Source organism: Streptomyces sp. SUK 48, from assembly GCF_009650765.1.
GTDB lineage: Bacteria > Actinomycetota > Actinomycetes > Streptomycetales > Streptomycetaceae > Streptomyces.
This window is the reverse complement of the sequence record NZ_CP045740.1, coordinates 1,429,536-1,544,878: the sequence shown is the minus strand read 5'-3', so window position 1 is coordinate 1,544,878 and position 115,343 is coordinate 1,429,536. Positions and strand designations below refer to the sequence as shown.

General features: G+C 73.7%; 75 protein-coding genes and 2 pseudogenes (2 of these 77 cut by a window edge). 33 read left to right on the top strand and 44 right to left on the bottom strand.

Annotated elements, in window-relative coordinates; translation table 11 throughout:
* Together GHR20_RS06485 and GHR20_RS06480 are read left to right on the top strand one after the other, a co-directional pair.
* Positions 1-122, top strand: partial view of an aspartyl/asparaginyl beta-hydroxylase domain-containing protein gene (locus GHR20_RS06485; RefSeq protein ID WP_153812594.1) — the final stretch only. It extends 853 nt beyond the left edge of the window; 122 of the gene's 975 nt are visible here — the last part of the coding sequence; the start codon falls outside the window, past its left edge; its stop codon occupies positions 120-122.
* Between the two features lie 3 nt (positions 123-125).
* Positions 126-905, top strand: a complete 780-nt coding sequence (locus tag GHR20_RS06480; protein WP_153812593.1) for a 4'-phosphopantetheinyl transferase superfamily protein — start codon at positions 126-128, stop codon at positions 903-905.
* A gap of 87 nt (positions 906-992) precedes the next feature.
* Here GHR20_RS06480 and GHR20_RS06475 read toward each other — a convergent pair whose 3' ends face one another.
* Entirely contained in the window at positions 993-2,270 is a 1,278-nt protein-coding gene (locus GHR20_RS06475; protein ID WP_153812592.1) for an MFS transporter, read from the bottom strand.
* A 110-nt stretch (positions 2,271-2,380) separates the two neighbouring features.
* Here GHR20_RS06475 and GHR20_RS06470 point away from each other — a divergent pair, with 110 nt between their 5' ends.
* The 5 genes from GHR20_RS06470 (at position 2,381) to GHR20_RS06450 (ending at position 24,896) form a co-directional block, all read left to right on the top strand.
* Entirely contained in the window at positions 2,381-8,527 is a 6,147-nt protein-coding gene (locus GHR20_RS06470) for a non-ribosomal peptide synthetase (protein WP_153812591.1), read from the top strand.
* A 50-nt stretch (positions 8,528-8,577) separates the two neighbouring features.
* The gene (locus GHR20_RS06465) at positions 8,578-9,636 is read left to right on the top strand and encodes a MupA/Atu3671 family FMN-dependent luciferase-like monooxygenase (protein ID WP_153812590.1); all 1,059 of its coding nucleotides are present in this window, start codon (positions 8,578-8,580) and stop codon (positions 9,634-9,636) included.
* 47 nt (positions 9,637-9,683) lie between these two features.
* Entirely contained in the window at positions 9,684-17,318 is a 7,635-nt protein-coding gene (locus tag GHR20_RS06460; RefSeq protein ID WP_153812589.1) for a non-ribosomal peptide synthetase, read from the top strand.
* Positions 17,315-21,247 carry a non-ribosomal peptide synthetase gene (locus GHR20_RS06455; protein WP_153812588.1) on the top strand — a complete coding sequence of 1,311 codons (3,933 nt, stop codon included), beginning with the start codon at positions 17,315-17,317 and terminating at the stop codon, positions 21,245-21,247. Before GHR20_RS06460 ends, GHR20_RS06455 begins: the two co-directional genes overlap by 4 nt.
* Positions 21,248-21,560: 313 nt before the next feature.
* Positions 21,561-24,896: a lectin gene (locus GHR20_RS06450; protein WP_243877957.1), complete on the top strand. Its 3,336-nt coding sequence runs from the start codon at positions 21,561-21,563 to the stop codon at positions 24,894-24,896.
* Positions 24,897-25,040: 144 nt separating this feature from the next.
* Here the strand turns inward: GHR20_RS06450 and GHR20_RS06445 are convergent, their stop codons facing one another.
* The 19 genes from GHR20_RS06445 to GHR20_RS06360 all read right to left on the bottom strand — a co-directional run bounded on the left by GHR20_RS06445 (position 25,041) and on the right by GHR20_RS06360 (position 59,904).
* The gene (locus GHR20_RS06445) at positions 25,041-27,641 is read right to left on the bottom strand and encodes an MXAN_6230/SCO0854 family RING domain-containing protein (RefSeq protein WP_153812586.1); all 2,601 of its coding nucleotides are present in this window, start codon (positions 27,639-27,641) and stop codon (positions 25,041-25,043) included.
* Positions 27,642-27,828: 187 nt separating this feature from the next.
* On the bottom strand, positions 27,829-28,146 hold the full coding sequence (locus GHR20_RS06440) for a hypothetical protein (RefSeq protein WP_111586287.1): 318 nt from the start codon (positions 28,144-28,146) through the stop codon (positions 27,829-27,831).
* 173 nt (positions 28,147-28,319) lie between these two features.
* On the bottom strand, positions 28,320-29,246 hold the full coding sequence (locus GHR20_RS06435; protein ID WP_194858828.1) for a helix-turn-helix transcriptional regulator: 927 nt from the start codon (positions 29,244-29,246) through the stop codon (positions 28,320-28,322).
* 5 nt (positions 29,247-29,251) lie between these two features.
* Positions 29,252-29,554, bottom strand: a complete 303-nt coding sequence (locus GHR20_RS36710) for a hypothetical protein (protein WP_194858827.1) — start codon at positions 29,552-29,554, stop codon at positions 29,252-29,254.
* Positions 29,555-30,304: 750 nt separating this feature from the next.
* A complete protein-coding gene (locus GHR20_RS06430; protein WP_275549808.1) occupies positions 30,305-31,744 on the bottom strand; it encodes an MFS transporter in 1,440 nt (479 codons plus the stop codon).
* Positions 31,741-33,270, bottom strand: a complete 1,530-nt coding sequence (locus GHR20_RS06425; protein WP_153812583.1) for an amino acid adenylation domain-containing protein — start codon at positions 33,268-33,270, stop codon at positions 31,741-31,743. Before GHR20_RS06425 ends, GHR20_RS06430 begins: the two co-directional genes overlap by 4 nt.
* Positions 33,271-33,368: 98 nt before the next feature.
* Positions 33,369-34,364 (bottom strand): non-ribosomal peptide synthetase, encoded by a 996-nt coding sequence (locus tag GHR20_RS38105; protein ID WP_275549807.1) that lies wholly within the window; start codon positions 34,362-34,364, stop codon positions 33,369-33,371.
* Entirely contained in the window at positions 34,256-36,649 is a 2,394-nt protein-coding gene (locus GHR20_RS06415) for a condensation domain-containing protein (RefSeq protein WP_194858826.1), read from the bottom strand. The genes GHR20_RS38105 and GHR20_RS06415 overlap by 109 nt, the downstream gene beginning before the upstream one ends.
* Positions 36,650-36,671: 22 nt before the next feature.
* A complete protein-coding gene (locus tag GHR20_RS06410; protein WP_194858825.1) occupies positions 36,672-39,851 on the bottom strand; it encodes a non-ribosomal peptide synthetase in 3,180 nt (1,059 codons plus the stop codon).
* Positions 39,848-41,680, bottom strand: coding sequence for a condensation domain-containing protein (locus GHR20_RS06405; RefSeq protein ID WP_208446843.1), 1,833 nt, complete (start codon positions 41,678-41,680; stop codon positions 39,848-39,850). Before GHR20_RS06405 ends, GHR20_RS06410 begins: the two co-directional genes overlap by 4 nt.
* The gene (locus GHR20_RS06400) at positions 41,673-41,897 is read right to left on the bottom strand and encodes an MbtH family protein (RefSeq protein ID WP_148023282.1); all 225 of its coding nucleotides are present in this window, start codon (positions 41,895-41,897) and stop codon (positions 41,673-41,675) included. Before GHR20_RS06400 ends, GHR20_RS06405 begins: the two co-directional genes overlap by 8 nt.
* 89 nt (positions 41,898-41,986) lie before the next feature.
* Positions 41,987-44,254, bottom strand: coding sequence for a pyridoxal-phosphate dependent enzyme (locus GHR20_RS06395; protein ID WP_148023283.1), 2,268 nt, complete (start codon positions 44,252-44,254; stop codon positions 41,987-41,989).
* Between the two features lie 2 nt (positions 44,255-44,256).
* Positions 44,257-45,285: a kinase gene (locus GHR20_RS06390; protein ID WP_153812576.1), complete on the bottom strand. Its 1,029-nt coding sequence runs from the start codon at positions 45,283-45,285 to the stop codon at positions 44,257-44,259.
* Positions 45,285-46,880, bottom strand: coding sequence for a lyase family protein (locus GHR20_RS06385; RefSeq protein ID WP_275549600.1), 1,596 nt, complete (start codon positions 46,878-46,880; stop codon positions 45,285-45,287). Before GHR20_RS06385 ends, GHR20_RS06390 begins: the two co-directional genes overlap by 1 nt.
* A gap of 82 nt (positions 46,881-46,962) precedes the next feature.
* A complete protein-coding gene (locus tag GHR20_RS06380; RefSeq protein ID WP_153812574.1) occupies positions 46,963-54,231 on the bottom strand; it encodes a non-ribosomal peptide synthetase in 7,269 nt (2,422 codons plus the stop codon).
* A 205-nt stretch (positions 54,232-54,436) separates the two neighbouring features.
* Positions 54,437-56,347 carry a DUF4157 domain-containing protein gene (locus GHR20_RS37350; RefSeq protein WP_243877956.1) on the bottom strand — a complete coding sequence of 637 codons (1,911 nt, stop codon included), beginning with the start codon at positions 56,345-56,347 and terminating at the stop codon, positions 54,437-54,439.
* 165 nt (positions 56,348-56,512) lie between these two features.
* Positions 56,513-57,109 carry a histidine phosphatase family protein gene (locus GHR20_RS06370; protein WP_153812572.1) on the bottom strand — a complete coding sequence of 199 codons (597 nt, stop codon included), beginning with the start codon at positions 57,107-57,109 and terminating at the stop codon, positions 56,513-56,515.
* Positions 57,106-58,467 (bottom strand): cation:proton antiporter, encoded by a 1,362-nt coding sequence (locus GHR20_RS06365; RefSeq protein ID WP_153812571.1) that lies wholly within the window; start codon positions 58,465-58,467, stop codon positions 57,106-57,108. The genes GHR20_RS06370 and GHR20_RS06365 overlap by 4 nt, the downstream gene beginning before the upstream one ends.
* Positions 58,468-58,542: 75 nt before the next feature.
* Entirely contained in the window at positions 58,543-59,904 is a 1,362-nt protein-coding gene (locus GHR20_RS06360; RefSeq protein ID WP_153812569.1) for a hypothetical protein, read from the bottom strand.
* 147 nt (positions 59,905-60,051) lie between these two features.
* Here GHR20_RS06360 and GHR20_RS06355 point away from each other — a divergent pair, with 147 nt between their 5' ends.
* Complete coding sequence (locus GHR20_RS06355; RefSeq protein ID WP_153812567.1) at positions 60,052-60,543, top strand: MaoC family dehydratase; 492 nt, start codon at positions 60,052-60,054, stop codon at positions 60,541-60,543.
* Between the two features lie 20 nt (positions 60,544-60,563).
* On the opposite strand, the gene GHR20_RS06350 is transcribed toward GHR20_RS06355, so the two are convergent.
* The 7 genes from GHR20_RS06350 to GHR20_RS06320 all read right to left on the bottom strand — a co-directional run bounded on the left by GHR20_RS06350 (position 60,564) and on the right by GHR20_RS06320 (position 68,033).
* Entirely contained in the window at positions 60,564-61,517 is a 954-nt protein-coding gene (locus GHR20_RS06350; RefSeq protein WP_153812565.1) for an ornithine cyclodeaminase family protein, read from the bottom strand.
* Complete coding sequence (dmpG, locus tag GHR20_RS06345) at positions 61,514-62,524, bottom strand: 4-hydroxy-2-oxovalerate aldolase (RefSeq protein ID WP_153812563.1); 1,011 nt, start codon at positions 62,522-62,524, stop codon at positions 61,514-61,516. Before dmpG ends, GHR20_RS06350 begins: the two co-directional genes overlap by 4 nt.
* A complete protein-coding gene (locus tag GHR20_RS06340) occupies positions 62,521-63,441 on the bottom strand; it encodes an acetaldehyde dehydrogenase (acetylating) (protein ID WP_243877955.1) in 921 nt (306 codons plus the stop codon). Before GHR20_RS06340 ends, dmpG begins: the two co-directional genes overlap by 4 nt.
* On the bottom strand, positions 63,438-64,628 hold the full coding sequence (locus GHR20_RS06335) for a CoA ester lyase (RefSeq protein WP_153812561.1): 1,191 nt from the start codon (positions 64,626-64,628) through the stop codon (positions 63,438-63,440). Before GHR20_RS06335 ends, GHR20_RS06340 begins: the two co-directional genes overlap by 4 nt.
* On the bottom strand, positions 64,625-65,899 hold the full coding sequence (locus GHR20_RS06330) for an aminotransferase class I/II-fold pyridoxal phosphate-dependent enzyme (RefSeq protein WP_153812559.1): 1,275 nt from the start codon (positions 65,897-65,899) through the stop codon (positions 64,625-64,627). Before GHR20_RS06330 ends, GHR20_RS06335 begins: the two co-directional genes overlap by 4 nt.
* Positions 65,896-66,717, bottom strand: a complete 822-nt coding sequence (locus GHR20_RS06325; RefSeq protein ID WP_243878305.1) for a cupin-like domain-containing protein — start codon at positions 66,715-66,717, stop codon at positions 65,896-65,898. Before GHR20_RS06325 ends, GHR20_RS06330 begins: the two co-directional genes overlap by 4 nt.
* Before the next feature lie 62 nt (positions 66,718-66,779).
* Positions 66,780-68,033: an MFS transporter gene (locus GHR20_RS06320; protein WP_243877954.1), complete on the bottom strand. Its 1,254-nt coding sequence runs from the start codon at positions 68,031-68,033 to the stop codon at positions 66,780-66,782.
* 339 nt (positions 68,034-68,372) lie between these two features.
* Here GHR20_RS06320 and GHR20_RS06315 point away from each other — a divergent pair, with 339 nt between their 5' ends.
* Positions 68,373-69,815, top strand: coding sequence for an aminopeptidase P family protein (locus GHR20_RS06315; protein ID WP_243877953.1), 1,443 nt, complete (start codon positions 68,373-68,375; stop codon positions 69,813-69,815).
* Positions 69,816-69,936: 121 nt separating this feature from the next.
* Here the strand turns inward: GHR20_RS06315 and GHR20_RS06310 are convergent, their stop codons facing one another.
* The 6 genes from GHR20_RS06310 to GHR20_RS06285 form a co-directional block, all read right to left on the bottom strand.
* A complete protein-coding gene (locus GHR20_RS06310) occupies positions 69,937-72,222 on the bottom strand; it encodes a non-ribosomal peptide synthetase (protein WP_153812556.1) in 2,286 nt (761 codons plus the stop codon).
* 64 nt (positions 72,223-72,286) lie between these two features.
* A complete protein-coding gene (locus GHR20_RS06305) occupies positions 72,287-73,000 on the bottom strand; it encodes an alpha/beta fold hydrolase (RefSeq protein WP_153812554.1) in 714 nt (237 codons plus the stop codon).
* 6 nt (positions 73,001-73,006) lie between these two features.
* On the bottom strand, positions 73,007-75,070 hold the full coding sequence (locus GHR20_RS06300; RefSeq protein ID WP_153812553.1) for a prolyl oligopeptidase family serine peptidase: 2,064 nt from the start codon (positions 75,068-75,070) through the stop codon (positions 73,007-73,009).
* Between the two features lie 56 nt (positions 75,071-75,126).
* Entirely contained in the window at positions 75,127-75,657 is a 531-nt protein-coding gene (locus GHR20_RS06295) for a hypothetical protein (protein WP_153812551.1), read from the bottom strand.
* On the bottom strand, positions 75,638-76,471 hold the full coding sequence (locus tag GHR20_RS06290; protein WP_153812549.1) for an alpha/beta hydrolase: 834 nt from the start codon (positions 76,469-76,471) through the stop codon (positions 75,638-75,640). Before GHR20_RS06290 ends, GHR20_RS06295 begins: the two co-directional genes overlap by 20 nt.
* 91 nt (positions 76,472-76,562) lie before the next feature.
* Positions 76,563-80,021 carry a non-ribosomal peptide synthetase gene (locus tag GHR20_RS06285; protein WP_153812547.1) on the bottom strand — a complete coding sequence of 1,153 codons (3,459 nt, stop codon included), beginning with the start codon at positions 80,019-80,021 and terminating at the stop codon, positions 76,563-76,565.
* Between the two features lie 595 nt (positions 80,022-80,616).
* Here GHR20_RS06285 and GHR20_RS06280 point away from each other — a divergent pair.
* The 14 genes from GHR20_RS06280 to GHR20_RS06215 all read left to right on the top strand — a co-directional run bounded on the left by GHR20_RS06280 (position 80,617) and on the right by GHR20_RS06215 (position 95,953).
* Positions 80,617-81,504: a GNAT family N-acetyltransferase gene (locus GHR20_RS06280; RefSeq protein ID WP_194858823.1), complete on the top strand. Its 888-nt coding sequence runs from the start codon at positions 80,617-80,619 to the stop codon at positions 81,502-81,504.
* 34 nt (positions 81,505-81,538) lie between these two features.
* Positions 81,539-82,495, top strand: coding sequence for a nucleoside-diphosphate kinase (locus tag GHR20_RS06275; protein ID WP_153812543.1), 957 nt, complete (start codon positions 81,539-81,541; stop codon positions 82,493-82,495).
* Positions 82,455-83,771, top strand: a complete 1,317-nt coding sequence (locus GHR20_RS06270; RefSeq protein WP_153812541.1) for a nucleotidyltransferase family protein — start codon at positions 82,455-82,457, stop codon at positions 83,769-83,771. The genes GHR20_RS06275 and GHR20_RS06270 overlap by 41 nt, the downstream gene beginning before the upstream one ends.
* Positions 83,768-84,841 carry a hypothetical protein gene (locus tag GHR20_RS06265; protein ID WP_153812539.1) on the top strand — a complete coding sequence of 358 codons (1,074 nt, stop codon included), beginning with the start codon at positions 83,768-83,770 and terminating at the stop codon, positions 84,839-84,841. Before GHR20_RS06270 ends, GHR20_RS06265 begins: the two co-directional genes overlap by 4 nt.
* The gene (gene aepY / locus GHR20_RS06260) at positions 84,838-85,956 is read left to right on the top strand and encodes a phosphonopyruvate decarboxylase (RefSeq protein WP_153812537.1); all 1,119 of its coding nucleotides are present in this window, start codon (positions 84,838-84,840) and stop codon (positions 85,954-85,956) included. The genes GHR20_RS06265 and aepY overlap by 4 nt, the downstream gene beginning before the upstream one ends.
* A gap of 63 nt (positions 85,957-86,019) precedes the next feature.
* Entirely contained in the window at positions 86,020-86,856 is an 837-nt protein-coding gene (locus GHR20_RS06255; protein ID WP_153812527.1) for an isocitrate lyase/PEP mutase family protein, read from the top strand.
* A gap of 6 nt (positions 86,857-86,862) precedes the next feature.
* A complete protein-coding gene (locus GHR20_RS06250; RefSeq protein WP_153812526.1) occupies positions 86,863-87,882 on the top strand; it encodes a GNAT family N-acetyltransferase in 1,020 nt (339 codons plus the stop codon).
* Positions 87,879-88,877 (top strand): class I SAM-dependent methyltransferase, encoded by a 999-nt coding sequence (locus GHR20_RS06245; RefSeq protein WP_153812525.1) that lies wholly within the window; start codon positions 87,879-87,881, stop codon positions 88,875-88,877. The genes GHR20_RS06250 and GHR20_RS06245 overlap by 4 nt, the downstream gene beginning before the upstream one ends.
* 48 nt (positions 88,878-88,925) lie before the next feature.
* A complete protein-coding gene (locus tag GHR20_RS06240; protein ID WP_153812524.1) occupies positions 88,926-90,209 on the top strand; it encodes an MFS transporter in 1,284 nt (427 codons plus the stop codon).
* A gap of 527 nt (positions 90,210-90,736) precedes the next feature.
* Complete coding sequence (locus tag GHR20_RS06235; RefSeq protein ID WP_153812523.1) at positions 90,737-91,588, top strand: class I SAM-dependent methyltransferase; 852 nt, start codon at positions 90,737-90,739, stop codon at positions 91,586-91,588.
* 19 nt (positions 91,589-91,607) lie between these two features.
* Positions 91,608-92,444, top strand: a complete 837-nt coding sequence (locus GHR20_RS06230) for an alpha/beta hydrolase (RefSeq protein WP_153812522.1) — start codon at positions 91,608-91,610, stop codon at positions 92,442-92,444.
* Positions 92,441-93,784, top strand: coding sequence for a hypothetical protein (locus GHR20_RS06225; protein ID WP_153812521.1), 1,344 nt, complete (start codon positions 92,441-92,443; stop codon positions 93,782-93,784). Before GHR20_RS06230 ends, GHR20_RS06225 begins: the two co-directional genes overlap by 4 nt.
* The gene (locus tag GHR20_RS06220; RefSeq protein ID WP_153812520.1) at positions 93,777-94,904 is read left to right on the top strand and encodes an aminotransferase class V-fold PLP-dependent enzyme; all 1,128 of its coding nucleotides are present in this window, start codon (positions 93,777-93,779) and stop codon (positions 94,902-94,904) included. The genes GHR20_RS06225 and GHR20_RS06220 overlap by 8 nt, the downstream gene beginning before the upstream one ends.
* A 167-nt stretch (positions 94,905-95,071) precedes the next feature.
* Complete coding sequence (locus GHR20_RS06215; protein WP_153812519.1) at positions 95,072-95,953, top strand: alpha/beta hydrolase; 882 nt, start codon at positions 95,072-95,074, stop codon at positions 95,951-95,953.
* Between the two features lie 26 nt (positions 95,954-95,979).
* Here GHR20_RS06215 and GHR20_RS06210 read toward each other — a convergent pair whose 3' ends face one another.
* Both GHR20_RS06210 and GHR20_RS06205 read right to left on the bottom strand, forming a co-directional pair.
* Positions 95,980-96,399: an ASCH domain-containing protein gene (locus GHR20_RS06210; protein ID WP_111586323.1), complete on the bottom strand. Its 420-nt coding sequence runs from the start codon at positions 96,397-96,399 to the stop codon at positions 95,980-95,982.
* Between the two features lie 152 nt (positions 96,400-96,551).
* Entirely contained in the window at positions 96,552-97,820 is a 1,269-nt protein-coding gene (locus GHR20_RS06205; protein ID WP_194858822.1) for a S53 family peptidase, read from the bottom strand.
* A gap of 239 nt (positions 97,821-98,059) precedes the next feature.
* On the opposite strand from GHR20_RS06205, the gene GHR20_RS06200 reads away from it, so the two are divergent.
* Positions 98,060-98,869: a helix-turn-helix domain-containing protein gene (locus GHR20_RS06200; protein ID WP_153812518.1), complete on the top strand. Its 810-nt coding sequence runs from the start codon at positions 98,060-98,062 to the stop codon at positions 98,867-98,869.
* A gap of 200 nt (positions 98,870-99,069) precedes the next feature.
* Here the strand turns inward: GHR20_RS06200 and GHR20_RS06195 are convergent, their stop codons facing one another.
* Complete coding sequence (locus GHR20_RS06195; protein WP_153812517.1) at positions 99,070-100,083, bottom strand: zinc-binding dehydrogenase; 1,014 nt, start codon at positions 100,081-100,083, stop codon at positions 99,070-99,072.
* A 186-nt stretch (positions 100,084-100,269) separates the two neighbouring features.
* Between GHR20_RS06195 and GHR20_RS06190 the strand changes: the two genes are divergently transcribed.
* The 5 genes and pseudogenes from GHR20_RS06190 (at position 100,270) to GHR20_RS06170 (ending at position 105,625) form a co-directional block, all read left to right on the top strand.
* Positions 100,270-100,821, top strand: coding sequence for a TetR/AcrR family transcriptional regulator (locus tag GHR20_RS06190; RefSeq protein ID WP_153812516.1), 552 nt, complete (start codon positions 100,270-100,272; stop codon positions 100,819-100,821).
* 249 nt (positions 100,822-101,070) lie between these two features.
* A pseudogene (locus GHR20_RS06185) lies at positions 101,071-102,386 on the top strand (sugar ABC transporter substrate-binding protein).
* A gap of 5 nt (positions 102,387-102,391) precedes the next feature.
* Positions 102,392-103,381, top strand: a complete 990-nt coding sequence (locus GHR20_RS06180) for a sugar ABC transporter permease (protein WP_153812515.1) — start codon at positions 102,392-102,394, stop codon at positions 103,379-103,381.
* A 7-nt stretch (positions 103,382-103,388) separates the two neighbouring features.
* Complete coding sequence (locus tag GHR20_RS06175; protein WP_111586351.1) at positions 103,389-104,228, top strand: carbohydrate ABC transporter permease; 840 nt, start codon at positions 103,389-103,391, stop codon at positions 104,226-104,228.
* Positions 104,225-105,625, top strand: coding sequence for a GH1 family beta-glucosidase (locus tag GHR20_RS06170; RefSeq protein WP_153812514.1), 1,401 nt, complete (start codon positions 104,225-104,227; stop codon positions 105,623-105,625). Before GHR20_RS06175 ends, GHR20_RS06170 begins: the two co-directional genes overlap by 4 nt.
* Positions 105,626-105,857: 232 nt before the next feature.
* On the opposite strand, the gene GHR20_RS06165 is transcribed toward GHR20_RS06170, so the two are convergent.
* Entirely contained in the window at positions 105,858-106,238 is a 381-nt protein-coding gene (locus tag GHR20_RS06165) for a hypothetical protein (protein ID WP_153812513.1), read from the bottom strand.
* 23 nt (positions 106,239-106,261) lie between these two features.
* Positions 106,262-106,933, bottom strand: coding sequence for a hypothetical protein (locus tag GHR20_RS06160; RefSeq protein ID WP_153812512.1), 672 nt, complete (start codon positions 106,931-106,933; stop codon positions 106,262-106,264).
* Positions 106,934-107,314: 381 nt separating this feature from the next.
* On the opposite strand from GHR20_RS06160, the gene GHR20_RS06155 reads away from it, so the two are divergent.
* Positions 107,315-107,929 carry a hypothetical protein gene (locus GHR20_RS06155; protein ID WP_153812511.1) on the top strand — a complete coding sequence of 205 codons (615 nt, stop codon included), beginning with the start codon at positions 107,315-107,317 and terminating at the stop codon, positions 107,927-107,929.
* A gap of 44 nt (positions 107,930-107,973) precedes the next feature.
* A pseudogene (locus GHR20_RS06150) lies at positions 107,974-108,674 on the top strand (YcnI family protein).
* Positions 108,675-108,756: 82 nt separating this feature from the next.
* Here the strand turns inward: GHR20_RS06150 and GHR20_RS06145 are convergent.
* Entirely contained in the window at positions 108,757-109,419 is a 663-nt protein-coding gene (locus tag GHR20_RS06145) for a hypothetical protein (RefSeq protein ID WP_153812510.1), read from the bottom strand.
* Between the two features lie 113 nt (positions 109,420-109,532).
* Between GHR20_RS06145 and GHR20_RS06140 the strand changes: the two genes are divergently transcribed.
* Positions 109,533-109,970 carry a PPOX class F420-dependent oxidoreductase gene (locus GHR20_RS06140; RefSeq protein ID WP_111586335.1) on the top strand — a complete coding sequence of 146 codons (438 nt, stop codon included), beginning with the start codon at positions 109,533-109,535 and terminating at the stop codon, positions 109,968-109,970.
* A 12-nt stretch (positions 109,971-109,982) separates the two neighbouring features.
* Here GHR20_RS06140 and GHR20_RS06135 read toward each other — a convergent pair whose 3' ends face one another.
* Complete coding sequence (locus GHR20_RS06135) at positions 109,983-110,882, bottom strand: NAD(P)-dependent oxidoreductase (RefSeq protein WP_275549599.1); 900 nt, start codon at positions 110,880-110,882, stop codon at positions 109,983-109,985.
* Between the two features lie 88 nt (positions 110,883-110,970).
* On the opposite strand from GHR20_RS06135, the gene GHR20_RS06130 reads away from it, so the two are divergent.
* Positions 110,971-111,567: a TetR/AcrR family transcriptional regulator gene (locus GHR20_RS06130; RefSeq protein WP_153812508.1), complete on the top strand. Its 597-nt coding sequence runs from the start codon at positions 110,971-110,973 to the stop codon at positions 111,565-111,567.
* Positions 111,568-111,609: 42 nt separating this feature from the next.
* Here the strand turns inward: GHR20_RS06130 and GHR20_RS06125 are convergent, their stop codons facing one another.
* The 4 genes from GHR20_RS06125 to pgi form a co-directional block, all read right to left on the bottom strand.
* Complete coding sequence (locus GHR20_RS06125; RefSeq protein WP_153812507.1) at positions 111,610-112,284, bottom strand: TetR/AcrR family transcriptional regulator; 675 nt, start codon at positions 112,282-112,284, stop codon at positions 111,610-111,612.
* Positions 112,285-112,435: 151 nt separating this feature from the next.
* Entirely contained in the window at positions 112,436-113,029 is a 594-nt protein-coding gene (locus GHR20_RS06120) for a histidine phosphatase family protein (RefSeq protein ID WP_148023327.1), read from the bottom strand.
* Positions 113,030-113,031: 2 nt separating this feature from the next.
* Positions 113,032-113,910, bottom strand: coding sequence for a phosphogluconate dehydrogenase (NAD(+)-dependent, decarboxylating) (gnd, locus tag GHR20_RS06115; protein ID WP_111586340.1), 879 nt, complete (start codon positions 113,908-113,910; stop codon positions 113,032-113,034).
* Between the two features lie 2 nt (positions 113,911-113,912).
* On the bottom strand, positions 113,913-115,343 hold the 3' portion of the coding sequence (gene pgi / locus GHR20_RS06110) for a glucose-6-phosphate isomerase (protein ID WP_153812506.1). 228 nt of this gene lie beyond the right edge of the window; 1,431 of the gene's 1,659 nt are visible here — the last part of the coding sequence; its start codon lies off the right edge, out of view — the gene reads right to left on this strand; its stop codon occupies positions 113,913-113,915.

Below are 115,343 nucleotides of genomic sequence, written 5' to 3'. Positions count from 1 at the left end.
GGACCGCGGAGCGCACCGTGAAGGCCGAGGCGGCCGGTGACGGACTGCGGCTGCGCTTCCGGATGCGCCAGGGCAGCCGGATGGAAGAGACCGTCCGTACCGCGGCGACGGCCGCGGCCTGAGCCGTGCCGTACGGCACCGGCGCGCTGCGCGACCCCCCTCGGGTCCGTGCGTTCGACCCGGCGGCGGTCACCGGCCGGCGGCTCACCCCGCCGGCGCCGGGCGGGCCCGCGCAGCTCTGGCTGCTGCACGCCGGACGGCACCGCGCGGCGGTCGCGCGGGCGGCGCCCGAGGTGCTCGACGCGGGGGAACGCGCCCGCGCCGCGGCCCTGCGCGTACCGGCCGACCGGGAGTGCTACCTCGCCACCCATCTGGGGCTTCGCCTGCTGCTCGGCGCCTACCTGGGCGTGCGGCCCGCGCGGGTGCCGCTGACCCGGCGGGCGTGCCCGCTGTGCGGCGGACCGCACGGGCGGCCCGGAGTGGCGGGGGACCCGCTGCACTACTCCCTCAGCCACAGCGGCGGCCTCGGTCTGCTCGCCTTCGCCGCCGTCCCGGTCGGCGCGGACGTGGAGGCCGTACCCGCGCCGGACGCGGTGGCCGAGGCCGCCGACGTCCTGCACCCGCGCGAACGCGACGAACTCGCCCTGCTTCCCCCGTCCGCACGCCCGCCCGCCTTCGCCCGGGCCTGGGTCAGAAAGGAGGCGTACCTCAAGGGAGTCGGGGTGGGCCTCGCCCGGGCCCCGTCGTCCCTGTACGCCGGCACCGGCGCCGAACCCGCCGGCACCGACGGGGCCTGGCTCCTCACCGACGTCCCCGTCGGCCGGGGCGCGGCGGGCGCGGTGGCCGAACGGGTGGACCCGGAGCCGCACGGCACGCGGGACGGCACGGTACGCACGGCACGGTGAGCGGGACCGGCCGCCGCGCGCGGGGACAGGACGGGAGGTGGACGACGCTCGATGGAACCGACGGCACCGGCCCTGACGGCCCGGCAATCAAAGGGACTTGACGCCGGGAAGGTCGCGCAGACCGCGCAGGGGAGCCGCCAGCAGCGGAAGGACCGCCGCCACCAGCGCCCCGGCGACGATCCACATCGTCGGACGCGGCCCCACGGCGGAGTTCAGCGCCCCGGCCGCGACGGCGCCCAGCGGAACGGTGCTGAAGTTGATCAGCAGCGCCGTCGAGGTGACCCGGCCGAGGAGGTCCTCCGGGCAGTACGACTGGCGGAAGCTCACCGTGATCACGTTGCAGGCCACGAGCCCGGCCATCGTCACGGTCGAGCCGATCACGAACAGCGCGAGCCGCGGCCCCGGCGCCGTGAGGGGAATCAGCAACCCGAAGACCGAGGAGACGAGTTGGGCGGCGACGAGGCCACGGGCGGTGCCCCACCGGCCCGCGATCCGGCGGGCGCACAGCACCCCCAGCACCCCGCCGACCGCGCCGCAGGAACCGAGCAGCCCGACCGCGCCCGCGCCGAGCCCCACCGAGCGGACCAGAAAGACGATGTACGTCGCCTCGTACCCGGCCAGCGCGAGATTGGCCGCCGCGCCGAACGCGATGACGGCCCGCAGCAGCGGGTCCCGGCCGATGAAGCGCAGCCCGGTGGACATCTCCTCGCGCAGCCGGACCCGCGCGCCGGAGCGCCGCGGCTCGTCGGCCCGTATGCGGCGCAGACACCACGACGAGACGAGGAAGGAGACGGAGTCCAGCAGCAGGCCCGGGACCGTGCCGAGCAGTTGGGCGAGCAGCCCGCCGGCACCCGGCCCGGCGATCTGGGCGAGATGCTCGCCGCCCTGCAACTTGGTGTTCCCCTCCAGCAGTTCGGACCGCTCCACGAGGGCCGGCAGACAGCTGGAGTACGCGGTCGAGAAGAACACCGAGGCGATACCCGTGAGGAAGGCCACCAGGAGCAGCTGCCCGAAGGTCAGCACCCGCAGCCACCAGGCGGCGGGCACGCTCGCGAACAGCGCCGCCGACGCCAGGTTGCACACATGCATGACCCGGCGCCGGGGCCACCGGTCCACCCAGGCGCCGGCCGGCAGTCCGACGACCAGCCACGGCAGCCAGGGCGCGGCCGTCAGCAGCCCGACCAGGGCGGGGGAGGCGTCCAGCGTCACCACCGCCGTGAGCGGGAGCAGCACCGAGGTGATGCTCGTACCGAACTTGCTGACGGTCTCGCCGACGAGCAGCAACCGGAAGTTCCGATGAGCGAACAGGCCGCGCCGGGCGGTGCTCGCGGAGCCGGTGACGAGCGGTCTTCCCTCAGCGGTCATGGCGGCCGGGACGCTCCCAACTCCGTTGGCCGATAGAGAAGTTCACGCTACACGAGCAACACGGCCCGCCCGGGCCGGACGCCACGCCCCCTGCCCACGCGAGGAATCCGATGACCGACGGCCCGCCCGACACGTTGACGCGCTTCCTGGACGGCGTCCGGCGCCACCCGGACCGTCCCGCGGTCCTCACCCCCACCGGCGGCCTGACGTTCGCCGGACTGCACGAGCGGGTGGAGGCGCTCGCCGCCGCCCTGCGGCGGGCGGGCGCGGGGCCCGGCACGGTGACCGGCGTCGCCCTGCGCCGCTGCCCGGACCTGGTGGCGGCGCCCCTCGCCGTGTGGCGCACGGGATCGGCCTTCACCCTGCTGGACCCCGCCCACCCCGGAGCCCGGCTGCGCGCCCTCGCGGAAGGGGCCGGCACGACGGTGGTCGTGGCGGCGGGCGGCCACGACTGGGGACCGGGTGTGACGCGGGTCGACCCGCAGGCCGCCGAGGGCGCGCAGGCCGAGGGCGCGCAGGTCCCGCCCGGGCGGGGGTCGCTGCCGGAGTGCGCCGTCCCGCGCGATGCCATCGCCTACGTCGTGCACACCTCCGGCTCGGCCGGCCGGCCCAAGCCCGTCCTGGTCTCGCACGCCAACGTCGCCCATCTCGTCGGCGCGCTGGAGAGCGCCGGCTGCCACCCCGCCGCGCCCGGCCGGGTGGCGTGGCTCGCCGGGCTCTCCTTCGACGCTTCCGTGCAGCAGTGGCTCAGGGTCTGCCGGGGGGACACGCTCGTGCTGCCCGACGAGCGGACCCGGCAGGACCCGCGCCGCCTCGCCGCCTTCCTGCGCGCGGCGCGGGTCACCGACCTCGACGCCACGCCGTCGCTGTGGGCGCTGCTGCGCCCCCACCTGGTCCGGCGGGCACCCGGTGAACTCCCGCTGCGGCTGCACCTGGGCGGCGAGCCCGTACCGCCCGCCATGTGGGAGGACCTGGTGACGCCGGCCGCCGACGGCTCGGTCACCGCCCTCAACCTGTACGGCCCCGCCGAGTGCACGATCGACGCCACCGCCGCACCGGTCACCGGCCCCGCCCCGGTGATCGGCGGCCCGCTGCCCGGCGTACGGGCGCACCTGCTGGACCGGCGGCTGCGGCCCGTGCCCGACGGGGAGAGCGGTGAGCTGTACCTCGCGGGCGGCCAGGTCGCCCTCGGCTACGCCGGCCTGCCCGCGCTCACCGCCGCGCGCTATGTCGCGGAACCGGGCGGCCCGGCCGGCTCCCGCATGTACCGCACCGGCGACCGGGCACGCCGCTCGGCGTCCGGCGCCCTGGTGTACGAGGGCCGGGTGGACGACCAGTTCAAACTGCACGGCGTACGCATCGAGCCGGGCGAGATCGAGGCCGTCCTCGCCGGACATCCGGCGGTCGCCCGCGCCGTGGTCGCCTTGCGCGAGGACCGGCCGGGCGACCGGCGCGTCGTCGCCTACGTCACCGCCCGCGCCGACGCGGACCCGCCCGGCCCGGCGGAACTGCGCGCGCACTGCGCCCGCCTGCTGCCCCCGGTCCTTGTGCCCTCGGCGGTCGTCGTCCTCGACGCCTTCACCCCCGCACCGGGCGGCAAGGTGGACCGATCCGCGCTGCCCGCGCCCGACTACGCCCGCGCCGGCCGCGGCGGCACCCCGAACGGCGCGCGCGAACGGCGGCTGTGCCTGCTGTACGCGGACGTCCTCGGGGTGCCGCGAGTGGGCCCGCGGGACGACTTCTTCGAGCTGGGCGGCCACTCGCTGCTGGCGATGCGGCTCATCGGCCGGGTCCGCGCCGCGCTGGGCACCGAGGCGGAGGTACGCGACCTCTTCGCGGCCCCGACCCCCGCCGCCCTGGCCGAGCGGCTGGGCGCCGCCGCACCTTCCCGCCGGCCCGTGCTCCGCCGCCTTGCGCGGCCCGCCCGCCTGCCCCTGTCCTACGCCCAGCGCCGCCTGTGGTTCCTCGACCGGCTGCACGGGCCCGGCGCCTCCTACAACGAGCACATCGCCCTGCGCTTCGAGGGCCCGCTGGACCGCCCGGCCCTCCGGGCGGCCCTGCACGACGTCGTCGTACGGCACGAAGTGCTGCGTACCGTCTTCCCCGACGAGGGCGGCGAGCCGTACCAGCACATCCTCGGCCCCGCCGGGTCCCGTCCGGACCTGCCCCTGTCGACCGTCACCGAGGACGGCCTCGCCGACGCGCTGCGCCACGCGGCGGATGTCCCCTTCGACCTGGCCCGGCAGGCCCCGCTGCGCGCGGCGCTGTTCCGCCCGGCGCCCGGCACCCATGTCCTGCTGCTGGTCACGCACCACATCGCCAGCGACGGCTGGTCCCTCGGCCCGCTCGCCCGTGACCTGGCCCTCGCCTACCGGGCCCGCCACGCCGGCCGCGCCCCCGACCGGCCCGAACTGCCCGTCCAGTACGCCGACTACACCCTGTGGCAGCGCGCGCTGCTGGGCGACCCGGACGCCCCGGACAGCCTCCACAGCCGTCAACTGGCCTACTGGCGCAAGGAACTCGACGGCCTGCCCGAACGCCTGCCACTGCCCGGGGAGCGGGCCGCCCGCGCCCGGCGCGCCGGCGGGCAGGACGCGAGCGGCCGGGGCGGGACCGTCCCCTTCACCTGCGACGCCGAACTCCACCGGGCCCTGCTGGAGTTGGCGCGCGAGCACCGCTGCACCCTGTTCATGGTGGTCCGCGCCGGACTCGCGGTGCTGCTGACCCGGCTGGGTGCCGGGCACGACATCCCGCTCGGCGTCGCGAGCGCGGGGCGGGGCGATCCCGCCCTCGACGACCTCGTGGGCTTCTTCGTGAACACGCTCCTGCTCAGGACCGACACCCGCGGCAATCCCACGTTCCGCGCGCTGCTGGAACAGGTCAGGGAGACCGGCCTGGCCGCCGCCGAACACCAGGACCTGCCCTTCGACCGGCTCGTCGAGGACCTCAACCCGCGGCGCGCGGGCCACGACCAGCCGCTCTTCCAGGTCATGCTGGCCTTCCAGAACACCGCTCACGCCGACTGGGACTTCGGTGCCGGGCTGACGGTCACGCCGCACGCCGTGGAGCGGGACCGGGCCAGGTTCGACCTGGCCCTGTCGGTCACCGAACTGCACACCGCCGACGGTGCTCCCGGCGGGCTGCGCGGCGAACTGGAGTACTCTCTCGACCTCTTCGAGACGGCCTCCGCACACCGGCTGGCCGCCCGGCTGACCGCCGCCCTGCGGACCGCGGCCAGTGACCCGGACCGCCGCATCGACCACTACGACCTGCTGACCGAGGAGGAGCGCCCGCGGCCACCGGCCACCGCGGCACCCGCGCTCCCCGAACCCCGCGCGGCCCTCGACCTGTTCGAGGAACGGGCGCTGCGCGCGCCGGACGCCGTCGCCGTGTGCTTCGAGGGGCAGCGGGTGAGCTACGGCGAACTCGACGCCCGCGCGGGCCGGCTCGCCCACCGCCTCGCCGCGCGCGGTACCGGTCCCGACGACGTCGTCGCGGCGCTCCTGGACAGGTCGGTCGAACTGATCGTCGCGGTGCTCGCGGTGTGGAAGACGGGAGCCGCGTTCCTGCCGGTCGACCCCCGCTACCCCGCCGCCCGCATCGCCCACATCCTCACCGACGCGTGCCCGGCGCTGCTGCTGACCGCCGCGCGCACCACCCTGCCCGATGCGGCGTCCGCGGCGTCGGTGCCCCGGCTGGACGTCCTGGACGCGGAGCGGGAAGACCCCGCGCGCCCCGCCACCGGCCCGGACCCCGCGCGCCGTCCGTGCCCGGACCCCGAACGCCGTTCGTGCCCGGACCATCTCGCCTACGTGATCTACACGTCCGGCTCCACCGGCACCCCCAAACCCGTCGCCGTCACCCGGGCCGGATACGCCAACCTCGTCGCCCACCAGGCGGCCACCCTGAACGTGGGCCCCGAGAGCCGGGTCCTTCAGTTCGCCTCCGCCGGGTTCGACGCCTTCTTCTGGGAGGTGGGCATGGCCCTCACGGCGGGCGCCGCCCTCGTCCTGGCCCCGGCGGCCCGGCTGCTGCCAGGACCGGACCTCGTCCGGCTCGCCGACGAGCACGCGATCAGCCATCTGACCGTACCGCCCGCCGTCCTCGGCGCCCTGCCGCCCGACGCCCTGTCCGGCGTCACCACCATCGTCGTCGCGGGCGAGGCGTGCGGCCCGGAACTCGCCGCCCGCTGGTCGAGGGGCCGCGTCCTCCGCAACGGCTACGGGCCCTCCGAGACGACGGTCTGCGCCACGATGAGCGAGCCGCTGCGCGGCGACGGGACCCTCCCGCCCATCGGCGACCCCGTGCGCGGGACACGCGTGCACGTCCTGGACGAGCTGCTGCGTCCCGTCCCGACGGGCGTGACCGGTGAGCTGTACGTCGCCGGCGCCGGACTCGCGCGCGGCTACCGCGGCCGCCCCGGCCGGACCGCGGAACGCTTCGTCGCCGACCCGTACGGTCCCCCCGGAACCCGCGCCTACCGCACCGGCGATCTGGCGCGCCGCACCTCGGACGGCCGGCTGGAGTTCGTGGGCCGCGCCGACGACCAGGTCAAACTGCGCGGCCACCGCATCGAGTTGGGAGAGGTCGAGGCCCATGTCGCCGCCGCCGACGGGGTGGCCCAGGCCGCGGTGGTGCTCCGGGAGGACCGGCTCGGCGAGCCCGCGATCGTGGCGTACGTGGTCCCCGAGGCCCCGCCCGGCCCGGCCGACGGCGGCGAGAGCGGACGCGTCGAGGACTGGCGCCGGCTCCACGAGGCCGTGTACACGGCGCCCGGCGCGGCGGACCCCGGCGAGGACGACTTCACCGGCTGGCACGACAGCCGCGACGGCACCCCCATCCCGGTCGAGGACATGCGCGAGTGGCGGGACGCCACCGTCCGCCGCATCCGGGAACTGCGCCCCGCCCGCGTGCTGGAGATCGGCGTCGGCAGCGGCCTGCTCCTCACCGAACTCGCGCCGCACACCGCCGAGTACTGGGGACTCGACTTCTCCGCCGGGGCGATCCGCCGGCTGCGCCCGCGGGTGGACCGGCTCGGACTTCCCGACGGCCGAGTGGTGCTGCGGCGGCAGACCGCGCACGACGCCACCGGCATCCCGGCCGGCCACTTCGACGTGGTCGTCCTCAACTCCGTGGCGCAGTACTTCCCGAGCGGCGGCTACCTGGCCCGCGTGCTCGACGCGGCCGGGCAGGCCCTGGCCCCCGGCGGCCGGGTCTTCGTCGGCGACGTCAGAAACCTCCGGCTGCGCGACCGCGCCCGCCTCGCGGCCGACGGTGGCGCCCGGGACGTACCGGAACTCCTCGTCGACCCCGACTACTTCGCCGCCTACGCGGCCGGCTCCGGCCGGTTCACCACCTGCGACGTGCGGTTGAAGCGCGGTGAACGGATCAACGAACTCACCGCGCTGCGCTACGACGCGGTCCTGGGCACCGGTCCCGCCCCGGACGACCCCGCGCCCGGCCTCGTGCTGCGCTGGGGCGCCGACGCCCGCACCCCGGACACCGTCGCGAGCATCGCCCGCACCCGGCGTCCCGCGCGCTTCACGGTCACCGGTGTGCCCAACGCCCGCGTGACCGGCTACCTCCCCGGTCCGGCCCGCTCCCGCCGCGCCGGCGCCGACCCCGAACACCTCGCCCGGCTCGGCGAGGAACTCGGCTACGCCGTCGCGCTGCGCTGGCCCGCCGACGGCGACGACACGTGCTTCGACGCCGAGTTCACCGCGGGCGGGGCCACTCCCGACCGCCCGGTGCGCCACCCGGGGCACCGCGACCTCGCGCGCTACGTCAGCGCCCCGCGCACGGCGGCCGACGAGCACCGCGTCCGCGCGGCGGTGCGCCGCCGGGTCGCCGCGTTCCTGCCCGACTTCATGATGCCGTCGGCCGTGGTGGTCCTGGACCGCCTCCCGCTCGGCCCGCACGGCAAGACGGACCGCGCGGCCCTGCCCGCTCCGCCCACCGCGCGGCCCGACGGGCCCACGGGCCCCCGCCGTCCGCGCACGGACCGGGAGAAGGCCCTGTGCGCGATGTACGCGGAACTGCTCGGCCTGGACGAGGTCGGCACCGACGAGAGCTTCTTCGATCTCGGCGGCCACTCGCTGCTCGCCACCCGCCTGGTCAGCCGCATCCGCGCCGACCTGGGCGTCGACGTCCCGGTGGGCACGCTGTTCGACGCGCCGAGAGTGGCCGATCTCGCGCCGCGCCTGGACGGCGCGCGCACCTCCCGGCCACCGCTGCGGCGGATGCGCCCCACCGAGTGAGACCCGCCCGGCGAGGCCGGACCGCGACCGACCGACAGGGGACCACCACCATGGACTTCAGCCTCTTCTACTTCGCCGACGACAGCGCCGGCACGCCGGCCGGCGACCCTCGCGGGCGGTACGAACTGCTGCTGGAGGGCGCCCGGTTCGCCGACCGCGACGGCTTCACGGCCGTATGGACGCCCGAGCGCCACTTCCACCCCTTCGGGGGGCTCTACCCGAACCCGGCGGTGACGGGCGCCGCGCTCGCCACCGCCACGGACCGCATCGCCATCCGCGCGGGAAGCGTCGTCGCGCCCCTCCACCACCCCGCCCGCATCGCCGAGGAATGGTCCGTGGTGGACAACCTCTCGGGCGGCCGGGTGGGCGTCTCCTTCGCCTCCGGCTGGCACCCCGCCGACTTCGCCCTCGGCCGCGCCGCGTACGCCGACCGCAAGACGGTGCTGCTCCAGCGCCTCGAAGAGGTACGACGCCTGTGGCGCGGCGAACCGCTCGACGTGACCGACGGAAACGGAGCGCCCACCACGGTCCGGGTCTTCCCCCCGCCCGTGCAGCCGGAGCTGCCGGTCTGGGTGACCAGCGCGGGCGAGCCGGACACCTTCCGCGCCGCCGCCCGGGCCCGCGCCGGGGTGCTGACGCATCTGCTCCACCAGAGCCTCGACGAACTCACCGAGAAGATCGCCGAGTACCGCCGGACGGCCCGCCGCGCCCACGACGGATGGGACGGCCATGTCGTCCTCATGCTCCACACCTATCTCGCCGGGACCCGCGCCGAGGCCCGCGACACCGTGCGCGGGCCCTTGCGCGACTACCTCCGCAGCTCCCTCCACCTGGTGACCCGCTCGTTCACCGGGGCCGACCCCGATCTCGACCTGGACGCCCTGGACGACGAGGACGTCGACTTCCTCCTCACCCGGTCCTTCGAGACCTACTTCGAACAGCGGGGTCTGTTCGGAACCGTCGAGGACGCCGGCCGCACGGTCGAGGCCGTGCGCGCCGCGGGAGTCGACGAGATCGCCTGCCTGATCGACTTCGGCGTCGACACCAAGACCGTGCTCGGCGGACTGCGCCGGATCGGCGAACTCCGCGCGCGTTCCACCGCCGTCTAGCCCCGGCACCCGCCAGCCATCCACCGAGCCCGGAGGTCGAGCTCAGCATGATCCCCCTGTCTTTCTCCCAGGCCCGTTTCTGGTTCCAGGAGGAGCACGGCGGTGACGGGCACGCGTCACCCGTCGCCCCCGTGCTGCTCCACCTGTCCGGGGAGCTGGACACGGCGGCGCTGGAAGCGGCCCTGCGGGACGTGGTGGCCCGGCACGAGAGCCTGCGTACCGTCTTCCCGGTGACCGACGGGGTGCCCCACCAGCGGGTGCTCGGCGCCGACCGGGCGGGCGACCTGGCCCTGCCCCGCGCGGAGGTCGGCCCCCAGGGGCTGCCGGACGCGTACGCCGCGGTCTGCGGGCACCGCTTCGACCTGTCCCGCGAACTCCCGCTGCGGGCGCAGCTGCTGGCCGTCGGGCAGGCGGAGCACGTGCTGGTGGTGGCGGTCCACCACATCGCCTTCGACGGCTGGTCGGTCGGCCCCCTCGTACGGGACCTGTCCGCCGCCTACGCGGCACGGATATGCGGCACCGCCCCCATGCACGGCGAACTGCCGGTGCAGTACGCCGACTTCACCCTGTGGCAGCGGGAACTGCTGGCGGCGGACGGCTTCGAGGAGCGGGGACTCGACTTCTGGCGGACCGCGCTCGACGGCCTTCCCGAGGAACTGCCCCTGCCCCACGACCGCCCCCGCCAAGGCGCCGGCACGCGCCGCGCGGGGCTGATCGAGTTCACCGTCGGCCGCCCCACCCTGCACGCCCTGTCCGAGGTCGCCCGCCGCGGCCGGTCCAGCCTCTTCATGGTGCTGCACGCGGTGCTGGCGGGGGTGTTGTCGCGGGTGGGCGCGGGCGGGGACGTGGTGGTGGGCAGTCCGGTGGCGGGGCGGTCGGATGTGGGGCTTGAGGAGTTGGTCGGGTGTTTCGTGAATACGGTGGTGGTGCGGTCGGACGTGTCGGGGGATCCGTCGTTCGGTGAGTTGCTGGGGCGGGTGCGGTCGGGTGTGCTGCGGGCGTTGGAGCATCAGGACATACCGTTCGAGCGGGTGGTGGAGGCGGTCAACCCGGTGCGGGCGGCGGGGCGGCATCCGGTGTTCCAGGTGATGCTGAGCCTCCAGAACAACGCGGTGGCCCAGGCGTCGTTCCCCGGCCTGGATACGCGAGGGGAGTACCCCGCACCCGCCGAGACCACCGAATTCGACCTGCTCTTCGACTTCCGGCACGTGGACGAGGGGATCGAGGGGCGGCTGCTGTTCGCGCGGGACCTCTTCGACGAGGAGACGGCACGGAACCTGGCCCGTCGCTTCGTACGGTTCGCGGACCAGGTGGCCGCCGACCCGGAGCTGCGCCTGGGCGCCGTCGACCTGCTGGGGCGGGCCGAGCGCGAGACCGTCCTCACCCGGGGGACCGGAACCGCGCAGGCCCCCCTGGACCGGTCGGTGGCGCACCGGTTCGCGGCCCAGGCGACCCGCACGCCCGACGCCGTGGCGGTGGTGTGCGGCGCACGGCAGCTGTCGTACCGGGATCTCGACGAGCGCGCGGACCGGCTGGCCCGGCAGCTGCTGGCCGCGGGCGCCGGACCCGAGCGGCTGGTCGCCGTCGCGATGGAACGATCGGCGGACCTCGTCGTCACCCTGCTGGCGATCCTGAAGACCGGCGCCGCCTACCTCCCCCTCGACCTGCGCGGCCCCGACTCCCGGCTCCGCGCCGTCCTCGCGGAGTCGAAGCCCCGCGTCCTGGTGGTCGACGCGGCGACGCACACCCGCACGGCCCTGCGCGAGGCGGTACCGGCCCGGTCCGTGATCCGGGCCGACGAACCCCGGCCGGACCCGGCGGCCGGCGCGCGGGCGATGCCGTACGCCTCCCCGGTGGCCGGAGCCGACCAGCTCGCGTACGTGATGTACACCTCCGGCTCCACCGGACGCCCCAAGGGAGTCGCCGTGACCCACGGCAACATCCTCGGGTTCGCGGCGGACACCTGCTGGACGCGGCAGGACCACTCCCGGGTCCTCGTGCACTCGGCGCACTCCTTCGACGCGTCGACCTACGAGCTGTGGGTCCCGCTGCTCAACGGCGGCACGGCCGTCGTCGTCCCGCCGGGGGACACCTCGGCCGCGGCACTGGAGCGCGCGGTCGAGAACCACGGGGTGACCGCGGCCTTCTTCACCACCGGCCTCTTCAACTCCCTCGTCGCCGAGCGCAGTTCCGCCATCGGATCTCTCCAGCACGTCTGGTTCGGAGGCGAACAGGCGTCGGGCCCCGTGGCGGCCGAGGCGCTGCGGCTCTTCCCGCACCTCAGCGTCACCAACGCCTACGGCCCCACGGAGAACACCACCTTCACCACGTACGAGCCGCTCGCCACCGCTTCCCGCGACCGGCGGCGGAAACTCTCCATCGGCGGACCGCTGGACGGCTCCCGGGTGCTCGTGCTGGACGCGGGTCTGGGGCTGGTTCCGGTGGGTGTGGTGGGCGAGTTGTATGTGTCGGGGGTGGGGGTGGCGCGGGGGTATGTGGGCGCGCCGGGTGTGACGGCGGGGCGCTTTGTGGCGTGTCCGTTCGGGGGTGTGGGGGAGCGGATGTACCGGACGGGTGATCTGGTGCGGTGGACGGCGGGCGGGGGGTTGGAGTTCGTCGGGCGGGCGGACGAGCAGGTGAAGGTGCGGGGGTTCCGGGTGGAACTCGGCGAGGTGGAGGGGGTGTTGTCGGGGTGTGAAGGGGTGCGGCAGGCGGTCGTCTCGGTGTGGGAGGGGCGGTTGGTGGCGCATGTGGTGCCGGGGCCGGATGCGGGGGAGGGGTTGGCGGGGCGGGTGCGGGAGCATGCTGCGGAGTTGCTGCCGGACTACATGGTTCCGTCGGTGGTGATGGTCCTCGATGAGGGTCTGCCGCTGACGCGGAACGGCAAGGTGGACCGGGCCGCGCTGCCCCTGCCCCGGGCCGAGGCGACGGAGGTCACCCGCCGCGAACCCGCCAACGAGGTCGAACGAACGCTCTGCGGGATGTTCGCCGACCTCCTCGGCGTGCCGGACGTCGGGACCGACGACTCCTTCTTCGACCTCGGCGGCCAGTCGCTCCTCGCCGTACGCCTGGTCAGCCGGATCCGGGCGGCCCTCGGCGCGGAGATCGACATGAGCACGGTGTTCGACGCGCCCACGCCGGCCGGTCTGGCCGCCCGCTGCGGGGGCCCCGCCGGGACCCGGCCGCCACTCACCCGGCGTCCCCGCTCCGAGCAGGCCCCGCTGTCCCCCTCCCAGCTGCGCTTCTGGCTCCAGGGCCAGCTCGAAGAGGGCGCGGGTGGTACGGACACGCGCGTGATCACGACCGCGCTGCGGCTGTCCGGGGAGCTGGAGCCGGCGGCGCTGGAAGCGGCCCTGCGGGACGTGGTGGACCGCCATGAGAGCCTGCGTACGGTCTTTCCGGCGGCCGGCGGAGTGGCGCGCCACCAGCGGGTGCTGGACACGGACACCGCCTTCGCCCCCGGTGTCGAGCCGGTGCCCGTCGCGGCCGATGAAGTGCGCGCACATATAGCGGAGTTGGCCGATCAGGGCTTCGACCTGTCGTGCTCGGCGCCCCTGCGGGCGCAGCTGCTGGCCGTCGGACCCGCGGAGCATGTGCTGGTGGTGGCGGTGCACCACATCGCCTTCGACGGCTGGTCGGCCGCCCCCTTCCTGCGGGACCTCGCCGCGGCCTACGCGGCCCGGAGCGGCGGCACGGCCCCGGAGTGGACCCAGCCTCCCGTCCAGTACCGCGACTTCGCGCTCTGGCAGCGCGAGCTGCTGCGGTCGGGCGGCCTTGAGGAGCGTCAACTGGACTTCTGGCGGGCGGCCTTGCGGGATCTGCCCGAGGAGATGGCGCTGCCCCACGACCGGACCCGGCCGGCCCGGGCGTCCGGCCGCGCCGGCTCCGTGCGCCTGCACATCCCGCCCGAGCGGTGCGCCGGCCTCGTACGACTCGCCCGGAACCACGGGGCGAGCCTGTTCATGGTGTTGCACGCGGTGCTGGCGGGGGTGTTGTCGCGGGTGGGCGCGGGCGGGGACGTGGTGGTGGGGAGTCCGGTGGCGGGGCGGTCGGATGTGGGGTTGGAGGAGTTGGTCGGGTGTTTCGTGAATACGGTGGTGGTGCGGTCGGACGTGTCGGGGGATCCGTCGTTCGGTGTGTTGCTGGGGCGGGTGCGGTCGGGTGTGCTGCGGGCGCTGGAGCATCAGGATGTGCCGTTCGAGCGGGTGGTGGAGGTGGTCAATCCGGTGCGGGCGGCGGGGCGGCATCCGCTGTTCCAGGTGATGCTGAGCCTCCAGAACAACGCGGTGGCCCAGGCGTCGTTCCCCGGCCTGGACACGGAACTGCTGGACATCCTGGACGACGACCGGATCGACTTCGACCTGCTGTTCGACTTCCATGAGCGGGCGGGTGGCCTGGAGGGGCGGCTGCTGTTCGCGCGGGACCTCTTCGAGGAGGCGACGGCGGAGCGGCTCGCGCGCGGCCTGGAGCAGTTCGTCACCGCGGTGACCACGGGGCCAGGGCGTCCGCTGAGCACGGCGGACCTGCTCGGACCGGCCGAGCGCGCGGCCCTCCTCGCCCGGGGCACCGGGCCGGAGGCGGCGGCCGAGGCGGTGTCCTTGACGGACCGGTTCGAGGCCCGGGCCGCCGCCGCACCGGAAGCGACGGCGGTCGTCTGTGGCGCCGGCCGCCTGTCGTACCGGGAACTCAGCCGGCGGAGCAATCGGCTGGCCCGGCACCTGCTGGCCGCGGGCGCCGGACCCGAACGGCTGGTCGCTCTCGCCATGGAACGGTCCCCGGACCTCGTCGTCGCGCTCCTGGCCGTCCTCAAGACCGGCGCCGCCTACCTCCCGCTCGACCCCCGGCATCCCCGGCCCCGCACCCAGTCGATCCTCGCCGCCGCCTCGCCGGTGACCGTCCTCACCGACGCCGCCTGTCCGCCGGAGCTGTCCCCGGACGACCTGTCGGCCGCCGAACTCGCCCCGGGCGCCCGCGCCGACGAGCGCCTGGCCTACGTCATCCACACTTCGGGGTCCACCGGCCGGCCCAAGGGCGTCGCGGTCACCCACGGCAATCTCGCCCGGCTGCTGACGGCCATGGCACGGTGGCTGCCGCTGGGCCCGGCGGACCGGCTGCTCGCCCCGACCACCGTCTCCTTCGACATCGCCCAGCTCGAACTGCTGCTTCCGCTGCTGCACGGCGCCGCCGTGGTCCTGGCCGGCCCGGAGGACGTGCGCGACCCCCGGGCGCTGGGCCACCTGGTCCGCGCGCACGCCGTCACCGCCATGCAGGCCACCCCGTCCCTGTGGGCCGGCCTGGTGTCCGAGGCCCCCGAGGCCGTCGCGGGCCTGCGCGTTCTCGTCGGGGGCGAGGCCCTGCCGCCCGCCCTGGCCGGCCGGCTGCACGCGCTCGCCGCCGAGGTCACCAATGTGTACGGCCCCACGGAGACCACCGTGTGGTCGCTCGCGGCCCGTATCGACGACGACAACCACCGCCGCCCGCCCATCGGCGGACCGCTGGACGGCTACCGCGCGTTCGTGCTGGACGCGGGTCTGGGGCTGGTGCCGGTGGGCGTGGTGGGCGAGTTGTACGTGTCGGGGGTGGGGGTGGCGCGGGGGTATGTGGGCGCGCCGGGTGTGACGGCGGGGCGTTTTGTGGCGTGTCCGTTCGGGGGTGCGGGGGAGCGGATGTACCGGACGGGTGATCTGGTGCGGTGGACGGCGGGCGGGGGGCTGGAGTTCGTCGGGCGGGCGGACGAGCAGGTGAAGGTGCGGGGGTTCCGGGTGGAACTCGGTGAGGTGGAGGGGGTGTTGTCGGCATGCGAGGGCGTCGGGCAGGCGGTCGCCTCGGTGCGGGAGGGGCGGTTGGTGGCGCATGTGGTGCCGGGGCCGGATGCGGGGGAGGGGGTGGCCAGGCGGGTGCGGGAGCAAGCTGCGGAGTTGCTGCCGGACTACATGGTTCCGTCGGTGGTGATGGTCCTCGATGAGGGTCTGCCGCTGACGCGGAACGGCAAGGTGGACCGGGCCGCGCTGCCCGTGCCCCGGGCCGAGGCGACGGAGGTCACCCGCCGCGAACCCGCCAACGAGGTCGAACGAGCGCTCCTCGAACTCTTCGCCCGGATCCTGGGCGCCCCGGACATCGGGGTCGACGACTCCTTCTTCGACCTCGGCGGGGACAGCATCCTCTCCATCCGGCTGGTCGCCGGAGCCCGCAAACGGGGCCTCACCGTCTCCGCCCGGGACATCTTCCGGCACAAGACCGTCGCCGGACTCGCCCGGCACGCCCGCGAACGCGCGCCCCGCACGGCCGCACGGCCCGCGCCCCGGGCGGCACCGGGAGAGCGCGCCGACGGCCCCGCGCGCGACACCGGCGCCTCCCCGGCCTCCGTGCCCCTCACCCCGATCATCCAGTGGCAGCGCGACCGGGGCGGCCCGGTCGACGCCTTCCACCAGTCCGTGCTGGTGCGTGTCCCCGCCACACTGGACCTCGCCGTCGCGGGCGGCCTCGTACAGTCCCTGCTCGACCGGCACGACGCCCTCCGCATCCGCCTCCGGCGCACACCGGGGTGGGAGCTCGACGTCCTGCCCCGGGGGACCGTACGGGGCGCCGAGCACCTCCGGCGCGCCGACGTCCGGGACCTCGACGCCGAACAGCGCGAGGCCGCCATGACCCGCGCGGCGGAAGCGGCCGCCGCCCGCCTGGCCCCCGGGCACGGGCACATGCTCGAAGCCGTCTGGTTCGACGCCGGGGACACCCGGCCGGGCCACCTCCTCCTCGTCGTCAACCACCTCGTCGTGGACGGGATCTCCTGGCGCGTCCTCCTGCACGACCTGCGGGCCCTGGCCACCGGCGCCCCCCTCGACGAGCCGACCGGCATCTCCTACGCCCGGTGGGGCGCCCTGCTCCGGGAGCAGGCCGCCCGGCGGACCGCCGAACTCCCCCTGTGGACCGGCGCCGCCCGGGACGCCGACGACGTGCTGCGCCGAGCCGCGCTCGACCCGGCACGCGACGATATGCGCAGCCGCGCCACCGTCACCCGCGTCCTGCCCGCCGACCGGACCGCCGCCGTCCTCACGAAGGCCCCCGCCGCGCTCGGCACAGGCGTCAACGCGGTGCTGCTCAGCACCCTCGGCCGGGCCCTGCGCGGCTGGCGCGCGGCGCTCTTCGGCGACGATCCGGCGACGGCGGCCGACGCCCCCTTCCTCGTCGACGTCGAGGGCCACGGCCGCGAGGAGATCGCCGAGGACCTCGATCTGTCGCACACGGTCGGCTGGTTCACCAGTCTCTTCCCCGTACGCCTCGAGCCGGACGACACCCCCGGCGCCGTACAGCACCGGCTCGACGCCATGCCCGACAAGGGCCTCGGCTTCGGCATCCTGCGCCACCTCCACCCCGAGGCCGCGCCCGCCCTCGCACGGCTGCCCCGCCGCCAGGTCATCTTCAACTACCTGGGCCGCTTCGAGCGCTCGCCCGACACGGACTGGACGCTGGCCACCGACGCCCCCGCCGTCGGAGGGGGCGGCGACCCGGAGATGCCGCTCACACACCTCCTGGAGGTGTCCGCCGTGGCGCTCGACGGCAGCACCGGTCCGGAACTCCAGGTGACCTGGACCTTCCCGCGCCGCCTGCTGACCCGGGAACAGGTGGAGCGACTCGCCGACACCTGGTTCACGACCCTGCGCGACCTGGAGGAGACGGCATGAGCGGGCACCCGGCCACCGGCACCCCGGACGCGCTCCCGCTGGCGCCGCTCCAACGGGGCCTGTACTTCCACACCGCGTACGACGTGGAGGGACAGGACATCTACACCACCCAGCTCACCCTGGAGGTCGACGGAGAGCTCGACGCCGTACGACTGCGCGAGGCATGCCGTGCGCTGCAACGCCGGCACGACGGACTGCGGTCCGGGTTCCGCGCGGCGCCGTCCGGTGAGCCGGAGCAGTTCATCACCCCCGATCCGCCCCTGGACTGGCGGCAGTCCGACCTGACCGCGCTGCCGCCGGACGCGAGGACCGGCGCGGCCGCGGACGCCGCGCGCGAAGAACGCGCCCGGCGCTTCGACCTCGCCCGCCCGCCCCTGATCCGGTTCCTGCTGCTCCGCCTCGACGACCGGCGCTGGCGCTTCGCGCTGACCAGCCATCACCTGGTCCTGGACGGATGGTCCACCTCACTCGTCGTGGACGAGCTGTGGCGGCTGTACGCGCGGGGAGAGGCCGCCGCCGGGACGCTGCCGACGGCGCCCTCCTACACCTCCTACCTGGACTGGCTCACCGACACCGGGCCCGACGAGGCGCGGGAGGCGTGGAGCGCCGCGCTGGCGGGCGTCGACGGGCCGACCCTGGTCGCGCCTCGGGCGGCCCGGCGGACCGCGCGGGTCCCGGAGCGCGTCCTGCGCGCTCTCACCCCCGACGTGTCCGCCGCCCTCACCGCCGTCGCCCGGGAACACGGTGTCACCCTCAACACCGTGGTGATGGTGGCCTGGGGTCTCGTCCTGCGCCGGCTGACCGGCCGGGACGACGTGCTGTTCGGCATGACCGTCTCCGGCCGGACCGCCGACGTCGAAGACGTGGAGAACCTCGTCGGACTGCTCGTCAACACGCTGCCGGCCAGGGTCGTGATCCGGGCCGGGGAGTCACTTCCGGAACTGCTGGAACGGGTCCAGGACGATCAGATCGAGCTGTTCGAGCACCATCACATCGGGCTGTCCGAGATCCAGCAACTCACCGGCCACCAGGTGCTGTTCGACACCATGATGTCCTTCGAGAACTATCCGGCGGGCGGCCGGGGCCACGCCGCGGCACTCGACGCCGGTCTGCGCTGCGCCGTCGCGGACGGGTTCGACGCCACGCACTACCCGCTGTCCGTCGTCTGCACGCCGGGCGACACCCTCGGCGCGCGGCTCGAGTTCCAGCCCGCGCACGTCCCCCGCGACCGGGCCGAGCGGATCGCGGACTGGTTCGTACGCCTGCTCGCGGAGATCGCGCACAACCCGCGCCGCGCCGCCGACGACCTCGCCGACCGGGCGTTCCTGCCCGAGGAGGAGCGGCACCGACTCCTCGTCGAGTGGAACGACACCGCAGCCGCCGTCCCCGCGACCGTACTGCCCGCGCTGATCGAGGCACAGGCCGACCAGCACCCGTACGCCCCGGCGGTCCAGCACGCGGGCCGCACCACGACGTACGGCGAACTCGACGCCCGCGCAAACCAGTTGGCGCGTCTCCTGCTGGACGCGGGGGCGGGTCCGGAGACGGCCGTGGCGCTGCTGCTGCCGCGCACCCCCGACGCCCTGGTGGCCCTGTTCGCCGTGCTCAAGACCGGGGCGGCCTATCTGCCCCTGGACCCCCGCCAGCCCGCCGACCGGCTGGCCAGAGTGCTCGCCGAGGCGCGGCCCCGCCTCGTCCTGACCTCCGCCGCCGTACGGTCCCCGCTGCCGCCGGACGCCCCCCTGATCGTCGTGGACGACCCGGCCACCGCCCGCGACCTCGCCGCACGCGACCGCGCCCGGGTCACGGACCGCGAGCGCGGCGGGCCGATCCTCCCGCACCAGTCCGCCTACGTCATCCACACCTCGGGCACCACCGGGACCCCCAAGGGCGTGGTGGTCGAACACGCCGGTGTCGTGAATCTGATCAGCGCGTACGAGGCCGACTTCGGCGCCGGCTCGGTCGCCCGCGTCCTCGGGTCGATCTCCTTCGCCTTCGACGCGCACATCGAGGACACCGTCCTGCCGCTCGCGCTCGGCGGCTGTGTGGAACTGGTCGACGACCTGCTGGCGCTCACCGAACGCGACGGCTGGCGCGGCAGCCTCCTGACCACGGTGCCCTCCGCCCTGGCGAGCCTCCTTCCCGCCCTGACCGGCGAACTCACGGTGGACCGCGTCCACTTGGGCGGCGAACCGCTCTCCGGCGCACTGGTGGGGGAGATCCGCCGCCGCATACCCGGTTGCGCGGTGACCAACGTGTACGGCCCGACCGAGACCACCGTCTTCGCCCTGAGCTGGCAGGCGACCGAGGGGAGTGGCGAGGGGCGTGCCGGCAGCGTGGCCGTGGCCGACGAGGAACCGCCCGTCGGCCGCCCGATCCGCAACACCAGGGCCTATGTGCTGGACGAGCGGCTGAGGCCGGTGCCCGTCGGCGTCCCCGGCGAACTCCACCTGGCCGGCGCCGGCCTCGCCCGCGGCTATCTGCGCCGCCCGGGGTGGACCGCGGAACGCTTCGTGGCCTGCCCGTTCGGCGCGCCGGGCGAGCGCATGTACCGCACCGGCGACCGGGCGCGGTACCGGGCGGACGGCGCGATCGAGTTCCTCGGGCGGCTGGACGACCAGGTGAAGATCCGGGGCCACCGGGTGGAACCCGCCGACGTGGAGGCCGCGCTGCTGCGGCATCCCCTGGTGGGGCGGGCCGTCGTGACGACGCGCGAGGACCGGCCCGGGGGCCGCAGGCTGGTCGCCCACGTCGTCGCCGCACGGTCCGGACTCACCCTGGAACAGGCGGAGTTGCGGCGCCACTTGCGCGCCCTGCTGCCCGAATACTTCGTGCCCTCCGCGTTCGTGCAGACCGAGCGCATCCCGCTGACGCCGAGCGGCAAGCTCGACCGTGCCGCCCTGCCCGCGCCGCCGCCACCCGCACCCCGGGCCGCGGCGGTGCCCCAGGATCCGTGCGAGGAGATACTGAGCCGGCTCTTCGCGGAGACGCTGGGGGTGCCCGAGCCGGAACCCGGGGCGTCCTTCTTCGACCTCGGCGGCGACTCACTGCTCGCGACCCGGCTGATCGGCAGGATCCGGGCGGTGACCGGAGCCGCGCTGTCCGTCCGCGCGCTGTTCGACGCGCCGTCCGTGACGGCCCTGGCCCGCAGGCTCGGCGACGAGCATCCGGCCGCCGGGCTCGGCCCGTTGCTGCCGCTGCGGGAGGGGGCGGACCGGCGGCCGCTGTTCTGCGTCCACGCGGTGAGCGGGCTCGCCTGGCCGTACGCCCGGCTGCTCCCGCACGTCGACCCCGGCCTGCCGGTGTACGGGCTCCAGGCGGCCGACCTCGTGAAGCCGCTGTCGGGGCCGGCCAAGCCGGACGACGTCGTACGCCGGCATGTGGAGTCGATCCGCTCCGTCCAACGGCACGGCCCCTACCGGCTGTTCGGCTGGTCGTTCGGCGGACAGCTCGCCCATGCGATCGCCGCCCGGCTGACCGAGGAGGGCGAACGGGTGGAACTCCTCGCCCTTCTCGATGCCCATCCCCCGACGGACCCCCACGCGCCGCCCGCCGCGGCGGCACCACGCGACGAGGCGTTGCGGAGCCTGGGCTTCTCCCCCTCGGGGGAACCTCCCGCCTCCCTGGCCGTGCTCGGGGCCGCGGTGGTAACCGGTGTGCGCGCGGCGGCCGCGTCCGCGGCGGAGTTCCTGCGCGCCGGCGGCCCACCCGTCCTCGGCGGCGACACCCGCGTCGTCCTCTTCCGCGCCACGGCGGAGGCGGGCGGCGGCGCGGACCCCGCGGCCTGGCAGCCGTACTGCACCGGGCCGGTCATCTCGTACGACATCGGGTGCGGTCACCATGAGCTGCTCGACGCCGGCCCTCTCGGGCGCGTCGCGGCCGTGCTCCGGCCGGACCTCGCGGACGAAAGGCCGTACGGCGGGGTCTGACGCGACGGCAGGAGGCCGCCCCCGGCCGCGGACGCGCGGTGCGGAAGGGGGCGTCCCGCGAACTTCGCGCCCAGAAACTGCTGTTGGCCTCGTTGACACGCCGTGAGCCCACGCGTTTCACTCGACACCGGTGAATGGCAACGTTGTCAGGGCGTCACGTGAGGCGCCCGGCACCGAGGCCCTCACCGACGTCCCTGCCCTTCGGCACACCAGCACCTGTGCGGAGCACGAAACGCTGCGGAGGCAACCGATGGTCCGACCCCGACGTTCAGCAGAGCCGCGTAATCGAAAAAGATTTCGTCAACGCCTGGCCGTGATCTCCGTCCTGGGCATCGCGGCGTTCCCGCTCCCGGCGACAGTGGGCGCCCAGGCCGCGAGTGCCGCACCGCCGGCCCTGGTGAAAGATCCCGCGTCCCTCGTCAACCCGCTGATCGGCACCTCGGGGGAGGTGGACACCTTCCCCGGGCCCGACATGCCCGCCGGTATGGTGCAGTGGGGTCCGGACACGACGCCCGACCGGCCCTCGGGCGGCGGCTACGAGTACGACGACAAGAAGATCTCGGGCTTCAGCCTCACCCATGTCTCCGGACCCGGCTGCGGTGTCGCGGGCGACCTGCCCGTCCTTCCGGTGACCGGCCCGCTCTCCGGCAACCTCGGCAGCACGTCCGTCGGCTTCAGCCACGCCGGCGAGCAGACCGGTATCGGCTCGTACCAGCTCACCGACGCGAACGGCGTCACCACCCGGCTGACCGACACCACCCGCGCCGGCCTGGGCTCCTTCACCTTCCCGGCGGGCAGCCAGGCGAACCTGCTGTTCAAGCTCAGCGGCGGGGCCACCCAGGTGGACGGGACCCGCGTCCAGGTGGTGAACAAGAAGGAGATCAGCGGCTCTGTCGACAGCGGCCACTTCTGCGGTGCGAAGAACCGGTACACCCTGCACTTCGACATCAAGTTCGACCGGCCGTTCACCGGCAGCGGCACCTGGGTCGGCGGCACCATCAACCCGGACGCGACCTCGCTGAAGGCGGGCAGGGTCGAGCGGCAGGCGCAGCCGCACCCGTCGAAGCGGCTGAAGGAGAAGCACTTCGTCGTTCCGGCGGCCCCGTCCCCCACCGTGCACGGGAGCGCCGCGAAGTCCTCCGGTACGGGCACTCCCTCGCCCTCGCCCTCTCCCTCGGCCACGAACAAGGCCGCCCAGCCGCCCACCACCGGCGCGAACGGGATGTACCTGACCTTCGACACCTCCGCGAACCGCACGGTGAAGGCCAAGGTCGGCATCTCGTACACCAATGACGCGGGCGCGGCGGACAACCTCGCCACCGAGATCAAGAACTGGGACCTGGACGCGGTGCGGAGGGCGAACCACGACGCCTGGAACAAGGTGCTGGAGAAGATCAGGATCGGTGGGGGCACCCGGGACCAGCAGGTGCAGTTCTACACGGCGCTCTACCACGCGCTGCTGCACCCGAACGTCTTCTCGGACCACAACGGCCAGTACATGGGCATGGACAACCAGATCCACAAGCTGGCCAAGGGGCAGCAGGCCCAGTACGCCAACTACTCGGGCTGGGACACCTATCGCTCCCAGACCCAGCTGATGGCGATGGCCGAGCCCAAGGTCACCAGCGACGTCGTCACCTCGATGCTCAACGGCTACGACCAGACGGGCCTGCTCCCCAAGTGGGCCTCCAACAACGGCGAGAGCTACGTCATGGTCGGCGACCCGGCGGCCGGCATCATCGCCGACGCGTACGCCTTCGGCGCCCGGGGCTTCGACACGGACAAGGCGCTCGCCGCCCTCCAGCACGAGGCCACCGCGCCGAACAACGACCGCCCCGGCGAGTCCGTGCGGGACGCCAAGGGCTATCTCCCGCTGGACGAGAACGACTACGGGTGCTGCAACTTCTACGGCCCCGTCTCCACCCAGCTGGAGTACGACTCCGCCGACTACGCCCTCGCCGCCTTCGCCAGGTCGCTGGGGAAGAAGGCCGTTTACCAGAAGTTCGCCACCCGCGCCCAGGACTGGATGAACGTCTTCAACCCGCAGACCGGCTACATGCAGGCGAAGGACAAGGACGGCCGGTTCGCTGGCGGGTTCACCCCGGGCACCTCCAACGGCTTCGTCGAGGGCACGTCGGCCCAGTACACGCCGATGGTCCCGTTCAACCTGAAGCAGCTCATCCAGGCGCGCGGCGGTGACCAGGCGTACTCGTCCTACCTGGACAGCCTGCTCGACAACATCACCGACCCCGGCAACACCGACGCCAACCTGAGCAACGAGCCCAGCGTGGAGATCCCCTGGGAGTACGACTACACGGGACAGCCGTGGAAGACCCAGGAGGCCGTGCGCGCGGCGCAGCGGAACCTGTACTTCAACGCGCCGGTCGGCTCGTTCGGCAACGACGACCTCGGCGCGATGAGCTCCTGGTACGTCTGGTCCGTACTGGGCATGTACCCCGAGACCCCGGGCACGGACACCCTGGCGCTCGGCAGCCCCGCCTTCCCGGTGGCACAGGTGGCGCTCGGCGGCAGGACGGTGCGGATCAACGCGCCGCAGGCGGCACCCGACGCGCCGTACGTCCAGTCCCTCGACGTCAAGGGCAAGGAGTGGAAGACCTCCTGGCTGACGTACGGGCAGTTCAAGGGCGCGGGCACCCTGGACTTCACCCTCGGCACCCGGCCCGACAAGTCCTGGGCCTCCGATCCGTCGGCGGCGCCGCCGTCGGACACCACGGGCGGGGACCGGATTCTGGCCGCGGCCGGTCCGAGCAGCGACGGTCTGGTGCTCCAGCCGGGCACGTCCGGTGACGGCACGCTCGACCTCACCAACCTCGGCGGCAAGGACGTCACCGTCGACTGGAAGGCGACGGCGCCCTCGGGTGTCACGCTCGACCCGGCGGCCGGCTCGGTGAAGGTGCCCGCCTCGGGCAGCGCGGAGGCGAAGGTGCGCGTCACGGCGGGCGCGAGCGAGGGGACGTACCCCGTCACCTTCGCGCTGACCGACCACGCCACCGGGGCGGCACTGAACGGGGCGGCCCTGCGGGTCGCCGTCGCCAGGGCCGGTGAGCTGTGGCCGTACGACACCAACGAGGGCGTCTACCCCGACGGTACGACCTTCTCGGGCGGCTTCGACAACGGCGGATGGGCGTTCTCGCAGAACGCGCTGTCCGCGGCCGGCGCCACGAGCGGCGCCACCCTCACGGTCGACGGCGTCTCCTACACCTGGCCGGCGGTGGCCTCCGGCCGGCCGGACAACCTGGAGATGGCCGGCCAGACCATCCCGATGCCGGCCGGTACGTCGGGAACGTCGCTCGGCCTGCTGGGTACGGCGACCAACGCGCCGACCGACGGCCGCGGGGTCTCGGGCACGCTGACCGTCACCTACACCGACGGCACCACCGCCAAGGCGACGGTCGGCTTCTCCGACTGGACGCTCAACGCCGGTACCACCAAGCCGATGGCGGGCGACACCACGGCCGTCACGACGGGCTACCGCAACACCGGCAGCGGCGGCCGGGACGGCGTGAAGACCTACGTCTTCGCCACCAAGGTCCCGCTCGACGCGTCCAAGCAGGTGGCCTCGATCACCCTCCCGGTGACGGGCTCCTCGGGCAACGACCACCTGTTCGCCTACGGCTTCGGCCGGTGACACCCGAAAGCCGCTGACGACGGTGGGCCGGCCCCGCGGCACCAGCCGCGGTGCCCGGCCCACCCGGCGCCTCCCGGGCCGCCGTACTCGTCAGGGTCCCGCCTTGAGGGCATCCTCGCCGGTCGAGCACGGACCGGGGGCCCTCTACGCGGTGCCGGCGAGTTCCGCGACCAGGTCGCCGGCGGTCACGCGGGCCAGGGTCTCCGAGGCGTCCCCGGCTCCCGGGAAGAGCCGGTAGTACGTGCCCGAGGCCCGGGCGGGAGCGACGGAGCCATGGACGGTCGCCAGGAACACCCGGGTGCCGGAGGCGAGTTCGGCCGCCGCCGTGTCGGGGTCCGGGTGCGGCAGCCGCTCCTCGGCCCCCTCCGGGGAGGAGAGCCGGGCGGCGAACGCCGCCGCGTCCTCGTCCGGCCGGCGCCGGTACCGCAGCAGCGCGGGCTCCGGTTCCCGGCACACCACGGCCACCTCCGGGGAGCGCGCCGCCGCCCGCCAGACCGCCAGATCCCACAGGGTGGTCCTGCTGCCGGAGCCGAACTGCTCCCACACGTCCCGTGCCACCGCGGCCAGTCGCTCGCCGCCGTGCGCGCCGATGCTCTGGAAGCCACCCGTGGCCGGCAGATGGATGTCCGTCCACAGCATGCGGCGCCGGCCCAGGTCCACGACCATCGGCAGGCACACCCGGGAGTCGCCCGCCAGGTCGAAGCGCTGGCGCACCGTCCGGGGGTCGTACGACGCGTCGCGCGGGCCCCGCGCGGGCAGCGCCATGAAGCCGGCGAAGGCGTCCCGCAACTCCTCGAACGGCACGTTGTTGAAGCTGAAGACGAGCGGAACGGCATAGACGTCGCCTCGCTCCGCCAGCCGCGCCAGGTCCAGGTCCACGTACTCGGTGGCGCCCTCCGGGGCCGGGGCGGAGGTCAGGTCGCCGGAGTGGACCGCGGCCCGCGTGCCGTGCACGAGGCGCGTGTAGTCGCACAGGCCGGTGAACGTCCACCCGGCGTCGAAGAACGCCACCGACAGGTCCAGGTCGGTGCGGACGCCCTGGGGCTCGGTCCAGTGCAGGAACAGCCGCAGCACCGCGCCGTCGGGCAGGGTCTGCGTGCTGCCCCGGGGTACCGCCACCAGGGCCTTCGCGGTGGACCGCTCGGTGAACGGCACGGTGAGGTCGGCCAGGCCCGCGTCCAGCACCGACAGCTCGTACGGCTCCCCGGCGGCGAACCGGCGCAGCAGCTCGGCCTCCAGGAGCGTGACCGCGGCCGTGACCAGCCCGGCGGACAGGGGAGCCCGCTCTTCGGGCACGGCGAGGGCCCGGGTGACCTCGCCGCGCGGGAAGAACACCCGGCGGCGGCCCGTACGGTCCTCGGTGCGCACCCGCAGGGCCCCGAGCGCCGACAGCAGCGGCCCGGGACCCACCTTCGGCAGGCCGCGCAGCAGCGCCTTCTCCAGCTCCGGCACCAGGGTGTCGCCGGTGTGCAGGCGCAGCAACAGGTCCAGACGGCGCACCAGTTCACCGGGCCGTTCCCCGGCGAGCGCCGCGGCCCGGCCCGCGTCGCCCTCGGCCACCGCCTGTTCCAGCCGGCCGGCCCAGGTGGCCGGGCGGAGCCGGGCACCGTCCACCCGGACGGCGTCCGGGTGCGCGGCGGCCGTCTCCAGCAGGGCGCCGCCGAGGGCCGTGCCGGGACGCACCGGGGTCCGGCGCAGCACGGCGAAGGCGAGGGCGGCGCGCGGATGCCGGGCGTGCCGCTCGAAGGGGTGCAGTACCTCCGCGGCGCGCTTCCACGCCGTGGGGTGCCGTAGGACGTCCTCCACCAGGTACGGCGTCGGCAACGCGTCCAGGACCGAGAGGAGTTCGCGGCGCAGCGGGCGCGGCAGACCGCCGAAGCGCGACAGGGTCACCAGTCCGGCGTCGCCGCCGGAGAACGCGGCCAGCAGCCGCAGCACGTCGGTGGCGGTGGTGAGCCGCCCGGCCAGCAGCTCCCGTACCGGCAGGCCGTCCGGCGCCTCGCGGAGCAGCGCGGCCAGCACCAGCGCCTTGGTCTCCCGGACCGGGATCTCCGCCGGCAGCAGGCCCCGGCCGGCCGGAGTGAGCGGGAGCAGTGTCAGCAGGTCCTCGCGGTCCCGCGGGGAGAGCGGAGTGCGACGGGCCAGCAGGGCGTCCACCGCGGCGGTGGCGTCGGCGGCCGGGTCGGTGCCGAGGCGCAGCAGCCGCAGCGGTCCGGGCAGCGGCGCCTTGGCCGCGCCGACGGCGCGCACCGGCCGCAGGAAGGGGTCGTCCGCGTCGATCCGGCGGTGGCAGACCGGGCAGCCCGCGTAGTCCGATCCGTCCCAGCACAGCCGGCACACCAGGTGCGCGCAGGGCGAGACCGGGAACACCGTGCGCGCCTCGCCGCACAGCACGCAGGGGTGGTCCGGCTGCTGGAGCAGGAAGGCGAAGACCCGGTCCACGTACAACGCCTCGGTGTCCCGGGGCGCCGTACGCGGGAATCGGCGGAAGAGCGGGGTGTGGACGCGGTCGGAGCCGAGCAGGCCGTCGACCAGGCCGACCAGCCGGGTGTGCGCGGCCGCCAGCTCCTCGGCGGCCAACGAGCCCAGCGCCGCGAGCAGTTCGGCGGAGAGGACGTGCGCGCGGTCGAGCAGCTCGGTCTCCAGCCGGCGCAGGGCCGGTCCGCTTCCGCCGCCGGACGAGGACGGCCCGGCCACGTAGACGGTCTGGACACGGCGCAGCAGTACGGACTCGGCGGCGAGCAACAGGGGATTCCCTCCACGATGACCCGGGACAGCGGAACGGGGGCGGAGAGTGGGCGCGCCGGTTCTGTTCGAAAGAGGATGAGAAGGATGCGCGCCGGGGAGCCGCCCCCGTCGCCCCGATCCCATCACAGCGCCGTGCGGGCACCAAACGAATTAGCGGCGGTGCCGCGAGGACGAGCGGCGGACGTCAGGAGTCCTTGGGCGCCTTGATGATGGCGCCGTGCTGGTCGATGGTGTGGGTCTGCCAGTAGATGTCCCACTTGTCGTCCACGTGCTTCGGGGTCTTGTCCTCGGGGTAACGGAAGGTGCCCTTCGGGACCTTGTGGCCGTCGGCGACGCACTGGCCGCCGGTCGAGCCGATGTTCTGCACGGGATACTCGCCGTTCGAGCAGATCGCGTCGGCGGTCGAACAGCCGGTGAGCAGCGTGGCGAGGGCGGCGCCGGAGCAGGCGAGGAGCGCCGCCGCGGTCTTGGCGGTGCGTCGGCGGGTGCGGTGCGTGGTCATGTGTTCTGTTTCCCCTCGGACGGGATCGGCCTTCGACGGACCAAGCCTGCGGGAAGGCCGGGGGCGCGCGGATCGGTGCGGGTACTCATTCGCGGGGGCGCACGCGTGAGTACGTACCCACCCACCGGTCGTTGTTCCTCCTCCCCGGACCGTCGGCGCACCGCCGGGACCGGTCAGTCCGGGGCGGGCCGTACCGGGGTGCCGCACACGAGGCAGTCCGCGGCGGGGGTGCCCGGCGCCGAGGACGCGCACCGCGGGCAGGCCAGGGGTTCGAGCGGTCCGGTGGCGGTGGGCCGGGCGTGGTCGCGCGGGCAGCGATTGGGGCACCCGGTCCAGCCGTTGCCGAGGGCACTGAGCTGAACCCGGAAGAGGGCCCCGCACAGGCGGCAGCGGACACTCCACGCCGCCGTCGGGCTGCGGAACGGCTCCACGGACTCCAGCTTGAAGCAGGCCAGTTCGGCCTCGGCCTCGCGGGCCAGCAGTTTCCGGGCCGGGGTGACGGCGGGCTCCCGGCGGTCCTGCGCCCGGTGCACCTTCTTCCAGGCGCGGATCCAGTCGTCCCAGGACCGCTCGGGCACCGCGCACGCGTGCAGCACGGCCATCAGTTGCGCCTGGCTGGTCGGGAACGCCTGGCGCGTGAGTATGCGTTGGGCCGTCGACCTCGACAGCTGCACCAGCTCGGGCCGTTTCGCCACCCGGCCTTCCATGGCGCGATAGCTCAGCCCGGCGCGGTCCCGCAGGTCGGCGAGCGCGTGGCTCATGTCCGCCCGGTCGGCGATCAGGTCCGGCCGGGGTGCCTTCCCGCGGCCCGCGGTGGCCCGCCGCCGGTCCCTGCGCCCCTCGGCCCGCTGCGCCTTCAGCCAGAGGGCACGCGCCTCGCCGCCGGCCAGTCCGCACGCCTCCTCATAGGCCAGCACGACCCTGAGCGTGGGCAGTACGGCCCCGCCGGACGCTCGCTGAAGCGTGGTGGCGCTGTACTTCGTACGGAACGCCAGCGCCTGGTTGGTGAGGCCGGCGCGGGCCTTGCACCACCTGAGGTACGAGGCGAGCCCGCCAAGGGCGCTGGTCGGACGCAGGACCGGGTTCTCGGTGCGACCCACGATCGCTACCGGGGCAGGGTGTCCGACTGCGCGCGGGCGAGCCGACGCGGCGCCCGGGCCGCGGCGCCGGAGCCCGGACGCGTGACGGAGCCCGGACGCATGAGGGAGACCGGACGCGTGACGGAGGCCGACAGGAGGGCGGCCGCGTCGAGTAACGCCATGACCTCCCTGACCGGCACGCCGTCCGCCGCCAGGACGGCCGCCACGATGATGATCACCACGACGACGGCGGCGTCCGCTCCGCTGAGGCTCCGGCGGGAAGGAGTGCCCGGTACGACGCAGAGCGCCATGGTGTCGTTCACGTGCATGTGCGGGTTCCCTACGGGTGGGGACCCCACGGCGGGCGCCGTGGGTCTGGCTCCAACAATCGGTCATAGGCCACGGGCAGTTGACGCTGCGTCGTGACGCGACAGCATGGTGCCACCGCGGGCGGCCCCGGGCACGCCATTGATGCCTACTCGTCTCATCTGTCGATTTGAAGCAGATGCGCTTTTCACGTCACACCGTCGTCGGGACGGCGGGTGTTCAATTCCGGCGGCCCTGTGGCCTGGCCGTTCTCCGCGCCCGTCCGGGCGGCCCCGTCGCCGCGGCGCGGGCAAGAGGTGATTTCCCGCGTTGCGTCCCAGTTCTTTTTGCCGGTGGCGGCGCGGACTGCGACGATCCCCGCGCAGTTCCGTACGCGACTGGCTCCAACACCAACCGCACGGATCCGGTGGTCCCTGTTGACGCACGGACGACCCACACAGCCGGCTTCCGCATCGTCGGGGCCGGCTGTACGTGTCAGGGGCGGGAACCGCGAGCGGTCCGGCGCGCGCGAACACGCAGGGTCGCGCCCAGACCGCGCACGCGACGCGGGCCGGGCCGCTGGAGCGGATCGCCGTCCCCGAGGGCGGCATGGCCCGCAAGCTCCGGCTGACCGGGAAGGACGGGCGCAAGTGCGGGAGAAACGCGAGCCGCACGCCCAGGGCCTGGACCGGGTCTTCGAGGACCGGTCGGCCGAGGGCGTGCGGGAGTTCGTCCGCTGCCTCCAGCGGTTCAGCACGAGCGCCGGAGCGGGGCTACAGTGCGGCGGGCGCGTCCGTGTCGAAGGCGCGCATCCGGCGCAGCGGGGAGCACAGCAGCACCAGCGGGGTCGCCGCCAGGGCGGCCGTCAGGAACCACAACGCGCCCCGCACACCCGCCACTTGACCGAGCCCGCCCGCCAGCAGACCGCTGAGCGGCAGGACGCCCCAGACCAGGAAGCGCATGGTGGCCGTCATCCGGCCCAGCAGATGCGGCGGGCAGACCGTCTGCCGGTAGGTGACCTGGCAGATGTTGTACGTCGTGACACCGGCCGACTGGATCAGGGCGCCGAGCACGAACAGGGCGATGCGCCAGCCGTGGCCGGTCAGCGGGAGCAGCAGGCCGAAGGGCATCGTGACCAGCAGCGAGAGCCAGGTGAGACGGGCCTCGCCGAGGGCGCGGGAGAGCCGCTCGGTGACCAGCGCGGCGAGCATCGAGCCGACGCCTGCCGTGGTGAGCACCCAGCCGACCGCGGCCGGCGGCAGCCCCACCGTGCGGGTCAGGAACAGCGTCTCCAGGGCGAAGACACCGCTCAGAAAGAGGTTGACGGACGCCGTGCTGAGGGCGATCACCCGCAGGATCGGGTTGCGCAGCACATGGTGCAGACCCTCGCGGATCTCGTGCAGGAGCCGTTTGCGCCCGGCGGGCGACGGCCGCTCCTCCCGCGCCTCGATCCGGCCCAGCAGGGCGGCGGAGATCAGGGAGGTGACGGCCTGCCCCGCCAAGGTGCCGACCGCGCCCAAAAGCTGGACGAAAAAGCCCGCGATGCCGGGACCGGCCAGCTCGGCCGTCGAACGCACCGTCTCCAGGCGGGAGTTGCCGCTGACCAGGGTCGAGCGTCCGACCAGGGTGGGCAGATAGCTCTGGTCGGCCACGTCGCCGAACAGCCGGGCGCAGCCCAGCAGCAGGGCCACCACGTACAGCAGCGGCATGGAGTGCAGATCCAGCAGCCAGGCCACCGGGACCGCGGTGAGCAGCACCGCGCGCGTCAGATCGGCGGCGATCATGACGTTGCGCCGCCGCATCCGGTCGACCCACGCCCCGGCGGGCAGCCCGAACAGCAGGAACGCCGCCTGCTCGGCCGCGGCGAGCAGACCAGCCTGCCACGCCGAGGCGTGCAGGGTCAGCACGGCGGTGAGGGGGAGGGCGACGTACGTGATGTTGTTGCCGAGCTCATTGCAGATGTGCGACGCCATGAACCGGCGGAAGTCGCGCCGCTGCCGGGGGAGGGGGCGGAGTCCCCGGGTTCGGCGTCGGTGGCGGTGGCCGGCTCCGCCTCGACGGCGGGGTCGGCTGCGGCGGCGGTGTCGTCCGGACCGGTGGCGGGGCCGGACGCGGCCGTGGGCTGGGACACGAGAGACGTTCCTTGTCTGGTGGAGGGCGGCGGGCGCCGCGCGACGACCGCGGTGGGGGGGCTTCCCCGGCGGCGGTGTCAGCCGGCGGCGATCTCGGGCAGGGCCCGCGGATCGAGCTTGCCGCCCGGGGTGCGGGGGAGCCGGGGCAGGACGGTGAGATGGGCCGGGACGAGGTGGGCGGGGACGCGGGCGCTCAGCTCGCGGCGCAGCGCGGCCGGGTCCGGGGCGCGGCCCGGCGCGGCGGCGACATAGGCCGCCACCTGGACCTCGCCCAGATGCGTCACCGCGCGGGCGACCACGTCCACCACGTCCGGCAGCGCACCGACCGCCGCCTCCACCTCCTTCAGCTCCACCCGGTGGCCGCGCACCTTGACCTGGTCGTCGGCGCGGCCGAGGAAGCGCAGCGTGCCGTCGGCGGACCGGCGCACCCGGTCGCCCGTCCGGTACATCCGCTGCCCCGGCTCCCCGGCGAACGGGTCGGGCACGAAGCGCTCCGCGGTCGGCGCGGGCCTGCCGTGGTAACCGCGCGCCAGGCACGCGCCGCCCAGATACAGTTCGCCCGCCTCCCCGTCCGCCGCTTCGCTCAGCTCCTCGTCCAGGACATACGCTCGCACGCCCGGCAGCGGCACGCCCAGCGGAATCACCTCGTCGCCGTCCAGCGCGTCGGCACGCGCCTCGTGGCAGGTCGCGGTGATGGTCGACTCGGTCAGGCCGTACGCGCTGATCACCGGCGGGCCGCCCGCGTCGTACCAGCGGCGCAGGTCCGCGGTGCGCCCGGCGTCGCTGCCGATCACCACCCGGCGCAGGGCCCCGGGCAGCGGGCGGGGCCGGCGCTCGACGTCCTTCGCCCACTGCGCCCAGTAGGGGGTGGGCAGATTGACGACGCTGATCCGCTGCCCGGCGAGGAAGGGTTCGAGTTCGCCGGGCGAGACCATGTTGTCGGCGACGAACACCGCGGCGCCGCCCGTGCACCAGGTGGGCAGGGCCTCTTCGAGGGACACGTCGAAGGCGGGCGCGGCGAACTGGAGCACCCGGTCGGCGCCGGTCAGGCCGTAGTGCTCGGCGAGCACCCGGGCCTGCCGGGCGAGGCCGGGGTGTCCGACCGCGACGGGCTTGGGCGCCCCGGTGGAGCCGGAGGTGAACAGGACGTAGGCGAGGGCGCCGGGCGCGGGCCGTACCGGTTCGAAGTCCGAGACGCGGGCCTCGGCCCCGCTGGTCGCCGCCCAGAACAGCTCGGTACCGACGCGGAGTTGGAGGTCGGCCACCGCCGCGTGGTCGGCCGCGACCAGATACCGGGTGCCGGCGGCGGCCAGCAGGGTGCGCAGCCGCTCGTCGGGCGTCGCCGGGTCGGCGAGCAGCAGCGCGGCACCGGAGTACCAGATGCCCAGCACGGCGACGGCCCAGTCGGTGCCCCGGCCCACGCCGACCAGCACCGTGTCCTCGGGGCCCGCGCCCGCCGCGGCCAGCTCCCGGGCCACCGCACGGGCCCGCTGGTTGAGTTGACGGTACGTCAGCTCACCCTCGGGTCCGAGTGCCGCCGTGGCGTCGGGGGTCGCCGCCGCCTGCCGGGCGATGAGCAGCGGTACGGGAAGCTCGGTCGCGGTCATGCGGGTTCTCCTGGTCGGTACGGCCGGGCCGGGGCACGTCGGGGACACGGCCGGACGCGCGGCCGGCGCGCCGGGAACGGCCGGCGCCGGTACGGGGCTCACGCGCCGTTCCTCGCGCGCGCCCGCAGCGCCGGGCGGGCCGGAGCCGGCCGGGCCGAGGCGAGGCGGGCGGCGATGCCCGCCGGGGTGGGCGTCTCGAACAGGTCGCGGATGGTCAGTTCGGCGCCGAGTTCGGTGCGCAGCCGGCCGGTCAGCCGGGTGGCGAGCAGCGAGTGGCCGCCGTGGGCGAAGAAGTCGTCGTCCGGGCCCGCCTCGGACAGTCCGAGGACCGCCGCGAACAGGTCGCACACCTTCTGCTCGCCGGGGCCCGAGGGCGCCCGCCCGGCGGAGCGCGTGAGGCTCGCCGGGTCCGGCAGCGCCTTGCGGTCCACCTTGCCGTTCGTGGTGAGCGGCAGCGCGGGCAGCGCCAGCAGCAGCGAGGGGACCATGTAGTTCGGCAGCGTCTGGGTGAGCGCCGCGCGGATCTCGTCGGGGGTGGCGGTGCCGGTGACGTAGCCGATGAGCCGCTGCTGTCCCGCGCCGTCGCGGTCCACGGCCACGACCGCGTCGCCGACGCCGGGCGCGGCACGCAACGCCGTCTCCACCTCGCCCAGTTCGATGCGGTTACCGCGGATCTTGACCTGGTGGTCCTGGCGGCCGAGGAAGTCCAACTGGCCGTCGGCGCGCAGCCGGGCCAGGTCGCCGGTGCGGTACATCCGGGCGCCGGGCTCGGTGGCGAAGGGGTCGGGGACGTAGCGTTCGCTGCTGCGCCGCGGGTCGTTCAGATAGCCGGGCCCGACGCCGGTGCCGGCGATGAACAACTCTCCCGGCACACCGGGCGGTACGGGCGCGAGCGACGGGTCCAGGATGTACAGCCGGTTGTTGCGCAGCGGCCGTCCGACGGGCAACCTGCCCTGCTCCAGCTGGGCTTGGACGTCGCGGGTGATCAGGGCGTGGGTGTTGTCGTCCGAGCATTCGGTGAGACCGTAGGCGTTGACGAGCGCCGCGTCCGGGTGGCGGTCGTACCAGCGCTCGCACAGCTCGGGCGGCAGCACCTCGCCGTTGACGATGAACCAGCGCAGCGACGGCAGTGCGGGGCCGGGGTGCCGGAGTCCCACAGGTCGAGGGCGGCGCGGACGAAGGAGGGCACGGTCTCCATCACGGTGACGCCGTGCTCGGCGACGGCGGCGAAGAGCACCGCCGGATCGCGGGCGACATCGCGGGAGACCAGGTGCACCCGGCCGCCGGTGATCAGCGGCGCGAGCATCTGCCACACCGAGATGTCGAAGGTGAGCGGCGCGTTCATCACCACCCGGTCGGCAGGGGTGAGCCGCAGGTCGTCCAGCTTGGCGAGCAGGTGGTTGTTCATGCCGCGCCGGTGCACCATGGCGCCCTTGGGGCGGCCGGTGGAGCCGGAGGTGAAGCAGATGTAGGCGAGCGCGTCGCGGCCACCGGCGGTCGGCGGCGGCACGGGGACCGACCCCGGTTCCGCCTCGTCGCGGGCGTCGTCGAGGGACAGGAGCCGTACGGCGGGGACCGCCGCGGCGATCTCCTCGGCCCGGGCCCGCTGTTCGGGCGCGGCGAGCAGCCAGCTCACGCCTCCCGTGGCCAGCAGGTCGGAGGTGCGCACCACCGGGCCCTCGGGGTCGAGCGGCACATAGGCGGCGCCGGCGCCGAGGATGCCGAGCAGGGCGACCGGCACCCGGGCGGTCGGCTCGCTGAGCACCGCGACCAGATCGCCCTCGCCCGCTCCCTCGGCGCGCAGCCGCAGGGCGAGCGCGTCGGCACGGGCGACCAGTTCGGCGTACGTGTGCGCCCGGCCGGTGTCGTCGGTGACCGCCACGGCGTCCGGGCGCAGCGCGGCCTGACGCCGTACCCGGTCGGTGACTTCGGCGAAGTCCTCGTCGCGGACGGTGTCGTTGAAGGACACCAGGACGCGGTGGCGCTCGGCCGGGGAGAGCAGGTCGACGGCGCCGGCCGGGCGGTCCGGGTCGTCGGCGACGGCCGTCAGGAGGCGGACCAGGCGGTCCAGCAGGGCCTGGGCGTCCTCGGTGTCGAAGACGTCCGGCCGGTGGTCGATCTGGAGGCGCAGCCGCTCGCCGGGGATGGCGGTGAGGGAGAGCGGGTAGTGCGCCGCGTCGTGCGGGTCGACGCCGGTGACGCGCAGCTCGCCCGTGGACAGCGCGGACAGCGAGGCGAGCCCCTCGGCGTCCACCTGGTAGTTCTGGAACGCGACACACGAGTCGAACAACTCGCCCGCCTCGGCGGTGCGTTGGATCTCGGTGAGGCCGAGGTGATGGTGCTCGATCAGGCTCGCCTGCTCGTCCTGGAGGCGGGTGAACAGGCCCATCAGGGACTCGGCGGGGTCGATGCGGACGCGCACCGGGACGGTGTTCAGGCACAGCCCGACGATGTCGGCGACGCCGGGCAGTTCGGGGGAGCGGCCGCTGACGACCGCGCCGAAGACCACGTCGTCCGAGCGCAGCCGGTTGCCGAGCAGCAGCGCCCAGGCGCCCTGGAGCAGCGTGCCCGGGGTGATCCGGTGGGCCCGGGCGAGCCCGGTGAGCCGCTCGGTGAGGGCCTCCGGCAGCACGGTCTCGACCCGGTGCGGCAGCAGCCCGGAGGGGGCCGCGGAGACCGGGGCGGTACGGGTGCCGCCGGAGAGCCCGGCCAGCGCGCGGCCCCAGGCGTCCCGGGCCGCCCCGGTGTCGCGGGTGCCGAGCCAGCGCAGGAACGACGCGTACGGCGTCACCGGCGGCAGCGCGGCGCCCTCGGGGCCTGCGTCGTGCAGGGCCAGCAGCTCGCGGACCAGGACGGGCCACGACCAGCCGTCCAGCAGGATGTGGTGGTACGTCAGCAGCAGCCGGTGGCTGAGCGGGCCGGTGCGTACGAGGGTGAAGCGCAGCAGCGGCGGCCGGGCCAGGTCGAAGCGCCGGGCCCGGTCCTCGGCCAGCAGCGTCTCGACGGCGGCCGACTGCTGTGCCGCGTCGAGTCCGCTCAGGTCCGTCTCCGCCCACGGCGCCCGCACATCGCGCCGCACGACCTGCGCGGGCTCGCCGGAGGCCCGGCGCAGGAAGCCGGCGCGCAGGTTGGCGTGCCGGTGCAGCACCGCGTCGGCGGCGGCCCGCAGCCGCTCGGCGTCGAGCGGCCCGGCCAGGTCCAGGAGCAACTGGGCGACGTAGACGTCCCGTTCGTCCTCGTCGTACAGCGCGTGGAAGAGGATGCCCTCCTGGAGCGGGGACAGGGGCAGGACGTCCTCGACGCGGGAGGCGGCGGGGGCGGCGGGGCTCGCGGGGGCGGCGGAGGTGTTCGGGTCCGCGGGGGCGGCGGTTTCGCTCACGGTGCGTTTTCCTTGTCGGTTCTCAGGCGGGACGGCCGCGGCGGGCGCGGCGCACGATCGGCGGTTCCGGCGCGGCGGCGGACTCGGCCGTGGCCAGGGCGAGTTCGGCGACGGTGGGTCCGGCGAAGAAACGGCGGACGGTGACCGCGGCACCGAGGCCGGAGCGGATCTCCGACAGCAGCCGGGTGGCGAGCAGGGAGTGCCCGCCGAGTTCGAAGAAGTTGTCGTGGACGCCGACCCGGTCGGCGCCCAGCAGCTGCTCCCACAGGGCGGCGAGCGCCCGTTCGGTGTCGTCGCGCGGTGCCTCGTAGGGCCGTTCGGCGGCGACCGGGGCCGGGGAGGGCAGTGCGGCCAGGTCGGTCTTGCCGTTCGCCGTGACGGGGAAGCGGTCCAGCACGGTGATGGTCAACGGCACCATGTAGTCAGGCAGTTCGGACCGCAGATGGCGGCGCAGCTCGGCCGGGTCGGGGGCGGCGCCCGCGGCGGGCACCGCGTACCCGGCGAGGGCCGGTCCGGCCGCGGTGGGTACGACGGTCACGGCGGCCCGGCCGACGGACGGATGCCCGGCGAGCACGTTCTCGATCTCGCCCGGCTCGATGCGCAGGCCGCGGATCTTGACCTGGCGGTCGGCCCGCCCCAGGTACTCGACCTGTCCCGCGGTGTTCCAGCGGGCGAGGTCGCCGGTGCGGTACATCCGGGTGCCGGGCGGCCCCGCCGGGCAGGCGACGAACCGTTCGGCGGTGAGCCCGGGACGGCCCAGATAGCCCTGGGCGAGGCCCGTCCCGGCGATGTACAGCTCACCGGTCACCCCGGGCGGCACCGGGGCGAGGCGGTCGTCCAGGACGTGCAGGCAACTGCCGTCCAGGGGGCGGCCGATGGGCACCTGTCCGTCCGGGAGCGGCGCCCCGGGCGCCATGGCGAAGGTGGCGGCGAAGGTGGTCGTCTCGGTCGGCCCGTACGCGTTGGTGACGGTGGTGCCGGGGCAGTGCTCGCGGACCCGCCGGACGGCGGCGGGCGAGGCCGCCTCGCCGCCGGTCATCACCTCGGCCAGCGTGCCGAGCAGCTCCGGGCAGCGGTCGGCGAGCTCGTTGAAGAGGGTCGCCGTCAGGAACGTGCCGGTGACCCGCTGCTCCGCCATGAGGGCGGCGAGGGCGGGGACGTCCAGGTCGCCGGGCGGGGCGATGACGACGAGACCGCCGTTCAGCAGCGGCACCCACAACTCGTAGGTGGAGGCGTCGAAGGCGTGCGGGGAGCGGAAGAGGACGCGCTCATGGGCACCGCCGCGCCAACGGCGGTCCACGGCGAGGGCGGCGACCTCCCGGTGCGAGACGGCGACGCCCTTCGGGGTCCCCGTCGAACCGGAGGTGTACATCACGTAGGCGAGGCCGTCGGGGTGGGCGGCGCCCCGGTCCGGGGCGGTACCGCCCTCGTCGCCGTCACAGTCCTCGTCCACGCGCAGGATGTGCCGCACGCCGAGATCCGGGGCGGTCCGGGCGTCGGTGATCAGGACGGCCGCACCGGCCTCGGCGGTGATCGCCGTCGAACGGGCCAGGGGGGCGGCCGCGTCCAGCGGAAGGTAGGCCGCGCCGGCCTTCAGCACCCCGAGGGTGGCCGCGATCAGTTCCACCGAGCGGTCCATCAGCACCGCGACGGTGTCCCCGTCCCGCACACCCAGCCGGGCGAGCCGGTCCGCCAACCGGTCCGAGAGCGCGTCGAGTTCACCGTAGGTGGCCTCGCGTCCGGCGCAGACGGCGGCGGTCCGCTCCGGGTGGGCGGCGGCCCGCGCGGTGAACAGGGCGTCCACCGTTGCGGCGTGGGGTTCGGCGGGGTCGCCCTGCCAGCCGTGCAGGAGGTCCGCGTGCTCGGCGGGGGTCAGCAGGTCGAGGGCGGCGACCGGGGCGGCCGGGTCCTCGACGACGGCGGCGGCGAGGCGGACCAGGCGGTCGAGGAGGCGCTGGGCGGTTTCGGCGTCGAAGAGGTCGGCGGCGTACTCCAGGGCCAGGCCGATCCCGGCGGGCGCGCCGGTCGCGGGGTCGTGGCGCTCGTCCACCTCCAGGGTCAGATCGAACTTCGCGGTGTCGGTGCGCACGGCCTCCGTCCGCACCCGCAGTCCGGGGAAGACCGGCTCCTCGTGCGCGTCCCGCTGGCTCGCCACGGCGATCTGGAACAGGGGGTGACGGCCGGGCGAGCGCGGCGGGTTGAGCCGCTCGACCAGCGCGTCGAAGGGCAGATCGCGGTGGGCGTGGGCGTCGAGCACGGCGTCGCGGACCCGGTCGAGCACCTCGGTGAAGGCGGGGTCGCCCGAGGTGTCGGCCCGTACCACCACGGTGTCCACGAACAGGCCGACGAGATCGTGCAGCGCCTCGTCGTCGCGGCCGTCCACCGGGCAGCCCAGGGGCAGGTCGGTGCCCGCGCCGAGCCGGGTGAGCAGCGCGGCGAAAGCCGCCTGGACGGCCATGAACGGCGTGGCGTGCCGCTCGCGGGCCAGCGCGGCCAGCCCCGCGTGTACGGCGGCCCCGGCCTCGGCGCTCACCACGGCGCCGCGGTACGAGGCGACGGCGGGACGCGGCCGGTCGGTGGGCAGCGCGTGCTCCTCGGGCAGGCCCGCCAATACGCCGGTCCAGTGGTCGAGTTGCCGGGCGTGCAGGGAGTCCGGGTCCGCCGCGTCGCCCAGCACCTCCTGCTGCCACAGCGCGAAGTCCGGGTACTGCACGGGAAGTTCCGGCCAGTCGGCGTCGCCGCCCAGCACCCGGGCGGTGTAGGCGGCGGCCAGGTCGTGGACCAGGACGTCGAGCGAGGCGCCGTCGCCCGCGATGTGGTGCAGGACCAGCAGCAGGTGGTGCTCGTCCGCCCCGTCGGTGAACAGGTGCGCGCGCAGCGGGACGTCGGCGGCCACGTCGAAGGGCCGGCCGGCGGCCGAGCGGGCCCGCTCCCCGTGTTCGGCGGCGGGGCAGACCGTGACGGTCGGGTCCGGTGCGTCGCCCGGCTCCAGGACGTGCTGGCGGGGACGGCCGTCCTCGTCGGGGAACACGGTCCGCAGCGCCTCGTGCCGGTCGGACACGTCCGCCAGGGCGGCGGCGAGGGCGGCGCGGTCGAGGTCGCCCCGCAGCCGCAGGGCCACGGGGATGTTGTGCAGGCCGGACGGATCGCCGTCGCGGCACAGGAACCACAGGCGGCGCTGGGCGTGGGACAGGGGGATCACAGCACATCTCCGAGCTGGGATTCGAAGGCGTCGAGGTCGGCCTGACTGAGGCCGGTGAGGGACACGTCGGACGGGGTCAGTCCGGCGGCGCCGGGCAGCGCGGTGTGCCGGGCGAGGGCCCGCAGCATCGCGAACCACTCGTCGGCCAGCGCCCGCACCCGGTCGGCCGGGTAGGCGTTGCCCGCCCAGGTCCAGGTGGCGCTGAGGGTGAGCCCGCCCGGACCCTCGTGCGCGGCCGCGTTGACCTCGACGGCGTGCGCCATGGCGAGGCCCTCGTCGGCGTCGTCGAGGGCGAAGTCGTGTCCGGGGGCGGCGGCCCAGTCGGCGGTGTCGCCCATGGGGAAGCGGCCGAGGTAGTTGAATCCGATCTCGGGGATGCCGAGGGCGGCGAGCCCCGGGCCGGTACGGCTGTTGCCGTGACGCAGCAGGCCGTGCCCGATGCCGTGGTCGGGGATCGCCCGCAGCGCCTCCTTGACCTGGCGCAGGGCGGCGCCCGCGGTGGGCCCGCCGGCGCGGGCGTCGGCCAGATCGGGCAGCCCGAGGTCGAAGCGGACCGGGTACACGGTGGTGAACCAGCCGACGGTGCGGGACAGGTCCACGCCCTCGGTGATCTCCTCCCGGCCGTGCCCCTCGATGTCCACGAGCACACAACCGCCGTCGCCGTCCCCGGTGCCCGGCCGCCGCCAGGCCAGCACGGCGAGGGCGAGACCGGTCAGCAGGACGTCGTTCACGGTGCCGTTGACCAGTCCGGGCGCGAGGGTGAGCAGCGGCCCGGTGACGTCCGGGGGCAGGGTGAGGGTGTGCCGGTTGACGGCACTCTCCGCGTCGAGCCGGTCCGACGCGCAGACCCCGCCGAGCGGTTCGGGCGCCGGGCGCAGCGTGTCGGTCCACCGCCCGGCCTCCGCCATCCGGCGGCCCGAGGTGGCGTCGGCGCGCAGCAGTCCGGCCCAGTGCGCGAACGGGGTCGGCACCGGGGCGAGTTCCGGTTCACGGCCCGCCGCGAGCGCCTTCCACCAGGAGCGCAGATCGTCCTGGAGGATGCGCCAGGACACCCCGTCCACGGCCAAGTGGTGCACGACCAGCGCCAGTCGGCCCTGCCGGGCGGGACCGCGGTCGACGCACACGGCGCGCAGCACGATCCCCTCGGCGGGCGCGAGCAGCCGTCGCGCGGCCCGGATGCGCTCCGTCACCAGTCCGGGCAGCTCGTCGTCGCCGGCGGCACCCGCCTCGACGTGCTCGATCAGCGCCCGGGCGTCGACACTGCCCGGCGGCGGCACCAGCGGCCCCGCACCGTCCGCGCCCGCGCCGTCCGCGCCCGCGCCGATCGCGCCCGCGCCGCCGGGCACCCGCAGCCTGAGGATGTCGTGGGTGTCCAGCAGGGCCTGGACGACCCGCACCGCGTCCTCGGCGCCGAAACCGGCCGGGGTGCGCAGCACGAGCGACTGGTTGTACGTGTCGACGGGACCGCCCAGTTCCCCGAGCCACGCCATGATCGGGGTCGGCGCGAACGGGCCGAGGCGGCGCGCGGGCCGGGCGGGCCCGGCGCCCGCACCGGACCGGCCGACCGCGCGGGCCCCGGCCGCCAGCGCGGCGACGGTCTCGCTGCGCAGCACCTCGCGGGTGGTGACGAGGAGCCCGGCGGGGCGGGCGCGGCTGACGACCTGGATGGCCTGGATGCTGTCGCCGCCGAGCCCGGTGAAGCTCTGCCCCGGGTCGACGGCGGCCAGCCCGAGCACGTCCGCGATCAGCGCGCACAGCGTCCCGGCGGGGTCCGGCACGCCGGTTTCGCCGTCGGCGAGGGTGGTCGTGGAGCGGTCGAGGTCAGTCACGGGCCGTGTTCCCGCCGAGGGCGGCCACCAGGGACGCGGGCCGCATGTCGGTCCAGTTCCGCTCCACGTAGTCGAGGCAGCTCTGCCGCGGCTCGGGCCCGTGCACCCGCGTCCACCCGGCGGGGACGGCCACGGTGGCGGGCCACAGGGCGTGCTGCAACTCGTCGTTGCGGACGACCAGGTAGTCGGCGTTGTCGTTCTCGAAGGGGTTGCTCATGGCAGGTCCTCGGGGTGTCCGTTCCGGGTGCCGTACGGGTCGTACGACGGGGTGGTGGGGCGGGTGGCTACGGGCGGCGGAGCGGGTGGCTAGGCGCGGCCGGTGTCGACGCTGAGCCGGACCAGGCGCCGCGCCTCGTCCAGCGCCGCCGTCACCCGCTCCGGCGTCGGGTGGCCGGCGATGACGTGCCCGATCCGGTCGCCGGCACTGCGGGGCAGCCGTACGGGCGTGCCGGGCGCGGCGGTGACCGTGACCGCCTCGACGTCCGGTACGGCCGCCGCCTCCTGGGTCCCGGCGACGGCGTCGAGGACCCCGTCGGCGTCGGGCAGCAGGAACTGGATGCCCGCGTGGGCGTCATGGGCGGGCTTGAGCGCGGGCGCGAGCCCGACGGCGGTGCGCAGCTGCTGCTCGAGGAGGTCGACGCCGGTGGCCAGCCTGATGAGTTCGGGGATCATGCCGCCGGCCGGGCGCGGGTTGATCTCGATGACGGCGGGCCCCTCGGCGGTCAGCTTCACCTCGGTGTGGGTGGCGCCCAGCCGGATTCCGGCCGCGTCCAGGGCGGCGGTCACGGTCTCGGTGATCCGCTGGGCCGTCTCGGCCGGCAGCGGGGCCGGGAAGAGGTGCCGGTGCTCCACGAAGTGCGGGGTGCCGGTCACGGACTTCTCGGTGATGCCGACGCACTCGGCCCGCCCGTCCCAGGTGAACATCTCCACGCTGTACTCGGGGGCGTCCAGGTACTCCTCCACCAGGACCGTGCGCGCGGTCGGCATGCCGCGCACGTTGGTGGTGACGGCGAGGACCCGCTCGGCGTGCGCGGTGGCCGTGGCCTCGTCGGCGCAGAGCAGGACGTTCACGGAACCGGAGTCGTCGGCCGGCTTGACCACGCAGGGCAGCCCGGTGCGGGCCACGGCGGCGGCCACCTCGGACGCGTCGCGGACGACGGCGTACCGCGGCTGGCGCACCCCGGCGCTCTCCAGCAGGGCCCGCAGCGCCGACTTGTCGCGGCACGCGGTCACGGCCTCGGGCGGATTGCCGGGCAGCCCGAGCCAGCGGGCCAGGCGGGCCGCGGCCGGGACGTAGAAGTCGCTGGTGGTGGTGATGCCCGCGATCTCCTCGCGGCGGAAGCGGTCCTGGACGGCGGCGCGCAGGGCGGCGTCCGAGTTGGTGTCGCAGCGGATCACCTCGGCGCCGGTGGCGGCGAGCCCCCGGTACCGGTCGGGGTCGCCCGTCAGCAGCACCGGCACGGTGTCCAGTTCCGCGCGGGCCAGCTCCAGGGCGAGCATGCCGGTGCCCGTGGTGTTGGACTCCACGAAGACCAGGTGCCGCCGCAGCTCCCCGGGGGCGCGGAACGGCTGCCGGGACCAGCTCAGCGCGGTCTCGCCGACCGGGATCACGGACGGCCCCCCGGGCGAGGGGAGTTCGTGCAGCCGGTGGGTGTCCCAGTGCTCGTCGCTGTAGACGGTGTCGGCGTACCGGTCGCCCCGGTCCGGCATGATGCCGACGATGCGGGAGCCCGGTTCGGCGCGCTCGGCCAGATCTCCGAGGACGCGGTAGACCGAGCCGGAGGTGTTCCCGGCGAAGATCTGCTGCTCCCGGGCGAGGTCCCGGGTGGCGGCGAACGCCTCGTGGTCGTTGAGCCAGTGCACCTCGTCGATGAGCGAGCGGTCCAGGTTCTTCGGCAGCAGGCTGTTGCCGAGGCCGCTCTGCAGCCGCTGGGGCACATCGGGCTGCCCGAACAGGGCACTGCCCACGCAGTCGACGCCCACCACCTTCAGGGCGGGCAGGCTCTCCCGCAGGGCGCGGGAGGTGCCGCACAGCGATCCACCGCTGCCGACCGCCCCGACGACGGTGTCGATGTGCCCCAGGTCGGCGAGCAGCTCGCCCGCCAACTCCCGGTAGGCGCCCGGGTTGTCGGGGTTCGTGTACTGCTGCGGCCAGAAGGCGCCGGGCAGTTCGGCCATCAGCTCCGCGAGCCGTTCGAGCCGGGCGGACTGCCAGCCGTGGCTCGTCATCGCCTCGACGATGTGCACCTGGCAGCCGAGGGCGCGCAGTTTGGCCAGGGTGACGGGGTCGATACGGGGGTCGGTGACGATGTGCACCTCGTGGCCCAGCGAACGGCCCACCAGGGCGACACCGAGGGCCATCGTGCCGGACGAGCTCTCCACGACCGGGGCGTCCGGCCGCAGCGTGCCGAGCCGCCGGGCCTCCAGGATGATGTTGCGGGCGACGCGGTCCTTCATCGCGAAGAGGTTCTGGAGCTCCAGCTTGGCGTAGACCTCCACCCCGCGTGCCTCGCCGAGGCGCAGCCGGACCAGCGGCGTCCCGCCGATCGCGGCCGTCAGCGTGTCGAACAGCATGGTCAGATCTCCAGCTCGTGAGGGAGGACGGCGTGAGGGAGCGCGGAGGGCTCCGCGGCGGGATGGGGTACGGCGACGGCGGGTCCGGCGTGCTGGCCGCGGTGCGGCCGGGTCCAGTCGTCGCCCGCGCCCAGCGAGCGGTGCACGGACACCTCGCCGCCGAGCGCCGCGCAACCGGTCCTGATGTGGGCGGACTTGGCGTCGAGTTCGGGGTCGCCGGCGTCGAGGAGCACGCCGAGCAGGGTGCCGCTGTGCGCGAGGACCAGGCCCAGCCCGCCGACCTCGCCGCACAGCGCGCGCAGCCGGTCGAAGCCGGGACGCTCCCGCCGCAGGCCGTTCAGCTCGGCGCTCCGGGTGGCCACTTCGCCCACGGCCGGCAGGTCGCCGTCGGTGACGGCGGCGGTGAGCCGGTCGAGCAGCCGGCCGTACTCCTGCCGGTCGGCGGCCCCGATCGGACCGGCCGCGCGGTTGTGGGCGACCGTGTCGACCTGCCCGCCCTCGTCGTGCGCGACGACGGCCAGCGGCGGCAGGGTGCCGAGCCTGCGGCCCAGGCGCACGCCCCGGTGGTGGAAGCAGACGATCTCGTCGTACATCACGCCGTCGGCCGGTTCCACGCCCCGCAGGAACGCCTCGGTCTCGGCGGGGGAGAACGACCGCCCGAAGGCCGCGCCGACGGCTCGGACGGTGGCGACGAGGTCGGCCGACGAACTGGCCATGCCCTTGCCCTCGGGCAGGTCACCGCCGAGTTCCAGCAGGCCGCCATGGGTCACCCCGAGCGCGGACAGTACGGCCTCGGCGGTGCGCCGGGACTTGGCCTTGTGCGCGGGCGCGACCCGCACCTCCCGCCTTTCGGGCGACGGGTGGAACGCGGCACTCGCCCAGCGGGCCAGCGGGAACGTCACCAGGAAGTCGCCGTCCGGCTCGGGCAGCGCGCCCTGGAGAAGCTCCCCGAAGGTGCCGAAGGCGTGCCCGCGACCGGGTTCGAGGACGGCCGGCGCGGCGGCCGGACTGGAGATCGGGGACGGCGGCATCAGCGGTCCCCCGCTTCCGCGCGTACGGCACCCTCGGCGGAGCCCGCCGTCGCCTCTTCCACGCGTACGGCGTCCCCGGCGGAGCCCGCCGCCGTGAGCCCCAGCGCCCGGTCCGTCTCGGCGGCACCCGCGCGCACGGCCTCGGCCCGCCGCTCCCAGGCGGCCCGCACCCGCGCGTACGCCTCCCGCTGGACACGCAGCGCCTCGGCGACCGCCTCGGGCCGCGCCGAACCAGCCGACACCAGCCGGTCGAGCCCGCCGTGCACATCGAAGGCGTCGGCGAGCAGCTTCGCCGGTTCGGCGAGCGTGACGGAGTGCTCGGCGGCCGCCTCGACCAGCAGAGCGGGCACACCCGGGGACGGCGGCGCACCGGCGCCGACGGCCCGCACGATGTACTTGCCGGCGATCACCTGGGCGGTGCGCCAGGGCACGCCCTCGGTCAGGGTGAGCGCGTTGGCGAGGCTGAACCCGCCCAGGAACTCCCGTTCGCACACCTCGCGCATCCGCTCCGCGCAAAAGCGGAGGCGGCGCAGCACCTCGGTGAGCAGGCGGACGGTGCCGTGCGCCGAGTCGAAGGCGGCCAGGACGTGGGTACCGGCCTCCTTGGAGACCTCCACCAGATTGCAGAACGGTGTGTTGCGCTGGCCGAGCAGGACGTCCGTGTGGAAGGCGGTCAGATGGGCGGTGCGGCCCCGGATGCGCTCCAGCACCGGGTAGTTCTTCTTCTGCGGCATCGCCGAGGAGATGCCGGACAGCTCGTCGGGCAGCTCGATGAAGCCGTACTCGCTGCCGCCCCAGCTGAGCAGGTCGGTGACGAACCGGCTCAACGCGGCGCCGAGCAGGCTGAGTTCGGCGGTGACCTCGGCGCTCCAGCGGCGGGAGGCGACCGCGGTGAGCGCGTTGGACTGCGGGCGGTCGAAGCCGAGCAGCCGGGCCATCCGGTCTCGGTCCCACGGCAGTTCCTGCCCGGCCATCGCACCGGCGCCGAGCGGGCAGGCGTCGATGCCGTCGTAGGCGGCCAGCAGCCGGCGCTGGGTGTGCAGCACGTGCTCCGAGAGCGCGGTGAGATGGAAGCCGGGGGTGATGATCTGCGCGGCCTGGAAGTGGGTGTACCCGGGCATGGGCAGCTCGCGGGTCTCCTCCGCGAGGCGCCCGACGACCTCGCCGAGCTCCGCCAGCGCCCCGGCGAACCCGATCAGCCGCTCACGGCCGAACATCAACTGGGCGCACGCCTGGAGGTCGTTGCGGCTGCGGTCGACGTGCCAGCGCACGACCGGACGCGCGAGCCCCGCCTCCACGTGCCGCTCGATCGCGAACGCGATGTCCGACATATTGGCGTCGGGGCGGGCGCTGAGGGTGTCCGGGCCGACCCCGTCGAGCAGGGCGGCCACGGCGTGCGCCTCGTCCGTGTCCAGCAGCCCCATGCGGGCGTACTCGGCGGCGAGGGTCTTCTCGATGGCGACGTAGTGGTGCAGCAGATGGCGGGACTCGAACCGGAACTGCGGGGCGAGCACCTCCTCGTGCAGCAGTTCGCTCGGTCCGCCGCTGATGCGGCCGGTGAGTTCGGCGGCGGGTGCCGGGGACTGGCTCGTCACGTGACGGTGTCCGTTCTGTGGTGTGAGCGGGCGTGGGGCGCAAGGGCCGGTGGGCGCCTTTTGCGGGCGGGGCAGGGAGGGATCAGCGGTGGTCGGCCGCGGCCAGGGCGGCGCCGAGCGCGGCGGCCACGGCGGACACGCGCGGGGGCCGCACCAGCTGGTAGTGGTCGGCGTCGGCGTCGTACCGGATCAGACCGTCCGGGACCCGCTCGGCCCACCGCCGCGCCGAGCCGATCTCGGCGCCGGTCAGGCTCTGGTGGAAGTGAACGGGGCCCGGCGCGACGGGCGGCAGGTAGCGGTCGGCGGCGAGCAGGCCGGTGCGGAAGACCGCGTGGAGCCGGACCAGGTCGGCGAAGTCCGGTGCCGTGTCCGGGAGATGGGCCGCGACGACCCGCAGCCGGGCCGGGGTGCCGGCCGCCGCGAGCAGTCCGGCGCGCAGCGCGGCACGGGCGTCCGGGCCGGGGTCCGTCCCCGCGGAGCGCGCCAGGTCGTCGTGGAACCACTCCAGCAGCGACACGTCGTCACCGGGGACGTCGGTCGTCCCGGGGTAGGCCGTGTCCAGCAGGGTGAGCGTGCCGACGTGTTCGCCGGCGGCGCGCAGCTGATGGGCCATCTCGTAGGCGAGCAGCCCGCCGAAGGACCAGCCGGCCAGGTGGTACGGGCCCTCGGGCCGGATGCGGCGCAGCGCGGTGAGATGCGCGGCGGCGAGCTCCTCGACGGTCGCCGGGGCGCCCCCGTCCCCGTCCGGTCCCGCGCCGGTCAGACCCGGCGCGGTGAGTCCGAACACCGGCCGTCCGGCGGCCAGTTCGGCCGCGAGGTCGCGGTAGCACAGGACCTGGCCGCCGATGGGGTGGACGAGGTAGAGCGGGTCCAGGTCGCCGTCCGGGCGGATGCGGACGACCGTGTCCGGGCCGCCCGGCCGCCGCTCGGCGCGCAGCACCTCCGCCTGCCCGGCGACGGTCGGGTGCTCCAGCACGGTGGCGACCGAGAGCCGCTCGCCGAACGCGTCGTTGAGGCGGCCGATGAGGCGCAGGGCGTCGATGGAGTGGCCGCCGGAGGCGAAGAAGTCGTCGTGGACGCCGACCGGTCCGGCGCCGAGGAGCTGTTCCCAGATCCCGGCGATCCGGGCCTCGGTCGCGTCGCGGGGCGGCTCGGGCGGGCTCTGGCGGAGCGCGGCCGCCGGGTCGGGCGCGGGCAGCGCGGCACGGTCGAGCTTGCCGTTGGCGGTCAGCGGCAGGGCGTCCAGCGTGACCCACGCCGACGGGACCATGTGCTCGGGGAGCAGCGCCCGGGCGTGCCGGACCAACTCCTCGGTACCGGCGTCGGCACCGTCGCCGCCGGTCACCACATAGGCGACCAGGCGCTCCCCGCGCAGCAGCACGGCGCAGCCGCGCACCGCGGGGTGCTCGCCCAGCACCGCCTCGATCTCCCCGGGCTCCACCCGGAAGCCGCGGATCTTCATCTGGTGGTCGGTGCGGCCGGCGTATTCGAGGGCACCGTCCGCCCGGTGCCGGGCCAGGTCACCCGTCCGGTACAGCCGGCGGGCGACCCCGTCGGCCCCGGTGTGCCGCACGAACCGCTCGGCGGTCAGGTCCGGTCGGCCGTGGTAGCCGAGCGCCAGCCCGACGCCCTCCAGGTACAGCTCGCCGGTGACGCCCAGCGGCACCTCGCGCAGACGGGCGTCGAGGACATGGGTGCGCATGTTGGCGATGGGCCGCCCGATGGGCACGCTCTCGCCGTCGCCCGGCGCGCACCGCCAGGCGGTCACATCGACGGCCGCCTCGGTCGGACCGTAGAGGTTGTGCAGCTCGACGCCGGGCAGCAGCTCGAAGAACCGGTTGCGCACGTCGGCGGGCAGGGCCTCGCCGCTGCACACGACCCGGGTGAGCCCGGCGGCCGACGCGACCGCCTCGGTGTCGTCCAGGAACACGGCCAGCATCGACGGCACGAAGTGCACGGTGCTGATCCGCTCGTCCCGCACGAGAGCGGCCAGATAGCCGGGGTCGCGCTGGCCGCCGGGCCGGGCGAGGACGAGCGTCGCGCCGGTGAGCAGCGGCCAGAACAGCTCCCACACCGACACGTCGAACGTGTACGGCGTCTTCTGGAGCACCCGTTCACCGTCGGTCAGGCCGTACGCGTCCTGCATCCACAACAGCCGGTTGGCGATGGCCCGATGGGACACCACGACCCCCTTGGGGGTGCCGGTGGAGCCCGAGGTGAAGATCATGTACGCGGGGTCGTCGGGGGACGCGGCCGCCACGGGCGCGCCCGGACGGTCCGCCTGCCCGTCCGGTACGACGTCCGTCTGCCCGTCCGGTACGACGACGCCCACCTCGGCGTCCCGCAGCCGGGCGGCCCACCCGTCGTCCGCGACGACCAGCCCGATCCCTGCCTCGGCCAGCAGGGACCGCACCCGCTGCTCGGGGTGCTCCGGGTCCAACGGTACATACGCGGCACCGCACTTGAGCACGGCGAGCAGGACGACCGGCAGCGTGAGGGACCGTTCGAGGAGCAGTCCGACGAACGTCCCCGGACCGGCACCCCGCCTCCGCAGCCGCACGGCCAGCCGCTCCGCCGCCGCGTCCAAGGCGCGGTAGCTCAGCTCGCCGCCCTCGAAGCGGACGGCTGCGGCCTCCGGAGAAACCCGTACCTGACGTTCAATCAACTCGGTCAGCACATGCGACTCTTCGTACGCCTTCTCCGTGCTGTTCCACTCCGCGTACCGTCGGCGGTCCGCCGCCGGCAGCAGGTCGGCCGCCAGGCAGTCCTGGTCCGGGGTGTCGGCGAGGGCCCGCAGTGCCGCCGTGTACGAGGCGTGGACCGCGGCCATCCGCTCGGCGGGGAAGCGGGCGGCGTCGTAGCGCAGCCCGAGTTCGAGCAGCCGCCCGTCGGGGCTGCGGGAGAACTCCGCGCCGAACGCGAAGTCGGTGTCGGCCTCGCCGGTCTCCTCCAGCACGGTGAACGCGCCGTCGGCGGGGCCGTCCTGCTCGACATGGAAGTGGGTGTAGTTGAAGAAGGTCTCGAAGGGCGCGGTGCCGCCGCCCGCGCGCACGATCTCCGCGAGCGGGTAGCGCCGGTGCTCGTGGACGGGGACCTCCAGGTCCGCGACCCGCCGGACGAACTCCCGCCAGCTCCCGGCGGTGAGGGCGACACGGAAGGGCAGCGTGTTGAGGAACACGCCGACGACCTTGTCGCCGTCCGGCTCCTCCGCGCGCCCGTTGTGGACCACGCCGGTGGTGATCTCGTCGCCGCCGCCCATCAGCGCCATGACCCGTACATGCGTGGCGAGCAGGACGGTGCGCAGCGGCACGCCCAGTTCGGCGGCGCGCGCGGTCAGGCGTTCGTGCAGGCCGGCGGGGAGCGGCTCGTGGTGCCAGGACATCCGGGGCGCTCCGCCGGCGGGGCCGGTGCGGGGCAGCCGGGTCACGGTGGCACCGGCCGTCTGCCCGGCCCAGAAGGACCGGTGCGCCGGATCGGCGAGGGCGGCGCGTTCGAGCGCGACGAAGGAGGCGAAGCGGGAACGCGGGGCGGGGGCCGGCGCGGGCGCGTCCGCCCCGGCGCACAGGCGGACGTACCGCGCACTGAGTTCGGTGAATAGGGAGCGTTCGCTCCAGCCGTCCACGATCGCGTGGTGTTCGGCGATGAAGAGCTGGAAGGCGGTGTCGGAGCGGCGCTGCACATGGAAGCGGATCAGCGGCGCCCGGTCCCAGGTGAACGGGCGGCTGCGCTCGGCCTCGTAGCGCCGGGCGACGGCCGCCTCCCGCGCCGTGTCGTCCAGCTCGCGCAGATCCTCGAAGGTGATCTCGGGGCGGGCCCCGCGGTGCACGAACTGGAGGGGTTCGCCGAAGCCGTGCAGATCGAAGGAGGTGCGCAGCATCTCGTGCCGGGTGGCGGCCTCGGCGACCGTCTGCCGCCAGGCGGCCTCGGACCAGGGCGCCTCGACGTGGTAGGCGGAGACGTTGTGGTAGACGCGTCCGGCGGCGGCCGGGAGATCGCTGTGGAAGAGCATCCCGGCCTGGAGCCGGGTCATCGGGTAGGCGTCGTCGAGCCCGTCCGGGAGCGCGGCCCGGTCCGCCTCGGTGAGCAGCGAGAACGGCTCGTACGACGGCGTCGCCTGCGCCGTGCCCGCGTCGTGGGCGACGGCCTCGGCCAGGCCGCGCACGGTCTGGTGCCGCATGAGGTCCACGACGCCGAAGCGCAGCCCGCGGTCCCGGGCCCGGGCGAGCACCTGGAGGGAGCGGATGGAGTCGCCGCCGAGGGCGAAGTAGTTGTCGAGGGCACCGACCCGCTCGTGACCGAGCACCTCGCGCCAGATCTCGGCGAGCGCCGTCTCGACGGGGCCGCTCGGTGGTTCGTACGCCGAGCCGGGCGCGAGCGCACCCGTCGCCGTGCCCGGGACCGGCAGCGCGCGCCGGTCGACCTTGCCATTGGCGGTGAGGGGGAGCGCGGGGAGGGTGACGAGGGCGCCGGGGATCATATAGCCGGGGAGCCGGGCCGCCAGATGGGCGCGCAGACCGTCCACGGTGAGGTCGCGGGCGGTGGCACCGTCCGCGCCGGTGCCGTTCTCGGCGGGGTTGTCGGTGGCCGGTACGACATAACCGGCCAGTACGGGGGTCCCGGTGGCGTCCGGGACGACGCGGGCGACGGCGGCGCCGATGCCGGGGTGCGCGGTGAGCGCGGCCTCGATCTCGCCGAGTTCGATGCGGAAGCCCCGCAGCTTGACCTGGTCGTCGATGCGGCCGAGGTACTCCAGCTCGCCGTCGGAGCGCAGCCGCGCCAGGTCGCCGGTGCGGTAGAGGCGCTCACCGGAGGGGGCGGTGGGGAAGCGCTCCTCGGTGAGTTCGGGGCGGTTGAGGTAGCCCCGGGCGAGGCCCGCCCCGGCGACGTACAGCTCACCGGCGGCACCGCGCGGGACCGGGTTGCCGTGGCGGTCCAGCAGATGCAGCCGCAGGTCCGGGATGGGCACGCCGATGACGCTGCCCCGCCCCTGTGCCGCGTCCCGGGCGGTCAGCGGGCGGTAGGTGACATGCACCGTGGTCTCGGTGATGCCGTACATGTTGACCAGCCGGGGCGTGACGTCACCGTGCCGGTCGAACCAGCCGGAGAGCGCGCCCACGTCGAGGGCCTCGCCGCCGAACACCACGTAACGCAGGGCGAGTTCATCCGACCGCTGGGAGTCGACGCGGTCGAGCTGGTGGAAGGCGGACGGGGTCTGGTTGAGCACGGTGACCGCCTGGTCGCACAGCAGGCGGTGGAACTCCTCCGGGGACCGGCTGGTCTCGTACGGCACCACGACGAGCCGTCCGCCGTGCAGCAGCGCGCCCCACAGCTCCCACACGGAGAAGTCGAAGGCGATGGAGTGGAACAGCGTCCACACGTCGTCCGGGCCGAAGCCGAACCAGTGGGCGGTGGCGGAGAACAGCCGGGTGATGTTGCGGTGCGGAACCAGGGTGCCCTTGGGCCGTCCGGTGGAGCCGGAGGTGTAGATGACGTAGGCGAGGTGGTCGGGCGTCACGCCGCTGTCCGGGGCGGTGCCGGGCAGTTCGGCGAGCCGGTCCGCGTCGGCCGTCAGATCGACCGCGTGCGGTGCCGCGGCCTCCCACAGCGGCCGGGTGGCGGTGGTGCCGACGACATGGCGCAGCCCCGCGTCGCCGATGATGTGCCGCAGCCGCTCCGGCGGGTTGTCCGGGTCGAGCGGAAGGTAGGCGCCGCCCGCCTTGAGGATGCCCAGCAGGCCGACGAGCAGCTCGGCGGAGCGCGGCGCGCACAGGCCGACCAGGGTGTCGGGCCCGACCCCGAGGCCGCGCAGCCGGTGGGCCAACTGGTTGGCCCTGTGGTCGATTTCGCCGTAACTCAGGGCGAGGGTGCCGTCGGTGACGGCGATGGCGTCGGGGGTGCGGGCGGCGTGCTCGGCGAACACCTCGTGGGCGCAGCGCGCGGTGGCGCTCCGCGCCTCGTCGGGCAGGGCGGAGGAGAGCGGGCGCCGCTCCTCGTCGCCGAGCATCGGGAGCCGGCTGACGGGCAGCTCCGGCTCCGCGACGGCCGCGGCCAGCAGGCGCAGATAGTGCCGGGTGAACCGTTCGACGGTGGCGGGCTCGAACAGGTCGGCGCGGTATTCCAGCCGGCAGCGGACGCCGTCGTCGCCTCGGACGACATCGAAGGTGAGGTCGAACTTGGCGCTCCCGGCGGGGCCTTCGAGCAGCCGGGCGCGCGGGCCGGGCAGGGCGGCGGTGGTCTCCGCCTCGTCCTGGAAGCCGAACAGGACGTCGAAGAGGGGCGCGCGGTCGGTGGTGCGCTCGGGGTTGAGGTGCTCGACGATCCGCTCGAAGGGCAGGTCCTGGTGGTCCTGGGCGTCCGCGACGGTGTCCCGCAGCCGCTTGAGGTGGTCGCGGAAGCGGGGGTCGTCGGAGAGGTCGGAGCGGATCACCAGCGTGTTGACGAACAGCCCGACGGTGTCCTCGAACTCGCTGCGGTTGCGGTTGGCCACGGGCGTGCCGACCAGGATGTCCTCGCAGCCCGTGTAGCGGCCGAGGACGATCTGGAAGGCCGCCAGCATGGTCGTGTACAGGGTGCTGTCCGTCTCCCGGCACAGCCGGTTCAGGCGCTCCAGGACGTCCCCGGGGACCGCCGCCTCGTGGAGGGCGGCGGCGCGCGGCAGCGGCTCCCCGCCCGGCCGGCGGTCCGCCGGCAGTCCCGCGGACGGCAGCTCGCCGCCCAACTGGTCGGCCCAGTAGGCGAGCTGGCGCTCGGCGGCCGGGCTGTCCAGCCACTCCTCCTGCCATTCGGAGAAATCGGCGTACTGGAAATCGGGCTCCACCGGCTCGAATTCGCCGCCCTCGGCCGGATGCGCCGCGCCGGTGCGGGCCGCGTAATCGGTGAGGATCTCCCTGAGCAGCAGCCCCGCCGACCACCCGTCACCGGCGATGTGGTGCATCCCCAAGGCGAGTACGGCGTCCTTTTCCCGCCGCAGCAGGGCGGCCCGGAAGAGCGGACCGGCCGCCAGATCGAACGGCCTGTGGTGCTGGGCCTCCATCCAGCGCTCGGCGTCGCCGTCCTCCTCCGTCACCGACCAGTCGAGCAGCGCCGAGGCGTCGATGTGCTGCGTCAACTCCCCTTCGTCCAGCACGAACCGGGTCCGCAGCGCCTCGTGCCGGTCCAGCAGACCCTGGGCGCACGCGCGGAGCACCTCGGCGTCCACCGCGCCGTCGAGCGCGCAGAAGACCGGCATGTGATACGTCGGCCTGCCTTCCTCCATCTCCTGGAGGAAATACATCCGTTGCTGGGCCCGCGAGGCGCGGAACACGCTGATCGACGGCTCGGTGACTGCTTCGGCCGTGACGTGAGTGGCCAAGTCGACTCCCTCGACCGCCACGCCTTTTGGACGTGCGGCACTGATCCCACTGGTTGGTGGGATCAACGCTAGGCGCGGGACGAGACGGAGATAAGTCCCGATCTGCCGGTCCCGGATTCACGTGACACGGCACTCCACACTCCACGCACCGGGAGCACAGGGGGCGCCGCCGGGCACGGACCCGAAGGGAATCGCCGGACGGGCCCTAGTGACCCGCTGCCGCGGCCCTTCGGTCGGCGCGCAGTTCCGTGGCCAGCTGGGTGACCGCCGTGTAGAGCGGACTCGCGGGGTCGGCGCCCCAGCGGTGCAGATAGACGAGGAGCTGGGTGACGACGGTGTCGTACTCCACGAGGGTGGAGCTGTTCGGAGCGCTCAACTTCTCGATCTCCAGCAGGCGTTGCTGGGTGGCGGTGTCGAGTTTGTCCTTGAAGAGCATCGCGTAGCGGCCGACGCCCTTGGCCGGGTCGGTGGCATACCTCAGCTTGGACGCGAACAGGTTCTTCTGGTCGTCGGTGAGCGTTCCGTCGCTGTCCAGGAGCGCTCGCAGGGCGTCGACCCGGGACTTGCGCCGTGCGGCCAGTGCCGTGATCTCGGCGTCGGCGAGGTTCTGCCGAAGCAGCAGCAGGATCTGCGTGTTGCCGAAGCTCTCGCCGGCGTCCACGTGCGTGAGTTCATGGGCGAGCGAGCCGAGCCGCTCGGTCGCGCCGTCCGCCTGGACCATCATGTGCTTGAGGGTGTACTTCTCGGTGACTCCGGGGTCCGACAGCTTCGTTCCCGGCATGCCGGTCGTGAAGTTGACGATGTCGCGGTTCGCCAGCAGGTCGCCGAGGGTGTCCCGGGTGATCTGCGGGGCTCCGGCGTCCGTCTGGATCTCGGTCAGCAGTTGGAGATCGTCCTCGACGAGGGTGCTCTTCTCCGTGTCCGTCAGCGCGTTGACCGACTGGAGCAGCGGCGTCTGGAGATGGACGTTGGCCACGGACACTTCGCTGTTGATGTCCAGGTGCGCGGCTTCGACGCGTCGCAGGACGGCCTCCTGCGCGGTGAGCAGCGCGCGCGCCCTCGGCAGATGGGCCGCCAGCCCCACGGCGTCCGCGAGCTGCCGGAAGATCGCGGCCTCGGGCCGGCAGTCGTCGAGCAGGGCCTGCACCACCTGCGCGTGCCGTGCCGATTTCGACTGGGCGAGGTAGTCCTCGGCCGCCTGGACGAGGTTCTCCAGCCGATCGGCCCTGGCCGCGAAGTTGTCCGGCCGCGCCTCGGGCCCGTGACACTCGGCGAGGGCCCGCCCGACCAGGTCGATGGACGAGCCGCGCTTCTGGAAGGTGCCGACGGTGGTACTCCCCTGGAAGTCGGCGACCGACATCAGCCGGGCGACCGTGAGTCCCGCGCCGGCGTGCGCCCCCGCGACCTGCGCCCGGACCGCGCCGTCGGCCACCGACGCCCGGACCGAACCGTCGGCCACCGACGCCCGCACCGAGCCGTCTGCCGTCGCCCCGGCCGGACCGTCGGCCATCGCCCCGGCCGGACCGTCGGCCGCCGCTTCGGTCACCGCTCCGCCCGCCTCGTCGCCCGTCACCCGCCGCGCGACCCGCTCCGCCTCCCGCTCGAACCGGTCCGACGGATCGCTGACGGCGAGCCCGCCCCCGGTGTCCGTCCCGGCGACCGGCCCGCGCCGCTGCTGCACGACATGCGTCAGCTCATGGGCGAGTACGGTGCGGCCCGCGGCGGACGAGGGGTCGTAGCCGCCCTCGCGGAAGACGATGTGCGAGCCGGAGGTGTACGCCTCGGCGGAGACGGCGGCCGCGGACTTGTGCGCCGCCCGGCCGGTGTGCACGCGCACATCGGAGAAGTCCGCGCCCAGCCGGGCCTCCATGTCACCGCGCACCGGGTCGTCCAGGGGCCGGCCGGGGGAGCGCAGCACCCCGTGCACCGCGGCGGACTGCTCTGCCGCCGCCTCGGACCGCTCCGCCCCGGCACGGTCCAGCATCTCGCCGACCGCCGCGTTGCCGATCAGCCGTTGCAGCGAGGCCAGCGCGTCCGGCCCCGGCATGCCCGCCTGCCCGGGCCGCGGAGCGTTGGCCGCGCGCGCCGTGACGGGCCGGGGCCGCGAGCCGGCCACCGCGGGATTCTCGTGTCGCTTCCGGTGCTCGTGCACAGCTCTCCTCACCACGCCGAGTCCTGCCCCACCCTCCCGGTGTACGACACAAACGCTCCGCCCGAACAGGGTGAAACGGGCAACGCGCGGGCAGCGTCACTGCCCGACCGGTCACGGATGCCACGGAGGTCAGGCGGTGCGCAGCGGGACCGGCAGATGGTCCCAGAGGTTGACATGGGACAGCCGCCAGCGGCCGTCGGACCAGTCGAGCGCGGTGATCCCGCAGTGATAGAGCCGGAGGCAGAAGACGTCGGACTCGGCGACCGCCCGGACGACCGTGCCGATCAGCCCGCCGTGGGTCACCGCGAGCACCGGCCGCCCCGACTCCTCGGCGCACCGCGTGAGTTCGGCGAGAGCGGTGCGCGCCTGCGCGCGGAAGTCCAGATAGCGCTCGGACAGGAGTCTGCCCCGGCGCCTGGTGAACGGCGCGCTGGACGAGGGAAGTTCGGCGGGGACCGGGAACTCGGCCTCCGTGAGCGTGTGCTGGACCCGGGCCGCCAGCCCCAGCGGTTCGCAGACGTACGCGGCCGTCTCGCGGGCCTGCGTCAGCGGGCTGGTCAGCACGCTGCCCACGGTCAGCGAGGTGTCGCCGTCGAGCCGCGCGCCGTCCGCGAGCCACTTCGCCAGCTGCCCGGCCTGGGTGTGCCCGAGCGGGCTGAGCGCGGAGTCCCGGCGGCGCCCCGGGCTCACCTGCTCCTGACCGTGCCGTACCAGATAGATCTTCACCGGACGTCCTCCACGAGCGGTTCCCGGCCGGTCCCAGGCCCTGCCGTCCCCGTCGTCTCCCCGGGAGAACCCGGCATGAGGGGCTTGCCCCGGGCCACGGTCCGGCCGAGCCAGAACCCGGCGAACTGGCTGGTCACGATGGACAGCAGCACCAGCGAGGTGAAGAAGTTCTCGTTGATCACGTGCGCGCCGAACGCCACGGAGGCGAGCACGATGCCCGGGCCGCCGCGCGCGTTCATCGCGACCGCGAGGTTCCGGGCCGCCGCCGGGGACTCGCCCGCCAGCCGGGCCCCGAGCCAGACGCTGGCCGACTTCACCAGGCAGGCCAGCGTCAGGAACCAGCAGAAGAACACCGGGTCGAAATGGTGCACCAGATCGAGCTTGACGCCGACGATCGCGAAGTAGACCGGCACGAAGAAGCCGAGCGAGACCTGGCGCAGCGTCTCCTGGGACCGCTCCGCCGCCGCCCCCGGCGCGCCCGCCACACACATGCCCGCCACCAACGCGCCGAAGATCGGATCGATGCCGAGCCCGCCGCACGCCGTGCACAGCAGGAAGACGACGACCAGACGGAAGGCGAGGGGGCTGCGCCGCTCCAGGACATTGGCCCGCGACCGCGACAGCCGTACGAACAGCCTCGGCCCGAGCCACAGCGACAGCGCGAGGAACAGCAGGGGTACGACGGTGAAGTAGGCGACGGTGGGCGCCAGTTCGCCCGAGCCGTACGACGCCCACAACCCGTAGGCGTCGGCGCCGCGGGCCTGCGCCATGCCGAGGACGATGGCGAGGACGACGTAGAGCAGGATGTCCTCGATCACGGCCACGGCCAGCACGATCCGGGCGAACAGGGTCCGCAGGATGCCGAGGTCCAGCATGATGCGGGAGATGACGGGGACGCTGGTGACCGCGACGGCCATGCCGAAGACGAGCGCGAGGGCGGCGGGCGAACCATCGGGCCCGGCCAGGTCGCCGGTGCGCACGGCGGAGGCGACGGCCAGCCCGGACGCGAACGGCAGGGCGAGACCGGAGATCGCGGCGTAGGCGATGGTGCGCCGTCCGCCGGACTCGCGGCGGGCGCGCAGCTCGGCGCCGGTCAGGTACACCAGCAGCAGCATGCCGAGCTGGTAGAAGGCGCCCAGCACGGACGCGGTGGCGCCCTGGGCCGGGAACAGCCAGTGCCAGGCCCCGGGCGCGAGCGCGCCGAGGACCGTCGGGCCGAGCACCAGGCCGCCCGCGATCTCGCCGATGACCTGGGGCTGGCGCAGGCGCGCGAACAGATGGCCGCCGAGATGGGCGGCGGTGAGCAGGACGATGAGCGCGAGGAGGAGATGGGCGACCTCAGCGGCTTCGAGGGACACGGCTCCTCCCCCCTTCCGGGTCTGTGCGGGTGTCTGCGGAAACCACGGGTGTCCCTTCTGCTCTGTCGGTCGTGCCTAGACCAAGACCACGCAGTCGTCGGAGCAGCCCGCGCCCGCGACGCTGACGATTCCCTCCCTTCCGTCGCCGAAGAACCGCGCGAACAGGCCGGCGGGGCGGCCGCCGAACAGCAGCGGCCCGAACACCGGTGCCACCTCGGTGTCGTACGGCTCGTCCACCCCGTCGGCCACCACCGCGAGCCGGCAGGTGCGCGGCGCCACGAACTCCTGCACCACGCTGGTGCCGGTCTCGGCCGCCGCCGTCACCGCCGCCGCCCACGCGGCCTGGTCCGTCTCCCGGCCGATCACGACCTGCCGGCCGCTCATCCCGATGCTCTCCTTGAGCACCAGCGACTCCCGGTGTGAGACGGCGAACTCCACCAGGTCGACCGTGCGTTCACCCCGGGTCGTCCACCGGTGGGACAGGACCCGGGTCCAGGGCAGATACCGGTCGACGAGGGCGCGTTCGGCCGCGCTCATCCACGGGCGGCCCTCCGACAGCAGCCCCAGGGTCAGCTTGCTGGACAGGAAGGTGGAGGTCTGGGTGCCGACCAGGAGGCAGCCGTGGTCCAGCGCGGCCTGCACCGGCGCGGTGTCGATGCCGAGTTCGGCCCAGTCCGGGAGGGTGAAGTCCCGCAGCCCCAGGGAGTACCGCAGGTGCGGCGGGCAGTCCCATGCCTCGTGCAGGTCCTCCGGTTCGAAGAAGCGGGCGAGCAGGCCATGGCGGCGGAAGTGGTCGACCTGGAGGTCGAAGTACCGGGTGTGGCCGCCCTGGTCGCGGGCGCTGCCCGCCATCGCCACCCGGGGCGGCAGCCCGGCCTCGGCGCAGAGTTCCCGGAACATCTCGGCACGTACGGTGAACGGGTGCTGGTACGCGAACGGCAACCGCCCCCGGGCATCGGTGTAGAGCCGCCGCCAGACCTCCATCCGGCAGTGGAACTCCACCGGCCCGCCGAGCGCGCCGCTGACGTTGAACTCCAGGAACCGGGGTCCGTCCGGCCCGATCACGATGTCCGGGCGGGCCACGCAGTCCGCGTACCGCTCCTCGGTGAACTGGTCCTCCAGGAACAGCCGTTGCTCACTGGCCGGCATGCGGTACGCGGCCAGGCGCCCCTCGGTGGTGGCCGCGCTCTCCAGGGCGGTGCGCCGCACCAGGTCGAGCAGGGCCCGCGAGACACGGAACAACTCGGCGTACGACGCGGTGGGCAGCGCGATCGGCGCGGCCGGCAGATGGGTCTGGTACCAGTAGCCCGTGTCCCGTATCTCGTGCCGCAGCAGGTCGCGGAGCGTCGCCGCGCCGGCCGCGGGCGCCAGCCGGTACCGGCCGAACCACGGGTGGCCCGTCACCGGCGAGGGATCCGCCTCCAGGAGCACGGTCATCCGGTTTCCTCTCCTTTCCTTCTTCTGATCACGAGCCGCCGGTCACGCGCCATCGCTTACGAGCCGCCGCGCACCGCTAGGGTGTGCCCGGCGCCGCCGCGAGTCCGGGCGCCCCGCAGGCCGTACACGCACCCGGGAGAAGGCCGTATGACACTGCGCCAGGTGGGCGAGAACGAGTACGTCGAGGAACACGGCGGCGACTACGAGGACTTCGCGCCGGGGATGGTGATCAAGCACTGGCCCGGGCGGACCATCACCGAGTCCGACAACACCTGGCTGACGCTGCTGACGATGAACCAGCACCCCCTGCACTTCGACAAGGCGTACGGCGAAGGCACCGAGCACGGACGGGTGCTGGTGAACAGCGGCATCACGATCTGCCTGATCAGCGGCATGACCGTGCAGGCGCTGTCCGCGCGGGCGGTGGCCAACCTCGGCTGGGACCGGGTCCGGCTGAAGGACCCGGTGTACGTCGGCGACACCCTGTACGCGACGAGCCGCATCCTCGGCAAGCGGCTGTCCAACTCCCGGCCGGGGCAGGGGATCGTCACCGTCGAGACGACCGGGCACAAGTCCACCGGGGAGACCGTCATCGTCTTCGAGCGGTCCTTCCTGGTCCGCTGCCGCGAGACGGCCTGACACCACCGCCCCGCACGCCATCACGCGGCGCCCGCGCACAGGGCGGCCGCGGCGGCGGTGTCCTCGATGGCCAGGCCCACCCCGCGGAACACCGAGGTACGGCCGTCCGCCGGGGCCCCGGCGCCGACCAGTTCGCCCAGCTCGCGCAGCGCCCCCGGACCGATCAGCCCGTCCGCCAGCGCGGCCCGCACCTCACCGGCCTCCGCGCACGCGGCCCGCCGCTCCTCCACGACGACGAGCGCGTCCGCGAGTAGCGCCGGATCGACCTCCAGGGCGTCCTCGTGGGTACCGCCGATCACGTTGAGATGCGCGCCCGGAGCCACCCAGCCCGCCTCGACCAGCGGCTCCCGCCCGCTGGTCGACGTCGTGGTGCAGACGACCGCGGCATCGGAGACGGCCTCTCGTACCGTGTCGCACACGGTCACCCGGAGCGCCCCGCCCGAGGTGTCCCGGAGCCGGCGCGCGAACTCCTCGGCGCGCCCGCGGGTACGGGAGAACACCCGGACCGTGCGCAGCGGGCGCACCGCGGCCACGGCCCGCACCAGGGCCCGTGCCTGCACCCCGGCGCCCAGCACGGCCAGGTCGGCGGCGTCCTCGGGCGCGCACAGCCGGGTGGCGAGCGCCGCGACCGCGCCGGTGCGGACGGCGGTCAGCTCGGCGCCGTCCAGCAGCGCGGTGATACGGCCGGTCGCCAGATCGGTGACCGCGACCAGCCCGTGGATCAGCGGCAGGCCGCGCTCCGGGTTGCCCGGCGTCAGCGTGGTGATCTTGACGCTGCCCACGCCGTGCCGCTCCCACACGGAGGTCGCCGCGAGCAGCTCCCCGCCCCGCTGGTGCGGGACGACCGTGCGCGGGGGAGAGGACGTACGCCCGGCGGACAGATCGGCGAGGGCCTCGGCGAGCGCGTCGACCACCCGCAGCAGCCGCTCGGTGCCCGCCATCTCCGCGGGCCCGATGAACACCGGCCCGCTCACGCGACCGGCCCCCGCGCGCTCAGTTCCGCGACCACGTCCCCGATCATGTCCTCCTGCCCGGCGATGGCCTGCCGTCTGCCGAGGGCGAAGAACACGTCACGGGGATCGACACCGGCGCGCCGGGACTGTTCGAGGACCTGGTGCTTGAACCCGGAGAAGACCCCGGCGAGACCGCTGACGATGCTCAGCGAGTCGGTCACCGGGGGCGCCGGCATCAGGGCACGCTCGGCGAACTCGGCGGCGTCCAGCAGCGCGTACAGATCGATGCCGGTGGTGAACCCGGTGCGCTCCAGCACCGGTACCAGCACCTCCAGTTGGGTGTTGCCCGCGCCCGCGCCGAAGCCGCGCGCACAGCCGTCGATGATCCCCGCGCCCGCCCGCGCGGCCGCGACCGAGTTGGCCACGGCCATGCCGAGGTTGTCGTGCCCGTGGAAGATCACCGGCACGTCGACGGCGGCCCGGATCGCGCCGATCCGCTCGCTGACGTCGTCCGGCAGGAAGTGCCCGGCCGAGTCCATGATGCCGACCGCGCGCGCCCCGTGGCCGACGGCGCGGGCCGCCTGCTCGGCGAGTGCGGCGGGGGTGGCCATATGGCTCATCATCAGGACGCAGTGGGCCTCGGCGCCCTGCTCGGCGAGAAAGCCCAAGTGGCGTTCGGCGAGGGAGCTTTCGGTGCAGTGCACGCCGATCCGCACCACATCGGCGCCGTGCTTCAGGGCCCGCCGCAGATCGTCGCAGGTGCCCCAGCCGGGCAGCAGGAACACCGCCATCCGGCTGTGCGCGAGCGCCTCGCGCACGGTGGACAGCATCAGGTCGTCCGGTACGGCGGCCCGGCCGACCTGGACGGAGGAGGCGCCGAGCCCGTTGCCGTGCCCCACCTCCACCACCGGGACGCCCGCGGCGTCGGCGGCGGCCGCGTAGCCGCGCAGCGCCTCCGTGCCCAGCTGATGGCGCACCGCGTGCTGGCCGTCGCGCAGGGTGGGGTCGTGGATCACCACCGCGGTCACCGGCTCACCCCCTGCCGGGCGGCTGGGGCGAGCCGGACCGCGTGCTGCTCGGCGACCAGGACCGCGGCCGCGTCGATGAGGTCCAGGTTGCCCGCGTAGGCGGGCAGCACCTCGCTGTCGGCGGTCACTTCGAGGGTGACGGCGATCAGCTCGCCGCGCACCTCGCAGGCGCGCACCCGGTAGCCGGGCGCGAACTCCCGTACCCGCTTGGCCGCTTCGTCCACCACGGTCCGTACGGCCCCGATCTCGGCCCCGGGCGCCAGCGCGTGCACGGTGGTGCGGAAGGTCGCGGGCGGCACGGCCGGGCTGATGTTGAGGATCGCCTTGGTGTCGCCCACCCCGGTGAACGCGGTCAGCGCCTGCTGCGTCGTCGCGACGTACTCGTCCAGGTTGAGCCGGGTGGCCCGGCCCGCGACGCTGGAGGCGACGGTCGAGACGACCTCGAGGTAGCGCACGTCGAACCGGCCGGCGAGGGCGTGCGCCACCGGGACCGACGCCTGGCCGCCGCAGCTGATCAGGCTGACGTCGCCCTCGGGCGGCGCGTGCACCCCTGTCACGGTCGGCACCACCATCTGCCCGATCTTGCTCGGCGTCAGATCGATCAGCAGTGTGTCGAACGACCCCAGCAGCCGCCGGTGTTCGGCGTGCGCCCGGGCGTTGGTGGCGTCGAAGACCACGTCGAAGGGCCGGGGCGCGGCGAGGATCGCGCCGATCCCGTCCGCGCTGGTCGGACAGCCGAGCCCGGCGGCACGGCGCAGCCCCGCCGACTCCGGGTCGCGCCCGGCCACCAGCGCGCAGTCCAGCACGGCTGAACGGCGGATCTTGGAGACCAGGTCCTGGCCGATGGAGCCGGTGCCGATGACGGCGACCGAGATCCCCGGGCCGGTGTGCACCGCTCTGTCGTCGGTGACGCTCACCGCGCCACCCCCGACTCCGCACTCCCCGCACCGGCGGCCCTTGCACCGGTACTCCCTGCGCCCGCGTTCCTCGCACTGGTGCTCCCTGCACCGGCGCTCCCTGCACTGGTGCTCCCTGCACCGGCGGCCCTTGCACCGGTACTCCCTGCGCCCGCGCTCCCTGCGCCCGCGTTCCTCGCACTGGTGCTCCCTGCACCGGCGCTCCCTGCACCGGCGCTCCCCGCGCCGACAGCCCCCGGACCCGCCGCTCTCGGACCCACCGTTCCCGGACCCGCCGTTCCCGGACCCGCCCCTCCCGGAGCCACGCCTCCCGGGCCCGCCGCTCCCGCGCCCGTCGGTGCGAACCGCGCGTTCCACGCCTCCCCGCGCTCCACCGTCATCCGCGCGCGGCGGGCGAACGGCGGTCCGACCATGGCGCCGTCCAGCAGCGCCACACCCCCGTCCGCCGCCCGGACCGCCTCGGTGACCCGGCGCGCGTGGCGCAGTTCCGCCGCGTCGGGCCGCAACGCCCGGTTGATGGCGGCGAGTTCGCCGGGATGCACCGCCACCTTGCCGTGGAAGCCCAGCTCGCGCACCCGCTCGATCTCCTCGGCCAGCACCTCGGGCGCGTCGAGCCGAAAGTTGGCCGTGTCGACACAGGCCGTGCCGTACCGCGCGCAGGCGAGCGCCATCGCCTGGCGGGTGGCCAGCAGACCGGCCCAGGTGATCTCGATGCCCAGGGTGGCGGCCAGATCCGCCGAGCCGAGGATCAGCCCGTCGGCGGCCCGCGCGATCGCGTCCACCGCGTGGGCGCCGGCCGGGGTCTCCAGCGTCACGTAGATCTCCGGGTGCGCCCCGGCCGTGGCCAGCATGTCCCGCAGCAGCCGTACCTCGACGGGCGAGTCCACCATGGTCATCACCACGATGCCGGGGCACACCGGCGACTCGGCGAGCATCAGCAGGTCGCGTACGGCGTCCAGGGTGCCCAGCGGATTGATCCGCACCCCGGTGTTGGCCGGGACCGGCGCCTTCTCCAGCGCCACCCGGCACACCTGGCGCGCCGCCTCCTTGCCGGGCGGCGGAACGGCGTCCTCCAGGTCGATCAGATGCACGTCGGCGTCGTACGACCACGCCTTGGCGACCACGTCGAGGGAGAGCGCGGGCGTGTACAGGATGCTGCGCGGCAGCGCCCGGGTGGCGTCGGTCATCGTGCCGCCTCCCCGGGCGCGGGTATCGCGGGGGAGGCACCGACCTCGGTGAGGACCGCGCACAGCGCCCGGACCTGCTCCGCGGTCTGGCCCGCGCGCATCATCACGCGCAGCCCCGCCGTGCCGCGGGCGACGATCGGGAAGAACACCGGGGAGACGTAGAACCCGGCCTCGAAGACCCGCCGTCCGGCCTCGATCACCGTCTCGTCGCTCATCGGCACCAGCCGGATCGGGTAGGTGCTGCCGGTCTGCTCCGTGTGCACGAGAGAGTCGAAGAGTTCGATGTTGCGGTACAACCCGGCCTGGAGAATCCCCAGTTCGGATGTGCGGTGGATCTCGGCGGAGGCGAGGCCCGCGCCGACCGCGGCCGTGTTCAGCAGCTGCGAGTAGTTCAGGGCGCCGCCGAAGCGCTCGATGACCCGCAGCGTCTCCTTCGCGTATCCGTCGAGCACGATGGCCGCGCCGCTGGTGCCGAACGCCTTGTTCAGGGTGACCACCACGATGGTGCGTTCGTCCAGCACCGGGCTGTGCGTGCGGACGTACCCGACGCCGCGCTCCCCGTAGGCGGACAGCGAGTGGGAGTCGTCGTAGTAGACCAGCAGACCGTAGCGGTCCTGGAGTTCGGCCAGCTCCTTGACCGGCGCGTAGCCGCCCAGGCTGTCGCTGCCGTCGCACACGTAGGCCACGCGCGCGTACTTCCGGCACGCGTCCTCGAGGAAGTCGAGGTCGTGGTGGGGCGAGGTGACGACCTCGGTCTCGTCGGCGCAGACGGGCTTGAGGTTCGCCATGGAGACATGGGCGTTCTTGTCGAAGACCATCAACGGCCGCGTGCCGTCGCCCAGATGCCCGGAGGCGATCAGCGGCAGCAGCCCGAACGTGGCCGTGCTGGCCGCGATCGAGCACACCACCTGCGCCCCGAACAGCTCGCCGAGGGAGTCCTCCAGCTCCAGCATGGCCGGGATCTGCACCCGGCTGCGGGCGATGCAGTGGTCCAGGACGCCGTAGCGGCGCATCGCGTCGAGCCCGCCCTCGATCACCTTCGGATGGGAGTCGAGGTCGAGGTAGGAGCAGCAGCTGAAGTTGACGAACTCATGGCCGTCCGGGACGAATGCGTGTCCGGCGGTGGCCCGCAGCACCCCGGAGTCCAGGTCGGCCACGATGCCGGCCAGGCCGTTGCGCTCCGACATGTCCCAGAACGCGTTGCCGATGCCGATGAGTTTGTCGTTGTTGCGGTACCGGTGGGTGGGGGTGATGGTGATGCGCTCGGTCATGACGCCGCCTGTGCCGGTTCGTAGTTGTAGACGCCCTTGAGCTTGCGGAAGACCGCCGTGTAGAGCGCCACCCCGAGCACGTACGGACGGCGCAGGATCTTGGGGTCGCGCAGCCAGAAGTTCACATTGATGTTCATCGCGTCCAGCGACTCCGCCTGGTGCCACCAGCCCAGCGGAAGGTAGAGCATCTGCCCCGGCTCCAGGACGACTTCACGGCGCCGGGCGAGTTTGGCCGCGATCCTCGGATAGCGCGCCGGGTCCACGTCGTCGAAGTCGAAGACCTGCGACTTGTCGCCGAACCCGCGCTTCAGCGAGCGCGGGTAGTACGCGCGCGAGCCCGGCGGCGCCATGACGAACCGTTTGCGGCCCTCCAGGGCGATGTTGAAGTTCTCCAGCTCGTCGAAGTGGCTCTGGGTGAACACCCCGCGGTGGCTGATCCACAGGTTGGCCGCGTTGAGGGCGCGCCGGTAGTCGAACAGCTTCCCCGCGTCGAAGCCGAGGATCGTGTCGACGTCACCCGGCCGGTCGCGGATGTTGGACACGACGCGGTTCCAGGTGCTCGCGTCGTTTCGGTACGTGTCGTCGGCGAAGAACTCGGCGAGCCGGATCTCCCTGGTGGTCCAGCGCTCGGGGTTCCGCTTGTCGCTGGGCTCGGTGAACAGGGTGACCGGCAGCTCCTCGAGCAGCTCGGCCACCCCCTCCTTGCCCATGCCCCTGGTGCCGCCCGGCAGGGTGATCACCACGGGGACGTCCGCACGGATCAGGGCGTCCCGCCCGAAGGCCGTGAACTCCTCGAACGACAGCCGGGGAACGGGCAGACCGCCGAGGCCGCTCTTCGCCGGGACAGGCTCGCTTGCGTCCACAACTCTTCCCTCTCCGCTCATTGTTCCTGCACCGCCCATTCCGCGGCGGGCTCCACCGCGGGCCGCTCACCGCGCAGCGCCGGCTGCCCGAGGACGGCCAGCGCCAGGGCGAACAGCCCGCCGCCGACGCCCGCCCAGGCCCCCGCGGCGGAGCCGAAGGAGTCGGTGAGCCGGCCCCCGGCCGCCGTGCCCGTGGCGATGCTGAGGGCGCCCGCGCTGGTGAGCCACGAGAATCCCTCGGACAACGCGCCCTTGGGACAGACCGATTCGAGGAGTGTGCTGCCCGCGATCAGCCCGGGTGAGATCGCGACCCCCGCGAGGACGGCGAGGAAGCCCATGACGAGGGGGGAGGGGGCGAAGGCGAGCGGCAGCACGCCCAGCGTGAGCACGCCGCACGTGACCGTCAGCAGACGGGCCTGGGACAGACGCCAGTTGACGGCGCCGTAGACGGCGCCCGCGAGCAGGCTGCCCACCGAGATCAGGGCCAGGAACACACCGCCGAGCCCGGTCGCGTGCTGCTCCTTGGCGAACGCGATCATCGTGACGTCGACCGCGCCGAACTGGAAGCCCATCCCGGCGTAGCAGAGCATCAGGATCCATACGCCGGGCACCTTGATGGCGCGCTCGGTGCTTTGTCCCGTCGCCCCCTGCGGGGCCGGCTCGGAGCGCCGGTGCAGCGCGACGGCGACCGACCCGGCCAGCGTCAGCAGCCCGCAGGCGACCAGCCCGGCGGCCGGGTGCACGGCCGACGCCAGCACGGTGACCACGAGCGGGCCGAGCAGGAAGATCGTGTCGTCCAGGACGGACTCCATGGCGTACGCCGTGCGCAGCACGTCCGCCTCGGCCATCACCGCCCAGCGCGCCCGCATGAACGAGGTGAACGACACCGAGGTGCAGCCGGTGGCCACCGCCGCCAGGATCATCAGCACCAGCGGGGCCTTGAGCGTGATCGCGAGGAGCAGCAGCGTCATGCCCGCGATGTGGGCGACGCCCGCGGTCAGCAGTACCCGGCGCTGGCTGATCCGGTCGGCGGTGCGCCCGAGCAGCGGGCTGACCACACCCTGGGCGAGCAGCATGGCGGCGGCCACCGTGCCCGCCTCGGCCATGGAGCCGGTCAGCGCGGAGACGAGCATCAGGATGCTGATGGACCGCATCGCGATCGGGGCCCGGCCCACCACGCCCCACAGGGCCAGGGGCGCGGCGCCGGGTAACCGGAGCAGTCTCAGATAGGAACCGAACCCCGAATGCGACCCCGAAACGGCTGCGGACACAGCACTCCTGTCGGCGTGAAATAGGCCATCTGGAAAGCTCTGGCAAATTCGGGCCGGAAACTCGGTTCCGCCACATGTCGGGAAACTAAACGCTTCCCCGCCGACCGTGCCGATCTGGCGCGCCCCCGCCCGCTGCCGTGCCGTGGTGATAGTAGGGTGATCACCGCGGGGTGTCAACGGCTTATATTTGTGGCGTGAGTTGGGAAATGTGACTCCGGTTCCGGGACACGGATCCGGCTGTTCCGGACTTCCTGTGCGAGGGTGAATTATTTCCCCATACGATGACGGCCGACCGCAGCTGAACGGGCGGTCCCGACCGAATCGACGCAGGAGGAAAACGTGACCGAGCGGACGTCCGGCGCACCAGTCGAACAGCGGAAGAACGGCCTGGACCGCAGGATCAGCGATGAACTCGCCGCGAACATGAACGAGGGCTGGGACGACACCGAGCGCGACGACCTGAAGCCGATAGCGCAGGCCGCCCACACCGCCCGCCGCCGCGACGAGCTCTCCGCCCGCTTCCCCGGGGAGCGCCTGGTGGTCCCGGCCGGTCGGCTCGCGGTCCGGGCCAACGACACCTACTACCGCTTCCGGCCCTCCTCCGACTACGTCTACCTCACCGGCGACCAGACCGAGAACGGCGTGCTGGTCCTGGAGCCCCTCGACGCCGGCGGCCACACCGCGACCGCGTACGTGCTGCCCCGCTCCGACCGGGAGAACGGGGAGTTCTGGCTCTCCGCCCGCGGTGAACTGTGGGACGGCCGCCGCAACAGCCTCGGCGAGAACGCCCAACTCCTCGGCCTGCCCTGCGCGGACGTCCGCGCCCTGCCGCAGGCGCTGCGCGAGTCCACCGGCCCGGTGCGGGTGCTGCGCGGGTACGACACGGTGACCGAGGACGCCCTCACCGACAAGGTGACCGCCGAACGCGACGAGGAACTGCGGGTGTTCCTCTCCGAGATGCGCCGGATCAAGGACGACTTCGAGATCGCCGACCTGCGCTTCGCCTGCGAGGCGACCGCGCGCGGCTTCGAGGACGTCGTACGGGTCCTCGACAAGGCACAGGCCACCTCGGAGCGCTATATCGAGGGCACGTTCTTCCTGCGCGCCCGCGTCGAGGGCAACGACGTCGGCTACGCCTCGATCTGCGCCTCCGGACCGCACGCCACCACGATCCACTGGGTGCGCAACGACGGCCCGGTGCGCCCCGGCGACCTGCTGCTGCTCGACGCGGGGGTGGAGACGCGCAACCTCTACACGGCCGACATCACCCGCACCCTGCCGGTCAGCGGCCGCTTCACCCCGCTCCAGCGCAAGATCTACGACGCGGTGTACGAGGCCCAGGAGGCCGGCATCGCGGTGGTCAAGCCCGGTGCCGGGTACCGCGAGTACCACTTGGAGGCGCAGCGGGTGCTCGCCGAACACCTCGTCTCCTGGGGCCTGTTGGGCGACCTCTCGGTGGACAAGGTCCTGGAGCTCGGCCTCCAGCGCCGCTGGACGATGCACGGCACGGGCCACATGCTCGGCCTCGACGTCCACGACTGCGCGGCGGCCCGCACCGAGATGTACGTCCAGGGCACGCTGGAGCCCGGCATGGTCCTCACCGTCGAGCCCGGGCTCTACTTCCAGGCCGACGACCTGACCGTGCCCGAGGAGTACCGGGGCATCGGCGTACGCATCGAGGACGACATCCTCGTCACGGAATCCGGCAACGAGAACCTCTCCCGCTCGCTCCCGCGCCGCTCGGCGGAGGTCGAGACCTGGATGGCGGGTCTCGGAGCCTGACCCGGCCGCCACCGAGGGCCCGCGCCCGCGCCCCGGGACGAGGGGGCGGGCGCGGGACGTCGCTCCTGCGGGGTCCGGGCGTTCCGCGCGGACCCCGCCCCGCCCGCGCGGACACCCCCCGTCAACCGGAGCGCGCATAGTGGGCCGCCAGCAGGCGGGGCGTCTGATGGCGGTAGAGGTCGGCGAGGCGGGCCGAGCCAAGGCCGTGGTCGCGCAGGGCGGTGACGAGGCGGGTGGCGAGGAGGGAGTTGCCGCCGAGGTCGAAGAAGTTGTCGTCCAGGCCCGCCGCGAGCCCCGTCGCCCTGTCCCAGCAGGCCAGCACCAGGGCCTCGGTGCCGTCCGCCGGGTCCGCCGCCTCCTCGGTCCGGCCCGGCCGGGGGACGGGGAGGGCCGCCACGTCGAGCTTCCCGTTGGCGGTGAGCGGCAGCGCGGGTAACGGGGTGAACGTGGCCGGGAGCATATAGCCGGGCAGCGTCGCGGCCAGCCCTCGCCGGACCTCCTCGGCGTCCCAGGGGCCCGCGTCCGGAGCGGGCACGACATAGGCGTCCAGCCGGTCGCGGGCGGGGTCCTCCGGTGCGGGCCGGGCGACCACCACCGCCGCGGCGAGCACCTCCGGCCGCGCCAGCAGTACGGCCCTGATCTCGCCCAGCTCGATCCGGTGCCCCCGGAGTTTGACCTGCTGGTCGAGGCGCCCGAGGTGCTCCAGGGACCCGTCCGGCAGCATCCGCCCCCGGTCCCCGCTGAGATAGAGCCGCTCCCCGCTCACCGGATCGGCGACGAACCGCCGCGCGGTCAGCTCCGCGCGGTTCACATACCCGAGGGCGACCCCCGCACCGCCCACCGCGATCTCGCCCAACGCACCCGCCGGGAGCGGCCGTTGCCGGCTGTCCACCACCCGCACCGACCAGCCGGGCAGCGCGGGCCCCACCGACCGGGACGCGGCGGCCACCAGTTCCGCGGTGATCTCCCGCGCCGTGACATGCACGGTCGTCTCCGTGATGCCGTACATGTTCACCAGCCGGCACTCCTCGGCCGGACGCACCGCGAGCCACCGCCCGAGGCCCGCCGTGTCGAGGGTCTCGCCCCCGAACACCACCAGGCGCAGCGGGAGTTCGGTGCGCTCCCGGCACTCCAGCTCCACCAGCTGCGTGAAACTGGACGGCGTCTGGTTCAGCACCGTCACCCGCTGCTCGGCCAGCAGCGCGCGGAACTCGTCGGGTGCGCGCCGTACGGACTCGGGTACGACGACCAGCCGCCCTCCCGTGAGCAGGCAGCCCCAGATCTCCCACACCGAGAAGTCGAACGCCACGGAGTGGAACCAGGTCCACACGTCCCCGGCACCGAACCCGAAGTCCGGGGCGGTCGCCGCCACCAGGCTGAGCACGCCGCGGTGCGCGACCTCGACACCCTTGGGCCGGCCGGTCGAGCCGGAGGTGAAGACGATGTACGCCGGATCATCCTGGTCGCCGCCGGTCATCGCGTCCGGCACGGCCGCCGGGGCGTCCCCGAGCCGCCGGGCGGTGACCGCGGACAGGCCGAGGCGGCCTACCCGCTCCACGTCCTCGGTGACGGCGAGCGCGAGGCCGCAGTCCGCCGCCATGAACGCGAGCCGCTCGTCCGGTACGTGGGGGTCGACCGGGACGTACACCGCGCCCGCCTTGAGGACGGCCAGCAGCGCGGCGACCGTCGCCGCCGAACGGTCGAGGAGGACACCCACCCGGCTGCCCCGCACCGCGCCGGCCGCCCGCAGCCGGGCGGCGATCTCCTCGGCCCACGCGTCCAGCTCCCGGTAGCGGATGTTTGTGCCCGCGTCTGTCACCGCCACGGCGTCGGGAGTGCGCCGGGCCTGCGCGCCGAACGCGGCGTGGATGCCCGCGGGGAGGTCCGATGGGAGCGCCGCGTCCCGACCCAGGGCCACGAACTCCCGTTCCGCGTCCGCGTCGTCAAGCGGGAGGTCCGCGAGCGTCCGGTGCTGCCACGCCGGGTCCGTGAGCAGCCCCCGCAGATGCCCGGCGGCGGCCGCCAGCCGCTCCGCCAGCCACTCGGGCACGTCACCCGGACCCGCGCTCACCACCGCCCCGCCGCCATCGGGGTCCCGGGCCATCACGAGGGACGGGCACGCCGTGTCGCCCCCGATGGCCTCCACCAGCAGCCGGGCGGGCACGTCCGCGCCCGCCGGTGCCATGGCCTTCTCGTAGTGCCGCAGCAGCGTTTCCCGGTACGCCCCGACGCCGGTTCCCTCCGCCACGAGGACGTCCACCGCCCGGTGGCCGCCGAGGCCCACCCGGACCTCGACGTCCCGCTGTCCGGCGAAGCGGGAGACCGCGAGCACGGCCGCCGCCAGCAGGTCCTGCGGTGGGCCGGCAGGGATGCCGGCCTCGGCGTTCGACGACCGCTGTGCACGCATGCGCTTCAACTCCCAGCGTTCTTCGGGTTCGTGTCGTCCACGCGGCGGGGCCGCGGTGTGTGGATCAGGCGTGGTCGCCGAGTTCCTTCTCCATATGGGCCAGCAGCGGACCCCACCGCTCGGTGAGATACATATGGCCGCCGGGCAGTTCGAAGCCGCCGAACCGGCCCGTCGTGCAGGTCCGCCAGCGGGCGGCCGCCCCGGCGCTGACGAGCGCGTCGTGCTCGCCGCGCACGGTGACGACGGAGCACGAGGCGAGGGGACCCGCGGGAGGCTCGTACGACTCGTGCGCGGTCACGTCCGCGCGCAGGGCGGGCAGGATCAGCTCGCGCAGCTCAGGGTCCTCGGGGATGGTCCCGGACTCCCCGGCGTTCAGGCCGATCTGATGCAGCAGCCCCGCGTCGGGCAGTGCGGCCGCGCGCGTCCAGGGGATCTCGCCGGGCGCGGCGGACCCGCTGGCGAAGAGAACCAAATCGCGTGCGGAGTCTTCGAGTTCCAGCAGCCGGGCCAGTTCGTATGCGACGATCGCGCCGAAGCAGTGGCCGAAGAGGGTGATCCGGTGCCGCCCGGCCACCGCCGCGCGCACGGCGGGAAGCACCGCGCGGGCGAGCCCGGGAATGCTGTCGGCCGGCTCGTCGAACAGCAGTTTCTCCTTTCCCGGGAGATCGACCGCCATCACGTCGAAGACGGACGACGTCTCGCTCCAGGGGGCGAAGAAACTGGGACCGCCACCGGCCGCCGGAAAGCAGAGCAGGATCTCCGAACGGGAACCGTCCATGCGTGATCAACCTTCCGAAGGGCCGAACGTGTCGAGATAGAGCCGCAATTCGGCTTTCAGCGCGGCGATGATGTTCTCCTCGCGGCGGAATCCATGTCCCTCGCCCGCGAAAAGGAGATGGGTGCGCACCAGGTCCGGATCTTTGATACGCGCCAGGAACCGGTCGCACTGGGCCGCCGGGCAGACCGGGTCCTCGGCCCCGTGGAAGAGCGCGAACGGCGTGGTGACGCGCTCGGCGTGATGGATGGGGGACCGCTCGGCGAAGCGTTCCGGCACCTCGTCCGGGCGGCCGATCAGCCCCTCCACGTACCGGGATTCAAAATCGTGCGTCTCACCGGAGACCGTGGCCGCCGCGTCGAGCAGCGGATAGTAGATCGCCGCACAGGCGTAACGGCCCCCGGCGAGCGGGGAGGTGAGGGACGCGGCGGCGGTCCAGCCCCCGGCGCTGCCGCCACGGATCGCCACCCGCGCGGGGTCGGCGAGGCCCTCCGCGACGAGCGCCGAGACGACGTCCGCGCAGTCCCGCACGTCGCCTGCTCCCCATTGGCCGCGCAGCCGTTCGCGATAGGCGCGGCCGTACCCGGTGGAGCCGCTGTAGTCGACGGCCACGACACCGATGCCCCGTGAGGCGAAGTAGGCGATCTGGAGGTCGAGGGCCTTCGGTGTGCGCGCGGTCGGGCCGCCGTGCGCCCACACCACGAACGGTGTCCTCTCGCCCTCGGGGCCGGTGAACCGCGGATTGCGGGGGCGGTAGAGGCACGCCTGGATGTCGCGTCCGTCGGCGCCCGCGAAGGTGCGTGGCTCGGGCAGCGGGCAGTAGTCCGGGTCGAGCGCGTCGCCGTGGGAGCCGCCGATCGCCTTCGCGTCGAGCGTGTCCGCCGAGGTCTCCACGATCTCATAGCCGGACGCCGGTCCCGCCGCCACGCCGACGACCCGGTCCCCGCGCACCGCCAGCGTCGGCGCCCACTCGGTCCACGGGCCCTCGACGTCCGTCAGCGTGCCGGTGGCCGGGTCGAGGATGCCGAGGGCGAGCCGGCCGTGCCCGTGCAGGCAGGCGATCCGGCCGCCGGGCAGCACCCGGAACCACTCCATGCCCACCTGCCACAGCGCACCCGCGAACTCCTCCCGCGCGGGGTGCAGAGCGGTCGCGCGCCCGGTGACGGCGTCCACGCGGTGCAGGTTCCACCAGCCGCTGCGGTCGCCGGCGACGATCAGCTCGTCGGGGGAGTACCACTCGACCTGGGCGATCGACTCACGGACCGCCCCCTCGGCACCGCGCTCGTCACCGCCCTTGCCTCCGTCTCCGTCCGCGTCCCTGTCCCCGCCCTCGTCCCCGCCCTCGTCCGAGGCGAGCGTCAGCGTCCGCTGCTCGCGCAGGTCCCCGTCGGCGTCGATCCGCGCGAGGTGCAGCCGCGTCGCGTCCCACGGCATGTCGGGGTGGTCCCACGACAGCCACGCGGCCCGCCCGCCGTCCGGCGAGAGCACCACCCCGGTGAGGAACCGGTGCCCGTCACCGGTCAGTTCCCTGATCGCGCCGCGGTCCCCGGCGGCCGAGCCGTCCAGCGGTACGGCGGCCAGGACGCGCCGTACGTCGCCGGGGCGCGGGCCCGTGTGCTCCTCCAGCACGCACCAGATCTCCTCGCCACCGGGTCCGACACGCGGTGCGCACCAGCGCAGTCCACGGCCCTCGCCGGGCGCCACCCGGGGGGTCAGCGCGCGGGGCGCCTCGTCCTCGTCCGGGGCGTACGCGTACAGCCGCTGGTCGGGATGGTGGGTGAACACGACGAGCGGGCCCCCGGCCGCCCGCTCGTGGCCGGTCCAGGGCCGGCCGCCGTACTCGTGCACGCTGTTGCGGACGTTCCACGGCGCGGGGAGCACATCGTGCCGCTGTCCGTCGCGCAGGCACAGCAGGACCTGCCGGCCGCCCTCGCTCGGCCGCAGTTCGGTCCACCACACCTCGTCCCCCACGCAGCCGAGCCATTCGGCCCGGCCGGGGTGCGAGGCGGCCGCCTCCTCGGTGACGGGGGAGGACCAGGTCCCGTAGGGGGCCGGGTGCGGGGGGCGGATCATGGTGAACCCTTCGTCGGCGGTCGCGAAGCCGTTCTTCGCACCGGATGGCGCTGGAGTCAGCCTTCGCACCAGATGGCGCTGCGGTCGTGGAACTCCTGGTCGCGGTCGTGGCAGCAGACGTCCTTCTTCCGCGCCAGCAGATGGGTGCCCGCCCGGGGATCGTCGCTGTCGTGCAGGCCGCAGGACGCGAGCAGTTCCCGGACCTCCCCGCACCGCCGCGGCCCCGCGAGGAGGACGGCGCCGTGCGGGACGACCAGGTCGGCGAGCGCGCCGATCAGCCGGGCGGCGGGCACCCCGTCCAGCTGGGGGCAGGCCGGTTCGACGGAGGCGCCGGGGAAGCGCCGGCCGCCGCCGAGGCCCGCCGGGTCCGCGCCGAGCACGTCCCGCGCGCTCACCCGGAGCACGGCGATCCCGCGCCGGTCGAGCGCCGCGCCGAGGCCCTCCGGCACCTCGCCCACCGCGAGCACGCGGGGGGCGATACCCGGGTTGGCCCGGGCGGACATCGAGGCGAAGAGGGCGAACTTGTGGAAGGCGAGGGCGAGCGGGTCGGCCCCGGCGGGCGCGGGCTCAGTCTGCTGAGGGTTCACCGATCTCCTTCAGGAAGTCCAGGATCGCGGCGGCGATCGTGGCGGAGTGGCCGGTCGGCACGTGCGCCGCGCCGTCGATCTCCAGGTAACGCGCGTCCGGCATGGCCTCGGCCGCGCGCCGGAGCAGCACCGGCGGGAACATGCGGTCCCATTCGGAGGCGACCACCAGGGCCGGTACGGACAGGCCGGCGAGTTCGGTCAGATGGTCCGCGCCGGCCCACTCCAGGGTCGCCGCGGTCTGCCCGGCCACCCCGGCACCGGCCGGACCCGCGATGATCTCGGCGGTCAGCTCCCGCGCCTCGGCCACCGCGCCCGCGTCGTGCCAGCGCGTGGGCGGGACCAGCCCGTCCGCCGCCAGCCAACGCAGCGCGGCCGGGGGCGGGGCGTCCAGCGCGTACAGCTCGGCGGTGGCTTCGAGGACGGGTACGGCGGCGGGGGAGAGGTCGCCGCAGCCCTGGAGGAAGGTGACGGAGCGGACCAGGTCCGGCCGGCGCAGGGCGACCGCCTGGGTGACGAGGCCGCCGAGCGACGAGCCGATCATATGAAAGGGGCCCAGGGCGAGGTGCTCCATCAGGCCGACGGTGTCCGCGACCAGGTCCTCCACCGTGTACGGGGCGGGCGGCACCGCCGAGGGCGGCATGCCCCGGTTGTCGAAGACGACGGTACGGTGGCCGGCCGCCAGCAGCGCGGGCACGGTCTGCATCTCCCAGACGACCGAGGACTGACCGGACCCGGCGACATGCAGCACCGGGTCGCCCCGGTCGCCGTCGACCGCGTACGACAGATCCGTTCCGTTGATCCTGGCGAGTGGCACGGCGGCGAACTCCCTGGGGGGCTGGGCGGAGGGGGCGGTACGGCACGGCACGCGGGCGCGCGGCGGTCGCTCTCGCGGATCGCGCGGCGGATCACCCGGCGGCCGTACCAGGGGCCGGACCGGTCGTCGGACCAGCCGCCGGACCGGACGTCGGACCGGTGGCCGGGCCCGTCGCCGGGCCCGAGGTCCGGGCGAGGGTGCGCAGCAGACCGGACAGGGTCGGCGCGCGCAGGAAGTCCCGCAGCCCCACCTCGACGCCCAGCTCCCTTCTGAGCAGCCCGACCAGGCGGACCGCGCGGGTCGAATTGCCGCCCACGTCGAAGAAGTTGGCGTCGTCGCCCACGTCCTCCCGCTCCAGGACCTGGCACAGGAAGCGGGCCACCTCGGGCCGCCGTCCGTCCGGTCCGGCCGGGGCGGCGGGCTCGGCGGCGGGCCGGCCGAGTCCCGCGAGCCGGGCGCGGTCGGTCTTCCCGTTGGCGGTCACCGGGATCTCGTCCACGATCGCCCACAGCCCCGGCACCATGTAGGCGGGGAGCCGCTGGTCGAGGAACGCGCCGAGTTCTGCCGTCGAGAGGGCCGAGGCGGTGTCCGAGGGGACGCAGACGGCGAGGAGTTGTCTGCTCACGCCCCCGTCCTCGGCGACCACCACGGCGGCGTCCCGCACCCCGGGATGTTCGCGCAGCGCGGCCGCGATCTCGCCGGGTTCGATCCGGAAGCCGCGGATCTTGACCTGATCGTCCACCCGGCCGAGGAACCGCACCCGGTCCCGGGCGTCGAGCCGCACCAAGTCCCCTGTCCTGTACAGCCGTTCGGGTACGTCCGCCGAGAAGTGCCCGAAGCGCTCGGCGGTCCCGTCCGGGTCGCCCGCGTAGTCCAGGGCCAGCCCGTCCCCGGCGACGTACAGTTCGCCCGCGGCGCCGGGCGGCAGCAGCCGGCCGCGCTCGTCCAGGATGTGCGCACGGGAGCGGGGCACCGGCACGCCGATCGGCAGCGGGTCCTCGACGTCCTCGGCGCGGCCGACGGTGTGCACGGTGGAGAAGGTGGTGTTCTCCGTCGGGCCGTACCCGTTGCTGACGAGCAGATGCGGGTGGCGTGCGAGGAGCGCGGCCACCTGGCGGGCGGGCACCACGTCGCCGCCGGTCAGTACGTGCCGCACCCCGGTGAACCCGTCCGGGGCGAAGTCCGCCACCAGCCGGAACAGGCCCGAGGTCAGCCAGCAGACCGTCACCCCGCGCCGCCGCAGGAAGCCGCCGATCTCGGCCGGTGCCGGCAGCCCGGCCGGGAGGATCTCGATCGTCGCGCCGGACAGCAGCGGGCCCCAGATCTCCAGGGTCGAGGCGTCGAAGCCCAGCGGCGCCAGGCGCAGCATCCGCTCGCCCGGGCCGAGCCGGAGATAGGCGGCGTCGTGCACCAGCCGGGCGACGGCCCGGTGCGGCACCCGCACCCCCTTGGGCGTCCCGGTGGAGCCCGAGGTGAACGCGAGGTAGGCGACCCGGCCGGGATCGCCCTCACCGGTCGGCCGCACGACCGGCACACCGGTGCCGGACGGCCACGGCTCCACCGGCGGCAGCCCGATCTCGCCCAGCCGACCCAGGCCGGCTCCCGGTCGCGCCACCACGGCCGCGGGCTTCACACGGTCGAACATCTGGTCCACGCGGCTCGCGGGCAGGGCGGGGTCCATCCCCAGATAGGCGGCCCCGGCCCACAGGGCGCCCAGGACGGCCACGATCTCGGCGACCGAGCGCTCCACGGCGATCACCACGGTGTCCCCGGGCCGCACCCCGGCCGCGTGCAGTCGCGCCGCCTGCCGCGCCGCCGCCTCCGCCAACTCGGCGTAGGTGAGCGCCTGTTCCCCCTCGCGTACGGCCGTCGCCGAGGGGCGGCGTTCGACCTGGGCCAGGAACAACTCCTCGACCGTGAGCGCGGGATACGGCTGCCCGGTCCGGTTCAGCCGGTCGAGCCGGGCCCGTTGGGGCGCGGACAGGGCCCGTACGTCTTCGAGGATCTCCCGCGCCGGGTCCCGCGCCAGCCGTACGACCGCCTCCGCGAAGTCGGCGAGGAACGCCCGCGCCTCCGCCGGGAGCAGGGCCCCGGTCGCGTACTCCAGGCTGCCCGCGAAGGACGGATCGCTGTCGCTGACGAACAGCGTCGCGTCGAACTGGGAGCCCCCGCCGTGCAGTTCCTCGATCCGGACGGCCAGTTCCCGGGTGGCCAGGCGCCGGGGCACCAGCTGGTCGTGCATGCCGAAGCAGAACTGCACCAGCGGATGGCGGCTGGTGCTGCCGCCCATGCCCAGCCGGGTGACCAGCGTGTCGACGGGCAGCGAGCCGTGCTCCAGGCTCAGCGCCAGAGAGCGCTGCACCGCGCGCAGGTGGTCGCCGATGCCGCGGTCGTCGTCGAGGTCGATCCTGACCGGCACCAGATTGCCCGTCACCGCGACCAGCTCGCGCAGCTCGGGGGTGGTGCGTCCGGCCAGCGGCACGCCGATCAGCAGCCGGCGGGCGCCGGTGTGGCGGCCGAGGGCGAGGGCGTAGGCGCCGAGGAGGCAGGCGAAGGGGGTGACACCGCACTCCCGGGCGCGCGCGGTGATCCCGGCCGAGGTCTCGGCGCCGAGGTCGAAGGGGACCCGGGCGCCCGACGGGTCCTGAAGCGCGGGCCGCCGCAGGTCGCTCGGCAGCTCCAACACGGCTGGAACGCCCGCGAGATGGCCCTCCCAGAACGCGCCCTCGCGGTCCCAGACCCCGCTGGCCGACAGGCTCTCCTGGTGGTCCAGGAGGCACCGGAAGCGGGGCGCGGGGGCGAGCGGCCGGTCCGGGTGGTCGTAGGCGGCGAAGAGTTCCCGCAGCAGCAGGCCGACCGACCAGCCGTCGAGCAGCAGATGGTGGGCGATCAGGACCAGGGCGTGCCGGCCGCTTCCGGCGGACGCGTACAGGAAGCGCAGCGGGGGAGCGGCGGCGAGGTCGAAGACGGCCCGCCCCTCCCGGGCCGCCGCCGCCCGCACGAAGGGCTCGAAGCCGCCATCGCGTTCGGCTTCGTAAGCCAACTCCTCGATACCCACGGTGAATTCGTCGTCCACCTGCCGGTCGGCCCGCCCGTCCACGTCCACGAAGCGGGTGCGCAGGTTCTCGTGCCGCCGCCCCACCGAGGCCACCGCCCCGGCGAGCAGGTCCCGGCGCAGCGGCCCCTCGGCGAAGGCCGCGAAGACCAGGTTGTACGGCGAGCCGCCGACCGCCCGCTCGGTGAGCCACATGCCCTGCTGCGCGTGCGACAACTGCCCCTCGGCGCGCCCGGGTTCGGCAAGGGGGCCGCGCGCCCCGGCTCTTGGCTCCGACGCCGGCTGTGCCCGCGCGAGGACGGCGCGCAACGGCTCGTCCGTCAGCAGCCGTCCCAGGGGAACCGCGACACCGAGCCTTTCCTCGGCCAGCGAGACCAGGTGCATCGCCCGCAGAGAGTCACCACCCAGTCGCACGAAGCTCAGTTCGGCGAGTGCGGCCGTGTCCGGCTCCCCGGGGAGTACCGAAAGCGCGAGTTCCTCAAGGAGATGAGCCATCCTGCTACTCCTTAGGGCGTTCAGATGCTCAGGTGGGCAGGAATATGTGTTTTGACAAATCCCGAGTGGCCGCACGCATGAGGGCAGGCCGTACCAGGCAGAGGTAAGAGGAGATTAGTGGCAGATGGTCCGGGAGCTAATCACGGACCGTCGCGGGGAGTCAACAGCCGCCGAGTCAATAGCCCGGGGCGACTTCGACCCAAGGCGAAGTCGACATAACGGGAAATCGGGACATCTCTGTGCGGCCGGGGTTTACCGAAGATCCTCTTGCCTCAGCTCTCGGCAGTGTGTTTGACTGCATCGATCATTCGGGCCGGTGTCTGTGATGGATCTGTGCGCGACGGGGGATCTACCTATGCCTCATGTTCGGCATCTTGGCGAGCCAGAAACGACGAAAGCCGCGTTAGCGATCGAAGTGGAACCAGGTGTTCCCGGTTCCTGGGACGACATTGTCGCCGCCACCCCCGCACCCATCCCCGCCACCACGACGGACCGCTGGCTGCGTCTCGCACCGAAGCGTCTGCCCGGAGAACGCGTCACCATCTTTCTGCGCGGGATGTCGGGTGATCCTGAATTAGCGCTCCATGGCTCCGTCATGACGGGTCCCTCGCCGAATACCCGCATTGATCCTTATTCGATATTCTCGGGAGCCTCGTCCTATCAGGGCCTGGCGGCCGAGGGCCCGCACCCGTGGCGGGGCCTCGCGCCCGAGGACGTCTATCCCTGCCTGCTGGTGCTGATGCCGCACTACGAGGCGCTGCCGGTGGGCAGGCTCGCCAAGGACGAGGCGGCCTGCGCCGTCCTGCTGGAGCGGCTGCGGCGGTGGGCCGGCGAACAGGGGCTGCGCGCCATCGCCTTCGAGTACCTCGCCCCGGAGGCCGCGCCCCTCACGAACGCCCTGCGCACGGCGGGCTGGCCGGTCGTGGAGTTCGCGCCCCGCTGCGACCTGCACATCACCTGGTCCGGCTTCGACGGCTACCTGGACACCCTGTCCTCGCGCCGCCGGGTCCGCGTACGCCGTGAGCTGCGCGCCCTGGAGGAGGCCGGGGTGCGGGTCGCCACCCGGCCGCTGCGGGACGACGAGCCGGAGCTGGTCGACCTGCGCTGCCAGCTGGTCGCCAAGTACGGGGGGAGCGCCGACCCCGCCAAAGAGGCGTCGATGATCCGCCGGCTCCGGTCCTGCTTCGACGACGACGCGATCACCGTCGTCACGGCCGAACGCGAGGGGAAGACCCTGGGGTTCGGGCTCTTCGTCCAGGACGGCGAGACCTGGATGCCCACGCTCGCCGGCGCGGACTACACCGACCCGGACTCCCGGCTCACCTATTTCGCCACGCTGTTCTACAAGCCCATCGAGCTGGCACCCGAGCGGGGCGTCCGGATCATTCCGTACGGCCTCGGTTCCTGGGAGGCCAAACAACTCAGAGGATGCGTCGCCGCCCCGCTGTACGGCGCCGCGCTGCGCCTTGACGGGCATATCTAGGGAACCTTGACTCGCATATACAGGGAAAGGCCCCATGACAATCGAAGACGAACGGGCCATTCGAGAGGGACAGTCTTTCGATGAATCGGTCTGGCAAACTCATGCGTTCTGCCTGATCAGTCCCGACAGCCTGCGCGAACAGCGAGTCGGCGCCATACTCGATCATCTCGCGGTCGCGGGTTTCAAGCCTGTCGGATGGCGGGAAGTGCGAGTGACCGCCCAGCAGATCGACGCCATTGCCGAGATTCAGAACGTCGGCGCCGGGAGCACTTTCCGCTATCGCGCCCTCGACGCCCTCTTCTCACTCGGACCGTCGGTGGCGCTGCGGCTGCGCGACGAAGTGTCCCGCAGTGCGGCGGAACGGTACGCCGTTCTCCACGAAATCAAAGGCGGCACGCCGCCCAGAACACGCCCCGGCTCGATCCGGCACGAGGTCGGCTCGGTGAACGCCATTCTGAGCCTGCTCCATCTGTCGGACAGCCCCGCGAACGCCGCCCGGGAATCGGCTGCGATACTCGGCCCCGAACCGCTCGCGGCATTCCACGACGGCGGCACGTTCGACGGATACCTCTCGGTGCTCGCCCGGACCCAGCCGAAGGAGTCCCGCGACCACGTCGCCGTCCTCGGCGCGCTGCGCGGGCGCATCGTCTCCGCGCTGTGGACCGAACTCGGCGACGAAGGACGCGCCCTCGCCGACCGGTTGACCGCCCGCGGCGAACTCGCCCGCCCGGACGCCGGCCGCCGGCTCGCCGCCCTGGTCCGCCCCGAGGCCGCCGGGCACCCGCTGCTCGCCGTCCTCGCGCACCCCTTCGACCCGAGCGCGGCCCCCTGGGACCTGTCCGAGGTGGACCTCGTGCTCCGACGCCACGGCTGCGCGTGCGACTCCTGGGAGAGGGCGGTCCTGACCACCTCGCAGTACTTCGAGCCCGTCCTCACCACGAAAGGCGCGCATGGACACGCAGACCGCGATCATGACCTTGGGACGGACTGAGCCGCCGTCCTCGACCGTCGCCGCCGCGCTGGACACGCTGGACGGCGAGCTCACCCCCGAGGATCTGTACGCGACCCTCTCCCGCTCGAAGGTCACCCGCCTCGCGCACGCCGCCCTCGAAGGGCACACCGGCTCCCCCTGGTCGAGGCGGCTGTACGAACTCCTCGCCGAGGAAGTCCGCCAGGACGACGCCTGGCAGGCCGACGCCGCCCCGAAGATGCGCGAAGTCGTCGACGCCGTCGCGGAGTTCGGCGGGCGCATCATCAAGGGACTGTGCGCCCAGTCGGTCTACCCCCGGCCCGAGCTGCGCCATCTCGGCGACGTGGACGTGCAGTTCCCGCAGTGGGCCGCCGCCCGGCCGCTGGTCGACTGGCTGCGCGAGCGCGACTGGGTGTACGACACCGACGAGATGCCCTGGCTCAAGTGGCACGACAACGGTGCCGTGTACGGCCAGGTCTCCCTCGTCTACCCGGACAACAAGAACCCGTACGCCCGGGTCGACCTGCACATCGGCGCCTTCTCGGTGGGCCACGCCGGACTGCTGCCGCTGGTCGGCTGGCGCGCCGGGACAGCGCTCGGGCGGCCCGCCACCGTCCCCGGTGTCGAGACCTCCCTCGCGATCACCGCCGCGCACGCCCTGTGCGACCAGATGCTGTCCGTCAAGGACGTCAACGACCTGCACGCCCTGATCAGCGACACCACCCCGGACTGGGTGTCGGTGAGCGAGCTGTGCCGCTCGGTACGCGCCCAGGGCGCCCTCGCCCGCGTGGTCGACGCGGTCCGCCGGGCCTACCCGGAGAGCACCGCCGTACTGCCCCCGGACCTGGGGGAGGAGACCGGGCTGGAGCTGGCCCCGCCGGGACCCGAGGCACGGGCCGAGGCGTTCGCCGCCCTGGCCTACGAGGACGAGCGGGCCCGCGGCGCCGACGACGCCGCCGCGACCGCCCTCGCGGACTCCGCGCGCCACTACTTCTCCGCCGACCTGAGCCCGCGCGTCGCGGACCCGGACGGCACCGCCGCCCCCGGCGAGCCGGGCCGGGACCGCTGCTGGCGGCTCGTGCCGCGCGAGGTGTGGGAGACGCTCGCCGAGACCACCGCCGACAGCGCGCCCGCCGAGGTCACGAGCGTCGAACTCGCGGCGGGCATCACCCTGTTCGGCGCCGCGAACGCCTGGGCCGTCCGGTACGCCGGCGATGTCCTCGTGCCCACCGTCTGGGGCGAGATCAGCCGGGACAGCCTCGCGCTCGCCCGCCGGCTCACGGCAGGGCCGGCGTGATCGACCTCAGCGGATCTCCCGCCCCCTGGCCGGAGGAGGCCACCCGGCTGTGGGCCGACCGGGTCGGCCAGGCGGCCCGGCAGACCGACCTGTGGACCGTACCCGCCCCGCGGGGCGACGAGGTCCTGCGGGCGGCGCTGGCCACCCAACTCGGTCTGCCGGAAGACCAGTTGACGATCACCTCCAGTCTGCGGGCGACCGCCCTCACCTACGCCCGGCGCTTCGGCCACGTGGTGCTGGAACGGCCCACCTACCCGGGGGTCGTCCCCGTCCTCGCGGGCGCCGGCGCCCAGGTGACCCGGGCCTCCTGGGACGAGCTGCTCAAGGGCGCCTTCGGCGGCGAACCCTGGGACACCGTGCTCTGGCTCACCTCGCCCGGCCGCAACCCGGACGGCCGCACCCTGAGGGGCCAGGAGCGCGCCCGCGTCGCCGAGTTGGCCGCCGAGGGCCACCGCGTCGTGGTCAACGAGACGTACGCCTGGTTCTGCGGACACGCCGGTACCCCCGCCGGGGCCGACAGCGCCGGCACCCTGCACAAGCTGCGGGGCGTCGGCGCCCGCCTCGGCTGGATGGCCGGACCCGGCTGCTTCGAGGAGGCGTTCCCGGAACTTTTGGGCACCCCGCCCTCGCCGGTCTGGCAGCGGGCCTGGGGCCTGTTCTTCCGGGACGGCGGGCTGGAGCTTCTCCGGGAAGGTCTGCTGGCCGAAGTGGACGCCGCCAAGGCCGCGTTCCGGGACCGGCTGGCCTCGGCGCACGGCATCGACTTCCCCGCCTTCGACGGACCCAACGCGCTGATCCCGCTGGACCCGCGCGCCGGCCGGACGCGGGCGCCGACCACCGGGCAGCCGGAGGACTCCAGGCCGACCACCGAGCAGCTGGAGGAATCCGCGCTCGCCGCGTTCCACGAGGAGGGGTTCAAGGTCGTGGCCGCCCGCCACTTCGACACCGAACAACCCGCCCTGCGCGCCACGTTCTTCGGGATCGGCGCCGCCGAGGCCGCCCGCTTCGCCGACGTGGTGGCCCGCTCGCCCCGCACCGCACTCCGGCTCCGATGTCAGGGACACACATGACGAACACGACTCCGGCCCTGCCCGCGGACCTCCTCGACCGGGCCCTGCGCGCCCGCGGTGTCGACCGGTTCGCGGGTGTCCCCTGCTCCTACTTCGCCGGTCTGATCCCCCTGCTCCAGCAGGACGGCCGCTATGTGGCCTGCGCCAACGAGGGCGCCGCCTTCGCCACCGCCTGCGGCTTCTCCCTCGCCGGGACGCCCGGCGCCGTACTGCTCCAGAACTCGGGCCTCGGCAACCTGGTCAACCCTCTCACCTCGCTGTCCGCGCCGTATGACATCGGTGTCCTGATGTTCGTCAGCCACCGCGGCGACCCGGACGGGCCGCCCGACGAACCCCAGCACCGGCTCATGGGCGCCGCCACCGTCCCGCTCCTCGACGCGCTCCGGGTGCCCCACTGGCAACTCTCGCCCGAGCCCGACGCGTTGGGCGCGACCCTCGACGCCGCCGTCGAAGCGGTCCGGTCCGGGCGCACCGCCGCCCTCGTCGTCCCGCGCGGCGTGCTGGCGGGGCCGGCCCCCGCCGAGGAGACGCCCGAGACCTCCCGGCGCCCGGGCACCCACGACGTGGTGGCCGCGCTCGGCGCACTGCTCCGCGACGAACTCGTCGTCTCCACCACCGGGTTCACCTCGCGCTGGCTGTTCGCCGGAGCCGACCGGCCCGGCAACTTCTACATGCAGGGCTCCATGGGCCACGCCCTCTCCCTCGGCCTCGGCCTGGCACTGGCCCGCACCGACCGCCGGGTGTTCGTGCTCGACGGCGACGGCGCCTGCCTGATGCACATGGGCGCCCTCGGCACCGTCGGCGCCCAGGCCCCCGGCAACCTCGTCCATGTCGTCCTGGACAACCGGCAGTACGAGTCGACCGGCGGCCAGCCCACCGCGGGCGCCCGCACCCGCTTCGAGGACGTCGCCCGTGCGAGCGGCTACCGCTGGGGCGGCCGCGTCACCTCCCTCAGCGACCTCAAACCCGTACTGGAGCACGTCGGTTCACAGCCCGGACCCGCCCTCCTCGTCATCGAGACGACCGCCGGCACGGGCGCAGCGCCGGCGCGGGCGACGGCCAGCCTGGAGCCCGACGCGATCCGCACCCGCTTCATGACCGAGGCCGCCGGCTGAGCGCCGTACCCCACCCCACCACGGCACCACCGGACACCCCACCGACGTGAAGGACCCACGACCATGACCGTGCACGACACCGCCCCGCGGCCGACCCCCGCCCTCGCCACCGCCATCGGCGTCGGCGTCCACGACGCGCTCACCGCGCGCATGGTGCAGAGCGCCGGCTTCGACCTGCTCTGGCTCGGCAGCCTGGAGGTCTGTTCGCGCTTCGCGATACCCGACCGCAACCTGCTCACCCCCACCGAGATGACCTCCGTCATCCGCGAGGTCCGCGCCGCCACCACCCTGCCCGTCTTCGTCGACGCCGACAACGGCTACGGCAGCGACCTGACCGCCGTCCGCGCGGTCCGCGCCTTCGAGGACGCCGGCGCCCACACCGTCGTCATCGAGGACAACGTCTTCCCCAAGCGCAACTCGCTCGCCGCCGACGAGTCCCGCGACCTCATGGACACCGAGGAGTTCGCCCGCCGCCTGGAACGGGTGACCGCCGAACGCAAGAACCTGCGCATCGTCGCCCGCTGCGAGGCACTCGTGGCCGGCCTCGGCGTCGACGAGGCGGTCCGCCGGATGCGCCGCTACGCCGAGACCGGCGTGGACGGGCTGTTCGTGCAGGTCAACAGGAAGTGCAAGGACCAGCTCTTCCCCGTCCTCGAACAGGTCCGCGGGCTGCTGCCGATCACGCTCGCGCCCACCTCGCTGCCGGAGGTGCCGCTGGAGACGTTCGCCGAATACGGCGCCACGACCGTGCTCTTCGCCAACGTGGTGGTGCGCCGCATGCTGGCGACGCTCCCGCCGATGCTCGGCACCCTGCGCAGCGAGTGTCTGCTCTCCGCCGTCGGCCAGGACATCGCCCCGGTGGAGCAGGTGCTGCGCATGACCGACGAGCGAGTGGGCTAACCCCCGATGCCGGCCACAGGCATACGGATCTCCTCCCACACCCGGATCCCGGACCCGCGCGGCTGGGACGCCGTGGTCGCCGCCGCGGGCGCGCCGGTCTTCTACCGGTCCGCACTGCTCACCTCGTACGCCGCGAACCCGCTGCAACCCACCCTCGACGTGCGCTACCTGACCGTCGGCTCCGATGACGACCCGGCCGCCGTCCTGCCGCTGTACCTGGTGCCGGCCCGCGACCCGTTCGGGGCCCGGAACGTGGCCGGCCCGCCCTGGGCGGTCAGCCACTTCTGGCACTGCTACGACACCCGGCTGCCCCTGCGGCACGCCCAGAAGGAACTGGTCGAGCCCCTGTGGGAGGCGATGCGGGCACAGGCCCGCGCGTGGGGCGCGGCCGAGTTCGGGTTCATCAACATGGCACTGGACTCCCCGCTCACCCCGCTCCTGGAGAGCAGGGCCCGCCGGGTGCCGCGCAACCACCGCTTCCGCATGCCCCTGACGGCCGTCGGCGGCTTCGCCGAGCACCTCGAACGGCTGCCCGGCCGGGTACGGCAGGACGCGCGCCGGCAGCTGCGCCTGGCGGCCAGGGCCGGGATCACCGGACACGTCTACCGCGACCCGCTGCCCGAGCGGATCGTCCGGGCCGCGTGCCGGCTGCTCAAACTGACCGCCGACCGCTACAACCCCGGCTACTACGAACAGGGGCCGCTGGCACACCTGTTGACGAACGTGGGCGCGCCCGCGTGCGTCTTCACCCTGGAGGAAGCCGGGCACGTGGTCGCCGCCTCGGTCTCCTTCCTGGACGGCCGCACCCTGCACAACTGGGCCATCGGCGTGGAGAGCGAGGTGCGCAGCACCTTCAGCCCGTACCTCGTCCTGCTCGACCTCTCCGTCGACTACGCGGTCTCCCAGGGCTGTGAGGTCATCGAACTGGGCCGGACCAACCCGGCGTGGAAGCAGCGTCTCGGGGCCGAACCCGTCGAGCTCGTCTCCTGGATGTGCGACTCGCACGACCGAAGGGAATTCTCATGACCAAGCCGGCCACCGCGCTCGCCGAGGTCTTCGACCAGGGCATACCCGTGCTCGCGGTCCTCGGCGCCCAACGCGCCGGCCTCCTCGCGGCGCTGCTCGAACGGGCCGCGACCGCCGTGGAGTTCGCGAAGGACCTCGCACTGGACCCGCTCGCCACCCGGCTCACCCTCAACGTCCTCGTGCACAGCGGCGCCGCCGTCCACGCCGACGGCCGCTACCAGGCGTCCCCCGAACTGGCCGAGCGCGCCCGCAACGCCCCCGGCGGCGTCGAACTGCACCTGAACCTCTTCGGCCACCTGCCCGAACTGCTGCTGTCCGGCAAGCCGTTGCTGTCCATGGACGGCACCCTGGAGGAGCGGGGCCGCCACTACGCCCAGGTCGCCCAGGGCCTCGGGCACATGTACCCGGCCGCGGCCGCCGAACTGGCCGAGGCGCTGGAGAAGCAGCCCTACGGCCTCGGCGACGGCACCCGCTCGGTGCTCGACCTCGGCGCCGGCTCCGGCGTGTGGAGCCTCGCCGCCGCCACCCGGATGCCGGGCGTCCAGGTCACCGCCGTGGACCTGCCGCCGGTCCTCGAAGGACTGCGGCACAACGCGGCCGAGGCCGGTGTCGACGCCCGCGTCACCACCCTGGAGGGCAGCTACTTCGACGTCGAACTGCCCGCCGCCGCCCACGACCTGGTGATCCTCGGCAACATCCTGCACCTGGAGACCGCCGACGACGCCGAGCGCCTGGTGCACCGGGCGGCCGCCGCCGTCAAGCCCGGCGGAACCCTCGCCGTCATCGACATCCTCGGCTCCGGGCCGTACGAGACGAACCCCGTACGGGCCCAGTACGCCCTGTTCCTGGCCGCCCGCACCAGCAGCGGCGCCATGTACTCGGGGGCGGAGGTGACGGACTGGCTCGCCGAGGCCGGCCTCACCGGCATGCGGACGGTCGAACTTCCCAGCGCCCCACCGCACTTCACCTGCCTCACCGCCGTACGACCCCGCTGACGCACCACCACCGCTCCGACGAACCGACCCCCCTGAGAGATCGAGTACATGACGGATCCCAAGCCCAGCATGTTCCTGCCGCTCAAACACCGGGACTTCGCCTTCCTGTGGACCGGGCAGTCCCTGAGTTCCATCGGCAACGCCATGTTCCCGATCATCCTCGCGATGGTCGTCCTGGACAGAGACGCTGGCGCCACCGGGCTCGGCGTGGTCCTCGCGGTGCAGGGCATCGCGCTGGCCGTGGGCACCGTGCTCGCGGCCTCCATCGGCGACCGCTGGCGGCGCACCCGGGTGATGATCGGCGCGGACGTCGTGCGCGCCGTCGGCGTCGCCGCCATCGCGATCGCCCCGGTCCACCTGAACACGGCCGTCTTCCTGGTCCTCGTGATCGCCATCGGCATCGCCGAGGGCCTGTTCCTGCCCGCCTACAGCGCCGTGCCCCCGCGGCTGCTGCCGGAGGAGGCGCTCCAGGGCGGCAACGCGCTCAGCGCCCTGTCCCAGTACGTCTCCATGGTGGCCGGTCCCACCCTGGCCGGCCTCGTGATCGCCGGGGTGGGCCCCGGGCCCGCGCTGTGGATCGACGTCGGCACCTTCGCCGCGAGCCTTGCCACCCTCGTGTTCATCAAGGAGACCGACGTCGCCGACGCGCGCGACGAGGTCCCCGGTGAGGAGGAGCCCGGCGGCATCGTCCGGCGCGGCCTGCGCGACTTCAACGAGGGCATCCGGGAGATCCGCTCCCGCCCCTGGGTGGGCGCCTCCATCGGCATGGCGACCGTCGTCATGACCTTCTGCGTGGCCCCCGCCTTCCTCGCCGCCCCGATCGTCGCCGAGAAGAGCCTCGGCGGTTCCGCCGCCTACGGCGGTGCGTTCGCCGCCCTCGGGGTCGGCTCGATCATCGGCTCGATCGTCGGCGGCAAGATCCGCACCAGCCGCCCGGGCACCGTCGCCTGCTGCGGCCTCTTCACCATCTTCGGCTCGGTCGGCTCGCTCGCCGTGCTGCCGCTGGTCGGTGTCCTCATCTGCTGGGCGATCGCGGGCGTCGGCGTCACCGTCTTCTCCATCCTGTGGATGACCGCCCTCCAGCAGGACGTCCCCGACCGCGTCCTCGGCCGGGTGATGGCCCTGGACTGGCTGGGCAGCCAGGGCCTGATGCCGCTCGGCTACGCGGCGGCGGGCGTCGTCGCCGCCAGCATCGGAACCCGTGACATGCTCATCGTCAGCGCCTTCATCGTGCTGGTCGCGGCCCCGCTGCCGCTGCTGGTGCGCGGCGGCCCGACCTTCTCCTCCCGGCCCGCCCCCGTGGACAACGAGCCGGCCGAGACCCCGGTCTGACCCCGCCCCACCGCGGACCGGCCGCCGCTCCGCCCGACCCGCCGTGGACCGGCCGCCACTTCGCCCGCCCTGCGCGTGGACCGGCCGCCGGTCCGCCTGACCCGCTGTGGACCGGCCGCCGGTCCGTCGCGGACCGGCCGCTGTTCCGCCCGGCCCGACGCCGTCCGGCCAGGTCCGCCGTGGACCGGCCGTCGGCCGCCGTTCCGCCCGACCTGGGACCGTCCACCGGTCCGTCCGACCCGGATGCCGTTCCGCCCGGCCCGACCTGCCGTGGACCGGCTGCCATTCCGCCCGACCCGCTGTGGACCGCTCGCCGGTCCGTCCGACCCGGCCGCCGGCCACCGTTCCGTCCGCCCCGCTGTGGACCGCCCGCCGGTCCGCCCGACCCGCTGTGGACCGCTCGCCGGTCCGTCCACCCGACCCGGCCGCCGGCCACCGTCCCACCCGGTTTGGACGCCGCCCGGTCCGGCCCGCCGCGTCCGGCCCCGCTCGACCCGAACCGGTTTGACGCCCAAGGAGGCAGCAGCATGCTCGGCGCACAGATGCAGTTCGAACTCAGCAGACTGGTCGACGCGGCCTGGGCCGTCGCCGCCTACGCCGCACAGGGCCGCGACGACCTGAGCCCGCGCCAGCGCGCCGCGGCGGAGCGGGCGCTCACCCTGTCCGGGCTGCCGGTCGGCTTCCACGATCCGGAGTTCGCCGCCGCCCTGACCAGCCAGCTCGCCCAGGCCGCGGCGTTCGCCGAGGGCCCCGCCAAGGGCTGGGGCGACATGCCCGACGAAGTCCTGCTCGCCCAGGGGCGCGGCTCGCGCCAGGTCGCGGACTGGATCGTCGACGAGGCCGCCCCCGTCCTCGGCCTCACCGGCATCGCGGAGCGGACGGACGCCGCCTTCCTCGACGTCGGCGTGGGCACCGGCCAGCTCGCCGCCCGTATCGCCGAACGCTGGCCGCGCGCCCGGGTCGTCGGCGTGGACCGCATGGAACGCGTCCTCGGCCTCGCCCGCACCGTCATCGACGAGGCCGGCTGCGCCGACCGGGTCGAGCTGCGCCACGGCGATGTCACCGACCTCGCCGACGACGCGGTCTACGACCTGGCCTGGCTGCCGCTGAGCTTCATGTCCCCCGACGCGATCCCCAAGGCGCTCGAAACGGTGCGCCGGGTACTGCGGCCCGGCGGCTGGGTGATCGCCACCACCTTCGCCGCCGACTGTGAACTCCCCATCGTCAACGCGATGTCCGACCTGGTCACCGCGGTCAACGGCGGCAGCTCCCTGACCCAGGAGGACCTCCTGGTGGAGATCCGCGCCGCCGGTTACGCCGAGACCGTGTCACTGCCTTCCACCCCGCTGACCGGCGCGCTGACCGCCGCCCGCGGCTGAGCCAGCACGAGGAGAGAACATGACGAACCACGAGACCGGCTTCGCACCCGTCAACGGCACGGAGCTCTACTACGAACGCGCGGGCTCCGGCGACGCCGTGGTCCTGCTGCACACCGGCAACGGCAACACCACCATCTGGGACGGCCAGTTCGAGGACCTGGCGCGGGACTACACCGTGGTCCGCTACGACTGCCGGGGCTTCGGCCGCTCCGGCTACCCGGACGAGCCGTACCAGTCCGCCGACGACCTCGCCGCCCTCCTCGACCACCTCGGCATCGAGCGCGCCCATGTGATCGGCCCGTCCTTCGGCGGCCGGATCGCCGTGGAGTTCGCGGTGCTGCACCCCGCCCGGGTCCGGTCCCTGCTGCTGGCCGCGCCGGTCAGCCGGGAGCATGTGTGGACCGACGAGGTGAACACCAACCGGATGGCCGAGGAAGACCTCATCTGGGCCGGCGACGACGACAAGGCCCTCGACATCAGCCTCGGCAGCTGGGTCGCCGGACCCAAGCGGACGCTCGCCGACATGGACCCGACGCTGATCGCACGACTGCGCATCACCGCCACCGCGGGCTACGACCGCAGGCGCAAGACGGTCGCGGAGACCGGCAACGAGCCCGACGAACTCGAACTGGTGCCCAACGCCGCCGAACGGCTCGACTCCATCCAGGTGCCCACGCTCGTCCTGATCGGCGGCATGGACCAGCCGGACGCCATCGAGATCGGCGAGCGCCTCGCGCGCGACATCCCCGGGGCGAAGGCCGAGTACGCCGACGACCTGGGCCACATGATCACCATGGAGCGGCCCGAGGAGTTCCTCCGGAAGGCCCGCGCCTTCCTGGCGGAGGCGGCACGATGACCGGACTCCTCGCGCCCCGCGCCCTCGCACCGGAGGAACTCTCCTCCGTCACCGCCGAGTTGGACGCCGTCCCCGTACCCTTCCGGTTCGCCCTGTCGGCCGCCCGGCTGCCCACGGCGACGTTCGGGCGGATGTCCCGCACCTGGACGGCCTTCCGGCGCGGCGTCGAGGCGTTCATCGACCGCTACGACGGTGACGCCACCCGGATGGCCGAGGCCCTGGGCCTGCCCGAGCAACTGGTCCCGATGTGGGAGTCGTTGCCCGCGCGGGACTGGCACCTCATCGGCCGCCCCGACATGATCCTCGGCACCACCGACGGCACCGGACCCGAGCGCTGCGTCATCGTCGACGTCAACGCGGGCTCCCTCGCGGGCCTGTTCCCGCTCAACGACATGCTGCTGCGCGCGCACCAGGCGGACGTGCTCAGGCCGGAGTTCGGCGCCTGCGGCGAACCCCGGTACCTGATGGGCCGGTTCGCGGACGTCCTGCGCCGGCACATGACGCACGAGGACGGTCTGATCGCCCTCACCTACTACGCCGACGAGGCGGCCGGCGACGACCACTTCGACAACTGGCACTACCGCTCCCTGGTGCTGGAACTGGCCCGGCACGGACTGACCGCGCGCTCCGTGCACATGGAGGACATCGAGATCCGCGAGGGAGCCGCCTGGCACCAGGGCGCGCGCATCGCACTGGTGCACCGCTACTTCCTGCCGGACGCCGGGAACCCGCACCACATGGCCGAGCTGGGCCGGATCTCCGCCGCCGCCCGCGACGGCGCCCTGCGGTCCGTCACCGGGCTGTGGGGGGAGATCCTCGCCACGAAGGCGACCCTCGCCACACTCTCCGACGAGGAGTTCACCGGCGGGCTGCCGTCCGCCCTCGCCGCCGACCTGGCCGAGGCGGTGCCCTGGACCCGGCGGCTCACCGAGCGCCACACCTACTGGCGCGGCGAGCGCGTCGACCTGCTCGACTGGTCCCTGCGCAACCAGCACCGCCTGGTCATCAAGCCCGCGCTGGGGGAGAAGGGCCGGGACGTCCTGATCGGCCGCGAACTCGCCCCCGCCGACTGGTCCGCGCTGATCGAGCAGGCGGCCGGCGCCGAGCGCCCCTGGGTCGTCCAGGAACTGATGACGGCGACCCCGAAGCCCCTCTCCTTCCAGGACGAGGCCGGTGAGCTGCACGAGCTCACCGTCCCCGTGGTCTACGGCTCCTACGTCCTGGACGGCGAGTTCGTCGGCGCCATCCGCCGCTACGGCGTCAAGGGCGACGGCCATCTGATGATCAACGGCCTCCAGGGCGCGATCCCGGCACCGGTCTACTGGGGCGGCGATGAGTGACCTCACCGCGCCCGGCGACCTCGTCCTGCTCAACCCCGGCCCCGCGGGCACCTCACCGGGGGTGCGCGCGGCCATGCTCCGGGGCGACCTGTGCCACCGCGAACCGGAGTTCGCCGAGCTCCTGGCCGAGCTGCGCACCTCGATCGCCCGGTGCCTCGGCGTGCCGGACACCCATGAGACGGTGCTGATCACCGGCTCCGGCACGGCGGCCATGGAGACGGCCGTGATCGGCTCGGTCCGCGCCGGACGCAAACTGCTGGTCGTCGACAACGGGGTGTACGGCGCCCGGCTGCTGTCCATGGCCGAGGCGCACGGGATCGAGACGGTCGTGGTGAAGGCGCCATGGACCACTCCGGTCGATCCGGGCGCCGTCGCCGAACGGCTGCGGTCGGACGCTCGCATCGACGCCGTCGCGTGCGTGCATCACGAGACGACCACCGGGATGCTCAACCCGATCGCGGAGATCGGCGCGATCGTCCGTGACCACGAAGCGGTCTTCCTGGTCGACGCGATCAGCTCGACCGCCATCGAGTCACCCGATCTCGCCGAGGTGGGCGCCGACATCATCTGCGGGACCGCGAACAAGGGGCTGCACGGCATCCCCGGCGTCTCCTTCCTGCTGCTCTCCACCGGCAAGGGCGTCGACCGGGTCGCCGCGGTGCCCCGGCGCAGCGTCTACCTCGACCCCGCGGCCCAGCTGGCGGCCCAGCGCGCCGGGGACATCCCGTTCACCCCGGCCGTCCAGACGTGCTACGCGCTGGACGAGGCGATCACCGAGTACGAGAGCGCCGGCGGGTACGGGGCACGCGTCCGGCTGTACCGGGAGCGGGCGGACCTGGTGCGCGCCGGGTTCGCCCGCCTCGGCCTGCCGGTGCTGATCGAGGAGCCGTACCGCGCCAACTCGGTCACGGCGCTGGAGCTGCCCACCGGCGTCACCTATCCCGCGCTGCACGACGAGCTGAAGCGGCGCGGCTACGTCGTCTACGCCGGCCAGGGCCGCCTGTCGCGGACCCACTTCCGCATCGCCACGATGGGCGAGATCCCGATGCCCCGACTGGTCGAGCTGGAGGGGGCGTTGGAAGAGTCGATACGGCATCTGACGAAGGCGCGAAGCGAGTAGGAACGGCAGCGGCCGGGAGGAACGTTCCGCAGCAGCCGCCGCGACGACGAAGGCCCTGCCGGGCGATCGACCGGCGGGGCCTTCCGCGAGCCCCCCTCGCGTCGGCCCGGGACCGTCGCGCCGTCATTCCAGGTGCGCGCCCTGGCCGCCCGTGGCAGTCTCCCCGCATGTCGATCATCGGTGTGTCCCCCGGGGTGTCCCTCGCGTACGAGACCTTCGGCGACCCCGGGGACCCCCCGGTCCTGCTCGTGATGGGTTTCGGCGCGCAGCTGCTCGCCTGGCACGAGGACTTCTGCCGGGCGCTGGCCGGCCGCGGCCGCTATGTGATCCGGTACGACAACCGCGACTGCGGGCTGTCCACCATGTTCGACGACCATCCCGTCGACATGGGCGAGTTCGTCGCCGCCGTCAGCTCGGGTGATCTGCCCGCCGCGCTCGCGATGGTTCCCTACCGGCTCTCCGACATGGCCGCCGACGGCCTCGGCCTGCTCACCGCGCTCGGTGTCGAACGTGCCCACGTGGTCGGCGCCTCGATGGGCGGAATGATCGCCCAGACGATGGCCGTCGCCGCCCCGGCGCGGGTGCTGACCCTGACCTCGATGATGTCCTCGACCGGCGAGAGCGCGTACGGCCGGCCCAGCCCCGAGGCGCAGGCCGTGCTGTTCGGTCCCAGGCCCGCGGACCGCGACGGGTACGTCGCGGCGGCGGAGCGGGAACTGGTCTGGGCCTCCCAGCGGTACGGCGACGCCGCCGCGCTGCGCGAACTGGCCGCCGCGAGCTACGACCGCGCCTACCGCCCCGCCGGGATCGCACGACAGCTCGGGGCGATGATCCTCAGCGGTTCCCGCGCGGACGCGCTGCGTGGACTGCGGGTACCGACCCTGGTGATCCACGGCCTGGACGACACGCTGATCGATCCCGACGGCGGCAGGCGCACCGCGGACCTGGTGCCCGGCGCCGGACTCCTGCTCCTCCCCGACATGGGCCACGACCGCCCCCGCGAGCTCTGGCCCACCCTCGTCGACGCCCTGGTGGCCCACACCGGCTGAGCGGGCGGCGCGACGCCGGCGAGTCTCTAGTCCTCCGCGCCGACCACCCGGAACCGTTCGGCCACGATCAGCGCGTCGTCGTCCACGACGGGCGTGTAGCCGAGCAGTTCGGTCACCTGCTCACCGCGGAAGAAGTCCCGGTGGGCGGCGGCCCACTCCTGGACGTCCGCGTAGCCGCGGCCCTCGTCCAGCGCGAACCGGTCGTCCACCGCACCGAAGGGGATCACCCGGGCCTCGGTCAGTTCGATCACGACGGCCGTACGGTCGTCCGAGTCGAGCACCGCGTACCGCTGGCCGGCCTCGGGGACGGGCTGCCCTATCCGCTCCAGGATCTCGACCAGCGCCGTCATGGCCGTCTTGCGGCCGCTGATGATGGCCTCGACCCCGCTGTCGCGCTCCGGGCCGGGGAAGGCGAGGGCGAGCTTGGGGAGATCGTCAGCACTCATACGGCCGAGCGTACCCGAGGACGTAGCCGAACTCGGTTAGGGCGCAGTCGAGTTGTACCGGGAGGCGGAACGCGGAACGCCGGTCCGTCCGACCCGCGGCGGGGGTCGGACGGACCGGCGAGCGTGCTCACCCGGTCCGGATCAGCTCCGGACTACTTGGTGAAGGCGCCGGTCCCGTTCGGGGTACCGAGACCCGTCGGGCCGTCGTAGCCCTTGCCCGCCTGGCACAGGTAGGCGACGTCGCAGGACCCGTTCGAGCCGCTGGTCACGTCGTTCAGCTGGTCCGGGTGGGAGTACGGGTACGACGCCGGGGTGTCGCCGGAGCCCGGGGCGCCCGCGAGGGCGTAGACACCGGCGATGTACGGCGCGGCGGCGCTGGTGCCGCCGTACACGTTCCAGCCGCTGGCCTGGTAGGTGTCGTAGACGGCGAGACCGGTGGCCGGGTCGGCCACGGACGCGACGTCGGCGACGGCGCGCTTGGCGCAGTCGGTGTCCTTCTGCCAGGACGGCTTGGCCTCGTACTGCGAGCAGCCCGAGCCCGCGCCGTCGCCGCCGGCCGAGGTGCCCCAGACGGTCTCGGAGTAGCCGCGGGTGCTGCTGTCCTTCTTCAGCGAGGTGCCGCCGACCGCCGTCACGTACGGCGAGGCCGCCGGGTACTCGACGCCGTAGCCGCTGTCACCGGAGCTGACGGTGATGGCGACGCCGGGGTGCTTGAAGTACTGGTCGTCCGCGGTGGTGTCGTCGGACCCCTCGCTGCCGCCGTAGCTGTTGGACACGAACTTGGCGCCCTGCTTGACGGCCTGGTTCACGGCCGCGCCCAGGTCGTCCATGTTCGCCGACTTGGCCTCGACCAGCAGGATGTTGCACTGCGGGCAGGCCGCGCTGACCATGTCGACGTCGAGGGAGATCTCCCCCGCCCAACCGGCGTCCGCCGTCGGGTAGTTGCTGCCGCCGTCCTGGTCGATCTTCTTGAAGCAGCCGTTGGCCGTGCTGCACTCGGGAAGGTTGTACTGGGAGCGGTAGGCCGCCAGGTCCTTCTCGGCGTTCGGGTCGTCGTTGGCGTCGACGATCGCGACCGTCTGGCCCTTGCCGCCGTCCTTCGGGAGGTTGTAGGCGGCGGCCAGGTCGGACGGCCCAAAACCCTGCGGGGTGTCGTTGCGGCCGAGGGACTTGTGCTGGGCGACGTCGGTGCGCTCGACCGACTGGCAGGCCATGTAACCGGGCTTGCTCGGCTGCGAACACAGCCGGTGCGTGTGCACCGAGGTGGCCGCGGAACCGGTCGCCGCGTGCGCGGCGGCAGGGGTGGTGGCGAAGGCCGACGTCTGCGTGGCGACGGCCACGCCGCCGGTGATCAGAGCCGCCGCGGACAGCAGAGCGGGGGCGCTGCGGCGTATGCGGTTCCTTCTGCGGTGGGAATGCAAAAAACTGCCCTCCGTGGGGGAGTGGTCGACTCCGGACGACGGCCGATGGGCATGTCATAGGCATGACAACCCATCGTTGGGGGTGGCCGGTCGGAGTCTGCTTCCGGGCATGTGGATGAATGTGCCACCCCGGTCAGTGGTGGCTGGGGTTGAGGTTATTGACTGTTTGCCGTTGAGAACAAGGGCAGTTGGTAAAACCTTGGCCCAGGCTTCCGCGGTGGCCGATATCTTGTGCGGCCATGGAGCTGGACGACACCACCGTCAACCGTCTGATGTCCCTCGGGCTCGCCCGCTACGAGGCCCGGGTCTATCTGTCACTCATCAGGCGCGGCTCCTTCACGGCCGCCGAAGTGGCCCGCGAGGCCGATGTGCCGCGCCGGCGCGTGTCCGACGTCCTGGACGCCCTGGTGCGGCGGCAGTTGGCCACCGCACGCCCCGGACGTGTGACGACGTACTCCGCCGTGCCTCCCGAATCGGCCCTCGCCCGGCTGATGTCCGCCCAGCGGGAGACCGTCGACCGGCTGGAGCGGGCCTCGCGGGAACTGGCCGGTCTGCTGGTCCCGTTGTGGACCCAGGGCCGGCGGCACACGGACCCGCTGGACTACATCGAGGTGCTGCGCGACCCGAAGGCGATCGGTGAACGTTTCGCCGACATTCAGTTTCAGGCCCGTCACGAACTCCTCACCTTTTGCAAACCCCCCTTCGTCGCGCCGCCCGAGAACACGGCGGGCATCACCGCCGTCCGGCGCCTGCGTCAGAGCGGCGGCACGGTCCGCGCGATCTACCTCTCCGGCACCCTGACCGACCCCGGGACGGCCGACCATGTCCGCCGGTTCGCCGCCGCCGGGGAGGAGGCGCGCTTCGCCCCCGGCATCCCGCTCAAGCTGGTCATCGCCGACGCCTCCCTCGTCCTGTGCGACATGCCGGACCCGGTGGCGGGGTCGGACACCACGACGACCCTGTTCATCGAACACCCGGCCCTGGCGGCGTGCCTGCGGCTGGCGTTCCACACGGTGTGGGAGACGGCCCGGCCGGGACCCGAGTCGTGAACTCCCCTTTCACGGGGAGGAGATGGCAAGGGTGGGGGAGCGGCGGTATGTGAAGAAGCGGTGCGGTACGTGAAAGCGGTGGCGGGCCCACCCACTGGTGAGCCCGCCACCGCTCGCCACCGCACGGCCTCGCCCGAACGGCCCGATCAGGGACGCGGGTTCAGGGAGGAGTCGACAGGGGCGCGTGAACAGGGGCGCGATCAGGGACGCAGGATCAGCCGGATCGGGTCGCCGGTCTTCTTCTCCAGGCGCTCCACCGCCTCGGCCGCCCGCACCAGCGGGAGTTCGCCGCTGATCGAGGCGGAGAAGTCCAGCCGGCCGCCCCTGATCAGGGACAGCAGCTGCGGCAGCGCGACCGGCATGTCGGAGCCGTAGTGGCCGAGGATCTGCTGCTGGAGGTAGCTGAAGCGGGTGCCGTCGGCGACGGTCAGCGGCTGGTCGGTGAGGCCCACGAGCACCAGCCGGCCCTTGGGCGCGAGCACCGACAGCGCCTGCGCGCGGACGGCCGGCACGCCGGCGAAGTCGAAGGCGGCGGCGAGACCGGCCCCACCGGTGGCCTCGCGAACGCGCTCGCGCAGCGCCGGGTCGGCCGAGTCGAGCGCCAGGTCCGCGCCCTGGGCGAGGGCGCGCTCACGGGCGGTGGGATTGGGGTCGATCGCCACGACCGGGCACGCGCCGACGGCCCGCAGCAGCTGGACGGCGTGGACGCCGAGCCCGCCGACACCCCAGACGCCGACCGCCTCGGCGGGCCGCACCGCGCCCGTGACGGTGATCGCGCCCCAGGGCGTGGAGACCGCGTCCGGGATGATCGCGCCCTGGTCGAAGGGGATGGCCGCGGGCAGCTCGGTCAGGGCGTGCTCGGAGGAGAGCGCGTAGTCGGCCCACCCGCCGTCGTAGTCCACGCCCCGGGTGTACGTGACGCCCTCGCGGATCTCGCCGGCGTACAGCACGACCCGCTGGCCCGGGGTCCAGCGGGTGACGCCGGGACCGGTCTCGGCGATGGTGCCGGACACCTCGTGGCCCAGGGTGACCGTGTCGCCGCGCAGCAGCAGCGGGGTGAGGGTGCCGTCGATCAGGTGGACGTCCGACAGGCAGACACCCGCGGCCTCCACCTTCACCAGGACCTGGCCGGGACCGGGTTCGGGCTTCGCCACTTCCTCGATCCGCAGGGTACGGCTGGGGATGTGCAGCCGGGCGGCGAGCATCTGCTCCATGACATGGCCTCCTTGGCGCGGCGGCGACCCCTGGGGCCGCGAGCCCCTTAACGCAAGTCGCCTTGCGATGAAACCTACGCCCGCCCTCCGCCTAAAGCAAGTAGCCCTGCGTTAGAGTGGGTCATGCCCTCGTCCATGCCCCCGTCCGAACGGAACGCCCCGCCCCTGCGCCGCCGAGGGGCCCGGATGCGCTCCGCCGTGCTCGCCGCCACCGTGGACGTCCTGACCGAACACGGGCTCGCCGGTACGACCGTCGGGGCCGTCGCCCGCGCCGCCGGCGTCCACGAGACCTCCGTCTACCGGCGGTGGGGGACCCGCGAGAGCCTGATCCTGGAAGCGCTGACCGAGCAGCTCGACGCGGCGATGCCGGTGCCGGACACCGGGCACGTCCATGACGACCTCGCCGCCTACTTCGGCGCGCTGGCCCGGCTGCTCGCGACGGCGCAGGGCGAGGCGCTGCTCCGGCTGAGCGTCGAACGCGACGACACCCTGCCGGACCGCCGCCTGTCGTACTGGACCGAGCGGCTCGAACGGGGTGCCGTCATGGTCCGCCGGGGCGTCGAGCGCGGCGAACTCGCCCCGGACACCGACCCCGGTCTCGTCATCGAGGCCCTCGGTGGCGCCCTCTTCACCCGCGCCCTGATCAGCGGCGCCCCCCTCGACGAGAACCTCGCCACCCGCCTCGTCTCCCTGACCCTCGCGGGCGCCCTCCCGCGAACGCCGCCCCCTCCCGCGTGAGCGGAGCGGCGCCGCCGGTGAGCCTGGCGCCCCTGCCCGGGTGAACGCTTCGCGCGCTGCGTGTCGGGCGGTCCTGAAGGCGCCGGAACCCGAGGAACCTGTGTCGGATGCCTTGACGGCACGCGCTCACGCCGATTAACTCACGTCCTAAATTAAGATGTGAGGGTCTTCGGAGGGGAGTGGCCGGACCGGCCGGTCCCGGTGCGCGATCCCGAAGGTTCTCGACGCCCGGAAGGGACACCTGGAGACATGCGCAGCATCCGAGCCGCGGCCGTCGGCGCCGTCACCCTCTCTCTCGCCCTCACGGCGACGGCCTGCGGAGGCGGTTCGTCCACGGGGGCGGGTCCGACGACGCGCCCAGGACGCTGACCTACTGGGCCTCCAACCAGGGCGCCAGCGTCGCCGTCGACAAGCAGGTCCTCCAGCCCGAACTCGACAAGTTCCAGCAGCGGACGGGCATCAAGGTGAAGCTGGAGGTCGTGCCCTGGCCCGACCTGCTCAACCGCATCCTGACCGCGACCACCTCCGGGCAGGGCCCCGACGTGCTGAACATCGGCAACTCCTGGAGCGCCTCCCTCCAGGCGAGCGGCGCGCTGCTGCCCTGGGACGCCGAGAACTTCGACAAGATCGGCGGCAAGAGCCGGTTCGTGCCGTCCGCGCTCGCCTCCACCGGCGTCCAGGGCAAGGACCCGGCCGCCGTACCGCTGTACGCGCTGGCGTACGCGCTCTACTACAACAAGAAGATCTTCGCCGACGCCGGGATCTCCCAACCACCCGCCACCTGGGACGAGTTGATAGCCGACGGCAAGAAGATCAAGGCGAAGGGCATCTCCCCGCTCGGCGCCGAGGGCGCCAACGTCTCGGAGAACATCCACCACATCTTCGTCTTCGCCAAGCAGCGCGGCGTCGACTTCTTCACCGCCGACGGCAAGCCGGACTTCACCGCCCCCAAGGTCGTCGACGCGGTCAAGGCGTACGTCGATCTGATGGCCGAGGACCAGGTCATCCCGACCGGGGACGCCGAGTACGCGCAGAACCAGTCCGTCAGCGACTTCGCCAAGGGCCACCAGGCCATGCTGCTGTGGCAGTCGGCCTCCGCCAACCTCGCCTCGCAGGGGATGAAGGACAGCCAGTACGGCGTCGCCCCCGTGCCGGTGCGCTCCGGCACCCCCGGCCCCGGCACCCAGGTCGACTCGATGGCGGCCGGCATCAACATCGCGGTCTTCCGCAACACCCACAACCTCGACGGGGCGACGAAGTTCGTGAAGTTCATGACCTCCGACGACGAGCAGAAGATCCTCAACAAGGCGTACAGCTCCATCCCGGCGGTCACCTCCGCGCAGAACGACCCCGCGTTCGACACCCCCGCCAACACGGTCCTGAAGAACACCCTGGCCACCAGCGCGGCGGCCCTGCCACAGGTGCCCACCGAATCGCAGTTCGAGACGACGGTCGGCACCGCCGTCAAGGACCTGTTCGCCGACGCCGCCGCCGGGCGCGCGGTGACCACCGATTCGGTCCGGGCCGCGCTCCAGAAGGCCCAGCAGCAGATGCCGGCGGCGTAACGGCCATGACCACCCACACCCTTGAGGAGCCGGTGGCGAAGTCCCCTCCCGGGCCGGCGGCGTCCTCGGCCCGCCGCCGGCCCGGCAGGCTCCGCCGCGCCGGGCTGCCGTACCTGCTGCTCCTGCCCGCCCTCGTCCTCGAACTCCTCGTCCATCTGGTGCCGATGGTCATCGGCATCGTGATGAGCTTCAAGGAACTCACCCAGTTCTACATCCGCGACTGGGGCACCGCCCCCTGGTCGGGCCTCGGCAACTACCGGCTCTCGGTGGACTTCGACGCGCCCGTCGGCGCGGCCCTGCTGCACTCTTTTTTCGTCACCGTCGGCTTCACGCTGCTGTCCGTCGGCCTGTGCTGGCTGATCGGCACCGTCGCCGCCCTCTTCCTCCAGGACACCTTCCGCGGCCGGGGCCTGCTGCGCGCCCTGTTCCTGGTGCCGTACGCGCTGCCCGTCTACGCGGCCGTCATCACCTGGGTGTTCATGTTCCAGCACGACAACGGCCTGGTGAACCACGTGCTGCACGACCAGCTGCACCTCGGCGCCAGGCCCGCCTTCTGGCTCATCGGCGACAACAGCTTCTACGCGCTGCTGACCGTGTCGGTGTGGAAGGGCTGGCCGTTCGCCTTCCTCGTGGTGACGGCCGGACTCCAGAACATCCCGGGGGAGTTGTACGAGGCGGCCGCGCTGGACGGCGCCGGAATGTGGCAGCGCATCCGCCGTATCACCCTGCCGTCGCTGCGCCCGGTCAACCAGGTACTGGTCCTCGTGCTGTTCCTCTGGACCTTCAACGACTTCAACACGCCCTACGTGCTGTTCGGCAGGTCCGCGCCCGAGGCCGCCGACCTCGTCTCCGTACACATCTACCAAGCCTCCTTCGTCACCTGGAACTTCGGCACCGGCTCGGCCATGTCCGTCCTGCTGCTGCTCTTCCTGCTCGTGGTGACGGGCGGCTATCTCCTGGTGACCTCGCGGGAGCGGAGGACGTCCGATGTCTGACTCGCCGCTGGCGCCGCCGCGTTCGTTCCGCTGGGCCCGGCGCGTCTTCCTCACCCTGCTCACCGGCTTCGTGCTGCTCCCGGTGTACGTGATGCTCTCCAGCTCGCTGAAGCCCCTCGCGGACGTCTCCGGGAAGTTCCGCTGGGTGCCGAGCGGGCTGACCGTCCGCCCGTACATCGACATGTGGTCCACGGTGCCGCTCGCCCGCTACTTCGTGAACTCGCTGATCGTGGCGGGCTCGGCGACCGTACTGTCCGTCGTCGTCGCGGTGTTCGCCGCCTACGCGGTCAGCCGCTACGACTTCCGGGGCAAGCGCGTCTTCACGGTCACCGTGCTCTCCACCCAGATGTTCCCCGGCATCCTCTTCCTCCTCCCGCTGTTCCTCCTCTACGTCAACATCGGCAATGCCACCGGCATCGCCCTGTTCGGCTCCCGCGGCGGCCTGATCCTCACCTATCTCACCTTCTCCCTGCCGTTCTCCATCTGGATGCTGACCGGGTACCTCGACTCGGTGCCGCGGGACCTGGACGAGGCGGCGCTGGTCGACGGCTGCGGGCCGCTCGGCGCGCTGTTCCGGATCGTCGTACCGGCCGCGATCCCCGGCATCGTCGCGGTCGCCGTGTACGCGTTCATGACCGCGTGGGGCGAGGTGCTGTTCGCCTCGGTGATGACGAACGACACCACCCGCACCCTCGCCGTCGGCCTCCAGGGCTACTCCACCCTCAACGACGTCTACTGGAACCAGATCATGGCCGCCTCGCTGGTCGTCAGCGTGCCTGTGGTGGCCGGATTCCTGCTGCTCCAGCGCTATCTGGTGGCCGGACTGACGGCGGGCGCCGTCAAATGACCGGCAACACCCCGTATTCCGAAGGGACTTTTGTGTCCGAACGCATCGACCTCGCCGCACTCCCGGACGGCTTCCTGTGGGGCACGGCCACCTCGGCCTACCAGATCGAGGGAGCCGTCGCCGAGGACGGCCGGAGACCCTCCATCTGGGACACCTTCTCGCACACCCCGGGGAAGATCGCGGGCGACGACAACGGCGACATCGCCTGCGACCACTACCACCGCAGGGGCGAGGACATCGCCCTGATGCGCCGCCTCGGCCTCAACGCCTACCGGCTCTCCGTCGCCTGGCCGCGCGTCGTCCCCGGCGGCACCGGTCCGGTGAACCCCGAGGGCCTCGCCTTCTACGACGCGCTGGTGGACGACCTGCTCGAAGCGGGCATCACCCCGTCCGTCACCCTGTACCACTGGGACCTGCCGCAGTCGCTCCAGGACCGCGGCGGCTGGCCGGAGCGGGACACCGCCCACGCGTTCGCCGCCTACGCCGACGCGGTGGCCCGGCGCCTCGGCGACCGCGTCACGCTCTGGACGACGCTCAACGAGCCGTCCTGCTCGGCCTGGATCGGCCATCTGGAGGGCGCGATGGCCCCCGGCTGGACCGATCTGACCGCGGCGGTCCGGGCCTCCTGCCATCTGCTCCTCGGCCACGGCCTCGCCACCGAGGCCGTCCGCGCCGCCGTCCCGGACGCCCGGATCGGCATCGTCAACAACCTCTCCACCGTGCACCCGGCCACCGACCGCCCCGAGGACATCGCGGCCGCCCGCCGGCACGACGGCCATGTCAACCGCTGGTGGCTCGACCCCGTGCACGGCCGCGGCTTCCCGGCCGACATGACCGAGACGTACGGCGTCGAACTCCCACTGCGGGACGGCGACTTGAAGACGATCGCCGCGCCCCTGGACTGGCTGGGCCTGAACTACTACTTCCCGGCCCATGTCGTCGACGACCCCGAGGGCCCCGCGCCCCACGCCCGCGCCGTCCGCCGCGAGGGCGTCCCGCGCACCGGCATGGACTGGGAGATCGACGCCGGCGGCATCGAGACCCTGCTGCTCCGGCTCACCGAGGAGTACGGCGCCCGCACCCTCTACGTCACCGAGAACGGCTCCGCCTTCCCCGACACGGTCCGCCCCGACGGCACCGTCCACGACCCCGAACGCCAGGACTACCTGGAGGCCCACCTCGCCGCCTGCGCCTCCGCCGCCCGCCGGGGCGCCCCGCTGGCCGGCTACTTCGCCTGGTCCCTGCTGGACAATTTCGAATGGGCGTACGGCTACGACAAGCGCTTCGGCCTGGTCCACGTCGACTACCGGACCCAGGCCCGCACCATCAAGGCCAGCGGCCACCGCTACGCGGACATCGTGCGCACCCACCGGGAGCGGGGCCGCAGCGCCGCCTGAGCCCGGCTCCCGCCCGCGGGCGGACCCGATCAACGAAGATCGGGCCCGCCCGCCTCCTCGTCGGCGAGGTGCGGGTATTTCTCCACGAGGAACCGCCGCCGATACGCCATCTCGGCGGCGTCGACGATCCCCTCCAGGGTGGCCCAGTCGAGAGTGCAGCAGGGGCGTCCTGCGCTCGGCGGCGGCCCGAGGTGGACGGGGCTGGACGGGGTGGATCAGCCGGCGGTCCTGTTCAGTGCTGTTCGCCGGTGGATGCCTCGGACGTCCCCGTCGGGCAGCGCCAGTCGAGGAGGCCGTTCGAGACATGGGGCGTCGCGGGGTGGGTGTGGCCGGGTGCCGGGCACCGGGGGGTGGGGCGGCCGCCGGTGGATTCGATGACGCTGTCCTGGAGCTGCTCCGCCAGGAGGATCAGTGCCTCAGGTTCGGGCAGCGCGTCGTCCAGATCCACCGTGACCGAGGAGCCGTCCGGGTAGGCGAGGGTGACGTGCACACCCGCCCCGGTGCCGGGAGCCGTGCCTTCCGTTCCGACCTGGAGCGCGGCTCCTTCCGGCGCCTCCAGCCGGCGCAGCAGCGACTCCGCCCAGCCGCGTACCGTCCGTACGTCGAGTGCCATGAGCCGCTGCCCGTCTGTCGGTCCTACTTCTTCGCCGTCACGTCCGCAGCCCAGGTCAGCGAGCCCGTGCCCGGGCGGCCGCCGATGGTGACGCGGAAGGTCATGTAGTCCTGGAACTGGACGTGATCGGCATGCCTGACCGGCTTCAGCGTGCCGTGGAAGTGGTAGCCGCTGCCCACGACATGACCCGCGTTCTTCGGCATCCGCCGTCCGTTCCGCCACCAGGAGACACCGGACTCGCGGACATGGCCGGTGATGACGGACCGCACGCGGGCGGAGATCCTGAATCCCCAGTTGATGGTGGAGTGGTGGCAGTTGAACCGGGCCGCGAGGGTGCCGTTGGCGTCGCTCCAGCTCGGGTTCTTGTCACAACGCAACGTGGCCGACGGGCGTTTGGCGGTGCCGGTCCGGGCCGCCTGGTCCGGCGCCGCGCGCAGGCCGCCCGTGCCGAGTCCGAGCCGCGCGCCGACACGGTCCCACTCCGCGCGGGAGAGTTTCGGGCCACCGTTCCATGTGAAGCGCAACGTCGTGCGCACATTCCCGGTGACCGTGGTCGCCGTGTAGCTCCGCCCCGCGGCGTCCGTGACAGCCGCCGTACTCACCGCCGCCCCCGCGCCGGGCCGCTCCGGAGCCGCCCGGGCGGCCGGGGCGACGAGCACGGCGGCGGCGAGCACCGCCGCGACGACCGTGACCACGACCGTCCGGCTGCCCGGCGTCCTCCTGCTTTGCCCCGCATCACCGGTCGAGTTGCTTTGCCCCGCACCACCCCTCGAGCCGTGAGCCGTTTCCCCGGCGCTGCCGCCCCGGGTCCTCCCACCACGTTCCCCGTTCACCAGGCCGCTCCCCTCGGTCAGCTGGTCCCCACGCCGTGATGCTCTCCAGGAGCGTCCCCTGCGACGCCCGAACGCGCGCCCATTCACCTGGACGAGCGAACAGCGGGCGGCGGCCGCGGCGGGAAGCGTCGGGCGCGTGGTCCCGGCGGACTGCGGCGGCCGGGCGGACACCGCGCGACTGCCGGAAGCCGGACCGGGCAGCGGTGGCGCGCGGATCACCCGGGCGTGGCAGGATCCCTGACTGTGAGCGCATCCTGGGCGGTGAGGGGCCTGCGGGCCGCGGTGTTCGCCGCGGTGTGCGTGCTGCTCGCCGCCGCGGGCCACGGCTTGGCCATGGGCGAGATGCCTTCGCTCCGCTGCGACGGCGTGGGCTTCCTCGCGGTCCTCGCGCTCGGCTGGACGCTGGGCGCGCGGGAGCGGTCGGGGCCCGGCATCGGCGCGGTGATGCTGCTCACCCAGGCGGGTCTGCACCTGGGCTTCGACGCGGCCCACAGCCGCGCCGGCACGGCCCGCCCCGGCGCCCCCATGGCTCCCATGGCCGGCATGCCCGGCATGACCGGGCCCGCCGCCCACGCGACGGCCGCCCACGCGACGGCCCACGCCACGGCCGCCCACGTCCTCGCCGCCCTGGCCGCCTCCTGGTGGCTGCGGCGGGGCGAGGCCGCGCTGTGGTCGCTGCTGCGGCGCACCGCCGCGCTGGTCCCCGCCCTGCTCATCCGGTGCCGGCCGGCCCCGCTGCCCGCCCCCGCCGAGCCGGTCGCGCGCGACCGGTCCGGCGTCGCCCCGCCCCGCCGGGCCCCGCTGCGGCACGCGGTCACCCGGCGCGGACCGCCCACTCCGATCCCGTACCCGCTCTGACCCCTGACCCTTGTCACTCGTCACCGTACGGAGATCGATTCACCATGTCCGCATCACGCATCACCCTGCGCCGCGCCGGCGCCGTCACCGCCCTCACGGCCGCCTCGGTCCTGCTCGCCGCCGGCGCCGCGTCCGCGCACGTCACCGTCCACCCGGAGAGCTACGCCAAGGGCGCCACCGACGGCGTGCTGACCTTCCGCGTGCCCAACGAGGAGGACCACGCCTACACCAGCAAGGTCGAGGTCTTCCTGCCCACCGACCACCCCGTCCTCGGCGTCCTGGTCCACCCGGGGGACGGCTGGAGCGCCAAGGTGACCACCACCAAGCTGAAGAAGCCGGTCAAGACCGACGACGGCACCATCACCGAGGCCGCCTCCCAGATCACCTTCAGCGGGGGAAGATCGAACCGGGGCAGTACGAGGACTTCGATGTCGCCTTCGGCGAGCTCCCCGAGGACACCGGCCAGCTGGTGTTCAAGACGCTCCAGACCTACTCGGACGGCAAGGTCGTCCGCTGGATCGAGCAGCCCGCCTCCGGCGACGACGAGCCGGACAACCCGGCCCCGGCCCTGAAGCTCACCGCGGACGACGCCTCACCCGCCGCCGCCCCGGCCGCCACGACCACCGCCAAGGCGAGCGACTCCACCGCCCGCGAACTCGGCGTCGCCGGCCTGGTGGTCGGCGTCCTGGGCCTGGCCGCCGCCACGTTCGCCCTGCTGCGCGGCCGGTCCACGACACGGTCGTAGCGACGGTCACGACACGGTCGTAGCGACGGTCACCGGTGGGCCCCGCGCACCACGCGCGGCCCACCGGTGCGCGAAAGCGCGGTCAGGGGGTGCCGGACTCCGGGGCCCGGCCGACGAGGTAGATCCGTTCGCGCAGGTCCGCCTCGGCCCGGTCCAGTCCGGCCCCCAGGTCGAACCAGACCCGGTCCTTGCGCTCACCGGGCCGGTCGAGCCCGACGGCGACCCAGGAGAACACGCCCAGCAGGATCTCCCGCCGACCCCCGGGGCTGGTCACGGAGAGCGCGAAGGACAGGGCGATGGCGGCCCGGGTCACGAGCATGCGGTCCGCGTCGCCCGGCCGGCGGCGGCCTCCGGTGAGGTAGCGCGGGGCGTCGAGGATCTTGACCCACTCCAGCACCGCGCCGGGGACCTGTTCGTCCAGGATTCCCGCGATGGACTCGCGCACCGCGTCGGCGGGCTGCTCGCCGAGCCAGTCCAGCCAGTGCCGGGACTCCGTGAGCCTCGCGAAGTCGTCCTTGGGCGGCCCGTAGCGCGGATTGGGCACGAACTCCCCGGTCAGCTTCCCGTCCGCGCCGACCCGCCAGACGCCCTGGACGGCTTCGCCCGGGACGTAGCCGTCGGGGTCGGCGATGAGTTCGGGGTCGATCACCGCGACCGATCCGCCCGGATTCGCGGCCGCCTGCGCGACGAGTTCGGGCGGCGGCGACTGAAGGATGCGACGCCGTTCGGCCGATATGTCCCCCATGTGCGCGCCCCTTCGGCCGGTCCGCCCGGGGCGGCGCCCGCCACCCGCCAGGAGCATATGTCCCTCGCACGCCGACGGGAATGCGGCCCCTGCCCCCCGCGGTTGATCTCTGCATGACTCAGGACTCCACGCAGGACGCGCTCCTCCCGCTGCTCTCCGCAGGACACGGCGGCGTGCTGGTCACCCTCCGCCGCGACGGCCGGCCGCAGCTGTCCAACGTCAGCCACGCCTACGACCCGGACGAGCGGATCATCCGGATCTCCGTCACCGACGACCGCGCCAAGACCCGCAATCTGCGCCGCGACCCCCGCGCCTCGTACCACGTCACCAGCGACGACCGCTGGGCGTACACCGTCGCCGAGGGCATGGCCGAGCTGTCACCGGTCGCCGCGGATCCCCACGACGAGACCGTGGAGGAGCTGATCCGGCTCTACCGCGCGGTGCTCGGCGAGCATCCGGACTGGGACGAGTACCGCGCCGCGATGGTCCGCGACCGCCGGCTCGTCGTCCGGCTGCATGTCGCCCGGGTGTACGGCATCCCCAAGCGCTGACCCGGACACCACCTACGCCGCGCTCCGCGTCCGCGCCTCGATCGCCCGCAGTACGGCGACCATGTCCTCGGCGCCGTGCCCCAGCTCCACCGTCTCCTCGAAGAGGGCGTGGCAGACGTCGAGCAGCGGGGACGCCAGGCGGGCCTCGCGGGCGGCCTCCGCGACGAGGCGGTTGTTCTTCAGGACGTCCAGCGCGGCGGCCTGCACCGCGAAGTCCCGCTCGCGCAGCTTCGGCGCCTTCATCCGGGAGACCGGGCTGGCCATCGGGCCCGCGTCGAGGACGTCCAGGAACAACCGGGGGTCCAGGCCCTGCCGTTCGGCGAAGTGGAACGCCTCGGTCAGCCCGGTCACCAGGGTGATCAGGAACAGGTTGACCGAGAGTTTCATCAGCAGCGCGCCGGGCGCCGCACCGCACTCGAACGTCTGCCGGCACATCGGCGCGAGCAGCGGCCGTACGGTGTCCACCGCGTCCTGCTCGCCCGCGAGCAGCGCCACCAGCTGCCCCGCCTCCGCGGGCACCCGGGACCCGGACACCGGCGCCTCGACGTAGCGGCCGCCGGCGGCGCGGATGTCGGCCTCCAGGGCGGCCGAGTACGCGGGCGAGGTGGTGCCCATGTGGACGACGGTCCGCCCCGCGACCCGCGCGGCCAGCTCCGGGGTGCCGCGCCCGAGGACCGTGTCGAGGGCCGGCTCGTCGGCGAGCATCAGCAGCACCACCTCGGCCCGCGCGAACACCCCGGCGGCGTCCTGGGCGACCTCGGCACCGGCGGCGCGCAGCGGCTCGGCGCGGTGCGGGGTGCGGTTCCACACCACCAGGGGAGTGCCGGCGGCCGCCAGGCGCAGGGCCATGGGGCCGCCCATCACTCCGAGACCGATGAATCCGACGCGCACGCTGGCCGCCCTCCGTCCCACGGACCGATGATGACAGCGGTCATAGTAGCGAACGTTATGACGGCGGTCATAGAGTGGTGGTCCCGAGGGTGAGAGACGGAGGCAGGACATGGGCGAGCGGCAGCGCGGCCCGCGCGAGCGGATGGTGTTCAGCGCGGCCCAGCTCATTCGGCGCGACGGGGTGAACGCGACCGGCATGCGCGACGTCGCCGCGCACGCCGGGGCCCCGCGCGGCTCCCTCCAGCACTATTTCCCGGGCGGCAAGGAACAGCTGGTCGGCGAGGCCGTCGCCTGGGCCGGACGGTACGCGGGCAACCGGATCGGACGCTTCGTCGAGCGGCTGGCCGAACCGGTGCCGAGCGCGCTGTTCGCGGCGATGGCCGCGCAGTGGACCGAGGAGTACGAGCGGGACGGCTTCGGCGCGGGCTGCCCGGTCGCCGCGGCCACAGTCGACCGCGCCGCCTGTGACGAGGCGACCCGCGCCGCCGTCGCCGCCGCGTTCACCGCCTGGCGGACCCCGCTCGCCGAGGCCCTCACCGCCCTGGGCGTGCCCGCCGGCCGGTCCGCGGCCCTGGCCACGCTGATGATCAGCACCCTGGAGGGCGCGATCCTGATGGCACGGGCCGAGAAGGACGTACGGCCCCTGACGACGGTGGTGCGCGAACTGGGCCCGCTGCTCGACGCGGCGGTCACCCCGCCCGTGTGAAAGGGGCCGGGCGCCGGCGGCCCGCGTGAAAGGGGCCGGGCATCAGCGGCCCGCCGCGCCCGCCCGCTCCGGCGTGAGGTACGCGACCACCATGTCCCCGAGCATCACCCGGTAGTGCTCCCGCCGGTCCGGGTCCACCAGGTCGCGGCCGAACAGGGCGCCGAACGCCCGCCGGTTGACGGCGCGGAAGAAGCAGAACGAGCTGATCACCGCGTGCAGGTCGACCGCGTCCACGTCCGCCCGGAACACCCCCGACGCCCGCCCGTCGGCGAGGATCTCCCGCAGCACGTCCAGCGCCGGGGAACCGATCGCGGCGAGCCGCCCCGAGGGCGTGGCGTCCCCGGCGCACGGGAGGTTCTCGATGTTCAGCAGGCGGATGTAGTCGGGGTGCCGCTCATGGTGGTCGAAGATCAGCTCGGCCAGTCGCCGGATCGCCGCGACCGGGTCCAGACGGGCGACGTCGAGGCGCCGCTCGGCCTCGCGCAGCGCGTCGTAGGCCCGTTCGAGGACGGCCGTGAACAGCTGCTCCTTGCCGCCGAAGTGGTAGTAGATCATCCGCTTGGTGGTGCGGGTGCGGGCGGCTATCTCCTCCACGCGGGCGCCCTCGTAACCGGCCCGCGCGAACTCCCGGGTGGCCATGTCGAGGATCTCGGCCTTGGTGCGGGCGGCCTCGCGCACCCGCCCGTCGGGTCGTACCGGTTCGTCGACGCTGGTCATCGGGTGGTTCCTTCGGGCCTCGGGCCGTCGCGGTGGCGTGCTCGGTGCCGTCGATTCTAGGACGCGAACATGACAGTGCGGATATGACCGTGGCCCGGAGCACACGAGGTGCCCCGGGCCACGGATCAAGGGTGCCGCGGGCGGCGGTCCGCTACGGGCGCCGGTTCCACTCGGCGATCACCGGATACCCGTGCTCGGTGGACAGCCGGCCGACGGTGCCGGTGGCCAGCTGGAACAGCCGGCCCTGCGCGGGCGCGAGGCCCAGCCGGCGGGCCGTCAGAACCCGCAGGAAGTGGCCGTGGGCGACGAGCACCACATCGGGGCCGTCCGCGGCGAGCGCGTCGGCCACCCGGGCCAGCACCCGGTCGGCGCGGGCGCCGACCTCGGCCGGCGTCTCGCCCGGATGCCCCTCGGGCCCCGGCGCCACCCCGTCGGTCCACAGGTCCCAGCCGGGGCGGGTGCGATGGATCTCGGCGGTGGTGATGCCCTCGTAGCCGCCGTAGTCCCATTCGTGCAGCGCGGGTTCGGGCTCGACCCCGGACAGGCCCGCGAGTTCGGCGGTGCGCAGGGCGCGGCCGAGCGGGCTGCTGAGCACGAGGGCGTGGGTCCGTCCGGACAGGAGCGGGGCGAGGGACTTGGCCTGTTCCTCGCCGCGGTCGGTGAGGGGCAGGTCGGTGTAGCTGGTGTGCTGCCCCGACCTGCTCCACTCCGTCTCCCCGTGGCGGACCAGCAGAAGGTCCGCCACGGTCAGCCCTTCTTCTCGACCGCGTGGCCGCCGAACTGGTTGCGCAGCGCGGCGATCATCTTCATCTGCGGCGAGTCGTCCTGCCGGGAGGCGAACCGGGCGAACAGCGAGGCGGTGATCGCCGGCAGCGGCACCGCGTTGTCGATGGCCGCCTCGACGGTCCAGCGGCCCTCGCCGGAGTCCTCCGCGAAGCCGCGCAGCTTCTCCAGGTGCTCGTCGTCGTCCAGCGCGTTGACCGCGAGGTCGAGCAGCCAGGAGCGGATGACCGTGCCCTCCTGCCAGGAGCGGAACACCTCGCGGACGTTCTCCACGGAGTGCACCTTCTCCAGCAGCTCCCAGCCCTCGGCGTACGCCTGCATCATGGCGTACTCGATGCCGTTGTGGACCATCTTGGAGAAGTGCCCGGCGCCGACCCGGCCCGCGTGCACATAGCCGTACGGGCCGTCCGGCTTGAGCGCGTCGAAGATCGGCTGGAGCTGGTCCACGTTCTCCTTCTCGCCGCCGACCATGAGCGCGTAGCCGTTCTGGAGGCCCCACACACCGCCGGAGACGCCCGCGTCCACGAAGCCGATGCCCTTGATGGTGAGCGCGGCGGCGTGCTTCTCGTCGTCCGTCCAGCGGGAGTTGCCGCCGTCGATGACCGTGTCGCCGGGCTCCAGCAGGTCGCCCAGCTCGTCCACGACGGCCTGGGTGGCCGTGCCGGCCGGGACCATCACCCACACATGGCGGGGCGCGTCCAGCTTCTCGACCAGTTCGGCGAGGCTCTTGACGTCGGAGACCTCGGGGTTGCGGTCGTAGCCGATGACGGTGTGGCCGGCGCGGCGGATGCGCTCGCGCATGTTGCCGCCCATCTTGCCGAGACCGATGAGACCGAGCTGCATGATCAGTTCTCCGATGCGTTCTTGAGAGTGCGGTACGTGGCGACCAGCGCCGTGGTGGAGGGGTCGAGGCCGGGGACGTCCGCGCCTTCGGTGAGGGCGGGTTCGACGCGTTTGGCGAGGACCTTGCCCAGCTCCACGCCCCACTGGTCGAAGGAGTCGATGTCCCACACCGCGCCCTGGACGAACACCTTGTGCTCGTACAGCGCGATCAGCTGGCCCAGCACGGACGGGGTCAGCTCGGCGGCGAGGATCGTCGTGGTCGGGTGGTCGCCGCGGAAGGTGCGGTGCGCCACCTGCTCCTCGGGCACGCCCTCCGCGCGGACCTCCTCGGCGCTCTTGCCGAACGCCAGCGCCTGCGTCTGGGCGAAGAAGTTCGCCATCAGCAGGTCGTGCTGCGCCTTGAGTTCACCGCTCAGCTCGCCGATGGGGCGGGCGAAGCCGATGAAGTCGGCGGGGATCAGCTTGGTGCCCTGGTGGATCAACTGGTAGTACGCGTGCTGCCCGTTGGTGCCCGGCGTGCCCCACACCACGGGACCCGTCTGCCACTCCGCCCGGCGTCCCTGGCGGTCCACGGACTTGCCGTTGGACTCCATGTCCAGTTGCTGGAGGTAGGCGGTGAACCTGGACAGGTAGTGGCTGTAGGGCAGTACGGCGTGCGACTGGGCGTCGTGGAAGTTGCCGTACCAGATGCCCAGCAGGCCCAGCAGCAGCGGGGCGTTGGCCTCGGCGGGCGCGGTGCGGAAGTGCTCGTCGACCAGGTGGAAGCCGTCCAGCATCTCCCGGAAGCGGTCCGGCCCGATGGCGATCATCAGGGAGAGGCCGATCGCGGAGTCGTACGAGTAACGGCCCCCGACCCAGTCCCAGAACTCGAACATGTTGTCCGGGTCGATACCGAACTCGGTGACCTTCTCCGCGTTGGTCGACAGCGCCACGAAATGCTTCGCGACGGCCTTGTCGTCCCCGTCGAACGCTTCGAGCAGCCACGAACGCGCGGACGTCGCGTTGGTGATCGTCTCGATCGTCGTGAACGTCTTGGACGCCACGATGAACAGCGTCTCGGCCGGGTCGAGATCGCGGGTGGCCTCGTGCAGGTCGGCGCCGTCCACGTTCGAGACGAAGCGGACGGTCAGGTCCCGGTCGGCGAAGGCGCGCAGCGCCTCGTACGCCATCGCGGGGCCGAGGTCGGAGCCGCCGATGCCGATGTTGACGACATTGCGGATCCGCCTGCCCGTATGGCCCGTCCAGGCGCCGGAGCGCACCCGGCCGGCGAAGCCGGCCATCTTGTCGAGGACGGCGTGCACCTGGGGCACCACGTTCTCGCCGTCGACCTCGATGACCGCGTCCCGGGGCGCGCGCAGCGCGGTGTGCAGCACCGCCCGGTCCTCGGTGATGTTGATCTTCTCGCCATGGAACATGGCGTCCCGCAGCCCGAA

Coding starts and splice junctions, on each gene's coding strand:
- GHR20_RS06475 (WP_153812592.1), bottom strand. CDS start 2,270: ATGACCGCTGAGGGAAGACCGCTCGTCACCGGCTCCGCGAGCACCGCC.
- GHR20_RS06470 (WP_153812591.1), top strand. CDS start 2,381: ATGACCGACGGCCCGCCCGACACGTTGACGCGCTTCCTGGACGGCGTC.
- GHR20_RS06465 (WP_153812590.1), top strand. CDS start 8,578: ATGGACTTCAGCCTCTTCTACTTCGCCGACGACAGCGCCGGCACGCCG.
- GHR20_RS06460 (WP_153812589.1), top strand. CDS start 9,684: ATGATCCCCCTGTCTTTCTCCCAGGCCCGTTTCTGGTTCCAGGAGGAG.
- GHR20_RS06455 (WP_153812588.1), top strand. CDS start 17,315: ATGAGCGGGCACCCGGCCACCGGCACCCCGGACGCGCTCCCGCTGGCG.
- GHR20_RS06440 (WP_111586287.1), bottom strand. CDS start 28,146: ATGACCACGCACCGCACCCGCCGACGCACCGCCAAGACCGCGGCGGCG.
- GHR20_RS36710 (WP_194858827.1), bottom strand. CDS start 29,554: ATGCACGTGAACGACACCATGGCGCTCTGCGTCGTACCGGGCACTCCT.
- GHR20_RS06425 (WP_153812583.1), bottom strand. CDS start 33,270: ATGACCGCGACCGAGCTTCCCGTACCGCTGCTCATCGCCCGGCAGGCG.
- GHR20_RS06400 (WP_148023282.1), bottom strand. CDS start 41,897: ATGAGCAACCCCTTCGAGAACGACAACGCCGACTACCTGGTCGTCCGC.
- GHR20_RS06395 (WP_148023283.1), bottom strand. CDS start 44,254: ATGCTGTTCGACACGCTGACGGCCGCGATCGGCGGGACGCCGCTGGTC.
- GHR20_RS06390 (WP_153812576.1), bottom strand. CDS start 45,285: ATGCCGCCGTCCCCGATCTCCAGTCCGGCCGCCGCGCCGGCCGTCCTC.
- GHR20_RS06360 (WP_153812569.1), bottom strand. CDS start 59,904: ATGACCGTGCTCCTGGAGGCGGATCCCTCGCCGGTGACGGGCCACCCG.
- GHR20_RS06355 (WP_153812567.1), top strand. CDS start 60,052: ATGACACTGCGCCAGGTGGGCGAGAACGAGTACGTCGAGGAACACGGC.
- GHR20_RS06335 (WP_153812561.1), bottom strand. CDS start 64,628: ATGACCGACGCCACCCGGGCGCTGCCGCGCAGCATCCTGTACACGCCC.
- GHR20_RS06330 (WP_153812559.1), bottom strand. CDS start 65,899: ATGACCGAGCGCATCACCATCACCCCCACCCACCGGTACCGCAACAAC.
- GHR20_RS06310 (WP_153812556.1), bottom strand. CDS start 72,222: ATGCGTGCACAGCGGTCGTCGAACGCCGAGGCCGGCATCCCTGCCGGC.
- GHR20_RS06305 (WP_153812554.1), bottom strand. CDS start 73,000: ATGGACGGTTCCCGTTCGGAGATCCTGCTCTGCTTTCCGGCGGCCGGT.
- GHR20_RS06300 (WP_153812553.1), bottom strand. CDS start 75,070: ATGATCCGCCCCCCGCACCCGGCCCCCTACGGGACCTGGTCCTCCCCC.
- GHR20_RS06285 (WP_153812547.1), bottom strand. CDS start 80,021: ATGGCTCATCTCCTTGAGGAACTCGCGCTTTCGGTACTCCCCGGGGAG.
- GHR20_RS06280 (WP_194858823.1), top strand. CDS start 80,617: ATGACGGGTCCCTCGCCGAATACCCGCATTGATCCTTATTCGATATTC.
- GHR20_RS06275 (WP_153812543.1), top strand. CDS start 81,539: ATGACAATCGAAGACGAACGGGCCATTCGAGAGGGACAGTCTTTCGAT.
- GHR20_RS06270 (WP_153812541.1), top strand. CDS start 82,455: ATGGACACGCAGACCGCGATCATGACCTTGGGACGGACTGAGCCGCCG.
- aepY (WP_153812537.1), top strand. CDS start 84,838: ATGACGAACACGACTCCGGCCCTGCCCGCGGACCTCCTCGACCGGGCC.
- GHR20_RS06255 (WP_153812527.1), top strand. CDS start 86,020: ATGACCGTGCACGACACCGCCCCGCGGCCGACCCCCGCCCTCGCCACC.
- GHR20_RS06250 (WP_153812526.1), top strand. CDS start 86,863: ATGCCGGCCACAGGCATACGGATCTCCTCCCACACCCGGATCCCGGAC.
- GHR20_RS06245 (WP_153812525.1), top strand. CDS start 87,879: ATGACCAAGCCGGCCACCGCGCTCGCCGAGGTCTTCGACCAGGGCATA.
- GHR20_RS06240 (WP_153812524.1), top strand. CDS start 88,926: ATGACGGATCCCAAGCCCAGCATGTTCCTGCCGCTCAAACACCGGGAC.
- GHR20_RS06235 (WP_153812523.1), top strand. CDS start 90,737: ATGCTCGGCGCACAGATGCAGTTCGAACTCAGCAGACTGGTCGACGCG.
- GHR20_RS06230 (WP_153812522.1), top strand. CDS start 91,608: ATGACGAACCACGAGACCGGCTTCGCACCCGTCAACGGCACGGAGCTC.
- GHR20_RS06225 (WP_153812521.1), top strand. CDS start 92,441: ATGACCGGACTCCTCGCGCCCCGCGCCCTCGCACCGGAGGAACTCTCC.
- GHR20_RS06220 (WP_153812520.1), top strand. CDS start 93,777: ATGAGTGACCTCACCGCGCCCGGCGACCTCGTCCTGCTCAACCCCGGC.
- GHR20_RS06215 (WP_153812519.1), top strand. CDS start 95,072: ATGTCGATCATCGGTGTGTCCCCCGGGGTGTCCCTCGCGTACGAGACC.
- GHR20_RS06210 (WP_111586323.1), bottom strand. CDS start 96,399: ATGAGTGCTGACGATCTCCCCAAGCTCGCCCTCGCCTTCCCCGGCCCG.
- GHR20_RS06200 (WP_153812518.1), top strand. CDS start 98,060: ATGGAGCTGGACGACACCACCGTCAACCGTCTGATGTCCCTCGGGCTC.
- GHR20_RS06195 (WP_153812517.1), bottom strand. CDS start 100,083: ATGGAGCAGATGCTCGCCGCCCGGCTGCACATCCCCAGCCGTACCCTG.
- GHR20_RS06190 (WP_153812516.1), top strand. CDS start 100,270: ATGCGCTCCGCCGTGCTCGCCGCCACCGTGGACGTCCTGACCGAACAC.
- GHR20_RS06180 (WP_153812515.1), top strand. CDS start 102,392: ATGACCACCCACACCCTTGAGGAGCCGGTGGCGAAGTCCCCTCCCGGG.
- GHR20_RS06170 (WP_153812514.1), top strand. CDS start 104,225: ATGACCGGCAACACCCCGTATTCCGAAGGGACTTTTGTGTCCGAACGC.
- GHR20_RS06165 (WP_153812513.1), bottom strand. CDS start 106,238: ATGGCACTCGACGTACGGACGGTACGCGGCTGGGCGGAGTCGCTGCTG.
- GHR20_RS06145 (WP_153812510.1), bottom strand. CDS start 109,419: ATGGGGGACATATCGGCCGAACGGCGTCGCATCCTTCAGTCGCCGCCG.
- GHR20_RS06140 (WP_111586335.1), top strand. CDS start 109,533: ATGACTCAGGACTCCACGCAGGACGCGCTCCTCCCGCTGCTCTCCGCA.
- GHR20_RS06130 (WP_153812508.1), top strand. CDS start 110,971: ATGGGCGAGCGGCAGCGCGGCCCGCGCGAGCGGATGGTGTTCAGCGCG.
- GHR20_RS06125 (WP_153812507.1), bottom strand. CDS start 112,284: ATGACCAGCGTCGACGAACCGGTACGACCCGACGGGCGGGTGCGCGAG.
- gnd (WP_111586340.1), bottom strand. CDS start 113,910: ATGCAGCTCGGTCTCATCGGTCTCGGCAAGATGGGCGGCAACATGCGC.